Here is a 102,293-nt window from a genome sequence, read left to right as displayed (position 1 = left end):
CCATCCACCCTTTCGGCGCTCCGGTGTGACGGCCGGGGCTGGGGCGGGGCGGGCGGGACGGGCGGCCCGCGGGGGGGCCCCCCGGCGCCCCCCACGGCTCACGGCGTCATCTGGTCGGATCCGGCGTCGTAGCGGCGCAGCGATCCGGTCACCGTCGGACGGGGCTGGCCGTCGATGTCCGGGGTGGGCGCCGTCACGGTGTAGCTGAACCCGGTCGTGCCGGTCCCCCACCGGACGATCGTGTTCGCCGCGCCGAGCCCCCGGGCCGAGGACGCCGGCGTTGCGGTGGCGAGGTGGAAGTCGCCCATCAGATCGGGCGGCAACAGCTGCGCCACGACGACCGCCTCCCGGAAGGCCGGGTAGGACCGGACGGCCAGGATGTTCACCGACACCTCGTACGGCGAGACGAATCGCGGATCCGCCGACGAGTTGGTCGGGTCGGGCGCCGTACCCGTGGTGTCCTGCAGCACCGAGTGCGTCGGTGTCAGCAGGGCGTCGGGTACGTCGGCCGCGCCCAGGTCCCAGTTGTTCACGGAGTTCGCCGTACCGTCGGGCAACTGCCCGCCGATGCCGTAGACATATCCGCCCGAGAACGAGCCGGCCCGGTTGTCCCAGAACACGTCGTTCAGCAGCGTCGGCTTGCTGTAGGTCGTCGCTGCCAGCGTCGCCGATCCGGAGAACACCGACGTGTTGCGCAGTCGCGCCTGCAACGGGTCGCTGTTCGCCGCGGTGGACAGACCGGCCGGGGCGGGCTGGCCGTTGCTGGTCACCGCCGACGCGGTGGTCATGTTCTTCGTGACCGTGTTGTTCACGATGTTGACGAACGCCGCGTCGTCGAGAGCGAGACCGCCGCCCTCATGGGCCGAGATGTTGTCGGCGATCGTGTTGTTCGCGATCGCGATGGTCTGCGGGTCGGACCGGGAGATGTGCGATCCGCTGACCTGCAGCAGCCGGATGCCGCCGCCGTCGTCGTTGGCCAGGTTCGCCTGGATCACGTTCGCGTCGATCGTCGCGGGACCCGACCCGGGCGAGAGCGCCGTCGGCGTGGCCGGCAACTCGCCGGCGATCATGACGCCGCCGCCCTCGTCGTACGAGGCGTTGAACCAGATCCGGTTGCCGGTGATCCGGCCGCCGGTGCTGCCGCCCGGGTTCGCCATGTAGCCGAACGCGGTCAGCGCGCCCCCGTACTCCGCGGAGAAGTTCCCGCACAGCGCGTTGTCCTCGATCCGGTAGCCGTCGCTGCCGGTGAACAGCCCGATGCCGCCGGCCAGGTTGGTGCCGCCGTTGTCGCGGATCTGGTTGCGGGCGATGACCGGGTCGTAGTTGCGGTTGTCCCCGACGTACGGCGTACCGATCCGGATGCCACCGCCGTACGAGCCGCCGTTGCCGTGGATCAGGTTGTCGGTCACCTGCAGGCCGCGGACGTTGGAGTGGACGTAGATGCCGCCGCCCTGGGTGACCAGCGCGCCGGCCGCGCCGTACGGCGTGGTCACCGCGCCCGTCAGCACGTTGACGTTGCCGGCGATGTCTGCCTGCGCTCCGCCGGTGATGCTCAGCCCGTCGAGCGTGACCGGCCAGCTGCTCGGCACGAAACCTGCCCGCGCCGGGTCGTCCAGCACGGTCACGACCGCCGAGTCCGGCACCGCCGGGTCGCCGGAGTACTGCAGGCCGGCGAGCCGGTTGATCCAGGCGGTTCCGTTCGGGTTGTCGAGGTTGAAGCCGGACCCGTCGAGGATCGAGCCGGGGACCCACGTCCCGGCCGAGTCGAAGCCGCCGGGGCCGACGCCCTGGATCCGGACCTGGTGGTGCACGATGACGTTCTCGTTGTAGTCGCCGCGCGGGTTGGCGGAGGTTTGGGCGTTCGGCCACACGACCACGAGCCAGTACGGCCGCAGCCGGGTCGGCGTCGCCGCCTCGAGCGCTGCCTGCACGGTCTTGTAGGTCTTGGCCGGACCGACCTCCGCGATCAGCGGGTTGGCCGCGGACAGGCCGGCCAGCAGCGGAACGTTCACGCCCAGCACTTGCAGGGTCAGTCCGTTGACGCTCTGCTTGCCGCTGTGCCCGGTGATCTCGAGTACGGCGGCGCCGGTCGCGAAGCCCACCGGGACGGTGAACGTGATCTTCTTGTCACTCCAACTGGTGACCGTCATCGCAGTACCGTCGAGGGTCACCCGGTCGGGTGCACCGGCAGCCCCGAAACCGAAGCCGGTCACCGTGACCGACCGGTTCGCGTCGCTGCGGCGGATGTACGGGCGGTCCACGGCGAGCAGTTGCGGCACGTTGGAGCCGAGGTCGCAGACCGTCGGGTTCACCGTCGTGGTGTCCGGTGCGAGGACTGTCGCAGCCACCTGGGTGGGCGCCTCGTCGGTCACCGTGTAGAGCCCGGGCCAGGCCTGGAAGTTCGTCGCGATCGTCCGGAATCTCGGGTTGTAGTCGGGATTCAGTGCGCCCGGCTGACCGGGATCGTTGCCCACGAACCGGTACATGTTCGGGCACGGACCGGCGGGAAGCGGACAGTTGTAGGTGCCGGTGGACGGCTCCAGGGCCTCGTACAACCCGTTGAAGTCGGTGTGCACCGTGTCGACGAGCCGGCCGGACCAGTCGTACAGACCGACCGGGACGAACGGCAGACCCTGTGCCTCGCCGTAGTTGACGCTGCGCTTGTCGAGGGTCAGGCCGAGGTCGTTCAGCGTCAGACCCCAGAAGTGCGTCGGGATCGGCACGTCGGTGAACAGGTTGAAGTTCGGCGCGGTCGCCTGCTGCGTCCGCAGGCCGACCAGCTTGTCGCCGCACAGCGGGCGCTCGTAGCCCTGGAACGGGCTGCCGCCGCCGGCGTTGAACGCCTCGTTGGTCACGTCGACCGTGTGCAGCGGTCCGGCGCACGGCGAGATGATGCCGGCCTGCTGTGACGGGGGTTCGGCGGGCGGCGTGGGCGTCGGATCCGGCGGGCCGGCCGGGTCGTTCGCCTGGGCCGGGGTCGCCGGCGGGTAGTTCTCCTGCGGCAGGTAGCTGTCACCGTCGAAGACGTTCACGTCCTCTTCGCTGGTGACCTTGTACATCGGCTTGCCGTCGACCGGGTCGTTCGGGATGTCGACCGAGACGATGTAGTCGCGCGCGGGCAGGTCCTGCTCCTGACCGGCCGGCAACGCGGCATAGAGCGCCAGACCGTCCGGGTTGTGCACGGTGTCCGTCGGCGGGTACAGGTTGATGTTGGACGTGGTGAACCCGTAGTTGCCGTTGACCGTCTGGCCGCCGCCCGCGCTGTCGCTGGCGCCGACGGTGACCCCCATCATCGGTGCCTCGACGCACAACCGGTTCTCCGCCGGGCCGAACGCGGGCAGCGCCTGCTGGTCGGTCAGCGGCTGGCCGTTGTAGGTCCGCGCGGTGCATCCGCGCGGCGGCGCCCACTCCTCGGAGGTGTAGGCCTCCGAAACCTCGGGCCCCTTCACGAAAGCGCCGTACCGCGGGTTGTCGGCCATCCCGCCGTTGCCGTCGGAGACCTGCTTCGGCTCGGTCTCGTATCCCTGGCGGCACAGCTCCGTGGGAGTCGTGTCCGTGCAGGCCTTCGGCAGGTACAGGTGCACCGGGATGCCGGGGATGCCCGGCTGGTAGGGCTCGGTGGCCGCCATCGCCGGGTCGAGCTCGTTGCGGGTGGTGTCGTAGGTGACGGTTCCGACGATGCCGCCGTTGGTGCCCGGATCGTAGGGCTGCACGCCCCAGTCGATCCGGCCGCGCAGGCCGATGATCGGCAGGAAGTTGATGTCGACGAGACTGCCCAGCTGGGTGGTCGGCTTGGTCTCGTTCGCGGCCTGGTACGTGATGCCGGTGGTCTTGTAGCGGGTGTTGAACCCTTCCAGGACCAGCCACTTGCCGAGCGGGTAGGTCTCCCTGATGTCGTAGTTGCCGGCCGAGTCGGTCACCGCGGTGTTCGTGTACTGGTCCATCAGCGAGTTGTCCCGCTCCCGGACGGTCAGACCGAAGCTGGGCACCGCGCGCTCGCCGGTGTCCCGTTTACCGTTGCCATTGGCATCGATGAAGACGGTGCCGGTCACATGGGTGAACCAGCCGACGAGCATCTTGTTGCCGACGTCGGTGACGTCGCCGTTGTGGACCTCGACGTTGAAGCTCCAGAGGATGTAGTCCTGGTCGTCGTCCCACAGCGTGAGCTGGTAGGTGCCGTCCGGCACGTTGGTGATGTCGAAGCTGCCGTCCGCCGCACCGCGACCGACGTACACCGCGGCGTCACCCGCGTCGAGGTCGGACAGCGCGACCCACGGGTACGGGATCGGGCCGTCGGCCTTCGCGCCGGCGAAGCCGGTCTCCGGTACGACCTGCCCGTTCTGCCCGCCGATGTAGGGCAGGCCGGCGATCACGACGCCCTTGACCTCACCCGTCGTACCGGCCGGCGCCGTCAGGGCCTTGGTCCGGACGAAGCCGAACTGTACGGCCGACACGAGTTCGGCGCCGCGGACCTGCTCGGTGTCGTACCCGGTCTCACCTTCCTGCTGCCAGATGTCGTGGTCGTGACCGCCCTCGAGCGTGGTGGTCTGGACCCACTGCCCGGCCTGTGCGGACGGCGGTGTCACGGTGGCTGCGTAGCGGTTCGGGCCGAGGTTCGGGATGACGATCGCGCCGGTCGCGTCGCTCACGCACTGTCCGGTGGAGCGGGCGGTGTCGATGATCGGCCGGTTGTTCGCGTCGAACAGCATCGCACCGGTCCCGTTGGCGTTCGCGTGCTTGTAGACCGTGCACAGCGGATTGCCGTAGTAGTCGGTGCTGACCAGGCCGAGAACGTCGGTGAGACTGGCGGTGAAGCCGGCCAGACCCTGCTCGGCGTCGGCCTCGTAGGTGCCGTCGACCGGGACGTTGTCGTTGAACACCTGCAGCCGCAGCGTTGTCAGCGGCAACGGTGTCGGGTTCATCCGGACCGCGGCGTGGGTCGTCTGGCCGGAGGTGATCGTGAAGTGCTGACCGTCGATCTTGAATCCGTCGGCGGTCACCGAGGTCAGGTACTTCCCGGGCGCGAGGTTGTCGAGCGGCTTGGTGCCGCTCAGGTCCGCCTCGGTGCCCTGGGCAACGATCGGCGCGAACCCGGACGTCGGCCGGGTCGACGGCCACGGACACGTGTCCGCGTAGTTCGGGTCCGACGAGCCGCCGGCCGCGGTGGCCGGCAGACAGCGGTCGATCAGCTGGTTCGTCCGGGTCCCCGGGTCGCCGGTGTCGTCGACGTTGATCAGCCACTTGTAGTGGGCCACCGGATCGTTCTCGTGTACGAATCCGGGTCCAGAGTTGACCGACCGTGCGCTGACCACGTCCAGGGTCAGACTGCCTGGTCCGGCGGCCGCTGCCACGTTCCGGGCCACCTGCCCCGCGGTCATCATCGCCGCGATCAGTCCGAGTCCGACCGTCAACCGCAGCCATCTCCGCGGCACCGATCTCCACTGCTGTGTCACGATCCCTCCCCCACCTAGCGCGTCAGCGCAACAGTGGGGCCGGAGACCGCTCGGCAGGGCCGGATGACAGACCTCTCATCCGATTCTCACCCACGACACCGCCGGCCCGGCGGCTTTCGACACCCGCCCGTCATCCGGCTCTCAGCGAGCGCGCCGCCGGTGCCGGATCACCAGGGCTACAACCGCCGTGCCCACGAAGCCGGCCAGCAGGAGGCCGCTCACCAGGCCCAGCCGTTGCTCGAGGGCCTTGTACGACGCACCGGCCAGGTAGCCGCCGCCGGCCACGAGGACCGCCCAGACCACACCACCGACGACGTTCGCCACAGTGAACCGGATTCGCTGCATTCGGCTCATGCCCGCGATTCCCGGCACCAAGGCCCTGAATGCCGCGGTCCAGCGACCGAGAACCACGGCGACGGCTCCGCGGCGCCGGATGAGCGCCAGGGTCTGCTCGATCCGCTCCGGCCGCCGCAGCCGGCCCGGCAGCCGCTCGAGCAGGCCAGGACCGTACCGTCGCCCGACGACGAATCCCACCTGGTCACCCGCAATCGCGCCGATCGCGGCTGCCACGATCACTGCCCACAGCTGCAAGGCGCCGGCATGCGCGACCACGCCGCCAATGATGACCGCAGTCTCCCCCGGCACCACCAGCCCCAGGAAGGTCGAAGCCTCCAGCGCCGGGAGCAGACAGACAGCAGTCAGTACGAGCCAGGCGGGCAGGCTCGCGAGCCAGTCGAACACTGCGTTCATCCGTCGCCCCCTCCGTGCGTGCACCCGGGCGGGCAGTTGTCGTTGCCTGAAGCAAGGGGGTGGGCGAGCTGCCGCTCCAGCTCGCCCACCCCCGGTCGTTGCCGCGTCGCGTCGGTCGCTGCTCAGTAGAACGTTGCGCCGGTGGCGCGGGTGGTGTCGTCGAAGCGCCAGGTCAGTTCGTTCTGGACTCCGACGACGCCGTCGACGCCGGCGATCAGGTTCTCGGCGAACGAGACCGTACTCCGCTTGTCCACCTGGCCGGTCAGCGTCACGACGCCCTCGAGGACCGTGACCTGTACGGCGAACGGGTCGTCCCACAGGTGCCGGTCGACGACGTCCCGCCGTACCCGGGCGAGGATCTCCTTGTCGGGTACCAGGAACGCGCGGAGCAGATCGGACCGCGTCACGATGCCGGCGATCTCGTCGCCGTCCATCACGACCAGCCGGGTGATCTCCCGGGCCGCCATCAGCCGCGCGGCCTCGTCGAGCGTGCAACCGCCCTCGACGGTCACCGCCGGACTTGTCATCAGCAGGTGCGCGGTCAGCGCGTCCGCCTTGGCCCGCGTCTTGCGGTGCCGCCAGGGCCGGCGCGTGGTCCGCTGGTACTGCTCCTTGCGGAGCAGGTCCGTCTCGGAGACGACACCGGCGACCCCGCGAGAGACCCCGCGAACCGGCACAGCGCTGATGTGGTGCTCGGCCAGCACGGCCGCGACCGCCTTGAAGGGGGTGTCCTCGGCGACCGTGACGACGTCCTTGGTCATCACGTCCGCGACAGTCAGCAGGTGACTCATCATGACTCCTTGTGCCGGCGGACGATCGCAACGGGCGAGTCCGCGTGATGGAGAAGACTCTGGCTGACCGACCCCAGCAGCAGTCCGGCGACGCCGCCGCGCCCGCGGGATCCGACGACGACGAGCGACGCCGTCTCCGACAACGCGATCAGCCGTGTGCTCGCCCGGCCCTCGAGGATCGACGCCCGGACCTGCACTGACGGGTACTTGTCCCGGTACGGCTCGAGGCTCTCGGCCAGCCAGTCCGTCAGCAGCTGGTGAGTGCTCTCGATCGCCTCGTGGTGGTCGGACTGCGGCTGCCAGCAATGCACGACTTCGAGCTTCTCACCGGTCCCGGCTGCCTCCTCGAACGCGAACGCCACCGCCTCCTCGGAGTCCAGGGACCCGTCGGTGCCGACGACGACCGGTCCGGTACGGCGTTCGCCCCGGACGACGACCACGGGGCACGGCGCCTTCGACGCCACCGACGTCGCCACCGATCCGAGGACCGCCGCGGACATCTTGTTGCGCGACCGCGTTCCGACGACCACCAGCTCGGCGTTGCCCGCCTCGATCAGGAGCGCGGTGGCCGGGTCCGAGTTCGCCAGCCAGCCGGAGCCGCCGTCGTACCCGAGCCGGTCGCGCGCGTACCGCACCGCGTCGTCGAGCCCGGTCTGGAACTTGTCCAGCGGCATCGGCGGCGGAACGTAGCCCTCGACCCCGAGCGCCGGCCAGCGGCTGGCTTCGTCGAGGTAGGCGCGGATCACCCGGACCGGCGCACCGCGTCCGCCGGCCGCCTCCACAGCCCAGTGCAGCGCCAACAGGCTCTCCGGCGTGTCGTCCACGCCGACGAGCACGTACTTCTGCTTCATCGCTTGGTTTCCTTTCACGAACTCGGGTACTGGACGAGGATTTCCTTCAGCCCGTCGACGAAGCCCAGCGACTCGTCGTACCCGCGCTGCCAGACATTGCGGCCGAAGATCAGCCCGAGACCGCCGGCACCCATCGCCTGCTCGGCCTTGCGGAACATCGCGTCGTCACCGGCCCGCTCGCCGCCGGAGACCAGCACCAGCGTGCGGTTCGCGGACCGAACCACGCCGTCGATCGCCTGCTGCGGCGAGAAGATCTCCTCGTACGGCGGCTTCACGTGGTCGCGCTTGTCCGGGTGCGGGAAGTTCACCTTGACCACGTCCGCGCCCAGCTCGCAGGCCACCCGGGCCGCGTAGTCGACGGCGTAGAACGAGTCCTTGCCGCCCTTCGCCTCGATCGCCTCGCCGCGCGGGTACGCCCACACGACCAGCGGCATCCCGAACCGCGCCGCGTCGGCGCGGATCGTCCGGTACTGCGCGAAATCCGTCTCCTGCGCGGGCGATCCGACGTACAGCGTGTAGCCGACCGCGTCGGCGCCCAGCCGCACCGCGTCCTCGACACTCGCGTGCACCGGCGACAGCGCGGCCGCGTCCGGCGGGATGTCGGTCTTGCCGTTCAGTTTGAGGATCAGCGGGATCTGACCGGCGTAGTCCCAGAAGAACTTCTCCGCCAGTCCGATCTGGATCGCGATGCCGTTGAACTCCCCGGCGATCGCGAGCTTCATGATGTACGCCGGGTCCGACGCCTGCGGGTTCGCGAAGAAGTCCCGCGGCCCGTGCTCGAGGCCCTGGTCGTACGGCAGGAACAACGCCGTGCCGTTCCGCAGGCCGTGGTCGAACAGGATCCGGCGCAGCCGTGCCTTCTTGCCGGCGCTCAGGCCGAGCTCGTCCAAGGGCGGCCGGGTCTGCATGATGGTCACCTCCACTTGTTCGAAGGGCCCGGCGACCGTGGTCCCCGGGCCCATTTTCACTCTCGTCCTGCCGGCGTCCTCACGGCAGAGGCGACCGGCCCGGTTCCGCCAGGACCTTGGACCGCCGGTCCGCCGCGGCTGTGTCACCCGGGAACCTCGCCGTCGCGGGCACGAAACCGTTCGAGCGCTCGGCCTCGGCGACGTTGGTCTTCACGGCCAGGAAGCTGTCCGGCGTGACCGAGATCGAGTCGATCCCGCTGTGCACCAGGAAGGACGCGAAGCTGGGGTCGTCGCTCGGGCGCTGCCCGCACAACCCGACCTTCCGGCCGAACCGGTGGGCGATCCGGATCAGGTGCTCGATGCTCCGCGACACCGCCGGATCACGCTCGTTGAACAGCGACGCCAGCGTGTCCGAGTCGCGGTCGACCCCGAGCGTCAGCTGGGTCAGGTCGTTGCTGCCGATCGAGAACCCGTCGAACCGGTCGGCGAACTCGTCCGCCAGGATGATGTTCGCCGGGATCTCGGCCATCACGTAGACCTGCAGACCGTTCGCGCCGCGCGTGAGGCCCTCGCCCTCCATCACGGTCAGGACCCGCTGCGCCTCGCCGATCGTCCGGCAGAACGGGATCATCACGACCACGTTCGTCAGCCCGATCTCGTCGCGGACCTTGCGCAGCGCCCGGCACTCGAGCGCGAAGCCCTCCTGGTAACCGCGGCTGTAGTACCGGCTCGCTCCGCGCCAGCCGATCATCGGGTTCTCCTCGATCGGTTCGAACCGCCGCCCGCCGATCAGCCGCGCGTACTCGTTGGTCTTGAAGTCGCTCATCCGCACGATCACCGGGTCGGGCCAGCGGGCCGCCGCGATCCGCGCGATGCCCTGGGCGAGCCGGTCGATCAGGTACGCCTCCCGGTCGACGGCGCCGCCGGTGGCGGCATCCACCGCGCGTTGCTCGTCGGCGTCGAGCGCGTCGTAGTGGATCAGGGCCATCGGATGCACCTTGATGTGGTTGCTGACCACGAACTCGATCCGGACGAGCCCGACGCCGTCCGCGGGCAACCGCCACCACCGGAACGCCGCGGCGGGATCGGCGAGGTTGAGCATCACCTTGGTCCTGGTCTCCGGCAGGCTGCCGAGGTCCAGGTCGGTCACGTCGTACTCGAGCCGGCCGTCGTAGACGACGCCGCGCTCGCCCTGTGCGCAGGACACCGTGATGTGCCGGCCGTCGTGCAGGTCGCTGGTCGCCGTCGCGGTGCCGACGATGGCCGGCACGCCCAGCTCGCGGCTGACGATCGCCGCGTGCGAGGTCCGGCCGCCGTGGTCGGTAACGATCGCGGCCGCCCGGCGCATGATCGGCTCCCAGTCCGGGTCGGTGATCCGGGTGACCAGGATCGCACCGTCGACGAACCGGTCGATGTCCGCCGGCGAGTCGAGCAGGCAGACGTTGCCGTCGGCAATCGCCTCGCCGACCGCCAGGCCGGTGACGAGCTCGCGGCCGGTCTCCTTCAGCCGGTAGGACCGCAGCGACGCGGCCTCCCGCCGGGTCTGCACGGTCTCCGGACGCGCCTGCACCAGGAACAGCTCGCCGGTCAGGCCGTCCTTGGCCCACTCGATGTCCATCGGCCGTCCGTAGTGGCTCTCCACCGCGAGCCCCCACCGGGCCAGCTGCAGTACGTCGTCGTCGTCGAGCGCGAACCGGCTGCGTTCGTCGGCGCTGGTCGTGACCGTCTTCGTGCCACCGGACTCCCGGTACACGATCTTGATCTCCTTGGCGCCGAGACGGCGGGACAGGATCGGGCGCAGGTTGTCCCACAGGATCCGCGGTTTGAAGACCTGGTACTCGTCGGGGTCGACCTGGCCGCTGACCACGGCCTCCCCGAGACCCCACGCCGCGCTGATCTGCACGACGCCGGGGAATCCGCTGTCGCTGTCCAGCGTGAACATCACGCCGGAGCTGCCGAGGTCCGAGCGCACCATCCGCTGGACGCCGATCGACAGCGCGACCGCCGAGTGGTCGAAACCGCGCTCTTCGCGGTAGCTGATCGCCCGGTCGGTGAACAGCGAGGCGTAGCACCGCTTGCAGGCCTCGACGAGCTCCGCGAAGCTCCGCACGTTCAGGAAGGTCTCCTGCTGCCCCGCGAAACTCGCGTCCGGCAGGTCCTCGGCGGTCGCGCTGCTGCGCACCGCAACCTCCGTCCCGTCCCCGCCGAGTTGCTCGTACGCCGTACCGAGGTCGGCCACCAGCTCCGGCGGGAGCTTGGTATCGGCGAAGGCGCTGCGGATCACCGCTCCGACCGACGCCAGCGGCGCCTTGCCCCGGTAGCGGCGGATCTGCCGGTCGATGACCGGCCCCAGCCCGCCCGCCTCGACGTACTCCCGGTACGCCGCCGCGGTCGTCGCGAATCCCTCCGGCACCTTGATGCCTTGAGCACCCAGCTCCCGCACCATGACTCCGAGCGAAGCGTTCTTCCCGCCGACGGAGGCCAGATCGGTGCCGGCCTCGTCCGTCAGCCAGACTGTCCTGGGCTGATCCATGTCACTTCTCCTCATCTTGTCTTTCAGTCGGTGCTGCTGATCGCCGTCACCGCGAACGCCTCGACACCCTGGTAGTGGCCGCCCGTCGAAGCGACGACCACCACTGCGGGATCGGTCGCGCCGCGGAACGCGACCTGCGCGGTCCACGGCTGGTTCTGCCCGCCTGCGGCCACACAGCACGAGGTGCCGAGACGATCGGCCGCGGACGCCTGCCGTACGTCGACCCGGATCGCCTCGTCGACGCCGGTGATCCGTCCGCCGACGGTGAGCGGCGACCGCACCGCGGCGCCGTACCGCGGCTGGGTCAGGGTCAGGCTGGTGTCGCGGGTGCCGACGACCTCCCAGGGCGCATCGGTCCCCTGGCCGAACCTGGCGAGGTGGATGACCGCGGCAACCGACGGCGGGTTGTTGTCGGCGCGGTAGCCGACGGAGACGAGTGCCTCGTCACCCCGCACGGACCGCGACACCACAAGGTTGATCTCGTCGAACCGCAAGAAGCCGGTGGTGAACGAAAGGGCGGTCTGTCCCGCGTCGAGGTGCCACGGCTGCTTGCCGCCGGAGCGATAGGCCTGCTGCCAGGCCGCCACAGCGTCCTCGGAGGTGAACGGCCACAACGGCTGGTAGCGGAACGTCCGCCGTACCGGAGCGCTGGTGGACGGGCTCGGCGTGGCTGTGGCTGTCACCGTCGGACCCGGCTGCGTCACAGTCGCACCGGGCGCCGGAGAGCCCCCGGACGATCCGCCCGAATCGTTGACCATCACCACGGCCAGCGCGACGATCGCCAAACAGGCAATCGCAATCGCCCACCGCGCACGGATGTCCCGTACCGCTCGATCGCTCATGGCTTCCTCCTGGCTGTTGCTGTGTAGACCGCGGACGCGACCAGCAGTCCGCCCACCACGAGCAGCACCAGTGGGGCTGCCAGGTCTCCGGGGAACCAGTGGGTGACCACGGCCGGCAGGATGTTCAGTGCGCCGACGGCGCCGACCGCGAGCAGCAGCAGGTCGCGGACGAGCACTGCGACGACCACGATCGCGACGACGGTGCAGAGTGCGAGGACCAGGCCGGCATCGGCGGGCATGGTCATCACAGCACCGACCAGAGCCGCGCAGGCGGCGAGGGCCAGCACCGGCCGTCGCGGTGGCAAAGTCCCACGCAGTCCGAGCACGAACCAGGCGACGCCGATCCCCCAGACCGCCAGGCCCGGAAGACGCGGCTCATCGGTGAATTCCGCGACGGCCGCAGCGCCGGCGACCATCGACGCGACGAAGAACACCACCTGCTGCGGAAGCGCGCGCAGTCGCCACCAGAGTGCGGCCGCCAACGCAGTCACGGCGGAAGCAGCCACCAGCGTGGCTGCCTCGCCGTCCAGGTGCAGGACGCGGTCGGCGAACAGCGCGAAAAATGCGGCGGCGGCTGCGCTCGACAGCACCCAAAGAACCGAACGCAGCCGGTACGAAGCCGGACCACGCGAGACCGGAACCACGAGTCCGGCCACCAGCAGTGCAGCCGTGGCTCCGCCGAGGAGACCGAGCTGGCCGCCGTCCCCCAGCGCCTGCCAGTGCCGCGCAACGAGCAGGCCGACGGCGACCAGAATGATCACACCGCCGAGGTAGGCCAGCGCTTCGGTGACCAGCGACGCCACCTGGCGAGGGTTCCGCGAACGGCGGGCCTCAACGGGCAAAGGACCCGCCGGCAGGCGCGCGGCGTGGTCGAGCTCGGCGCGCATCCGGGCGGCCTGTTCAGCCGTGATCAGACCCTCGCCCAGCCAGTGGTCGATCAGCTCCGGCACTGGCGATCGGTCGTCGGTCGATGCCCTCATATATCCACCGTCTGCCGCGCACGAACGGTTGAGCAGGGCCGAACGTCCTGTGCTTGCTGGGCCGACGCCCACCTCAGCGGACCACGGCCACCGGGCAGCTCGCATGGTGGAGTACGGCCCGGCTGACCGAGCCGAGCAGGAGGCTGCGGATCCGTCCGCGGCCGCGGGATCCGACGACCAGCAGGTCGGCATCGCGGGACTCGGCCGCGAGGACCTTCGCCGCCGGACCGCGGACGAGCTTCTCGACGAGCTTGACGTCCGGGTGGTCGACGGCCTGACCAGCCACCGCTTCACTCAGGTCGGCGGCGCTCTCCTCCTCGAGCGCGTCGAGGTCGTGGACCGGGAACAGCATGTCGCCGGGCCCAGTGCTCTGCGGCTCGTTCCACGCCAGTACGGCGGTGACGGAGGCATCCGTCTGCTCGGCGAACCCGACGGCGAACGCGATCGCGTTCCGGCTCTCCGCCGACCCGTCGACACCGACCACCACCTGGCCCCGCCGGTCCGGGCGCGGCCGCCAGTCTGCCGGTACGACGACCACCGGCGCCGCTGCGTGGGTGGCGACGTGTGCCATCACCGATCCTTCGGCGAGATCGCGGACCTCGCCCAGCCCTCGCGACCCGAGCACGAGCAACGAGCCGCTGCCGGCTTCACGCAACAGCCCGGGCCCCGGATCGCCGATGAGCACCTCGGCCTCGATCTCCGCGCCGGGATACTCGGCGCCGAGGTCCCGGCACGACTTGTCCAGCAGCCGCCAGGCGCCTCGGCGGAGCGTGTCCACGCCATGGGAGACCGAGGTGCCGCCGCTGCTGCGGGCCACCGGCCACGGCAGCACATGCACCATCCGCAGCCGCCGCCCGAGCCGGTACGCCGTACTCACGGCCCACCGCGCGGCCGCCTCGCTCGCCGGTGACCCGTCGTACCCGACGACGATCGGCAGTCCGCCCGCCCGTACCTCGCCGGGGTTGTTCACGGGGAGCTCCTCTCGCCGGCGGTCAGCCGCTCCCGACGATCCTCGACGCCGCGAGCCGGCCGGCGGCAGGGACCAAAGGCCCTGATTCAGGGCCCAACGGACCTGCACCGGGGAGCGGGACGGCTGCCAGCCTGAAGCAGTGGAGCACAACCGGGGGGAATGATGAGCACGGAACAGCGTGAAGTGCCGGTGCTGCGCGCGGTCGGCGCGATCCGGGTCAGTACGACGGGGATCCTGCCGAGGATGCCGCGGCTGTGATCAGCGAGCGCTACCGGATCGTCCAGTCCCGGCCGAACCCGATCGGCCTCGAGGTCGCCTCGCCGCCGATCGTGCTCGCCGCCGCCGAACGACTCAGTGTCGCGGCGGCGATCGCGCACCTCGACCTCACCGGCGCACCGGTGGCGATCTTCACCAACAAGGTCACCGGCCGCCTCCATGCCCTCTACGCCCGCTACGACGGCCATTACGGCCTCATGGCGCCGCCGGAGCCGTCCGGTGAGCTGATAGGACCTGATGATCGCCGCCGGACCGGCTGTGCCACCTAGTGGCACATTGTGCTACTCGACCGCTATCCTCGGCGTTATGACCGGACAGCCCGAGATCACCCAGCGGGATCTTCGCACCAGGTCCAAAGAGATCATGGACGCCGTTCAGAGCGGACAGTCCTTCACGGTCACGCGCGACGGGCACCGGATCGGCGAGCTCGTTCCGCTGCGGCGTCGACGGCGCTTCGTTCCACGCGCCGAGTTTGCCGCCATGTCCCGGACGGCGCCCGACATCTCAGTCGAGGCCTTCCGCGCGGACCAGGACGCCACGTCCGAGCAGCACCAGGACGACCCTTATGCCCACTGAACACCAGCAGGGTCTGCTGGACACCAACATCATGATCCTGCGCAAGTGGGTCGACCCCGCTGAGCTCCCCGGCGAGATCGCGATCAGTGCCATCACGCTCGCCGAGCTCTCCGCGGGCCCCCACGAGGTCCGCGGGAACGACGAACAGGACGACTACGACGAGTACGCCGAGCGTGCCCGGCGGATGGACGTCCTCCAACGTGCCGAGAACGAGTTCGACCCCATCCCCTTCGACGCGGACGCGGCCCGCATCTACGGCCGGGTCTGCGCCGCGGTTGTCAGCGCCGGCCGCAAACCTCGGCGTCGAGTCGCCGACCTGATGATCGCCGCGATCGCAATCGCCGAGAACCTCCCCCTCTTCACCACGAATCCGGACGATTTCACGGGCCTCGACGGACTGCTCACCGTCGTCCCGGTCACCAGACCGAAAACACTCGACCGGTAATCCCGCAAACGTCAGGAGCGTTCGCGGAACATTGTGATCGCGCCGCTCGGGCATTCGGCTGCGCACAGGCCGCAGCCCTTGCAGAAGTCGAGGTCGATCTCGTAGCCGTTGCCGGGGCCGAGCTTGATGATCGCGTTGTCCGGGCAGACGCCGAAGCAGTTGTCGCACTCCAGGCAGTTCCCGCACGACATGCACCGGCGGGCCTCGAACAGGGCGGTCTCCGCGGTCAGCCCACCGGTCACTTCGTCGAAGGTCGTGATCCGGCGCGCGACGTCCAGCTGCGGACGGAGGGTGGCCGGCGCGTCCGAGTAGTACCAGGTGTTCAGACGGTCGTAGGTCGCCATCTCGGGGCGCTCCGGGTGCACATAGCCGCTTCCACGCAGCCATGCATCGATGTTCCGCGCTGCCTGCTTGCCATGGCCCACGGCGACAGTGACGGTCCGGTCTCCCGGCACCATGTCTCCGCCCGCGAACAGACCGGGCTTGCCGGTCATCATCGCGGCGTCCACCTCGACCACCCCGTCGGTCACACTGACGTCGGGAAGGTCCCGGACCAGCGCCAGGTCGGCCTGCTGCCCCAGCGCGAGCACGACCGAGTCCGCGTCGAGCTCCTCGAACTCACCGGTCGGCTGGGGGAACCCGGTCTCGTCCAGCCGCATCTTCTCGATCCGCACGCGGTCGGCCCCGGCGTACACGATCGTCGACAGCCACCGCATCCGGACGCCTTCCTCGAGTGCCTCGTCGACCTCGATGTCGTGCGCCGGCATCCGTTCCCGGGTACGCCGGTAGACCACGATCGCGTCCGAGGCACCGAGCCGGCGAGCCGTCCGGGCGACGTCCATCGCGGTGTTGCCGCCGCCGTACACAGCCACGCGGCGGCCGAGGAGCGGCTGCTCGCCCTTCTCCAGCCCGGCGAGCATCGAGACCGCGTCGACGATGCGCGCAGAGTCGCCGGCCGGGATGTCCGCCCGTCGCCCCACATGCGCGCCGACGGCCAGGAACACGGCGTCGAAGTCCTCCAGCGCACCGCTCAGATCGGTCACCTTGGAGCCGAGCTCCAATCGGACGCCCAGGTCGGCGATCCGCTGGATCTCCGCGTCCACGACGTCGCGCGGCAGCCGGTACGACGGGATGCCGTAGCGCATCATGCCCCCGGCCTGCGGGGAGTCGTCCCGGACCGTGACCTCGTGACCGAGCCGCGCGAGGTGGTACGCCGCGGACAGCCCGGACGGACCCGCGCCCACGATCAGCACCTGCTTCCCGCTGGGCGCGGCCTCGACCGATATCGACCAGCCCTGCTTGATCGCCTCGTCGCCGAGGAACCGTTCGACCGAGTTGATACCCACGGGTTCGTCCAGGGTCGCCCGGTTGCAGGCGGTCTCGCACGGCCGGTAGCAGACCCGGCCCATGATCGCCGGGAACGGATTGTCGACCATGATCTGCCGCCACGCGGCCTCGTAGTCGCCTTCCTCGGCGTGCGACAGCCACTCCTGCACGTTCTCGCCGGCCGGGCAGGCGTCGTTGCACGGCGGCATCCGGTCGAAGTACACCGGCCGCTCGGTGCGCCAGGATCCGGTCTTGTTCGCCAGACTGGACCCGACGTCGAGGGTGATCGCGTACGGATGGTGCTTGTTTGCCTCGGGCATCTAACTCACCTCGTCGGGTTCGGTCAGGCCGAAGGTGCGGATGGTACGGTCCGCCTCCGCCTGGATCCGGCTGATCACGTCGTCGCGCGGGGTGTCGCCGAACAGTTGCGCAAAGCGTCCTTGTGGTCGCAGGTAGTCCACGACCGGGCGCACCCGGCGGATCCGGGACACGTCGGTCACCTCGCCGTCGAGCGCCTCGAAGACCGGGAAGATGCCGGTCTCGGTGGCCAGCCTCGCGATCCGGATGGTCTCGTCGGAGGCGGTTCGCCAGCCCAGTGGGCACGGCACCAGCACATGCAGGTACCGCGCGCCGTGGTAGTCCATCGCCTTGGTCACCTTGTACTCGAGGTCGCGCAGATCCGCCACGGTCGCGGTCGCGACGTACGGGATCCGGTGCGCCATCGCGATCAGCGGCAGGCTCTTGCCCTGGCCGAAGGAGTTCACGGCCGGCGTCGTGGTCGTCACCGCGCCGTGCGGGGTCGCGCCGGACCGCTGGACGCCGGTGTTCATGTAGCCGCCGTTGTCGTAGCAGATGTACAGCACGTCGTCGTTGCGTTCGAACATCCCGGACAGACACGCCAGGCCGATGTCGACGGTGCCGCCGTCGCCGCCCTGCCCGATCACCCGGACGTCGGTCCGCCCCTTCGCCTTCATCGCCGCAGCCACACCGGTCGCGACGGCCGGCGCATTGCCGAACAGCGAGTGCAGCCAGGCGACCCGCCACGAGGACTCCGGGTACGGCGTCGAGAAGACCTCCAGACACCCGGTCGCGTTCACCGTCACCGCACGGCCTTCGGCGGCGCGCATCACCGCGTCGAGCACGTACCGCGCACCGAGCGCCTCGCCGCATCCCTGACAGGCCCGATGGCCGGTGGTCAGCGAGTTCGTCCGCGCCGGGTCGGCCTGTACCGACTGCTGGTCAGGGTCCAGCAGCCGGTTCCCCACCGCGAAGCTGCCGGTCTGGTAGAACTTGATCCGTTGCACAGGCATGGTGAAGTCCTCTCAGCTCAACTCGTGCTCGACCACGTCGTGCTTGAGATCCAGGAACGTCAACGGTTCGAGCCGATCGGCGACGGCGTCGGTCAGCATCGCGCGCAGCGACGCCTTCGTCACCGGCCGGCCGCCGAGTCCCGCGACCACCGTGGTGATCGTTGCCTCCGGCAAGCTCCCGCGGACGTCCGCGGAGACGATCCCGCCGACGCCGACCGCGAGCGCCCGTTCCAGGACGACGATCCGCCGCGCCTCGCGAAGCGCTGCCCGCACGGCCGCGGACGGGAACGGCCGGAACGTTGTCACACCCAGCACGCCGATGCTCTCGCCCTCGGCCCGCAGCTCGTCCACGGTGTCCTTCAGCGTGCCCAGCACCGACCCCAGCGCCACCACGACGGTCTCCGCGCCCAGGCAACCGTACGGCCGGACCAGCCCGCCGGAGCTGCGCCAGAACTCTCGCGCGAAGTCGTCCGCGACCCGCGGAATCACATTCAGCGCCTCGAGATGCCGTGCGTGCGCGAGGTACCGGACCTCGGTGAAGGCATCCGGTCCGACCATCGCCCCGATGGTCATCGGGTCGTCCGGGTCCAGCACCTGCCGCGGCCGGTACGGCGGGAGGAACGCGTCCACCTGCTCCGGTGACGGTACGTCGATGCCCTCGACCGCATGTGTCAGCACGAAGCCGTCCATACACACCATCACCGGCAACGAGAGCTCCTCCGCGATCCGGAACGCCTGCACCTGCAGGTCGGCCGCCTCCTGGTTGCTCTCGGCGTACAGCTGGATCCAGCCGGAGTCGCGCTGCGACATCGCGTCGCTGTGGTCGTTCCAGATGTTGATCGGCGCCCCGATCGCCCGGTTGGCCACTGTCATCACGATCGGCAGGCCGAGTCCGGACGCGTTGAACAGCGCCTCGGTCATGTACAGCAGGCCCTGGCTCGCGGTCGCCGTGTACGCCCGGGCGCCGGCCGCCGACGCACCGATCGCGACCGACATCGCCGCGAACTCGGACTCGACGTTCACGAACTCGCACGGTGCGAGCTCGCCGTTGGCGACCAGCACGCTGAGCGCCTCGACGATATGCGTCTGCGGCGAGATCGGATAGGCGCAGACCACCTCGGGACGGCAGCGCGCCACCGTCTGCGCGACGGCTCGCGATCCTTCAATCTGTGAGCGCATCAGCAGCCTCCTCGAGGGTCCGGCGGGCCAGGTCGTACGCGGCGCGGATCGCCGCGATGTTGCCAGCGGCAACTGTCCCGGAGAATCGGTCCTGCACGACCGCGACCACCGACTCGACCTGCACCTGACCGGTGAGCGCCGCGAAGGCGCCCAGTAGCACGGCGCCCGGCAGCGGCCGGCCCAGGTGGGTCAGCGCCAGCTCGGTCGCCGGCACGGTCAGCACCCGCTCGGGCCTGAACTGCCGCACGAACGAATCCAGACCCAGCTCGGCGAGCGAGCGTGACGTGTTCAGCAGCAGGTACCCGTCGCTGCGCAGACCGCCGAAGACGTCCGCGTGATGGATGAGCGTCGAGTCCTGGACGATCACGGCGTCCGGCTCGGCGATCGGCTCATGAGCCCGGATCGGACGGTTGTCGATCCGGCAGAACCCGACCACCGGCGCACCGGTCCGTTCGGAGCCGAAGGTCGGGAACGCCTGCGCCTCCCGCCCTTCGGTGAAGGCCGCGACCGACAGCAGCTCCGCCGTCGTCACCACACCCTGGCCGCCGCGACCGTGGATCCGCACCTCGAACATCGCAATCACCCTGGCTGTGGCACGGCGACCGGGCGGCCGCCGGCCGCGATGGTGACGGCGGGCATCGCCCAGGGCAGGGCCTCGACCACGGACAGCTTGCCCGTCTCGCCGTCCTTGGCCCACTGCAGGGTCATCGGGCGGCGGAAGTGCTTGTCGGCCAGGACCGACCAGCCGGCGAGCTGCTGCAGCTCGTCGTCGGTCAGCACCAGGGCCATCCGCTCGTCGTAGGTCGTGGGGACGGTCCGGATGCCGCGTGGATCGGCGTACACCGACTTGGTCAGCTTGGCGCCGCGGTGCCGTACGACCAGCGGGCTGCGGCCCGGGTGGACCGAGTACTGGTCGGCGTCGGCAACGGGCGGCTCCCCCAGGCCCCATGCGGCCCGGACGCGCACGAACGTACTCTCGCCGCGCGCCGTGCCCGAGCTGCCGAGGTCGGCCCGCACCATGGTCTGCACGGTCACCGGCATCACGGCGTTCAGGTGGTCGGCTCCGGTCACCTCGCGGTTGCCGACGGCAACCGTACTGAACAGCGAGGCGAAGCAGCGCCGGCAGGCCGCGACCACATCCGCACCGCTCCGCAGATGCAGGAAGACCTCGGCCTGCGCCTCGTCGGCCGCTTCGACGGGGCTGCACCGTACGGCGACCTCGGTACCTTCGCCGCCGAGCTTGTCGTAGCCGGTCAGGATGTCGTCGATCAGCGCCTGCGGCAGCTCCGCGTCCCGGAACGCCGAACGGATCTCAGCAGCTGCCACCACCACGTCGCGACCGGCCCGGAACCGTCGGATCGACTGCGCGATCGACGGACCGAGACGTGCCTCCCGGACGAACTCCCGGTACGCCGACGCGGTGACGGCGAACGCCTGCGGGACTCGGATCCCCAGCTCCGCGAGCTCGGCCAGGCGGGCGTTCTTCACGCCCACCTCCGCCGGATCCAGATCGCCCGACAGCCAGACGATGTTCATCGTTTCCTCCTGTTACAGCGAATTACAGCGAACTACAGCGAGGCGGCGACGAGCTCGGTCAGGTCGACCAGGCGGCTCGTGTAACCCCACTCGTTGTCGTACCAGCCGAAAACCTTGACCAGCTGGTCCTGGACCTGCGTCAACGGCGCGTCGAAGATGCACGACGACGGGTCGCCGACGATGTCGCGGGACACGATCGGATCGGTCGTGTAGCGCAGGATCCCCTTGAGCCGTCCGGCCGCGGCCTCGGCGAACGCCTCGTTGACGATCTCGGCCGTGACGGCCTCGGTCAGCTGCACCGACAGGTCGGTCAGCGAGCCGTCCTCGACCGGGACGCGGACGGCGACGCCGTCGATCTTGCCGGCCAGCTCCGGGATCACCAGTCCGACCGCCCGGGCCGCGCCGGTGCTGGTCGGGATCAGGTTCGTCGCGCCCGAACGGCCGCGCCGCAGATCCTTGTGCGGGGAGTCCAGCAGCACCTGGTCGTTGGTGTAGCTGTGGATGGTGGTCATCAGACCGCGTTCGATGCCGAAGGCGCGGTGCAGCACCGACACCATCGGTGCGACGCAGTTCGTCGTGCACGAGGCGTTCGAGATCACGTCGTGGACCGCCGGGTCGTAGTCGTCCTCGTTGACGCCGAGGACGACCGTCGTGTCGACGTCCTTGCCCGGCACCGACAGGATCACCTTGCGGGCTCCGGCGATCAGATGTGCGCCCGCGGCGTCGCGGGTGCGGAACTTGCCGGTCGACTCGATCACGACGTCGGCGCCGACCGCGCCCCAGTCGAGCCGGGCCGGATCACGCTCGGCAGTCGCACGCAGCGTGTGGCCGCCGACCGTGATCGTGTCGTCGGTGTGACCGACCTCTTCCTCGAGAGGCCCGTACGTCGAGTCGTAGCGCAGCAGGTGGGCAAGCGTCGCCGGGGCGGCGACGTCGTTGATCGCGACCACCTCGATGCCGCTGGATCGCCGTTCGAGCACGCAGCGCAGGTAGTCCCGCCCGATGCGCCCGAATCCGTTGATCCCTACTCGTACGCTCATGATCGACCCCTCAGTCGGTGGTGTCCGTCGCTCCTATTCCAGCGGTGGCACCGTGGGCGTCTGCAGGGCCGAAGGTCCCGGCTTCGGCCGCCGGACGACCGCCAGCAGGACCAGCGCCAGCCCGAGCATGAAGGTAATGCCCGCACTCACCAGCACCGCGATCCAGGCCCAGTCGAGTGCCGGCGCGGTGGCTCCGACGTCAGCATTGACGCTGATGTTGCGGCCGGCGTCCGGCGTCATCACCACGAGCGTCCAGTCGCCGTTCTCCAGCGGCCAGGTGATCGTCTGCTCGCCCACGCCGGACGACTGCACCCGCCAGATCCGCAGCGCGGTGGGCGGGGTCGACGGCGCCTGCCCGGCGTGCTCGTCGTACGTCGTCCGGTCCGGTCCGACCGCCTTGACGGTCGTGTAGCCGACACCGTTCAGGTAGCTGCGCACGTCGGCCGAACTCGCCAGGCCGACGAACACCGGCGTGCCGTCCGTCGTCGCAACCCGGACGCGCGCGTCCCCGAACCACCGCTGCGGAATCGCCGTCGCGCCCGCGTCGATCGTCAGGTTCTCGCTCGTCAGGGCGTAGCCGGTCGTGCTGAGCGTCACCTGGTCCGACGTGACGAAGCCCGCGGAGTCCCGCCGCCCCTGGTCGAGCCAGGCCAGCGCTCCGCCGACGGTCAGACCGACGACCGACGCCAGTGTGACGACGATGCCGAGGATCAGCGCGACGGTCCGCCCCGCCGACATTCGCAGCTCCGGCTCACGCGGCGGGCCACCCGGCGGTGGCGGCTCGTGCAGCTTCGTCGTACCAGGGTCGTCGCCGCCCATGTCCAGGCGGAACGGCGGGTACTGGTCGACCATCAACCCGGCGTACGCCGCGACCCGCAGCGCCCACCGGTTCATGCCGAGCACCAGGTCGAACACCGACCGCGGGTAGCGTCCGGTGAACAGCAGCGCGATGGCCGCGATCAGGACCAGGATCCCGACGAGTCCGCCGCTCCAGCCCCAGGTCCGGTCGTCCGCCTGACTCGCGAACCAGGTCCCGGTGCCGACGAAGAACCCGACCACGATGTACTGCGGGATCGCGAGCAGCCACCACTTCACCAGCACCAGTCCGCGGGACAGATGCTCGGGGTACTTCACCTCGAGATGCGCCGGGTACGACGGCACGTCGCGCAACGTGAACGGCGGATACTTGTCCGTGCCGAGCGCGCCGTAGGAGTAGAACTGCACCCGCCAGGTCCAGCGCAGTACGCCGACGTTGAAGTCGAAGATGCTCCGCGGGTACCGGCCCGTGAACAGGATCGCGAAGAACGCCACGAAGCTCAGCAGCGCGAACGCGATCCACAATGCCGCCAGCACGAACAGGTGCGGAATCACCAGCACCCATTTCACCAACCAGAGCCAGCGATTCAGCCGCTCGTCGAGTCTCCCGTCCACCAGGACGGGGTACGTCGTCACACTCATCACAGCCTCCCGTCACTCGTTCCTCAAGGCCAGCCTCGAACCCCGACCGACTCCCGAGCAGAGCCGAAGGTCCCGCCCGTAGCACGTCTTGCTGCCCTGACCGGTGCGTCGGCGGCAGCACACGCTGAGGGTGAGGAAAGGAGGCAGTCATGGACGACAGGACCCTCGTCGATCGCACGGTCCCGCGCACCGACGACGAACTGCGCGAGCAGGCGGTGACAGAGCTTCGCAAGCGGCGTGAGCTCGCCGGTCACGTGATCGCGTTCGTACTGGTGAACACCTTCGTCGTGATCATCTGGTACGTCACCGGAGCCGGCTTCTTCTGGCCGGTCTTCCCGATCTTCGCCTGGGGCATCGGCATCATCTTCCACGCGTGGGACGTGCTGTGGCCCCAGCCCACGGAGACCGCGATCCACAGCACGATGGAGCGGATCGCCCGCCGTCGTTGAGACAACGTTCGGGGAACGCGAAGGGCCGGCCCGAGCGGGCCGGCCCTTCGCTGTGCGGAGCGGGGTGTCAGCGCTGGCCTCGCAACCAGCGAGGAGCGACCGAGAGCCATTCGCTGGTCCACTCGCGGTAGCGGCGGCGGTCCAGCGGAACACGCACGAGGCGGAACAGGCCCCAGAGGAGGAGCCACGCTCCGAGGACGGTGAAGATGCCGAGGGTTGCGCCGAACGCGGCGCTGTCCGACTTCGAACGCGGTGCGGTGACGATGTTCCCCGACCCGTCCAGCCAGACCGGTACGGTGTCGCCGGCCTTGGTGCCGATCACCACGCTCCGCATCCCTACCCGTTCCGTGCCGTGCAGGTCGACATACGACACCCGGACCATCGACAGCACATCCGCGGGCACGCTCGGCACCGAGCGATCGGCGCTCTCCAGCGCCCGTCCCTGTACTTCGTGCAGGCTGGTCCGCTGCCGCGCCGCCGATGCGTCGAGCGAGCTCTGCAGGCCGGTTCCGACGGCCGCGCCGACTGGCAGCATCACCAGCGCGGCGATCAGCGCACACCACAGCAGCGCGGCCTCGAGCCGGTCCGACGGACGGCGCAGCGAGTTGCGTCCGAAGCCCAGGCGGCGAGCCTGCATGAGCACCCACAGCTCCCCGGAACGATGCATCACGGCGCTCATGACAACCTCCCCTTACCTCTCATGATTGGACGCAGGGGACCGGCTCACCGGACCGGGTCCGTCTTGACGACGGTGAGTCTCGTGGCCTGTGGCCACCTTTGTGGGTCCGCTTCCGGCGAGCCGGTCTTCCCCCTGCATCTCCAGACTCGCGGGTCCCGGGCGATGTGATCAGGGCCCAAGGTCCCGAGCTGGCGGACCACCCGGCCCGGTGTCAGTCGCCGAGCAACGCCTCCTTGAGCGAGCGTCGCGGCGTCGGCGGGACAGGCGTGCCGTAGCCGAAACGGATGACGGCCTGGGGGCGTTGCCACGGGCCGAGTGGATCGTTGATCTGCAGGCGGAGTTCCTCGTGCTCGATCGCCTGGTTCAGCAGCGAGGTCGACACACCACGCGCGGTCGCCTCCAGCAGCACGTGCTCCAGCGCCTGCCCGGCCCGCAACCACTCGATCGGGCCGTCGTACCGCGTCGCGAGTACCGCCAACTGCGGCTCCCGCTCGAAGTCGGCCACCGGACGGGCCGTGTCCGCCTCGGTGGCGGCCAGTTCGCGCACCACCGGGTTTCCACCCGCGACGCGCGAGCCCAGCGCACTCGACGGCACGCCGTCGGCGTCCCGGTCGCCACCGACCCACCGCCGGCGCTCAGCGGTCCTGGCCGCATCCTCGTCGTCGGCCGTCGCCGCCTCATTCGTTGCTATCCGCAACCACCAGCGCCGGGTCGGCTTGTCGATCCACTGCAGTACGGCGCCCTCGACCTGGGCGCACAGACCGAGCTGGACCCGCAGCTGTCCCGGCAGCCGCTGCTCGGTGAACGGCTCGCGGTTCGTCCGCCGCTCGGTCAGGTACGGTGCGAGCGCAGCGATCGACTCGTTCGGCGCCCCGCCGAGCTCCACGACCGCGACCAGGTCCGGCCGCTGCTGGTCGACCAGATGACGCACCTCGGCGCCACTTCCCAGGGCCGCTGCAGCTACGCGCAGGTTGAAGATCGCCGCCCCCAGCGAGACGAACAGCATGCGCCGCGACGGGTCCTCGGCGGGCAGTTCGCGCTCCCGGTCCCGGTACACCTCGACGGTCGAACCCACGAACCGGAACCGCCACGGCTGCGTGTTGTGCATCGACGGCGCCGCCACCGCGGCAGCCAGCAGGACTTCGCGGTCGTCCTGGGTCAGCTTGTCTTCCATCCCGATCACCTCAATGGACGTAGGCTTGCAGCTCGTTGATCAGCGCGGTGAGAACGACCTTCGCGTCGCCGAACAGCATCGCGGTCCGCGGCTCGGTGTAGAGCTCGTTGTCGATCCCGGCGTACCCGTGCCCGAGCGAACGCTTGACGACGATCACGCTGCGGGCCTTGTCGACGTCGAGGATCGGCATCCCGGACACCGCGTTCCCCGGCCGGCGGGCCGCTGGGTTGGTGACGTCGTTCGCGCCGACGACCAGGACGACATCGGTCGCCGCGAACTGCGGGTTGATCTCGTCCAGGTCCTTCAGCTGCGGGTACGGCGCGTTCGCCTCGGCCAGCAGCACGTTCATGTGACCCGGCATCCGTCCGGCCACGGGATGGATGCCGTAGCTGACGTCCACGCCGTGCTCGGTCAGCGCCTGCGCGAGTTCGACGACCTCGTGCTGCGCCTGAGCCGCCGCCAGTCCGTAGCCGGGAACGATGACGACCTTGCTCGCGTACGCCAGTTGCAGGGCGGCGTCGTCGGCCGTCACCGACCGAACCGTGCCCTGTGCCGCGATCGCGGTGGTGGTCTGCTCGTCCCCGGTACCGAAGCCGCCCGCGATGATGCTCAGCAGCGACCGGTTCATCGCGACCGCCATCAGCTTCGTGAGGATGCCACCGGCCGCCCCGACCAGCGCGCCCGCGATGATCAGCGGCGTACTCCCGATCACGAACCCGGCCATCGCGACCGCCGTGCCGGTGCAGGCGTTCAGTAGCGAGATCACTACCGGCATGTCGGCCCCGCCGATCGGCAACGTCATCAGCACACCGATAGCCAGCGCTGCGCCGGTCACCAGCCCGAGCGTCCCGAGGCCGCCGACATGGGCCGTGTACAGGACTCCGGCGGTCAGCGCGGTCAGCGCGAGCAGCAGGTTCAGGAGGCGGCCACCGGTGAACGTCAGCGGCCGGCCGGGCACGATCCCGGCCAGCTTGCCCGCGGCGATCAACGATCCTGAGAACGTCACCGCGCCGATGAGTACGTCCAGGAACGTCGTGAGGGTTGTGCTGGTCGGCTGATCCGTCGAGCCCGGCAGGGCATCGGTGAAGGCGATCAGAGCTGCCGCGCCACCACCGACCGCGTTGAACAGGCTGACCAGTTGCGGCATCGCGGTCATCTTCACGCGCCGCGCGGCGACCAGACCGGCCACCGCTCCGACCGCCACGCCGAGCGCGAGGACGACGGCCGCCGTCGCCGTGATGACGGCGTCGTCGACCAGTACGACCGCGGTGAGCCCGACGGCCACAGCCATCCCGAAGGCGGACAGCTGGTTGCCGCGGCGCGCGGTCGCGGGCGAGTTCATCAGGTGCAGTCCGAGCACGAAGCAGACTGCCGTACCCAGGTAGAGGAGGTGAGTCGTCGTGTTCATCGGTCCGCCCTCGGCCCGGCGCGGAACATCTCCAGCATCCGGTCGGTGACGACGTACCCGCCGACGACGTTGGCGGTCGCGAACACGGCGGCCACGAACAGCAGCAGGCAGCCGATCGTCGTATCGATGCTCGCGGCAATGATCATGACGCCGACCAGCACGACGCCGTGGATGGCGTTCGCACCCGACATCAGCGGGGTGTGCAGGGTGGCCGGGACCTTGGTGATGACCTCGAACCCGACCAGCACACTCAGGACGAACACGGTGATGTCCGCCAGCAGCACCTCGGTCATGACACTGTCTCCTTCGTCGGCACGAGCAGCCCCGCGGTGATCTCGTCCTCCGGGTCGAGGACCACGCGACCGTCGTGGATCAGATACTCGAGCAGGGCCGCGACATTGCGTGCCCACGCCGAGGAAGCGGCTCGTGGCAGCTGCGCCGCGAGGTCGCCCGCGCCGACAACGACGACGCCGTTGCCGGTCTCGATCCGGCCGTCGGGCACCGATCCCGCAACGTTGCCGCCCAGCGGGCCGGCAGCCAGATCGACCACCACCGATCCCGGTGCCATCGCGGCCAGCGCCGCGGCCGGCACCAGCTCCGGCGGGCGGTGTCCGGGAACCTGCGCCGTCGTGATGACGACATCGAACTCCCGGATCGCCGCCGCCAACGCACGGTGCTGCGCGGCTTGCTCCTCCGCGGTCAGCGTGCGCGCGTAGCCGCCGTCTCCTTCGGCGGTCACGCCGAGGTCGAGCACCGCGGCGCCGGTCGAGGCGATGTCGGCTCGTGCCGCGGCGCGGACGTCGTACCCGGTCACGAGCGCGCCCAGGCGTCGCGCCGTGCCCATCGCCTGCAGGCCGGCCACTCCCCCGCCGAGTACCAGAACCTTCGCCGGGCGCACGGTCCCGGCAGCGGTCATCATCATCGGGAAGAAGCCGCCGAAGGTGTCCGCCGCGAGTACTGCGGCCTTGTATCCGGCGACATTCGCCTGGGAGGTGAGCACGTCCATCGACTGCGCCCGGCTGAGCGTCCGCGGCAGTCCTTCGAAGCTCAGCGCGGTGACACCGGACAACTCCTCGGGATCGTCGTCCGGCCGCAGCAGGCCGATCACGATCTGACCGGCCCGCAACCGCCCGGCATCCGGCCGATGGATCACCGCGAGGATGTCCGCCCCGGCATAGACCTCCGACCGGTCGGCGATGCGTGCGCCGACAGCGACGTACGCCTCGTCCGGGAAGCAGGCGCCGCGCCCCGCGCCGGTCTCGACGATCACGTCGAGACCGGCCTTGCGCAGCCGCGCCACCACCTCGGGGGTGACCGCCACCCGGTTCTCGTGCCACGCGGTCTCTGCGGGGCAGCCGACGAGCATGTTCACCTCGACCTCTCAGAACTGGAAGACGATGCGGGCCGGGACGTCGCCGGCCAGCACGTCCGCGATCGACTGGTTCACGTCGTCGAGCTTGCGGTCGACGGCGATGACCTTGGTCCGGCCCGCCGCATGCAGCGCGAAGACGTCGGCCAGGTCGTTGCGGGTGCCGACGATCGAACCGATCACGGTCTTGCCGTTCAGCACCGTGTCGAAGATCGGCAGGCTCAGCGCTCCGTCGTCGCCGGGCAGCGCCACGCAGACCAGCCGGCCGCCCCGGCGCAGCGAACGGAACGCCTGGTCGAACGAGTGCGGGCTCGCCGCCAGCGCGACCGCGACGTCGGCGCCGCCGAGCGCCTGGATCGCCTCGACCGGGTCGGTCGTGGCCGCGTTCACCACGTGGTCCGCGCCGAGCTGCTTGGCCATCTCCAGCTTGCTGTCCTCGATGTCGACACCGATGGTGATGCCGCCGGCGATGCGTGCGTACTGCAGCGCGAGGTGCCCCAGACCTCCGACGCCGAAGATCGCCACGGTCTCCGCCGGCGCCACCCCGGCGACCTTGATGGCCTTGAACGTCGTGACGCCTGCGCACGTGAGCGGAGCGGCATCGCGCGAGGACACGCTGTCGGGCACGGGTGTGGCGAACGCCGCGGGTACGACGGCGTACTCGGCGAAGCTGCCGTTGACGGAGTAGCCGGAGTTCTGTTGCTCGAGGCACAGGGTTTCCCAGCCGCCGATGCAATGCCGGCACTTGCCGCAGGCGTAGCCGAGCCACGCGATCGCGACCCGGTCGCCGAGCGCCCGTTCGGTCACGTCATCGCCGAGCCGCTCGATGATCCCGATGCCCTCGTGGCCCGGGACGAAGGGCGGGGCCGGCTTGACCGGCCAGTCGCCATGCGCTGCGTGGATGTCGGTGTGGCAGAGCCCGCTGGTCTCCATCCGGACCAGGACCTCGCCCGGTCCGGGTTCGGGGATCGGTACCTCCTGGATCTCGAGCGGCTTGCGGAAGTCGGTAACGACGGCGGCTTTCATCGTGGTCCTTTCGACGGAACAGGTTGTGGATCGGGTGACGAAACGAGTGCCGTGGCCGGCGGCGAGCGAGAAGCCCTCGGGGTCGCCCGGCGCGACGTCGAGCTGGAACGTGGACTCGCCCCAGGCCTGGTCCAGTCCGTAGTCGATGTAGAACGGGCACCCCTCGACCGTGCCGAGCAGGACGTCGCCCGCACCGAGGATCAGCTCCCCGGCCGGGTAACACATCGGCGTACTGCCGGCGCAGCAACCGCCGGACTGGACGAACATGACCGGCCCGCGGTCCGCGCAGAGGCGACGGATCGCCTCGTGCGCGGCCGCGGTGGCAGTGATGCGGTTGACGGACATGGGATCAGAACAGACCGAGCGGCTCGTCGCTGTAGCTGACGAGGAGGTTCTTGGTCTGGCTGTAGTGGTCGAGCATCATCCGGTGGTTCTCCCGGCCGATGCCGGAGATCTTGTAACCGCCGAACGCCGCTCCCGCCGGGTACTGGTGGTAGCAGTTCGTCCACACCCGGCCGGCCTTGATGGCACGACCCATCCGGTACGCGCGACTCCCGTCCCGGGTCCAGACGCCCGCGCCGAGGCCGTAGAGGGTGTCGTTGGCGATCGCCAGCGCCTCCGCCTCGTCCTTGAACGTGGTGACCGCGAGGACCGGGCCGAAGATCTCCTCCTGGAAGACCCGCATCTTGTTGTCGCCGCGCAGCACGGTCGGCTGGAAGTAGTAGCCGTTCTCGAACTCACCGGCGATCTTGGCGCGCTCGCCGCCGATCAGTACCTCGGCGCCCTCGGCGCGGCCGATCTCGACGTACGACGAGATCTTGTCCAGCTGCGCCTGCGACACCTGGGCTCCGAGCTGGGTGTCGGTGTCGAGCGGGTTGCCCTGCTTGATCGCGGCGATGCGGTCCAGGCACCTGCTCATGAAGGCGTCGTAGATGTCTTCCTGCACCAGCGCCCGGGACGGGCAGGTGCAGACCTCGCCCTTGTTGAACGCGTACAGCACGAGGCCCTCGACCGCCTTGTCCAGGAACCGGTCGTCGTGCGCCATCACGTCACCGAAGAAGATGTTCGGGCTCTTGCCGCCGAGCTCGACGGTCGACGGGATCAGGTTCTGGGCGGCGTACTGCATGATCAGCCGGCCGGTGACGGTCTCACCGGTGAAGCCGATCTTCGCGATCCGCGGGCTGGTGGCCAGTGCCTTGCCGATCTCGGCGCCGGGGCCGGTGACGATGTTCAGCACACCGGGCGGTACCACGTCGCCGATGACCTCGGCCAGCTTGAGGATCGACCAGGGTGTCGGCGAGGCCGGCTTCATCACCGAGCAGTTGCCCGCGGCCCACGCCGGGGCGAGCTTCCACGCGGCCATCAGCAGCGGGAAGTTGAACGGGATGATCTGGCCGACGACCCCGAGCGGCTCACGGAAGTGGTAGGCGACCAGGTCCTTGGCGATCTCGGTGCTGCGGCCCTCCTCGGCGCGTGCGGCGGAGGCGAAGTACCGGAAGTGGTCGACGACCAGCGGGATGTCCGCGTTCAGCGTCTCGCGCACCGGCTTGCCGTTCTCCCAGCTCTCGGCGACGGCCAGCATCTCCTTGTTCGCCTCGACCGCGTCGGCGACGGCGTTCAGGACCTCCGCGCGCTCGGTCGCGGACTTCTCACCCCAGGCGTCCTTGGCGGCGTGCGCGGCGTCCAGCGCCAGCTCGACGTCCTCGGGCGTCGAGTGGGCGACCTCGGTGATCGGCTCGGCGGTCGCCGGGCTCAGGTCGATCCGGTGCTCGCCCTTGGACGGCTCCACCCACCTGCCGCCGATGAAGTTCTCGTACCGCGGCTTGACCTCGACCGGACTCCCGGGCTGCCCGGGTGCGACGTACTGCATGATCCTTCTCCTTCGACTCGACGAGTCCGTGCGCTTCGAGAAAACTGCGTCCGGGGCTGTGCTCGTAGGGCCGAAAGGCCTGGGTGCGATGGACCGGTCGGCCGGTGCGGGCGGGGCGGCGCGGCGCGGATGCTGGTGCCAAGTCGGCTCAGGAGGTGGACCGGTGCGGGACGGACAGGTACGACGGGTGCCGTGGGTTCGGCAGCTCGTGATCGACACCGGGCGCGCGGCTCAGCGCCGGCATGCCATCCATGGCCTGTTCGAGGTCGACGTGACGTCGGCCCGGGCGGCCCTGCGGCCGCATCTGTTCACCGCGTTCGTGATCCATTGCATCGCCACCGCGGTGGCCGAGGAACCCGGTGTGCAGGCCTACCGTGACTTCCGGGGCCGGCAGATCGTCTTCGACGAGGTCGACATCGGCCTTCCGGTCGAGGTCGAGGTCGACGGCGCTCCGTTCGCGTTCACCCATGTGCTCCGCGACGCAGCTCGGCGTACGGTCGAGGATCTGCAGCAGGAGATCCACGCGGTCAAAACGGACCCGTCGCTCAGTCCATCGGTGCACAAGGCGCCCTGGGCCCACGCCTACCTGCTGCTGCCCGGCTTCGTCCGGGTCGCGCTGCTCGGCGGGCTGCACCGGATGCCGCATCGCCAGCGGGCGTTGGCCGGAACCGTCGGGGTGACCGCCGTCGGCATGTTCGGTGCCGGGGCCGGCTGGGGCATCGGCTTCCAGCTGCACACGCTGAGCATCGTCATCGGAGGCATCGCCAAACGGCCGATCCTGTTCCAGGGCCGGCTCGTGGAGCGCGAGTTCCTGCAACTGACCGTGAGCGCCGATCACGACGTCGTCGACGGCGCCCCGGCTGCCCGCTTCGTCGGACGGCTCCGAGAACTGCTGGTCGCCGGGGACGGGATCACGTCGCCGGTCGTCACGAGGAGACCCGCGTGAAGCACAAACCCGTTGTCGTCGGCATCGACGGCTCACCCGCCGCGGACGTCGCGATCAGCTGGGGTGCCACGGAGGCCGCCGTACTGCGAAGCCCGCTGCACCTCGTGCACACCGTGACACCCGGCGGTTCGCCCGGTGCGGCCGGCGACATCGTCTACAAGGCCGTCGCGCACGCGCGCGGACTGGAGTCCGGGATCGTCATCGACACCCGGATCGAGAGCGGCTCCCCGTCGGCAGCGCTGGTCAAGGCCTCCGTCGGTGCCGCGGTCGTCGTGATCGGCAGCCGCGGGCTCGGCCTGATGGCCGGCGCCCTGATCGGCTCGACCGGACTCGACCTCGCGGCCAACGCCCGGTGCCCGGTCGTCGTGGTACGCCCCGACCTCAGCGCCACGCCCGGCGGTCGCGTCGTCATCGGGTACGACGGTTCGCCGATGAGCGATGCCGCACTGGACTTCGGGCTCGACCACGCCCGCCGCCACGACCTCGCCGTACGGGTCGTCGCCGCCCAGCCCGAAGGGAGCGAGCTGCACCGGATCACCGAGGACGAACTCCGCGAGGCCGTGCACGCACGCGGCGGCACCGACGCCGAACTGATCCAGATCACCGGCCACCCGGCCGAGCACATCCTACGGCTGTCCGAGGACGCGAACCTGATCGTGATCGGCGCCCGCGGTCGCGGCGGTTTCGCCGGCATGCTGATCGGCTCCGTCAGCCAGACCGTCCTGCACCACGCCGGCTGCCCCGTCGCCGTCATCCCCGCGGAAGCCGGCGGCTGAGATGACCACGCCGGCTACTCAGATGCCATCGGCAACCATCTGGCGGGCGATCCGCTGGGGCTTCGTCGCCCTGTTCGCCTCCGGGGCTTGCGTCCATGTCTTCCTGGCGCTCGCGACTCCGAGGTCGTACGACGGCTTCGCCGACACGGCATTCTTCGGCTGGGTCCACGACGGCTGGCAGAACATCTTCATGGCACACCCGACCGTTTGGGCCCTCCTCCTCGCCGCGGCCGAGCTCACGATCGCGATCCTGCTCGTCAAGGTCCCCCGCGTCGGCTACGTCGCCGTCATCGCCTTCCACCTGGCCCTCATGCTCTTCGGCTGGGGCTTCTGGCTCTGGTGCGTGCCTGCCCTCGCCTTCGCAGTACCGGCCGCCCGGAACAGCTTCCGGAGCGGCCGGTAGCACCCTTCGGCGCTCAGATGAAGATGATCTGGGCGCCGTCGGTCTTCTCGATGAAGTCGGCGGCGCTGATGATGCCTTCGACGTCGTCGTACAGGTCGGACTCGTCGAGGTGCATCATGTCGGCCGACATCCGGCACGCCCACAGGTGACCGCCGGACGCGACGATCTGCTCCAGGAACTCCGGTACGTCGGGGACGCCGATCTCCTCGATCTGCTTCTTCATCTGGTGCGTGGCCATCGCGGTCATCCCCGGCAGGCCGCCCAGACCCTGCGGCAGGTGCGTCGCGGTGTTGCCGAGCATGGTGAACTTCAGGTCGTGCATCCGCGACTTGGTGATCATGTCGAAGCCCCAGAAGGTGAAGAACAGATGGGTCTCCACACCTTCGCCCAGAGCGGCGTTCGCCAGGATCAGGCCCGGGTAGGCCATGTCCAGATTGCCCTTCGAGCAGATGATGGCCAGCTTGCGGCCTTGCGTTGCCTCGTCGCCGAAGTCGGGGACGACCAGCGGCACGGTGGTGGTCATGTCGGTGCCTTCTCTCTCTCACACGCAACCACGGGGCTTCGGCAGGCCGGCGACGTACGCCATCTTCTTGGCCGGCTTGCCGGGGAACAGAACGAACAACTGCTTGATCGGGATGCCGGCCAGGGTCGACACCCGGCGCAGCGTGGCGGTCTCGCCGTGCGTCGGGTAGTCCTCCCGCAGGAACCGGATCGCCTTCCAGTGCTCGTCGGTCAGCTCGATCCCGATCTGGGTTGCGAGCTGGACCGCGAGTTCTTCGGTCCACTCGTCGTACTCGGTGAGGAAGCCCTCGGAATCGACGTGAACGGTGGTCATGGTCGGACCTCCTCGTCCGGTCGGTGTTTGCCGCTCATCGACATCAGCGCCGGCACGGGCAGCCGGCGGCCCGGGAGCAGCAGGTGCCAGTAGATCCAGCGGAACGCGAGCTTGCCCCAGTGGTTCGCCCTGGTCTCGTGCAGCAACGACATCGGTCCGACGTGCGCCAGCGGGAACCGGCCCGGTAGCGGTTCGGTGTCGTAGTTGAAGTCGATCAGCAGTGCCTTGCCGTCGCCGGTCTCGACGAAGCAGTTCGCGTGCCCGTCGAACCGGCCGGTCATCGGCTGGCCCTCGACGTACGCGCAGAAGTTGTCGACGAAGATCTCGCTTGAGAAGTGCGCCACCGAGCCGGCCTTCGAGGTCGGCAGATCGTTGGCATCGCCAATGGCGAAGATCTCGGGGTTCGCGAGCGACTGCAGCGTGTGCTTGTCGACCGGCACGTAGTTCAGCTCGTCGCCGAGGCCGGACGCGGCGACGAAGCCGGCGCCCATGTTCAGCGGCACGGTGACCAGCAGGTCATAGCCGATCTCGCGCTCGTCGTAGCTGACCAGCGTCTTGCGGCCGGCGTCGACGCGCTCCACCAGGAAGTCGGTCTCGACCGCGATCTTGCGCTCGTCGAGCAGCCTGCCGAGGTACCTGGAGGCGATCGGCTTGGTGAAGGCGCCGTCCAGCGGCGTCACGTAGACGAGCTCGACCTGGTCCCGCATGCCCCGCCGACGGAAGAACTCCTCGGTCAGGAAAGTGAACTCCAGCGGCGCCACCGGACACTTGATCGGCTGGTCGACCACGTGCACGACGAGCCGCCCACCGGTGAAGTCCCGCAGCGCATCGCGCAGTGCGAAGGCGCCGTCGTAGGTGTAGAAGTCGTGAATGCTGCGGCGCCACTCCGGCCCGAGCATGCCGGGCGTCTCGTCCGGCCTCGAGCTGGTGCCGGTGGCGATCACCAGGTAGTCGTAGCCGACCACCTGGCCGTCCGTGAGCCGCACGTCCTTGGCGTCCGGATCGACCTTCGCGATCTCGCCCCGCAACAGCAGGATCCCGGCCCGCAGCGTCTTCCGGCGAGGCTGCAGCAGGTGCTTGTCGTCGCCGCCGAACGGCACGAACAGCAACCCGGGCTGGTACACGTGGTGGCTGTCGCGATCGATCACCGTGATCCGCCACTCGTCGAGCGGCAACCGGCGCCGCAGCTTGTTGGCCACGGTCGTCCCGGCGGTCCCGCCGCCGAGGATCACCAACCGTCTCATCGTCGTGTCCTTTCCGGCCCGGCCCGGCCAGGTGCACCGGGCCGGGCCGAGCGGGAGTCAGTCGGTGTGCTCGATCGTGATCGTGCGCGTCTCGGCCGGCTTCGCCGCGATCGGCACGGTCACCTCGAGGATCCCGGCCGCGTACTTCGCCACGACCGCCTGCTCGTCGGCGCCGTCCGGCAGCAGCACCCGGCGGGTGAGCGTGCCGTAGTGGAACTCCGAGCGAGCACCGTCGTGCTCCTCCTGCAGACGGGTCGCCGAGATGGTGAGCATCCCGTTCGCGACCTCGACCTTGATGTCCTTCTCCGGGTCCAGACCGGGCAGCTCCGCCCGTACGACGTACTTGCTGTCGTCGGTGAACTCCTCGATCCGCACGCCGCGCATCGTCGCCGGCACCGTGAACAGACTCGGCAGACCCTCTGCCCAGTCGAACAGGTCCGCGAACTGATGCCGGTCGTTCCGCCTCTGCAGCGTCGCCATGGCATCTCCTTCCTGTCGTCCTCCACCTCCACCTCACCGCGGGACACACCCGCACAGCAGGGCCGTCAGCACCCTCCGCCCCGGACCTTCGGCCCTGCCAGGCGGTAGGCGGCCAGCAGGCTCAGCAGGGCGATCACTCCGCCGGCGAGGCCGTCGAAGATGTAGTGGTTGGCGGTGAGCACGATCGCGGTGAGCATCAGGACCGGCATCAGCCAGCCGAACAAACGAATGCTCCAGTGGGTGCCCAGGCTCGCCACCGCGATCCCCATCAGCAGGTTCCAGCCGAAGTGCAGGCTCGGTACGGCGGCGTACTGGTTCACGAAGGCGGGCGGTTGCAGCACCCGGTACGCCGAGGTGTGCTCGGTGACCGTGTCCGCGAACCCGTACCCGGTGAGGAATCTCGGCGGCGCTACCGGGAACAGCGCGAAGATGACCAGCCCGATCGAGCCGGACAGCAGCATCGCGTTGCGGAACACGCGGTACGCGTCACGATGCCGGATCAGCAGCCACAGCAGCGTCGTCAGCAGCACGGGCCAGTGGCCGAAGATGTAGATGTAGCCCAGGACCTCGACCAGCCAGCCGTGATCGACGACCGCCTGTTGCAGCTGCGGCTCGACGAACAGGCCGGCTGATCGCTCCCAGGACACGACGGTCTCGGCGTTGCGGTAGGCGACGTCGACCCGGGTCGCGATCAGACCGCGAACCCCGAAGTACGACGCGATGGCCGCCGCGATCACGATCAGCTCGCGGACGATCTGCCGATTCCGGTGCAGCGCCCGCACCACCGACACGTCGCTTCCGGCGACCATGGCCCACCTCCCCCACCCACGCTCGCAACCGGACGACTGCACCGCCCAGGGCCGTCCCGCCCGTCCTCGCCGGGACCAAGGTCCGCACCGCGTCGAGATGCGGCCCTTGAACCGGCCGGTTATCGTCCAGTCATCGGATTGACCGGTAGGGCGCGCCGCACCGCGCCGGACCGGAGGCCCCCGGAAGGACCCCTCATGCACCTGGGCCGGCAACACCTTGTGCGGCTGATGAACCGCGTCCACCGCGTCGCGACGCACCGCGGCACGCGCGTAGCCGTACTGATCACCGCGGTCGCGCTGTCACTGTGGAACGTCGACCGCGTTCCACACACCGCACTGCTGCCGGCGGCACTCGGCCTCCTGCCGTTCGCGATCGGCAAGTACGTCCTGTGTCCGCTGCGCTGGCACGCGATCTCCACGAGCGGCCGGACCCGGCGCTGGCACCTGCGTGCGTACGCCGAGAGCGAGATCCTCGGACTCGTCACACCCTGGCACGCGGGCGCCGACCTCTGGCGGGTGCACCGGCTCGAGACCATCGACGTACGCCGTTCCAGCGCGGTGGCCGAGGTCGCGCTGGACCGGTTCATCGGCGCCGTCGGGCTCGTCGCCGCCGTCGTGGTCACCGGCGTCACGCTGCCGTGGACGGTACTGGCGATCGCGCTCGGCGCCGCTGCGGTCGTGCTCGTCGTGGCGCTCGTGGTCCGCCGTCGCCGGCCCTTCCTCGCGGGCCGCTGGCCGTGGCCGTCGCCGAAGGTCTTCGGATTCGGGATCCTGCTGTCGATCGGCTACCAGGCGACGATCCTCGGTCTTCTCGTCGGTGCCATCGACGCCGTCGGCGGTCCGGTGCCGGGTCTGCAGCTGGTCGCGGTGTTCGGCGCGAGCCAGATCGCGGGCGTGCTGCCCGGAGTACACGGCGCGAGCCCCCGCGAAGGCGCGCTGGTGGCCGGGCTCGCCGCTATCGGCGTCTCGTGGCGGGAGGCCTTCGGGGCAGTGGCGCTGACCGCGTTGCTGTACTGGATCCCCGCGCTCCTGATCGGCGGCACGTTCCTCTTCCTGCGCTGGCGGGGCTGGTTCACCGAGCGGCGGCCGGAGGCGGCATGAGCGGCCCGCTCGTCGTCGCGCATCGCGCCGGCAACGACCTGAGCACGTTACGGACCGCTCTCGACGGCTGCGCGGACCTCGTCGAGGCCGACATCCATGCCTACCGCGGCCGCCTGGAAGTGCGACACCGCAAGACGCTCGGCCCGTGGTGGCTGTGGGACCGGGGCGAGTTCGCCCGGCGGCGCGATGCCGAGGTGTTCGAGGTCGAGCAACTGCTGGCGGCAGCCGGCGGCGACCCGCGGTTGATGCTCGACCTCAAAGGCATCCATCCCCGCCTGGCGCCCCGGCTCGCACGCGCCCTGGCCGGCAGACCGGTGACCATCTGTACCCAGCATTGGTGGATGCTCGGCGCCTTTCACGACAGCGCGAACCTCCGGCTCGTGCTGTCGGCCGGGAGCCGGCGCGGGCTGCGGCGCCTCCGGTCACGTCTGCGCCGGCGGCCGGTGTACGGCGTGTGCATCCATCGGCGACTGCTCACTCCCGAGACGGTCAGCGAGCTCCGACAGTCCGCGGACGCCGTGTTCACCTGGCCGGTCGACACCGTGGCCGACCTGGCCGACGCGCGCCGCCTCGGCGTCGACGCGGTGATCGGCAAGGACCTCGGCGTACTGCGTCCCTGACCGGCTGGACGACCCGTCCGATCCGGGGCCAACGGCCCATGCGCCGACTCGGCCGCCGGCAGATGCTCGAACCGAGGACGGCGTCGTCCCGGACGGCCGCCGCCCCGCCGATCCACCGAAGGGAGTCGCCATGTCCAAGTCATCGACCCAGAGCCCCCCGGTCCGCCAGGCGTCGGCGGCGTCGGGCGGCTGGTTCGTCTGGATGGTCGGGTTGTGGGTGACGTTCTTCGTGCTGATGAACGCCGGCCGACTCGACGACGTCGCGGCCTGGATCCGCGACCTGCCGATCCTGCTCGAGATCCTCGCCTGGGTGGTGTTCTTCCCCTGGGTCCTGGGCATGGCGGTCTGGACCAGCGACTGGTCCGAGGACGTCCGGATGGCCTTGGTGATCCTGTTCGCCATCGTCTGGATCCTGGTCTCGATCCCCCGGCCCAAGCCGTCCGCCGAGAGGTGAGTGGGATGACGCTCCGTGCCCGTGACGTCGTGGCGATGCTGCTCGTCGTCGCCGTCCTGGTTCCGTACGTCGGCTACCTGATGAACGGCCAGATGCCGCTGATCGAGGACTCGAGCGCGATGGCCTCAACCGGTCTGGTGCTCGGCGGACTCGCATTCTGGGTCATCCGCGGCGGCGGACGCCCGACCCGTCCCGGCCGCGCCGAAGCTGGATCGGCGGCCCTGGCCATCGTGCTCTACATCCTGGCGATCGCACTGTCGGGGACAGCCGCCGCCGAGCTGCTGCTGGCTGCGTTCGTCTGCAGTCTGCTGCTGGTCTTCGCACTGGACCTGCTCGACCGCGGCGGCCCGCACCACGACACCACCCTCCACCGATGACCGTCCGGGTTTCGGCTCCGCGCGGTCTGTCCACCCGACAGGCCGCGCTCGCGCTGGTGGAGCACGGGCCGAACACGATTCCGGCTCCCCGGCCGCCGTCGCCCTGGCTGCGCGTGCTCGCGCAACTGCGGGACCCGATGATCCTGCTGCTGATCGCGGCCGCCGTCCTCACTGCCAGTCTGCACGACCTCACCGACCTGACCGTGATCCTGGTCGTCGTCGTCCTCAACACGACGGTCGGCGTCGTGCAGGAGATCCGCGCCGAGCACGCTCTGGCCGCACTGAACCGGTTGGCCGCACCGCATGCCACGGTACGGCGGGGAGACCGGACAACGGTCATCCGCTCGGCCGACGTCGTCCCGGGAGACGTCGTACTGCTCCAGGCCGGCGACGTGGTACCGGCCGATCTCCAGCTCTTCGACGCGGTCCGGCTGCAGGCCGACGAGTCCGCGCTGACCGGCGAATCCGTTCCTGTCGAAAAGGAGCCGACGGGCGAGCTGTACGCCGGCACGGTGGTGACCCGGGGCCGTGGCGCCGGCGTCGTCACCCGGACCGGAACGCTGAGCGCACTCGGCAAGATCGCCGTACTGCTGTCGAACCAGCGTCCGCGCGCCACCCCGCTGCAGCGCCGGCTCGCCGGTCTGAGCCGGGTCCTGAGCATCGTCGCTGTTGCACTGTCCGCGGTCGTCGCCGTCGCTGGCCTGATCCGCGGCCTGCCGTTGCCGTCGATGGTCGTCACCGCGGTCAGCCTGACCGTGGCCGCCGTACCCGAGTCGCTGCCCGCGGTCGTCACCCTCGCGCTCGCGATCGGCGCACACCGGATGGCCCAGCGCGCTGCCGTCGTACGCAAGCTTCCCGCGGTCGAGACCCTCGGCGCGGTGACCGTGGTCGCTACCGACAAGACGGGCACGCTCACCGAGGGCATCATGCAGGCCGAGCGGCTCTGGACCGAGTCGGGTACGGCGATCGCCTCGGGCTCGGGATACGACCCGGCCGGCGCGCTCGAACCCAGCTCCGCCGCGGTGTTCCGCCTGCTGCGTGACGTTGCCCTGTGCAACGACGCGGCGCTCCGACCGCCGACCGCCGACGACCCCGTCTGGCGGCCGATCGGCGATCCGACCGAGGCTGCGCTGCTCACGCTGGCCCACCGCGGCGGCGTCGATCCCGGCGAGTTGGGTCCGGCGTGCCCACGCGTGTACGAACTGCCTTTCGACAGCACCCGCAAGCGGATGACGACCTTCCACGAGCAGCCCGGCCGCGACGACGTGCTGGTCATCGGGAAGGGCGCGCCGGAGGTGCTGCTCACCCCCGAGGTCACGCCGTACGGCGACATCGTGCGCGCCAAGGCAGTTGCCGCGGAACTGTCGGCGGCCGGGTTCCGCGTCCTGGCCGTCGCGGACAAGGTCGTGTCGCCCCGCGCGCCCCGGACCGAGGACGAGCTGCACCTTGCCGGGCTGGTCGCGATCACCGATCCCGTGCGGCACAACGCAGCCGACGTGGTCACGTCCTTCGGCCGGGCCGGCGTCGACCTGCTGCTGATCACCGGCGACGCCCCCGGTACCGCGCTGGCTGTCGCCGAGCGTATCGGCCTGCGTGACGGCGGCGTGATCACCGGGGCCGACATCGACCACGGGACCGACCCGACCACCGGACACGTGTTCGCCCGCATCCGTCCCGAGCAGAAGCTCGACATCGTGGGCGCCTGGCAGGAGCACGGTCACGTCGTCGCGATGACCGGCGACGGTGTCAACGATGCACCGGCGCTGCGAAGGGCCGACATCGGCGTCGCGATGGGTCGCGGCGGAACCGAGGTGGCACGCCAGGCCGCCGACCTCGTCCTCACCGACGACGACCTCGGCACGGTCGAGGCCGCGATCGAGGAAGGCCGCCGGATCTACACCAACATCCGCACGTTCCTGCGCTACGCGCTCAGCGGCGGCCTGGCCGAGATCCTGGTCATGCTGATCGGCCCGTTGCTCGGTTTCGCCGTACCGCTGCTTCCCGGTCAGATCCTCTGGATCAACATGCTCACCCACGGCCTCCCCGGCGTCGCCATCGGCGCCGAACCCGCGGACCCGGAAGCGATGCGACGCCCGCCCCGCTCACCCCAGGAACAGATCCTCGGCGCGGGCCTGTGGCAACGAATCGCCGCGACCGGCACCCTGATCGGAGCCGTCACCCTCGTCGCCGCCTCCTGGGCCCATCACACCGGCGCCCCTTGGCAGACCATGACCTACCTCGTCCTCGGCCTGTCCCAACTAGGCGTCGCCCTCGCCCTCCGCCGCCCCACCACCCCCGGCACGCACCGCCTGCGCTTCCTCGACGCCGCCGTCGGAGGCGCCGTCGCCCTCCACATCCTGCCGATCTTCGTCGCGCCGGTACGGAGCCTGCTCGGCCTACAGCTTCTGACTGCCCCGCAAGTCCTCGTCGCACTTGCCCTCGCGGTCCTGCCCGCCGCCGCGATCGTGGTACGCCGTCACCGCGGCGCACGAGCCGCATCGACTCGTGCGCTGGTCTCCTCGAAGTGACGCCTCCGGATCAGCCGGCCCGGTACAGGGAGCCGCCGCCGGAGATGGCGATCGCGGTGGTCCTGCCGCCGACGTTGAGGGTGACGACGAACGTCGTACCGGAGTAGCGGGCGCTGTAGGTGACCGATCCGGACGCGCGGACCGGGACGACGAACGACAGGATCGACGCCGTCCTGCCGGAGCGCGCCATCATGACCGTCGGCGCCGACTTGCGGACGTAGCTGCTCGGATAGGTCCAGCCCTGGATCGGACTCGTCTGACCCTGCTTGACCAGGATCGCCCCGGGCGGAAGCGCCTGCTGGAAGGGCACCTGGAAGACGACGGTCCTGGTGCTGTCGCCCGGCGCCATCGCAACGGCAGTGGTTCGCGAGTAGACAGTCGCGCGTTGGTCCGCCGGCAGGTGCCACAGCGTCTGGAACGCCTGAGCCGTCCTCGCCGACGCGCGGTCCCAGGTGACGAGCAGGTCGGGGTCCTTCAACACCAGGACCGAACGGACCCGGCTGATGCCGGACCCGGGCGCGTCGCTGAACTGGTACGACTCCGACGTCGTCTTGACCGAGTACGCCGTCAGCTTCGTCGCCGGGTTCACGTCGGTCGACATCGGCGTGGTCAGCACGCTGTGCGCACTCGGACTGAGCGTCCACGTGCGCCACACACCCGGCGTTGTACGCGGCGTACCCGCCGTTGATGACGATGTCGCGGCCACGGGCCGTGTACGTGATGCCGGTGTGGTCGCTGTGCCCGTGGAAGGCCCGCGCCGGACCGAACCGGATGCTGTACGCCGACTCACCGGTGAACCCCCTGGCGGGATCGGTCCCCCAGCCGGTCCGGCCGAAGACGTAGCCGTTCGTGTAGACCCCGATCCGCCACGGTGGAACGGTGCCTTTGCTGCCGAGCGAACCGGCGTACTCCATCGGCGTGCCCGGCCACGGGTACGTCGCCTGCAGCTCGGTGTCCCCGATCTGCGGCAGTTTGCCGAGCGAGTTCGTCGCCAGCGCCAGCCACTTGCCCAGCAGCGCGCGCCGCGTCGACATCGTGGTACCGGGATCGACACCGCCGTTCTGCAGCACGGCGATGGCGCGGCCCCAGAGCGAGTAGTTGAACGAGGCGTAACCGGTGGACTGCTCGTTGGTCGATCCCTGCGAGTCGATCGACGTGGTGATCCCCGCAGCCAGCCGCTGGACCGCCAGGTTCTTGTAGTCACTGCGGTTCAGCGTGACCCCGACGCCGAAGAGCGCGATGCTCTCGTCGGTGCCGTGGTTCCAGGCGCCACTCCAGTAGTTGGTGAGGAACCGCGCGTGACTCAGCAGCGCGGTGTCGATCCACGCATAGTGGGCCGGCAGCGTCGTGACCTGCAGTCCGGACAGCACCGCCTGCCGCAGGCAGATCAGCACGTTGGTCCGGTGCATGGTCGACTCCCAGGCGCCGACGTTGCCCTTCCACGAGTACGGGTTGTCGCGGTACCAGTCGTACGCGATCGTGTCCACCCTGGTCAGCGCGGTCAGATCTCCGTTGCTCGCGGCAACGATTCCCTGACCCAGCCAGCGGAGCGAATGCAGCCACATGTACCAGCTGGCGTTCTTGTACGGGTTCGCCGCCCAGTTGATGTTCCCGCCGCCGTTGCCCACCTTCGTCGGCGCGTACGGCGCCCAGGTGAACTCGTCACGGTAGAGGTTGGCCAGCGGGTTCTGGGCATCCAGCCCACTGAAACCCGGGCACGCGTAGTACGGCACCGCCAGGCTCTGCACCGGCTGCTTGCCGATGTCCGTCGCCGGTGGCGCGGTCGGCGGTACGACGTTGCTCGTGCCCGGCACGAACTGGGCCTCGCCCGGCTCCACCGGCGCCGGCACGATCGTGATCCCCGGTCCCGCGGCCGTTGCCAGGCTCGATCCCGTTGCCGTTCCGGGCGCCATGACCGTTGCGCCAAGCAACGATATTGCGAGGCCGGCGATGACACCGGTCGTTCGATTGAATCGCATCAGTCTCCCCCTCTGTGCACCGCGGCCGAACGGCGGCGGTGCAATTGAGGGTCCGGCTGATCATCGGCGCTCCCCAGAGACCAATGTCCCGATCACGGCGGGTCGGTCGGCGTCAGCCGTGCAGCCGAACGGTCTGGTGGGTGATTGCTTCGATGTCGGTGGCGGCGGTGTGCAGCAGTTGGTGGGCGAGGTCCGACAGTGCGCGGGCCACGGCCAGCTCGTCGCCGATCTCGGCGATCTCGCTGTCGTCGGGGTTGCGGTGGGCGGTGCCGCGGCCGACCAGGTTGGTCCTGTCGTTGGTGTGCAGCCGCGCCTCGGCATGCGTGGTCCGGTCGTCCTCGTGCTCGTCGACGAAGACGTCGACGCGCCAGCGCCGACTGGTGATTCTCGTGGTCATGGTCCCGTCCTTCCGCCGTGGGATTCCTCTCTCGAGGCCATCGTCGGAAACCGCGCGGGCTGCGACCAGGGCCGTCGGTCCACGTGGCGGGGGAACTTCTGCCCTGTCGGTCCGCCGAGGACCGACGTGTGCTGGAAGTGTGAGAAAGGAGTCGGCCATGAGCGACCTCGAGAAGGACCGCGCCCAGCGAGACGCGCAACGTACTGCGTCCGGCCGCCGCTCGAGCGGTTCGGCCAACCCCGAGCAGGCGATGCTGCGGCATCTCGGCATCGAGCTCTACAAGGAGTGCCGTCGCAGCGAGACGCCGAAGAAGTCTTCAGCCGCGGAGGATCAGCAGCCGACAGATGGATCCACCGACCGGTGACCTTCGCCCCTGGGCGGAGCCGGTGGATCGAGATGCACTGAAAGCAGGCGAGGGGCGCCAGGCGAGACACGACGCGGCGGGTCCCCTCCCCGCGGACCGTGCTCGTCCATCCGTCGCCCGGGGACGGCCGGCGCCTCTCGCCGGTGACAGCGGAATGCCGGATGACTGAGGAGTGCCAGATGACTGTTCACAAGCCCGGACCGGACATCGAGAAGGCCCCGTGGTGGAGCCGTCCGGCGCGGATCGCGATCCGGGTGATCGCGATCGCCGTTGTCGCAGCTTTCGTGACGCTGACCGTCGTATGCCTGCTGAGCTTCTAGTCCGCCTGGAACAATGCTCGTCAACGGCACGATCCGGTCCGCGCAGTGCTCGGCGTCGGATTCGGACTGTGCGGTGATCAGTACGGCGGCGCCGCGGGCGGCTGCCTCGTGGAGAAGCGCCGGTACGACACTGCGAGCCTCGTCGTCCAGCTCGGTCATCGGGTCGTCCATCACGACGAGCTCCGGCCGGTGCATGAGCGCCTGGACGATGCCCAGCCGGCGCAGCTGGCCCCGGCACAGCGTGGCCATCGGGCGGTCCAGATCCAGGCCCAGGCGATCGGCCAGCTGGTGCGCGTACGTCGTATCGCAGCCACGGACCGCGGCGCAGATGTCCAGCACGTCGCGCGATGTCAGCGAACCCATCGTCTCGAGGTCCTTGACCAGGTACCCGATCCGCCCCTTCAGGTCAGCCGCGACCGGATCCGCGCCCAGCACCTGCACCGATCCCGCGGAGGTCAGCTCACCGACGACCACCCGGCTGATCGTGCTCTTGCCGGATCCGTTCGGACCGGCCAGGACGACAACCTCGCCGTACCGCACGACCAGATCCGTGAACCGCACGCCGTACGCCGACACGCCGGTCAACCGCACTGCCTCGTCCAACCGCTCCACCGTGCTCATCACAGCCTCCATTCGATTGGTTCGAGTCTCTGTCGCGGACTGTGAGCCGGACCACAGCCGTCCGCCCCGATTCCGGTAGACAGAGGTCCTCGGCAGGGTGGGTCCCGCACCGGCCTGCCGAGGGGTCCTTCGGCGCGTGTCGACGGGACCGTTGGCCCTCGACCAGGGGATCTGCCGGGACGACTCTGGAAGTCCGGGCGTCTGGTGACGAAGGGGCTGACGATGACAGAGACCAACGCCGGCGGGACGGCGCACCGATCGCCGTGGCTGATGCTTGCCGTGGCGACCGCGGGGTTCGCGGTGAACTTCTGGGCCTGGGCGTTGCTCAGCCCGTTGGGACCGCTGTTCCGCACCCAGGGCACGCTCGGCCGGCTGACGGAGTCCGATGTCGCGCTGCTAGTCGCCGTACCGGTCCTGGTCGGCTCGCTCGGCCGGATCCCGATCGGCGCGCTGACCGACCGGTACGGCGGCCGGCTGATGTTCCCGCTGGTCTCCGCGGCGACGATCGTGCCGATCCTGTTCATCGACCTGTTCGCGCTCGACTCGTACGGCGCGCTGCTGGTCGGCGGCTTCTTCCTCGGCATCGGCGGCACCGCGTTCGCGGTCGGCGTACCGTTCGTGAACGCCTGGTTCCCGCCCGAGCGTCGCGGCCTGGCGATCGGCATCTTCGGTGCCGGCATGGGCGGTACGGCGATCAGCGCGCTGACGACCGTGAAGCTGTACAGCAACGCCGGCCACCAGGCCCCGTTCCTGATCACCGCGATCGCCCTCGCGGTGTACGCCGTACTCGCCTGGTTCGTACTGCGCGACGCGCCCGGCCGCCGCCCGGCGCAAGGAGGGTTCCTCGAGCGACTGGTCGCGAACGCCAAGCTGCCGATCAGCTGGCAGGCCTGCATCCTCTACGCGGTCGCCTTCGGCGGGTACGTCGCGTTCTCGGTCTACCTGCCGTCGTACCTCAAGACCGCCTACGACCTCAGCGCCGCCGACGCCGCCAACCGGATGGCGGGCTTCGTCGTGGTCGCGGTGGTGATGCGGCCGGTCGGCGGCTGGCTGTCGGACAGGTTCGGCCCGATCCCGGTGCTGGCCGGCTGCTACGCGGTCGTCACCGCCGGCGCCGCGGTCGCGGCGACCACTCCGCTGCTCGAACACGTCGGCACGATCGCGTTCCTGGCGATGGCCGCGGCGCTCGGCGGCGGCAGCGGCGCCACGTTCGCGCTGGTCGCGAAGGTGACCGACCCGGCCCGCGTCGGCGGCGTGACCGGCCTGGTCGGTGCGGCCGGCGGTCTCGGCGGTTTCGTGCCGCCGCTGATCATGGGCTACGTCTACGGCCGCACGCAGTCGTACGGCATCGGTCTGACGTTGCTGTCGGTCACCGCGGCCTTGACGCTGCTTCTGACGCTGACGATCGTGAGAAGGACCGCCCAACCGAACACCCAGGGACAGAGCACAACGACCAGCGAGGGACTCGCATGAGTCTGGACAACGAGCTGACCGAAAGTCTGGTTCGAACCCGGCGCTACTTCACCAAAGGCAAGATCTCCGACGACCTGCGGACGATCACCAAGCAGGGCGGCCGTGGCGCCGACGACTTCTACCGGGATCGCTGGAGTCACGACAAGGTGGTCCGCTCGACGCACGGGGTGAACTGCACCGGGTCGTGCTCGTGGAAGGTGTACGTCAAGGACGGCATCATCACCTGGGAGACGCAGCAGACCGATTACCCGTCGGTCGGGCCGGACAAGCCGGAGTACGAGCCCCGCGGCTGCCCGCGCGGTGCTGCGTTCTCCTGGTACACCTACTCCCCCACCCGGATCCGCTACCCCTACATCCGCGGCGTCCTGCTCGATCTGTATCGCAAGGCCAAGGCGGAGTACGGCGATCCGGTCGACGCGTGGGCGCACATCGTCGACGACCCTGACCTGGCGAAGCGGTACAAGTCCGCCCGCGGCAAAGGCGGACTCGTCCGGGCGACCTGGGACGAGGCCACCGAGCTCGTCGCCGCCGCCTACGTGCACACGCTGAAGAAGTGGGGACCCGACCGGATCGCCGGGTTCTCGCCGATCCCGGCGATGTCTATGGTCTCGCACGCGTCCGGTGCCCGGTTCACGTCGCTGATCGGCGGCACGATGCTGTCGTTCTACGACTGGTACGCCGATCTGCCGGTCGCGTCGCCGCAGGTCTTCGGCGACCAGACCGACGTACCCGAGTCCGGCGACTGGTGGGACGCCGGCTACCTGATCATGTGGGGCTCGAACCTGCCCGTCACCCGGACGCCGGACGCGCACTGGATGGCCGAGGCCCGGTACCGCGGCCAGAAGGTGGTCGCGGTCGCGCCGGATTATGCGGACAACGTGAAGTTCGCGGACGAATGGTTGCCTGCGGCACCTGGTACCGACGGCGCGCTCGCGATGGCGATGGGGCACGTCATTCTCAAGGAGTTCTTCGTCGATCGCGAGACGCCGTACTTCACCCGCTACGCAAAGACCTACACCGACCTCCCCTACCTGATTCGACTCGACGCCATTGACGCAACCGACGGCGCCTATCGGCCCGGCAAGTTCCTCACCGCGGCGGACCTCGGCCGGGCCGAGGAGAACGCAGCGTTCAAGACGGTCGTCCTCGACGCGACCACCGGCGAGCCCGTCGTCCCGAACGGCTCCCTCGGCCATCGCTTCGGTGAGTCCGGCAAGGGCACCTGGAACCTGGATCTCGGCGGCACTGATCCACTCCTCACCCTGCTCGGCGAGGACAGTGTGCCCGTCAAGCTTCCGCGCTTCGACACTGACTCCAGCGACGACCTGCTGCGCGGCGTTCCGACCCGGCGCGTCGGCGGCCACCTCGTCACCACCGTGTACGACCTCATGCTCGCGCAGTACGGCGTCTCCCGCCCCGGCCTGCCCGGCGAGTGGCCGACGTCGTACGACGACCTGTCGCCGTACACGCCTGCTTGGCAGGAGCGCATCACCGGCGTGCAGGCAGCAGCGGCGGCGCGGATCGCGCGGGAGTTCGCGCAGAACGCCGAGGACTCGAACGGCCGGTCGATGATCGTCATGGGTGCCGGGACCAACCACTGGTTCCACTCGGACACGATCTACCGCGCTTTCCTCGCCCTCACGACACTCACCGGCTGCCAGGGCGTCAACGGCGGCGGCTGGGCGCACTATGTCGGACAGGAGAAGTGCCGCCCGATCACCGGCTGGGCACAGCTCGCCTTCGGGCTGGACTGGTCACGGCCGCCGCGACAGATGATCCAGACCGCGTACTGGTACCTGCACACGGACCAGTTCCGCTACGACCAGTTCGGCGCGGACACCTTCACCACGGGGCCCGGAAGCATGACCGGCAGGACCACCGCCGACCTGATCGCGATGAGCGCCCGGCTCGGCTGGATGCCGTCGTACCCGACCTTCAACCGCAACCCGCACGAGCTGGCCGATGAGGCCGCCGCGGCGAGCGTGCCGGTCGCCGAGCATATTGTCAACAATCTGAAAGCAGGCAATCTCCGGTTCGCCTGCGAGGATCCGGACGCACCGGAGAACTTCCCGCGCATCCTGTCGATCTGGCGGGCGAACCTGCTCGGTTCCTCGGCCAAGGGCAACGAGTACTTCCTCGAGCATCTGCTCGGCGCCGGCTCCTCGCTCCGGGCGAGCGAAGGCGTCCGTCCGCAGGACGTGGAATGGCACGACGAGGCCCCGCGCGGAAAGCTGGACCTGCTGCTCACACTGGACTTCCGGCAGACGAGTACGACGCTGTTCTCCGACGTCGTGTTGCCCGCGGCAACGTGGTACGAGAAGCACGACCTCAACACCACCGACATGCATCCGTTCGTGCACTCGTTCAACCCGGCGATCGCCCCGCCCTGGCAGACCCGGACCGACTGGGACGCCTGGCAGACCATCGCGGAGAAGTTCAGCGCGCTCGCCGCGACCCATCTCGGCACGCGCCGCGACGTGGTCGCCGTACCGCTGCTGCACGACACCCCGGACGAGCTCGCCACCCCGCACGGCGCCGTCCGGGACTGGAAGACCGGCGAGTGCGAGCCGGTCCCGGGCCTCACGATGCCCAAGCTCGTCGAGGTCGAACGCGACTATCCGGCCGTCGCCGCGAAGATGTCCGCGCTCGGCCCGCTGATGGAGAAACTCGGCGCGACCACCAAGGGCGTCACGTACGACGAGACCGCGTCGGTCGACTACCTCCGCGCCAAGAACGGCACCGTCGACGGCCGTCCCTCCCTGAAACGCGACATCCACGCCTGCGAGGCGATCCTCGCCCTCTCCGGTACGACGAACGGCCGGCTCGCGACCGAAGGCTTCAAGACGCTCGAGGCCCGCGTCGGCAAACCACTGCACGACCTGGCCGCCGAGCACGAAGGCAAACAGATCACGTTCGCCGACACCCAGGCCGCGCCGGTCCCGGTCATCACCTCGCCGGAATGGTCCGGCTCGGAGTCCGGCGGCCGCCGGTACTCGCCGTTCACGATCAACGTCGAGCGGCTGAAACCCTGGCACACCCTCACCGGCCGGCAGCACTTCTTCCTCGACCACGACTGGATGGCTGAACTCGGCGAGAACCTGCCCGTCTACCGGCCACCGCTCGACATGGGCGCCTTGTTCGCGGAGCCGGAGATCGGATCGATGACCGAGCACGGACTGACGGTTCGCTACCTGACACCGCACAACAAGTGGTCGATCCACTCGGAGTACCAGGACAACCTGTTCATGCTGTCGCTCAGCCGGGGCGGGCAGACGATCTGGATGAGCGACAAGGACGCCGCCAGGGCAGGGATCGCGGACAACGACTGGATCGAGGCCGTCAACCGCAACGGGGTCGTCGTCGCCCGGGCGATCGTGTCCCACCGGATGCCCGAGGGCACGGTGTACATGCATCACGCGCAGGACCGGCTCATCGACGTACCGCTGTCGGAGACTTCGAAGAAGCGTGGGGGGATCCACAACTCGCTGACCCGGCTGCTGATCAAGCCGTCACATCTGATCGGCGGCTATGCCCAACTGTCCTTCGCGTTCAACTATCTCGGGCCGACCGGGAACCAGCGCGACGAAGTCACGGTCATCCGGCGCCGCTCGCAGGAGGTGACCTACTGATGCAGGTCATGGCGCAGATGGCGATGGTGATGAACCTCGACAAGTGCATCGGGTGCCACACCTGTTCGGTCACCTGCAAGCAGGCGTGGACGAATCGCACCGGCACGGAGTACGTCTGGTTCAACAACGTCGAGACGCGGCCCGGCCAGGGCTACCCGCGCACGTACGAGGACCAGGAGACCTGGAAGGGCGGTTGGACGCTGAACAAGCGCGGCCGGCTCACGCTCAAGGCGGGCGGCCGCCTGAAGAAGTTGCTGACGATCTTCTCGAACCCGAAGCTGCCGTCGATCCACGACTACTACGAGCCCTGGACCTACGACTACGCCAACCTCACCGACGCCCCCGCGCAGGAGCACACTCCGGTCGCGCGGCCGAAGTCGCTGATCTCCGGCAAGGACATGAAGATCTCGTGGTCGGCGAACTGGGACGACGATCTCGGCGGTTCGAAGGCGACCGCGGAGCGCGACCCGATCCTGAAGAAGGTCGGCGACAAGGTCCGGTTCGAGTTCGAGCAGACGTTCATGTTCTACCTGCCGCGGATCTGCGAACACTGCCTCAACCCGTCCTGCGCCGCGTCCTGTCCCAGCGGCGCGATCTACAAGCGCACCGAGGACGGCATCGTGCTGGTCGACCAGGACCGCTGCCGGGGCTGGCGGATGTGCATCTCCGGCTGCCCGTACAAGAAGGTCTACTTCAACCACCGCACCGGCAAGGCCGAGAAGTGCACCTTCTGCTTCCCGCGCGTCGAGGTCGGCATGCCGACCGTGTGCGCCGAGACCTGCGTCGGGCGGCTGCGCTACATCGGCCTGATGCTGTACGACGCCGACAAGGTCCTCGCGGCCGCGTCGACCCCGGACGACCGCGGGCTGTACGAGGCACAGCGCGACGTCTTCCTCGACCCGTCCGATCCGGCGGTACGGCGTGCGGCCGAGCGCGCCGGGATCCCGCACGACTGGATCGAGGCTGCCCGGCGCTCCCCCGTCTACGCGCTGATCAACCGCTACCGGGTCGCGCTGCCGCTGCATCCGGAGTACCGCACGCTGCCGATGGTCTGGTACATCCCGCCGCTGTCCCCCGTTGTCGACGTCGTCCGCGAGACCGGGGAGGACGCGGAGAAGCGGGAGAACCTGTTCGCGGCGATCGACGCGCTGCGGATCCCGGTCGAGTACCTCGCCGAGCTGTTCACCGCCGGCGACGTCGCCCCGGTCGACCGGGTACTGCGCAAGCTCGCCGCCATGCGGTCGTACATGCGCGACATCAACCTCGGGCGCGACCCGGACGGCACCATCCCCGCCGCCGTCGGGATGGGCGAGGAGGAGATGTACGAGATGTACCGGCTGCTCGCCATCGCCAAGTACGACGAGCGGTACGTGATCCCGGCTGCGCATCCGGAAGCCCAACAGCAGGCGCACGACCTCGAGGAGCTCGCCTGCTCGCTCGACTACGAGGGCGGACCGGGAATGAGCCCGTTCGGCGAGGGATCCGGCGTACAGACCCCGCTCGCGGTCGAGAACTTCCGCGAACTGAAGGACCGCCAGACCGCCGACCGCGTCAACCTCCTCAACTGGGACGGCAACGGCCGGCCGAACGGCCTGTTCCCACCGAAGGGTGATGGGTCATGAAGACTGTGGCGGCCGACCAGCTCACCATCACGTGGCAGGCCGCATCGCTCCTGCTCGACTACCCCGACCAAGAGTTGGCCAGGCATCTTGACGTCATCCGGGCGGCCCTGCCCGCACTCCCCCGGGTCCTCGCCGAGCCACTCGCCGACACCGTCGCACAGCTTGCTTCAGGCAACCTTTCCGACCTGCAGACGCAGTACGTCGACACCTTCGACAACCGCCGCCGACACACCCTGTACCTCACCTACTTCGCCCACGGCGACACCCGCCGCCGCGGCGTCGCCCTGCTCCGCTTCAAGCAGACCTACCTGCGGTCCGGCTTCGTCCTCGACGAGTCCGAGCTGCCCGACCACCTCTGCGTCGTCCTCGAGTACGCCGCGACCGTCGACCAGCACCTCGGCCGGCGCCTGCTCATCGACCATCGAGCCGGCCTCGAGCTGCTGCGCCTGGCGCTCGCGGATGCCGAGTCCCCTTGGCACGGCGCCGTACAGGCGGTCACCGCGACCCTGCCGCCGTTGGCGGGCGACGAACGCCAGGCGATCGCGCGACTCGCCGCCGAAGGCCCACCGCAGGAGGAGGTCGGCCTGACTCCGTATGCGACACCAACCTCGTTGCCTATGCCAACGTTTCCCGGAGGGCCGCGATGAAGCAGTTCCTGTGGGTGGTGTTCCCGTACATCTGCCTGACGATCTTCGTCGCCGGGCACATCTGGCGGTACCGGTACGACAAGTTCGGCTGGACCACGCGCTCGTCGCAGCTCTACGAGAACCGGCTGCTGCGGATCGGCAGTCCGCTGTTCCACTTCGGCATCCTCGCGGTGTTCCTCGGCCACGTCATGGGCCTCGGCATACCGAAGAGCTGGACCGAAGCCGTCGGGATCCACGAAGGCCTCTACCACTTCCTGGCCGTGTCGATCGGCGCGATCGCCGGCTTCTGTACGCTCGCCGGCCTGACCATCCTCATCTACCGCCGGCGCACGGTCGGCCCGGTCTTCTCCGCCACCACGCGGATGGACAAACTGATGTACGTCTTCCTCGCCGCCGTCATCCTGCTCGGCCTCGCGAACACCGTGATCGCGAACCTCGTCGGCCACTACGACTACCGCGAAGGCGTCTCGATCTGGTTCCGCGGCATCTTCCGCTTCGACCTCCACCCCGACCTGATGGCCGAAGCGCCCCTCACCTTCCAGCTCCACGGCCTGTTAGCCATCACCCTGTTCGCCCTGTGGCCCTTCACCCGCCTGGTCCACGTCTTCAGCGCCCCGCTCGGCTACCTCACCCGCCCCTACATCGTCTACCGCTCCCGCGACCCGCACCCCGGCACGCACACCCCGCGCCGGGGCTGGGACAGCCCCCGCTGACCGGGGCCGCACGACCCTGACCAACCGGGTCCGACGACTCTGCGACCGGCCACGGGCCGTGGCGACGATGAGAACAAGAGCATGTCATCAAGCTGCTCTCCTCGACCGAAGGAGGCATGATGACCGTCAAGGTTCTCGTCGCCTACGCCACCAAGATGGGCTCGACCGCCAGTATCGCGGCCGCCATCGGCTCGGAACTCCGCGACGCCGGCTGCGACGTCGACGTCCATGAACTCGGCGCGGTCCAAGCGGTCACGCCGTACGACGCCGTCGTGCTGGGCAGCGCGATCTATCAGCGCCGCTGGATGCCGGAGGCGGTCCGTTTCCTCCGCCGGCACGAGCGCCAGCTGACAGCCCGGCCGGTCTGGCTCTTCCACTCCGGTCCGCTCGGCGCCGCCCGGGACCAGGATCAACCGGTCCCGCCCGACGTCGCCCGGCTGGCCCGGCTCGTCCACGCGCCCGCGGTCAAGACTCTCGCCGGCGAGCTCCAGGCCGACGCGGTCACACACCACCGGGACCTCGAACGCCTGGTCGGCGACTCCCGCGACTGGCAGAAGATCCGTGCCTGGTCCCGTGATATCGCCGCCGCGCTGCTGACCAGCGCTCCGGCGCTCGAGAGGTAGGTGGCGGAGATGTCCCGGAAGGTACTGGTGGCTTACGCCAGCAAGATGGGTGCGACGGCCGAGATCGCCGAGGGCATCGGTGGCGAGATCCGGCAGCACGGGCACGTCGTGGAGGTCTGCGAGGTGAAGCAGGTCCGATCGGTCGACGAGTACGACGCCGTCGTGGTGGGCAGCGCGATCTACGCCGGCCGCTGGCGCTCCGAGGCCGTTCGCTTCCTCAGCAAGCACGCCGACGCCCTGCACGACCGGCAGGTGTGGCTGTTCCACAGCGGTCCCGTCGGACCCCACGCCGATCAGCCGCAGGCGATGCCGCGCAAAGTTCGGCAACTGGCCGATCGCATCGGCGCCGGCCCCGCGACGACATTCGCCGGCCGGCTCGACCCCGAGACCGCCAAGGGCTTCCTCGCCCGCCGGATGGCCGCGACCGAACTCGGCGGGGACTCCCGCGACTGGGACCGCATCGGCGCCTGGGCCCAGGACGTCGCAGCCGCCATCACTTCGGCCGACGTCAGCACCTGGCGCCGTCCGGAGCAGGCACAGGAGAGGCTTCCATGAGTTTCAATCTCGCCACCATCTTGCATGAATCAGCACGCACCCATGCCGGCAAGACCGCCGTGATCAGCGGCGAGTACCGGCTGACGTACGCCGAGCTCGACGCGGCCTCCGACCGGTTCGCCGCCGGACTCCGCGCCCGGGGCATCCGCGCCGGGGACGCTGTCGGCCTCCAGTTGCCCAACCTGCCGCAGTTCGTCATCGCGTACTTCGGCCTGCTGAAGGCCGGCGCGATCACGGTGCCGATGAACGTTCTCTACAAAGCCGACGAGGTCGCATACATCCTCCGCGACGCGCAAGCGCGGATGCTGATCACCTGGGCCGGCGTGGCCGAGGAAGCCGCGAAGGGCGCAAGCCAAGCCGGAGTCGCCGACCTGGTGACGGTGACAGCTCCCGGGCTTCCCCGACCGGCAGCAGGCACTCCCTTCGAGCAGCTGCTCACCGAGACGGTGAGCGCGGCAGAGATGTATCAGTCCGACCCCGGCGACACCGCCGTGATCGTCTACACCTCGGGGACCACGGGTCGCCCGAAGGGCGCGGAGCTGACGCACTTCCAGCTGTTCATGAACGCGGACACTCCCGGCCGGCTGTTCGGGGTCGAGGACGACGACGTCATCCTCGTCGTACTGCCGTTGTTCCACGTCTTCGCGCTCTCGAGCATCCTCGACGTCTGCGTCCGGTTCGCGGCGACGATGACGCTCGTACCCCGCTTCGATCCAGGGACCGTGCTGGCGACCATCCAGCGCGACCGGGTCACGGTCTTCGAAGGCGTGCCGACGATGTACGTCGCGCTGCTCGCCCACCCTGACCTCGACCGGTACGACCTGTCGTCGCTGCGGGTCGGCGTCTCCGGCGGGGCGCCGATCCCGGCGACGGTGATCGACAACTTCGAACGGCGCTTCGGGATCGTCATCCTGGAGGGCTACGGGCTGTCCGAGACCGCCTCCACCACCACGTTCAACATCAGCGCCGACGATCGCCGGGTCTACAGCGTCGGACGGCCCATCTGGGGTGTCCAGGTGCAGATCTGGGACGACGACGGCGGCGTGCTCCCGCCGGGCGCGGGCAACATCGGCGAGCTGATGGTCCGCGGCGTGAACGTGATGCGCGGATACCGCAACGATCCCGAGGCGTCGGCCAAGGCGTTCACCCGCGGCTGGTTCCACACCGGGGACCTGGGTTATGTGGACGAGGACGGCTACTTCTTCATCGTCGACCGGAAGAAGGAGCTGATCATCCGGGGCGGGTACAACGTCTACCCGCGTGAGGTCGAGGACGTGATGTACACCCATCCCGCGGTCGCGCAGGCAGCCGTGGTCGGCGTACCGGACGAGCGTCTCGGTCAGGAGGTCAAGGCGTTCGTGGCGCTGCACCCCGGGTACGAGACCAGCGCCCAGGAGTTGATCGACCACGTGAAGGCGCGGATGGCGCCGTACAAGTATCCGCGCTCGATCGAGATCCGCGCGGAGCTGCCGATCACGGCCGCCGGCAAGATCCTGAAGCGGGAGCTGTAGCCGTGGACCGGATGACCCCACTCGACGCGCTGTTCCTCGAGGCCGAGGACGAGGAGCCCGGTGTCTCGATGGCGATCTCGTCGATCGCGGTCTTCGAAGGCCCGGCGCCGACGTACGCCGAGTTCGCCGAGCTGCTCAGGGGCCGGCTGCCGCTGATCCCGCGGTACCGGCAGAAGGCGCGGCAGCTCCCGTTCGATCTCGGGCCGCCGGTCTGGTACGACGACGAGAACTTCGAGCTCGACTACCACCTCCGCCACACGGCGCTGCCGGCGCCCGGCGGCGACGAGGAGCTGAGCGCACTGATGGCTCGGCTGATGTCCGCACGTCTCGACCGCGACCGCCCGCTGTGGGAGTACTGGCTGGTCGAAGGGCTCCGCGACGGCCGGTGGGCACTCGTCTCCAAGGTGCATCACTGCATGGTGGACGGCGTCTCCGGCACCGACTTGTACGGCGTCGTCCTCGACCCCACGCCGAAGCCGCAGCCCGCGGTCCCCGACGAGTGGGCGCCACAGCACCGGCCGACGACGATCAGCCTGACCGCCACGGCACTCGGACAGCTCGTCCTCACGCCGCTCCGGCAGCTCCGGCTGGCTGCCGACGGCTTGCGCCGGCCCGCGATGCTCGCGTACCGGTCGTGGAGCATCGGAAGCGGGCTCTGGGCCTTGTCCGAGGCACTCTGGCCGGCCAGCAGGTCGTCCCTGACCGGTTCGTTGTCCGCGAGCCGGCGGTTCGCGTTCGGCCGCGCGAAGGTGTCGCAGGTGAAGCAGATCCGGCACGCGTTGGGCGGTACGTTCAACGACGTCGTACTGACCGCCGTCGCCGGCGGATTCCGCGAACTGCTGCTGTCCCGGGGCGAGATCCCGCGGGAGAACTCGGTCCGGACCCTCGTTCCCGTCAACATCCGGGCGCCGGGCGAAGAAGGCATCCGGGACAACCGGGTCTCACTGATGCTCGCGCGGCTGCCGGTTCATCTCGACGATCCGGCCGACCGGCTGGCGGCCGTCCGGGAGCGGCTGGACGAGCTGAAGTCCGATCACGAGATCGACTCGGTCGCCCTGCTGACCGAGCTCGCCCGCCGCGAACCGTTCCCGCTGATCGCGTCGGGCTACCGGCTGGCGGCCCGGTCGCCGCAGCGGTCCGTCGTCACGGTCGTCACGAACGTTCCCGGTCCTCGGCAGCCGCTCTACGCGCTCGGACGCCGGCTGGTGGAGATCATCCCCTACGTGCCGATCGGCTCGACCGTGCGTACGGGCGTCTCGATCATGAGTTACTGCGACTCGGTTGCTTTCGGTGTGACCGGTGATTACAGCGAGCGCGACCTGGCCGTACTCGTCGACGGGATCGAGCGCAGCCTGGACGAACTCGCCGCGATCAGCTGACCCGCCTGGTCGCGTTCCCCGGATAGTGGCGGGCGAGAGCCGTCGGCGGAACGAACGGCTGCCAGTGACCCGGCGCGAGCGCCAGCCGGTCGGCGGCCAGCCAGAGGACGGCAGGATTGTGCCCGTACCCGAGATGACTCCCGGTGACCGCGACGTTCTGCCGACGCGGACCGGCAGGTTCGACGCAGGCCTGCCACGGCACGATGCCGTCGTGCTCGGAGTAGACGGAGGTGGCGGGCATCAGCAGCGGTGGCCTAGTGTGCTCGGGTGGCGGCATCTCGGAGTCCGGGATGTGCAGATGTGACAACAATCGAAACACCCTGTGCGCCGGGGTCTCCGCCCGACCGTGCAGCCGGTACGGGCTGCCCAGGGTGATCACGTCGCGCACCAGGAACGGCATCTCCCTGGCCAGCTCCCGGGCGTAGATACCGCCCAGGCTCCAGCCGATCAGGCTCACCGCCTGACCGTGCCGCGCCGACACCTGCCGCAGCCGCCGCCGGATTCCGTCGACGGTGGCCCGGGTCGGACCGACGTTCCGGCCGAGCCTCCAGCCGTGGGCGGGATAGCCCAGCCGGCCGAGGAACCAGCGCAGCGACGTGGTGGACGCGTCCGAGGCGAGCAAACCCGGCAGGACCAGAACCGGATGGCCGTCACCGCGCGGAGCCGACCGCAGTACGGAGCGCGCCGTTGCCAACTGGCCGAAGTCCACGACGCTGCGGCCCGGCTCGGTCAGATACCAGTGCAACGCGGGCGCAGCCGCATTCTTCTCAGCGGGTGAGGTGGGCATGGCGCCCTCCTTGGGTCAGACGGCCGATGCCGCTACCGTCGGGTATCCCCTTCAGGGTAAGCCGTTCCGTCAACTGTTCCACCTGACGGCGCGCCGTCCTGGTCCGGACCGACAGAACCGCCGGCCCGGGGACGGGCCGGCGGTTCTGGCTGCCGGAATCAAGCGGTGTGGGGTACCGCGCCGGTCAGTTTCGGCATCACCTCGGCGTCGGCGGGGACCCGGCGCAAGTGGGCGTAGCCGAGCAGCGACAGGATCAGCAGGATCCCGGCCGCCGCGAACGCGGTGATGGCGGCGTACAGGGCGATCTGTCCCATCTTGCCGAAGGCGTAGGCGTTGAGCAGCAGCCCGCGCAGCGTCTCACCCCGGAACACGGTCTGGACCTGTCCGGCCAGCTTGGCGTCGTTGGGGTTGGCCAGCGACTCCTGGGACAGCTGGGCGTACGTCTTCCCACCGGCCATCTCGTTGATGTGAACGGCGATGAAGTGGTTCGCGTACGCCTCGGCCTGGGCGCCGGTCACCAACTGCTGGCCGGCGTACTGCGACAGGTACGGCTTGACGGCCGGGTCCTCGAGTGACTCGCTGCCGGCCTTCGGGAAGAAGATCTGCTGTGCGGCGAGCTGAGTGTGGACCTGGTTGTCGACGAAGTTATGGGCCCACAGCAACAAACCGCCGGCCGCGACCAGAACGATCGCGAGAACGAACCCGGCGGAGGTGAGCAGCGCATCGAACGTCTTGCGGCGCATGATCGGTTCCTTTCAGCCGCTCGACGCGGCCAGGGAGTGGTGAACGTGTTGCTCAAAGTCTTCGCGAACACCACTCCCCGCGACCACGCACCGAAAGGCCTTCGTTCACGGGCCGATAGACCCGATTCGTCCCGACCACGCAGATGTGCCCGCGGTCCGGTGGGACCGCGGGCACATCGTGGTCAGGTCACAGCCGTGCGCGAAGGATCACTTCTGCGCGGTGCGGCCGGCGTACCGCTGCTGGAAGTCCGTGGACTCCTTTGCGGTGATGACTACGTCGTAGTACCCGTCCTCGGTCGGCCAGGTGACGACGCTGTGCTTGCCCGCGGGGACCTGGATGGTCGTCTTCCGGCCGGTGAAGTCGTTCGGGGTCAGCGTGTAGGTCACCGACCGGCTGCCAGCGGCAGTCAGGGTGAATTCGACGGCCGCCTTGTGCCCCTTGACCAGCCGGACGTCGACCCGCGGCTGGGCCGAGGTCTTGTCGCCGGCCGGTACGACGGTGCCGGCGAAGGACCGGATGAAGTGGTCAGGCCCGTAGAAGGTGAACGCATAGCTGCCGTTCGTCGCCTTGGTGTCCCAGGTGTACGACTTCGGCCGGTGGTTGCCGGCCGTGAGCGGCAGCGCGTCCTGACCGATGCCGAGCGGCTCGGCGCCGACCAGGGCGGGCACGTACTTGTCGGCCAGCCCGACCAGGTTGACCGCCTTGCCGCTCGGACCGCCTTCGACGGTGAAGGTGGCCGTCACTGCCCCGGTCACGGGGTTCTCGACGAGTACGCCGTTGGGCTGGAACGACAGCGGGCTCCGCTTGGCCTTACCGGTGATCGTCTGGGTCGGCATGACCTGCGCGCCGACCGCCGGCTGCGGCACGGGCGGCAGACCGGCGTCGGTGACAACGGACTTGAGCAGGTCGGCGGGGTTCGGGAGCTTCGGGAACGACGTGTCGAAGTTGCCGAAGTCGATCGCCGAGACCAGGTTGCCGGAGACGCTGCGCCGCCAGTCGTTGATGTTCTCGCAGATCGCCGGCCGGCCGAGGCTCTTGGTCCACTCCTCGATCAGCTGGATCGTCGAGGTGTGGTCGAAGACCTCGGAGTTGACGAAGCCGCCCCGGGTCCACGGCGAGACCAGCACGAACGGCACGCGGCCGCCCATGCCGGGCTTGATCCCGGGCGCCCGCTCGCCGACGGTTCCGGCCTCCGGGATCGGCGGCACGACGTGGTCGAAGAAGCCGCCCTCACCGATGCGGTTCGCGTGGTCGGGCTCGTCGTAGTTCAGGATGATCAGCGTCGACTCCCACAGCTCCGGGTTCTCGTGCACCGCCTGGATCACCCGGTTGGTGTAGACCGCGCCGTTGTTCGGGGCGTACGTCGGGTGCTCGGTCCACGCGGCCGGCGCGACGACCCACGACACCTCGGGGATGTCCCCCGACGCGCAGTCGGCGATGAAGTCCCGCAGTACGTAGTCGACGTTCGAGGTGTCGTTCTTGATACCGGCCGGCTGCGTGGTGTGGGCGTACACCACGTTGCCGCGGGCAAGCAGACCCTGGCGGGGCACGGTGTTCTCCGGGTTCGCGTTCTTCGGGTCGAACGCGGCGAACGACCGCACGGTGTTGTCGGTGTAGTCGCCGAGGAAGTCGTCGTCGGTGTCGTTGTTGACGTAGATCTGCCAGCTGACACCGGCGTCCTGCAACGTCTCCGGGTACGTCTTGAACTTGTACGCGTAGCCGTAGTCGCCGTTGTTGTTGATGACCGGACCGCCCTGCGTGCCGGCCGCGTCATTCGTACCGGCCCACATCATGATGCGGTTCGGGCTCGTGCTGGTGTCGAGCGAGCAGAAGTAGTGGTCGCCGATCGTGTAGGCCTTGGCGATCGCGTGGTGCCACGGCACGTCGGCTTCCATGAAGTACCGGTTGCGCGCGCTGGTGTTCTGCGCGTTGTACTTGAGGCTGTCAGCGTGGTACGGCAGCAGGTAGCCCTCGGCGCGGCTGTTCGGGTCGTAGTAGATCGTCTGGCCGTTCTGCCAGGTCAGCACCTGCTTGTCGGCGAAGCCGCGCGCGCCGGCCAGGTCGAGGGTGCCGAAGTAGTGGTCGAACGACCGGTTCTCCTGCATCACGATCACAACGTGCTTCAGGTCCTTGATCGTGCCGGTACGACGTGAGCGCTGCGCCGGGCCGGTCTGGGTGTCGGCCGCGGCGGCCTCCTGGGTCGCGGCGGTGTTCGTTGCGGCGTTCGGTGCGGCGTCGGCCGGGGCGGTCGTCAGCGCCCCGGCGGCGGCAACGGCACCCGCGGCGCCGGCGGCCTGCATCAGCCGGCGCCGGCTGATCCGGTTGCGCTCCGTGGCCGCCATGGTGCCGTCCGCGGATGCCGAATCGTTGTCAGACATGGGTTTACTACCTTGCCTCTCGTGGTGGAAAGTCCCCCACAGTCAACTGCGAAAGGTCCGGACCTCGCGAGCATCGCCTCGTGAACAGTCGCTGAAGACTCAGGGAGTTCGCGAGCTCCACCAGTCCGCCGGTCACCCGCTGTTCACCGGCCCGTCGGAGGCAGCATCGGATCCGTTCACAACCGCCGCCCAGCGTGTGCCCGGTGAGCAGTACGACGGCCTCGGCGGCCGCACCACCACAGCCGTCGAGCCGGCCGCAGCCGATCGAACTCGTCGTCGGCTCGCCGTACGGGATCGACGACTGGCTCGGCGGACCGGCCGGGCGGTACGACTTCGTCTTCGTGAACAACGAGGGGGCGGGCGCGGAGGTCTATCTCGAGGACCCAGCGACCGAGCGGATCTACCTCGAGGTCGAGCACTTCGGCCGTGGCGTCAGCCGTGCGGTGACAGCCTCGGTGCCGCCGGGGACGTACCGGTGGGTCTGCATCACCGACTACACGATCAAGTACAGCCGACCGGTCGTCGTCACCGGTGCGCCCCTGCCGCACGACGTACACGGGATCATCCCGGTGACCGGGCTGGACCTGCGGGTCCCGATCAACAACTACGTCGCTTGGATCACCGGACAGCTGCCCACCCTGACTCGGCAGGTCGAAGAGCTGCGGGACGCGCTGCTCGCCGGCGACGCGGCGGCGGCCCGACGCGCCTGGCTGACCGCCCACCTCACCTACGAGACGCTGGGCGGGGCCTACCGCGCGTACGGCGAAACCGGCGACGACATCAACGCCGACCCGCCGCGCGGCGTCCCTCTCGCGGACGCGGACTTCGCAGGCTTCCGGAAGATCGAGGCCATGCTGTGGCACGACCGGCCGACGGCGACGATCACGCCGTACGCCGAGGCGCTGCTCGAGTCGGTCGGGCAGCTCACCGACGAGCTGGCACTGCCGAACGCGATCACGCCGATCGACATGGGCCGACGGGCGCACGAGATCCTCGAGGACGCGCTGCAGTGGGACCTGAACGGGATCGGTGACGCCGGCAGCCAGACCGAACTGGCGACCGTGGACGCCAACATCACCGGGGTCTGGCAGGCGCTGGAGCCGCTACGGCCGATCCTGCGCAAGCAGAACCCTTACCTGGACCAGACCGACGAGCAGCTCCGACTGACCCAGCAACTCGTCCGCAGCCACCACCACGACGACGGCTGGGTCGGGCTCGCAGCACTGTCCGTCCGGCAGCGGGCCGGGATCAACGCCGCCGTACAGCACAGCGTCGAACTCCTCGCCCACACCGCGGCCATCCTCGACCCCCGCAACGCCACCCGCGACCGAGGCCCGATCACCCATGACTGATCACGACACCACCGTGCCCGCCAGCACCGCCGAACCTGCCACCGCTGCACCCGGCAGCGCCGGCCCGGCCGGCTGGCCCATCGAGGGCGCCCACCAGGCCGGCATTCTCGAGCCTGCGCAGCAGGCGGCGATCGTTGTCGCCTTTCTTGTGACCGCGCCCGACCGGGCGGCGCTTCAGCGGATGTTCCAGACGCTGACGGCGACGATCGGCTACCTGGTCTCCGGCGGCGACGTACCGACCGGACGTGGGAGCGACGACGGGCTCGTGTCGACGCCGTACGAGAACGGCGTGCTCGGCCCGGGCACGGTGCCCGACGGTCTCACCGTCACGGTCAGCGTCGGTGCAAGCTTGTTCGACGACCGGTTCGGCCTCGCCGAGGTCAAGCCGGCCCGCCTCCGCCCGATGGACGAGTTCCCGAACGACGCACTCGACCCCAACCGCTGCGACGGCGACCTCCTGCTACAGATCTGCGCCGACCACCGCGACACAGTCCTGCACGCCCTCCGCATCCTCATGCGCGCAACCCGAGCCGACCTGCAGGTCCTGTGGCAGATGGAGGGCTTCACCAGTCCCCCACGCCCGACCGGAACCCCGCGCAACCTGTTCGGTTTCAAGGACGGTACGGCGAACCACGAGTTCCTCGACCGCCCCGACCTCGTCGACCGGCTGGTGTGGACGAAAGCCGGCGGCGACGAACCAGACTGGGTGACCGGCGGTTCGTACCACGTGGTTCGCCTGATCCGGATGTTCGTGGAGTTCTGGGACCGCATCTCGATCAACGAACAGCAACGAATCTTCGGCCGCGACCGCGACACCGGCGCACCGCTCTCCGGCCGCCCCGGCGAACGAGTCCCCGGCCAGGAAGAGCACCAACTCCCCAGCTACTACCGAGACGCCCACGGCAACACCGTCCCCCTCACCGCCCACACCCGCCTCGCCAACCCCCACGACGGCACCGCCGACGACCGCCGCATGCTCCGCCGCGGCTTCAACTACAGCGCCGGCATCGAACCCAACGGCCAACTGGACCAGGGCATGATCTTCATCTGCTTCAACGCCGACCTCGACCGCCAGTTCACCGCCGTCCAAACCCTCCTCATCGACGAACCCCTCGTCGACTACATCTCCCCCTTCGGCGGCGGCTACTTCTTCGCCCTCCCCGCCCCAAACAACCCCACCGACTGGCTAGGCCGCACCATGCTGGCCTGACCGGCGCCGCGGCAGACCTGCAACGAGGATTCCCAGTACTGCGGCAGCCAGTGGTACGGCGAGGCCTGTTCGGAAGGTGTTGGTGGTTAGTTCGTTGGCGGTGAGAACTGCGGCGGTTGCTGCTAGGCCGAGGGCCGAGCCGAATTGGAAGGAGGTTGTGAGTACGCCGCTTGCGAGGCCTTGCTCGTGCTCGGGGACACGGTCGGTGGCTGCGATCGTGAGTGGGCCGTAGGCGAGGGCGAACGCCAGCCCGAGGAGCAGGAACGCCGGGAGTATCGCCGCGAAGGTTTGGCCCAGTGGCAGGAACGCGGTGTAGGCGAGGGCCGCGAGGACGAAGCCGCCGAGCACGACCCGGCCGTTGCCGAACCGATTCACCAGCCATGGCGTGAGCGTCGGGGCGAGTACTGCGTCGATGCCGATCACCATCAGCGCGAGGCCGGTCTCCAGCTCGGACCAGCCGCGGAGTTCTTGCAGGTAGAGCACCGCGATGAACTGGAATCCGACGAACGATCCGACCAGCAGAATCGCACCGAGGTTCGCCCGGACGAGCGCGCCGTTCCGCAGCAGCCCGAGCCTGATCAGCGGGGTAGATACACGCCGCTCGATCAGCACAAAGGCCGCCAGCAGGACAAGTCCAACGCTCGCGGTCGCCGCGGTCACCGTCGGCGGTACGTCGGGCGCACGCACGACGGTTGCTACGAGCAACAACATCGACGCGGTCAGCGTCAGCGCGCCGGCCAGGTCGAAGCCGCCGCGCTCCGGTGCCCGGGTGTCGCGTGGGATCAGTGCGATCGCTCCGGGCAGGATGGCTGCCGAGACGATCACCGGGGCGAAGAACACCCACCGCCAGTCGATCGCGCTGAGCAGTCCGCCCGTGACCATGCCCAAGGAGAACCCGCCGGCCGCGGTCCCGGCGTACACGAGGAGGGCTTTGTTGCGTTGCGGTCCCTCGGGGTACGTCGTGGTGATGATCGACAGGCGGGCCGGGGTCATGAAGGCGGCCGCGATACCGGTGACGAAGCGGGCCAGGATCAGCACCCAGCCCTCGGTGGCGAACCCGCCGAGCCCGCTGAACAGCAGGAACACGACCAGCCACGTCACGAACATCCGGCGGCGGCCGAGCAGATCCGCGGCGCGGCCGCCGAGCAGCACGAACCCGCCGTAGCTGAGCGCGTAGGCGCTGACGATCCACTGCAGTTCGCCGGTTGCCAGGCCGAGCTCGGCCCGGATCGACGGCAGCGCGACACCCATCATCGAGACGTCGATGCCTTCGAGGAAGATCGCGCCGCAGAGTACGAACAGAACGGCCCAGGAACGGCCGGTCAGCCGTTCCGGGGTGACGGTTGATGACACAGGGAGCTCCCTTTCATGGTTACCTCTTGTAACTGACCCCATCATCGGGAACCATCAGGAGTTGTGGAAGAAGGCACTTCAAAGGAACCGAGTCACTCCGGCTGCACCGAGGACGCGTTCCAGTGGGACACGCGCGAGGACTGCGACGTACGGCAGATCCTCGACCGGATCGGTGACAAGTGGTCGTTGCTGGTGATCGCGCTACTGGACAACCGGTGCATGCGGTTCACCGAGCTGAAGAAGACCATTGACGGCATCAGCCAGCGCATGCTGACCGTGACCCTGCGCCAACTGGAGCGCGACGGGCTGGTCAGCCGGACCGTGCATCCGGTCGTGCCACCGCGCGTCGACTACGAGCTCACTCCGCTCGGCGTCACGCTGCACGCGACGATCCAGTCATTGGTCAGCTGGACGGAGACCCATCAGACGGAGATCGCCGCAGCCCGGGCCCGGTACGACACGGTGCACGCTTCCTCCTAACAGCTGCAACGACCGGAGTTCGTGGTTACCCACGCGAAACATGGGGCGTGGATCCGGAAATGTGAGTTTGTTCCGGTGGCAACGGTTCGGCAATCCGGGGGGCCTTCACTGGAAGGCGTTCAGGAGGATCGAGGCCGGGAGCCGGGATGCAGCTGAGGGATGGTGCGCAGTACTCGGTGGTCGTCGTCGGTGGAGGGCAGGCCGGGCTTGCGACCAGTTGGTACCTGACTCGTCGAGGCATCGACCATGTCGTTCTCGAAGCGGATCGGGCCGGCGGCGAGTGGCGGAACCGGCGGTGGGACTCGTTCTGCCTGGTGACGCCGAACTGGCAGTGCAGACTCCCCGGGTTTGCGTACGGCGGTCTCGACCCGGACGGCTTCATGGGCCGCGACCAGATCGTGGAGTACCTCGAGGACTACAGCCGCTCGTACGACGTCCCGCTCGTCGAGGGCGTGCGTGCGACCCAGCTCGACCACGGCTACCGAATCACCACGACGGCCGGGACCATCAGCGCCGACCAGGTCGTGATCGCGACCGGGCCGTACCAGCGCCCACGGATCCCCCGGCTCGCCGAGCGCCTGCCGGTTACCCAGCTCCACTCGTCGGAGTACAAGAACCCGGACCAGCTCCCACCCGGCGACATCGTCGTCGTGGGTACAGGGCAGTCCGGCTGCCAGATCGCCGAGGACCTGCATCTGGCCGGACGGCAGGTCCACCTGCTGACCGGTACTGCGCCCAGGGTCGCACGGTCCTACCGCGGAGCCGATGTCGTCACCTGGCTCGACCGGATGGGGTACTACGCCAAGGGGATCGACGAGTTCGACGACACCGACGCCGTACGATTCCGGGCGAACCACTACGTCACCGGCCGGGACGGCGGTCGCGACATCGACCTGCGCAGGTTCGCACTGGAAGGCATGCGGCTGTACGGCCGGCTGGTCGACGCGGACCCGCACACCCTGTACTTCGCCGACGACCTCAAGCAGAACCTGGATCGCGCCGACGAGGTCTCCGAAGGAATCAAGGACTCCATCGACGCCTTCATCGCGAGCGAAGGTCTCCACGCCCCGTCCGAGCCTCGCTACCGGCCCGTCTGGGAGCCCGGGACCGTACCGCGATCGCTGTCCCTGCAGGGTATCGGCGCAGTCGTCTGGAGCACCGGCTTCCGCCGTGACGACCGCTGGATCCGGGTCCCGGTGTTCGACGGCCGCGGCTACCCGACCCACACCCGCGGCGTGACCAGCGCGGAAGGCCTGTACTTCATCGGGCTCCCGTGGCAGCACACCTGGGGCTCGGGACGCTTCGGCGGTGTCGCCGACGACGCCGCGTACGTCGTCGACCACATCGTCAACCGAGTCGTCAACCGCAGTCGGGCCGGCGTCCCGTGGATCGCCGGGTCGCCGCGACGGACGGTGGCGTGAGATGCGGGTGTACGACGCGCATCGCCATCTCGGGACACTCCCGCCGTACCCGTTCTACGGCGGCCCCGCGGTCAACCCGGATCTCAAGGCCCGCGCGACCGTCGACGAACTGCTGGCCGATCTCGATGCCGAAGGCACCGAACGTGCGCTGGTGATCCCGAACTACGGCGTCCCGGACGTGGCGGTGTCCTTCGGCTTCAACGACCTCGTCGTCGAGGCAGCAGCACGCGACGACCGGATCCGCGCAGGCCTGTGGGTATCACCGCGACCGCAGGATGCCGAGCTCACGACGAAGGCGCTGACGCTGGCCGGTGAGCCGGGAGTCCGGGCCCTGAAGCTGAGCTTCCTGCTGGGCGGCCACCCCACCGCCGACGACGTCCGGCCGCAGCTCGACCAGATCTTCGAAGTTGCCCGCCGCAACGACCTGGTCGTGCACGTGCACACGTCGCCCGGTGCCGCCTCCGACATCGACCACATCGGTCACCTGGTCGACACCTACGCCGCCGACGTACCGCTGCACCTGGTCCACTTCGGCGGCGGGATGAGCGGGCACATCAAGCTGATCGGATCCCGGTTCTTCGACTGGATCGCGACCGGCAAGCGCGTCTATACCGACCTGTCCTGGGCCATCGGGTTCGCTCCCGGCTGGCTGGCCGCCGAGATCGAGCGTCGCGGCCTGGGACACGACCGGGTGCTGTTCGCCAGCGACCAGCCCTGGGGCGACCACGCCGGCGAACTCGCCCGGATGCAAGCGGCGATGGGTGACGGCGAGCTCGCCGAGTTCGTCTTCCATCGCACCTTCGAGCACCTTTACGACTGACCCGATCAAGGAGCAAGCAGATGTCCGAAACTGCCGAACTGACCGAACTCGAGATCAAGAGCCTCGGCGAGATCCCGCACCCGTCCCTGCCGCAAGGCTCGAGCATCTACGGGGGCACGAAGGTCTTCCCCGACTACCAGGCGGAGGACGGCGAGACCTACTTCACGCTGGTGCACGGCATCGCGCACGAGTCGTCGGTGAGCTTCGTCGCGATCCTGCAGGCGACGCGCGCGCAGCGGAAGGGCTTCGAGTCGGCGATCTACTTCTACGGTCCGGGATCGCTGAACTGCCTGGCCACCCGCGGCTTCCCGACCACCGGCAACTCCGCGTTCCCGGGCGAGCACAACATCAACGAGTCGCTGAAGACGTTCATCGCCGAAGGCGGGAAGGTCTACTGCTGCCGGTTCGGGCTGTCGCTGCACGGTGCGCGCGAGGAGGACCTGATCGAGGGTGTGATCCCCACGCATCCCCTGGACGTGCAGGACGCGCTGATCCACTACGCCCGCAAGGGCGCGATCATCAACTCGACCTACATGTTCTGAGGAGTATCCGATGAGCGTCGACGGCCTGGCTGTGCGTGCGGAAATGGCGGTGTACGGCGTGCGGGTGGACGCACCGGTACGCCGTAGCAAGGGCGCCGGCCCGAGCGACGACGGACACCTGGTCGTCGACGGCGCCAACGCCACCCTCCCGATCGTTGCCGACAGCCCCTATGAGGTGAAGGACGGAACCGTCTTCCGCCGCGGGCGGAGCCTGGGACTGTCGATCGAGCCCGTCCGCCGTCCGCGCTTCTACGACCTCGAGACGAGCGAGGGCATCCCCTACCAGCAGATCGCGCTGCTGCACGGCAGGGACGTGCTGGCCACCACGGTCGTGCAGACGTGCATCCGTTACGACGAGTCGACCCGGTGCCGCTTCTGCTCGATCGAGGAGTCGTTGCGAACCGGCGCCACGATCGCGGCGAAGACGCCGGCCCAGCTCGCCGAGGTCGCCGAGGCAGCGGTGCGGCTGGACGGCGTCACGCAGATGGTGATGACGACGGGTACGACGACCGGCAAGGATCGCGGCGCGCGCAACCTGGTCCGCTGCGTGCGGGCTGTGCTGCAGGCCGTTCCCGGGCTGCCGATCCAGGTCCAGATCGAGCCGCCCGGCGACCTGGCCGTCCTTGCCGACCTCCGCGAGGCGGGCGCTACCTCGATCGGCATCCACGTGGAGTCCCTCGACGACGCCGTACGGCGCAGGTGGATGCCCGGCAAGTCGACCGTCGGCCTGGCCGAGTACCACGCCGCGTGGCGCGAGGCTGTTCGTGTCTTCGGCCGGAACCGGGTGTCGACGTACCTGCTGGTCGGGATGGGCGAGGACCCGGACGAGTTGGTTGCCGGTGCCAAAGGACTCATCGAGCAGGGCGTCTATCCGTTCGTCGTACCGCTGCGGCCGATGGCCGGGACGCTGGCCCGCGCGGACGGCGTACAGCCACCCGACCCTGCCGTGGTTCTGGACGTGACGGCCCGGGTAGCGGATCTGCTCACCGCCGCGGGAATGCGCGGCGCGGACCAGGGCGCAGGGTGCGCCGCGTGCGGTGCCTGCAGCCTGCTGTCGGCGGCCGGAGCATGAGCGCGACGGTCGTGCAGACCACCGGCGTACGGCGCGCTGCCGATGTGAGTGCGCTGCTCGGTGACCCGCCCCCGGCATTCCTGATCGAGGAGGCGGACGCAGCAGGCGTCGCTGCGTATCACGAGCTGCGCCGGCACGTCTTCGTCGACCAGCAAGGGTTGTTCGAGAACAGCGACCGGGACGATCGTGACGAGGATCCACGGACCGTCGTACTGATTGCCCGTGATGCGCGCGGCGACGTTCTCGGGGGCGTACGTCTCGGACCTCCGTCGGACGAGCCGGACATCGGCTGGTGGCGGGGCGGACGACTCGTCACCCGGACGGGTGGTGCGACGCGAGGTGTAGGCGCGGCGCTGGTTCACTCGGCCTGCGCTCGCGCGGAGGCCGCCGGCGTACTGCGGTTCGACGCGACCGTGCAACTGGGGACGCAGCGATTCTTCGAGCGGCTGGGCTGGCAGAAGGTCGGCCCGGCGGCCGTGGCCAACACACCACATGTGCTGATGCGCTGGCCGATCGACCGGATCTCGCGCTTGGCCAAGACCACCAAGTCGGATCTGGGCGCCCTGCTCGGACGAACAGGGCCGGCTGGTTTCATCGGCGACGACGGCGCTCCGGTGCCGGGCAGTGATCTGGTCGCCGCGTGCGACGCGATCATGCCGGCCATGGTGGAACGCGATCCGGAGTGGGCCAGCTGGTGCTCGGTCCTCGTGAACGCCAACGATCTGGCCGCGATGGGCGCCGTACCGGTCGGATTGCTGGACGCGCTCGGTGCTCGGGACGCCGCATCCGCCGGCCGGGTCCTGCGCGGACTTCGACGAGCGGCCGATGCGTACGGCATACCGATCCTCGGCGGGCACACACAGTTGGGCGTCCCCGCGGCATTGAGCGTGACGGCTCTCGGGCGGACTGCCAATCCGGTACCGGGCGGTGGAGGCCGGGCAGGGCAACCGATCCGTCTGACGGCCGACCTGGGCGGATCTTGGCGAGCCGGATACGCGGGGAGGCAGTGGGATTCCACGAGCCATCGGAAGCCGGCAGAACTCCGTTCGATGGTTGCAGCGGTCGGGCAAGCCCGCCCGGATGCGGCCAAGGACGTGTCGATGGCGGGCGTCGTCGGCACCCTCGGGATGCTCGCCGAAGCCAGCGGATGCGGCGCGGTCCTCGATGTGGCCGCAGTACCAAGACCAGCCGCAGCATCGATGGGCGATTGGCTCACCTGCTTCCCGGGCTACGCCATGCTGACCGCGGGGCCGCAGCAACTGGAGGCCGGACCAGCTGTCGGAGCCATCTGCGGCGAGCTGACGACCGGGCAGGGCGTCGAGCTTCGTTGGCCGGACGGCGAGGTCACCCAGGCACTGAGCGGCCGCGTGACCGGATTGGGAGCAGCATGATTCTCCGTATGGCGGCTGTGGCCGCGAATTTCGACCGCGACCTGGAGGCTGATTTCGCCAAGGTCGCGGCGTTGATCGAGAGCGCCCGCGAGGCCGGCGTGAAGTTGCTCGCGCTGCCCGAGGGCACCCTCGGCGGCTACTTGCTGAGCCTCGACGGGACGGCCGACGCGCCACCGGCGTTCGCCGGCGACAGCCCGGAGATCAGGCGGCTCGCCCAGTTGGCCGGCGACATGGTCGTCACCGCCGGGTACGCCGAAGCCGAGGACGGCCTGATCTACAACGCCGCCGTGTGCGTCAACGGCGACGGCGTACTCGGTCGTCATCGCAAGGTGCATCAGCCGCTGCGTGAGGACGAGCACTACGCCGCCGGCGACAGGTTCGAAGCGTTCGACACACCGGTCGGCAGGCTGGGAATGATGATCTGCTACGACAAGGCGTTCCCCGAGGCGGCCCGGACGCTGGCGCTGGACGACGCCCGGATCATCGTCTGCATGTCCGCCTGGCCGGGCGCCCGGACGAACCCGGATCCCGACCTGGCCAAGGATCGCTGGAAGCGCCGGTTCGACCTGTTCGATCGTGCCCGGGCGTTGGAGAACCAGGTGATCTGGCTCTCGGCCAACCAAGCCGGCACGTTTGGTTCGCTCCGGTTCGTGGCCGGCGCGAAGGTCGTAGACCCGGGCGGCGAGATCCTCGCAGACACCGGCATCGCCGAGGGAATGGCTGTCGCCGAGTTGGACGTCGAGCAAGCGCTCGACCTGGCCCGGCGGTCGATGGGACATCTACGCGATCGGCGGCCGGAGACCTACGGGACGCCTGAGCTCGCAGCGGTGTGAGCGTGCTGAAGATCGGGGCGGTGGCGGCCGGTTTCACCCGGGATCTCGAGTTCGACCTGTCGCGCATCGAGGCCCTGATCCGGCACGGCCGGCGGGACGAGATCCAGTTGCTCGTCCTGCCCGACGCGGCTCTCGGCGGCTACCTCACCGACCTCAGTGATCCCGACCTGGACGACCTGCCACCGGCCCTCGATCCCGACGATCCCCTGATCGCCAAGGTGATCTCGATGGCCGGCGAGATGGTGGTGTGCTTCGGCTTCTGCGAGGCTGCCGGTCCGGACCGCTACAACACCGCGCTGTGTGTGAACGGCGACGGCGTACTCGGTAAGCATCGCAAGGTGCACCAGCCACGCGGCGAGCGGACGATCTATGCCGCCGGCAACGAATTCGCGGCGTTCGACACCCCCCTCGGCCGGCTCGGCATGATGATCGACTACGACAAGACCTTCCCGGAGGCCGCCCGGGCACTGGCTGTCGACGGCGCCGACCTGATCGCGTGCCTGTCCGCCTGGCCGACCAGCATCACCAACCGCGCGCCGCGGATGAACGAGGACCGCCAGTCGCGGCTCTTCGATCTCTACGACCGGTCCCGCGCGGCCGAGAACCAGGTGGTACTCGTCTCGTCGAACCTCACGGGTTCGATCGGCAGCATGCGCTTCCTCGGCCAGTCGAAGGTGGTCGGCCCGGGCGGCGACATCATCGCGCGGACGTGGTCCAAGGCCGGTATCGCCATCGCGGAGGTCGACGTCCGCGGGGAGACCGAGACGGCCCGCCGCGTACTGCACCACCTCGACGAACGCCGCCCGGAGGCCTACTGATGCGGATCGCATTGCTGAGCTACTCGACCAAGCCGCGCGGCGGCGTCGTCCACACCCTCGCACTGGCCGAAGCACTGGCCGCGAAAGGCGAAGACGTCACCGTTTGGTCGCTGGGCCGCGGTGGCGACACGACGTTCTTCCGGCCGGTCGATCCGCGGGTGCGGTTGTCCGTCGTCCCCTTCCCGGAGGTGCCGGGTGAGGACGTCGGCGCACGGATCCTTCGCTCGATCGCCGTACTGCGCGATGCCTTCGACGGGTCGCAGTACGACGTCGTGCACGCGCAGGACTGCATCAGCGCGAACGCCGCGGGACCCTGCATCCGGACGGTGCACCACATCGACAACTTCACCACGCCGCAACTCGCCGCCTGCCACGAGCGAGCGATCGTCGATCCGTACGCGCACATCTGTGTCTCGTCAGCGGTCGCCGCTGAACTCGCGACAGGGTGGGATATCACGGCGACGGTCATCCCCAACGGCGTCGATTCGGCCCGCTTCGCCGCCGCCGATCCTGCGCCTTGGCGTGCCGAGCTCGGCCGGTATATCCTGACCGTCGGCGGCATCGAACCCCGCAAGGGATCGCTCGAACTGCTCGAAGCCGCAGCACTTCTCGACGGCGCGACCAAGTTGGTGATCGCCGGCGGCGAGACATTGTTCGACTATCGCGAGTACCGGCAGCGCTGGGAGACCCGAGCGGTACAGCTCGGCATCAGTCCCGTCGTACTAGGTCCGGTCGACCACGCCGAGTTGCCGGGCCTCGTCGCAGGCGCCGAGGTGTTCGCGTTCCCGTCCGTCAAGGAAGGTTTCGGCCTCGCTCCGCTGGAGGCACTCGCCGCCGGCGTCCCGGTGGTGCTGTCCGACCTGCCGGTCTTCCGCGAGATCTTCGGCGCAGCCGCGACCTACGCGACCGGCCCCCAGGCGCTGGCAACCGCCTTGCACGCAGCCATCGGCGACACCACCCGCACCCAACTCGGCCGCGACACCGCCGCCGCCCACACCTGGCCCGCAGCCGCCGACGCCCACCTCAACCTGTACTCACACCAGCTGGCGCATGCTGTCTGAGCGACAGTAGCAATCATCGGCCGGGTGGGGCCGTCGACTTTCGGACGATCAGGTCGATGGGCTGCTGGAGGACTTCGCGGATCTCTTCGTTGCGTGGTCGGGTCAGCAGTAGCTCGACGGCGCGGGCGCCGAGGCCGGTCAGCGACATCCGGACCGTCGTCAGCGGAGGGTCGATGAATGCTGCGATCGACAGGTCGTGGATCGAGATCACCGACAAGTCACGCGGTACCTCCACGCCGGCTTCACGTGCCGCATACAAGGCGCCGACGGCCGACGCGACGTTCGCGACCAGTACGGCGGTATGCCGTCTCTTCGCAGAAAGAATCTGCTGCATACCGGCTGCTCCACCGGCGGCCGTGTAGTCGCCGTGGGCAACAAACCCGGAATCCAGCCCGGCGTTGTTCATCGCCGCGATGTACCCGAGCCGACGCCGTTCGGCTGTGTCGCTGTCGGACGGGCCGCTCAAGAAGGCCACGTCGGTGTGACCGAGCTCGAGCAGATGGGCGACCGCGACCTCGGTGGCGCGCTCGTCGTCCAGTACGACGTACCGGCGCTTGCCGGGCCCGGTCCGGTTGACGCACAGCCACGGCGGGCCGAGACGGTCGAGGTGTTCCTCGCGCGTCCCGCTGATGCCACCGCCCGCCAGCAGGAGACCATCGACCCGGCCGTTGCCGAGCTGCTTGGCGTAGTGCTCGAAGCTCTCCTCGCCGAGCTCCATCGACGCGGTCAACAGCGCGGATTCGGCCTTCGTCGCCGCAGTCTCGGCTCCCTTGATGATCTGCCCGTACGCCGGGTTCTCGAAGTCCGGCACGAGGAGCGCGATGGTCCGCGTACGGGCCGTCCGCAGGCTCCGAGCTGCCGCGTTGGGTTGGTACCCCAGCTCGGCAACCACCGCCAGCACCCGTTCCCTCGTGCTCGGCTTGATCCTCAGTCGCGGATCGTCGTTCAGGATCCGCGAGACGACCGCGCGGTCGACCCCGGCGCGTGAGGCCACCTCGGAGATCGTCGGCCCGCGGCGCAATGCCCCGGCCCGGCCCTCGTCAGCCATCAGTCCGTCCCCCTTTCGGCGAGTGCGCAGTATCGCAGCTCAGGGCCCGGCACCGTCGGGAACCCGATCAGCGGTCCCTCTTGACTGCGCCGCTCCCACCGCTTACGGTCGCCATTAAATCGATTGACCACACACTTTGCAACAAAATGTGCTCTGGTCAATCGATTGATCACAGTTCCCAGACCAAGAGTCCAGTTGAAGGAGACTCGCGATGCCCATCGCCTTTGGGACGCGGACGCGTGCGCTGGTCGCCGCGACGACCGCCGCAGCACTGATCTCGCTCGCCGCCTGTTCGAATGCCGATTCCGGCGCACAGGCCGGGAACGCGTCCGGCCCCCAGAAGGTCGTGCTGATGAACTGGGAGGCACTGGAGGGTTCGCCCCTCGAGCCCGTGCTGAAGCAGTTCACCGCCGACACCGGGATCCAGGTCGAGTACCAGTTCGCCGCCTCCGGCAGCGACTACTGGCCCAAGACGCGCGCAGTACTGGGGTCCAACAACCCGCCCGACATCATGCGTATCGACGACGACTTCCTGCCGTACTACGCCTCCACCGGCAAGCTGCAGGACCTCCGCGACGACATCTCGTCCGCCGGCATGAAAGCCGGCGACTACTACGACGCGGTCTACAACAGCACCGTCCAGCAGGACGGATCCATCCCGGCCTGGAGCCTGGGAATCCAGCCCCGGGTGATCTTCTACAACAAGAAGATGTTCAAGGAGGCCGGCGTACCGACTCCCCCGACGACCTGGTCCGGCAAGGGCTGGACGTGGGACGACTTCGTCAAAGCGGCCCAGAAGCTGACGATCAAGGACAAGCGCTGGGGCGCCGACGTCGTCGACGACTCCGCCTTCGAGACGCTGTACTCGGTCAACAACGGCGGCGAAGGCCGCTGGACCAAGGACGGCAAGGGCTTCGCGCTCGCGGATCCGCCCGGCCAGGAAGCCGTGCAGTGGGTCGCGGACCTGACCTGCAAGTACGGCGTGCAACCGGCCTGGTCGGAGCTGTCGCAGAGCGGGAAGGGCGCGGAGATGTTCGCCGCGGGCCAGATCGGCATGATCGAGCGCGCTTCGAGCTTCGTCGACTACTTCCGGAGCAACGTGAAGGGCTTCGACTGGGACGTCGCGCCGGTGCCGGCGGGTTCGGCCGACCAGATCACCCAGGGCAACCAGCTCGTGTTCGCGATCCCGAAGGCCGCGGCGAACAAGGATGCCGCGTGGAAGCTGCTGCAGTACCTGACCACCGCGAAGGGAGCCGACCAGTTCGCCAAGGCCGGCGCGTTCATTCCCGGTCTGAAGTCGTCGGCCGAGCTGGCCGGGAAGCCGGTCGCCGGCAAGCCGCCCGCGAATGCCGCTCTCATCCTCGGCGCTGCTGATCACTCGTTCCGGTCCGGACGGGTCGAGAACATCGAGGAAGCCATCGGTATCTACCGGCCCGCGCTCGATCCGGTCAAGAACTGTCAGGCCAGGGCGTCCGACGTACTGCCGAAGGTGAAGCCCGACGTGCTCTCGACGATCAATCCGTAAGGAAACCGATGACAACTGTCGAGACGGCACGACCGCCTGTGGAGCGGCGCCCCGAGGTCGGCGGGAGGAAGACGGCGCGCCCCCGCCGGTCCCTCGTCGGGTACCTGTTCGTCGCACCGCTGATGATCGGGCTGGGCGTCTTCCACCTCTATCCGATGCTGCTGACGATCTATGCCTCCTTCACCAAATGGGACGGGTTGACACCGAAACACTGGGTCGGCCTGGACAACTACACCAAGCTCATCACCCGGGATGCGTTGTTCCACCAGGTCGTGCGCAACACGTTCCTGTTCATGCTCGGCGCCATTCCGCTGACGGTCCTGATCTCGCTCGTCCTGGCCGCGCTGATCAGCTCTCCGCGGCGGTCGATGGTCGTGTACCGGCTCGCGTTCTTCGTGCCGTACGTTGCCAACTCGGCAGCCGTCGCTGTGGTGTGGTTCCGGTTGTACTCGGGACGCGACGGCGTACTCAACTCGATCCTCGGCGCCGTCGGCATCCATGGCCCGGACTGGCTGGTCACCTCCCCGTGGGCGCTGGTCGCGGTGATTATCGCCAGTGTGTGGCAGAGCCTGGGTTATCCGATGATTGTCCTGATCGCCGGCATCCAGTCGATCTCGGAGTCCGTGAACGAGGCCGCGGCCATCGACGGCGCCGGTCGCTTCCGGCGGTTCCGCTACATCACGCTGCCGCTGCTGACCCCGTCGTTGTTCTTCGTCACCATCAGCCAGTTCGTCCTCAGCTTCCAGGTCTTCGGGATCGTGTACGTGATGACTCACGGCGGACCCGAGCACGACACCGACATGTACCTGACCCGCTTGTTCAACGTCGCTTTCGGGTCGGGTCAGCTCGGCTACGCGTCGGCGATGTCCTGGTTGCTGTTCCTCATCATCGGAGCCCTCACGATTCTCCAGTGGCGGCTGCAGAGAGCCTGGGTGTTCTACGAATGAACCAGACCAACGATCTCGGGGCCGCCACCCGCCTGCTCGCGAACCCTCGCTTCACGCGGACCCTGTACTACGCGATGCTGACCGTCCTCGCGCTGGGATTCCTGTTCCCGCTGCTCTGGATGATCGGTACGTCGTTCAAGTCCGGGCCTGACGCAGTCACCCATCCGTCGTCGATCATCCCGGCCCATCCGACACTGGCGAACTACGCCGACGCGTTCCACATCCTGCCGCGGTACCTGTGGAACAGCGTCGAGCTCGCGTTCCTCAACGTGGTGTTCCTCCTGGCGGTGGCATCACTCGCAGGCTTCGCCTTCGCCCGCCTGGACTTCCCCGGACGAGACCTGCTCTTCCTCGTCGTGCTCGGCTCGGCCCTGGTGCCGGGCATCGTGTACCTGATCCCGCAGTACGCCGTGTTCCGCGACTGGGGCTGGGTGGACACGCACTATCCGCTGTGGGTTCCGCGCGCCTTCACGCCCGTGTTCGGCACCTTCCTGATGAGACAGTTCTTCCTGGGAATCCCGAAGGAACTGGAAGAGGCGGCCCGCATCGACGGCGCGGGGGTCTTCACGATCTTCTCGCGGATCATGCTCCCGCTCGGGACACCTGCATTGGCCACGGTCGCGCTGTTCACCTTCGTCGACTCCTGGAACGACCTTCTGGGTCCGTTGATCTTCGTGAACTCGCAGCGGCTGCAGACGGTCCCCGTCGCCCTCGCCCTGTTCCGCGGTCTGGAGTTCAGCAACACGTCCGCTCTGATGGCGGCCGCGACGATCACGATCGTCCCGGTGTTCGCCGTCTTCATCCTTGCCCAGCGCTACTTCGTCGCCGGGATCACACTGTCCGGAATGAAGGGATAGTCGATGTCGATCATCACCAAGATCGAGACATTCGTCGGAGGCACCCTGTGCGTGGTGCGGGTGACCACCGACGACGGACTGGTCGGCTACGGCCAGACCGCTCCGTCGGTGCCGGAGATCACCGAACAAGTGCTGCACCGGTTGGTGGCCCGGCACTTCCTCGGCCGCGACCCTTGGGAGTTGGCCGCCCTCGTCGACGAGACGGTGCGCGCCGAGTACAAGTACCTCGGCGGTTTCCTGTTCCGAGCGCTCAGCGGTGTCGATACCGCGATCTGGGACTGGCAGGGACGCGCCACCGGACAACCGGTGTACAAGCTGCTCGGAGGCGCAGTACGCAACCGGGTGCCGGTCTACGCCTCCAGCATGAGCCGCGAACTCCCGGTCGACGAAGAGGTCGGCCGGATCGCGGACGCCGTCGAGAAGTACGGGCTTCGGTGCGCGAAGGTCAAGGTCGGGATCAGGAACGGCCGCGACGCCGAACTCTGGGAAGGGCGGACCGCGGCCCTGGTGCCGGCCATGCGGAAACGCTTCGGCGACGACTTCTGGCTCAGCGCCGACGCCAACGGCGCCTACTCCCCCGGCGGCGCCGTCCAGGTCGGCCGGAAGCTCGAGGAGTACGGCGTCTTCCATCTCGAGGAGCCGAATCCCTGCTGGGAGCTCGACAACATGAAGTACGTCGCCGATCACCTCGATCTCCCGATCGGCGCCGGCGAACAGGAGTGGTCGCTGGAGATCATCCGGCGGATGATCGCCGAGCGGTTGGTGGACGTGATCCAGCCGGACGTCTGCTACGTCGGCGGCATGACCCGTGCCCGGCAGGTCGCGCAGCTGGCCGACCTCAACGGCATCCCCTGCACGCCACACAGCTCGGGGCACTCGCTGATCAAGATCTTCACCGCGCACCTCGTGATGGCGTCGCCGGCCTGCACGCAGTTCCAGGAATGGAGTGTCGAACCACCTGGCAACCCGCCGGCGTCATCGACCAAGGAGCCACGGCTGAGCGGGTTCACCTCAGAGGTGTACAGCCCGATTCCGCAAGTGGACGACGGCTACATCACGCTCGACGACACACCGGGATGGGGAATGGAGATCCTGCCCTCGTTCCTGGAGCAGGCCGCGCGCCAAGTGACGGGGCTCGAGTGACCGAGTTCGACGGGCCGCTGTGGGGAGAGGCGACGAACCACGCTCTCCGCGCATTCCCCATCACCGGCCGCCGGATGCCCGAACTCTTCATCCACAGCATCGTCGAGATCAAACGCGCGGCGGCCCTCACCAACACCGAACTCGGGCTGGTGGACGCCGACCGGACGAAGGCCATCGTGGCGGCCTGCGACGAGGTACTCGCCGGCAAGCACGCAGACCAGTTCCCCGTCGACGTGTACCAGACCGGCTCGGCGACCTCGAGCAACATGAACGTCAACGAGGTCATCGCCTCGATCGCGACCACCGCATCCGGGCTCGAAATCCTCCCGCACGAGCACGTCAACCGCGGCCAGTCGTCGAACGACGTGGTGCCCTCGGCCATGCGGATCGCGTTCCTGCGCGCGCAACGGAACCAACTGCTTCCGGTACTGCGGGAGCTGTCGGCAGCGTTGATGGTCAAGGCCGACGAGTTCTGGCCGGTCCTGAAGATCGCCCGAACCCATCTCCAGGACGCCACACCGATGCGACTCGGTCAGGAGTTCTGGGGCTGGTCCGGACAGCTCGACGCCGCTGTTACACGCATCGAACGCGCCTCGGAAGAGCTGCACGTCCTGCCTCTGGGCGGCACTGCGGTCGGTACCGGAGTCGGAGCAGCGGCAGGCTTCGCCGCCCGCACCTGCGAACACCTCTCCGAGCGCTTGGACCTCCGGCTCACCGAGGCGACCAACCACTTCTGGGCGCAGAGCACCCTCGACAGCACACTCTCCGCCCACGCGGCAGTCCGGACCGCGGCGCTGTCCTTGAACAAGGTTGCCTGCGATATCCGTCTGCTCGCCACCGGGCCGCGCGCCGGGCTGGGAGAGCTGCGGGTTCCCGACGTACGGGTGTCGAGCAGCATCATGCCCGGCAAGGTGCCACCTTCGGTGATCGAAGCGGTGACCATGGCCGCGGCCCGGGTCGTCGGCAACGACGCGGTGATCACGTTCGCCCAGTCGGGCAGCATCCTGCAGCTCAACGTGATGATGCCTGCCGCGATCGAGGCGTTCCTCGAATCGGTCGACCTGCTCTCGTCGGCCACCGGCAACTTCACCCAGCAATGTGTGCGTGGAATCGCGGCGACCGAGGTCGGGCCCGAGAATGTCCGGTCGAGCGTGATGTTGACGACGGCTCTGACGCCGCACATCGGCCACCACGCGGCCGCTGCGATCACCGAGGAGGCGCTGTCCACTGGAGACCCGGTCGATGTTGTGGCCGCCCGGCACGGGATCCCTCCGGAGCAGTTCTGGACCTGGTGCGATCCCAAGGCCATGACCGGTGCCGACGACGACCGTCCTTGGAGAAAGGCCGAGGAATGATCTGGCGTCAGCGGAGTTGGAAGCCTTGGGTGTGGAGGGCTTCGCGGAGGTGTTCGCGGCCGTTGAGGCCGGCGATGGTTCCGAAGCGGTTGGCGACCCGGTCGATCCAACCGGTGGGCATGCCGGCGGTGGTGTAGAACGCGTTGAGTACCGCCTCGTAGGTCTGGACGTGGGCAGCCTGCTGGTCCAGGTCGTACTGCTCGTGATGAAGTACGGCGTCCTGGGGAAGGCGGGGCTTCACCGCGGTCTCGGCGAGGCGGTCCGGGTGGCCGACCGTCAGGCCGAAGACCGGGAACACGTGCGGAGGCAGGCCGAGCTCGGCCGCGATCTCGAGCGGGCGGTTCCGGATCGCGCCGACGAACACGGTCCCGAGACCGAGCGACTCGGCGGCCAGGGATGCGTTCTGAGCTGCCAGGGCGACGTCGACGAACGCCAGTACGGCGGCCTCGACGAAGTCGGCTCCTTCCGCGGCGCCGGACGCAAGCTCGGTCGTCACCTGGCGCGCCCGCGCCAGATCCGCCAGCCAGACCAGGAACAGCGGCGCCTGCTCAATGAAGTGCTGATCACCGGCGAGCGCGGCCAACCTGGTACGCCGTTCGTCGTCGCGGACGGCGACGACACTCCACAACTGCAGGTTGCCGGAGGTCGGAGCCGACTGCGCGGCGGCGATCAGCGCCGTCAGGGTGTTGTCGGAGACCGGATCGGGGCGGTAGCTGCGTACCGAGCGGTGATCCAGCTGTTGCGCGATCACCTCCGACCACGCTGCCGGCGGTTCGAACGGCAGGTCAACGCCGTACCTCAGTCCGAAGGGCGAGGTGGTCATCGTTCTCCTCGGGTCAGGACCGCTGCGCGGTGCCGTGGATGCCGTGCTGGTCGATGCGCGCGAGGTCCTCGTCCGTCAGCGGCGGGAAGTCGAGAGCAGCAACGTTGTGGTCCAGTTGGCCGGTGGAACTCGCACCGATCAGCGCGGTGGTGATCTCCGGTCGCCGCAGAACCCATTGCAGGGCCAGTTGGGCGAGCGACTGGCCGCGGTCGTGAGCGATCTTGTTCAGCGCGGCGGCCCGCTCGCGGTAGACGTCGTCGAGCTGCTCCGGCTTGAGGAAGGCGCTGGCGGCCGCGCGTGCGTCGGGCGGGACTGTTCCGTCGAGGTACTTGTCGGTCAGCAGCCCTTGTGCCAAGGGGCTGTAGGCAACAAGTCCGAACCCCTCGGCCGATGCGAGCTCGAGCAGCCCGCTGGTCTCCGGCGTACGGTCGAAGATCGAGTACCGCGGTTGGTGGACGAGCAGCGGTACGTCGGCGCTCCGCAACAGCGCTGCCACTTCGCGGGCCCGATCGGTCGGGTAGTTCGACACCCCGACGTACAGCGCCTTGCCCTGGTGCACGGCGCTGACCAACGCGCCGACGGTCTCGTCCAGCGGCGTCGAGGGATCGAAGCGGTGGTGGTAGAAGATGTCGACGTACTCGGTGCCGAGGTCTCGCAGGCTGTGGTCGAGCGACGCGAGCAGGGACTTGCGTGATCCGCCGCTGAGATACGGGCTCGGTCCGATCGGGTTGCCGGCCTTTGTGGTCAGGACCAGTTCATCCCGGTACGGCGCGAGGTCGGCGCGCAGTACCCGCCCGAAGAACTGCTCGGCCGCCCGGTGCGGCGGACCATACCGGTTCGCGTTGTCGAAGTGGGTGATGCCGAGTTCGAACGCGTGCAGCACGATCTCCCGCTGCCGCTCGAACGGGTAGTCGGCACCGAACTTCTGCCACAACCCCAGCGACAGCGCCGGCAGCGCCAGCCCCGACCCACCGGCCTTCCGGTACTCGAGCCGCTGGTATCGCTCGTCGTTCGCGCGGTACGTCGTCACAACACCCGATTCTTCCCGACCTCGGCCCCGGCGCGATTGCGTCTCAGCCGGTGACACGGAGGGCCGTGAGGAACCAGGTGAAGACCGGGGCGAGAGAGGGCGGTGGCTCGTTGCCGTTCACAACAGCCAGCAGGTGCCAATACCGCTCGAGCAGTGCGTCGCTGCCGACCTCCAACCGGCGTGCGACCCGCGCCCGGTACTCCGCTCTGTCGGCTTCGCCGAAGGTCTCGCAGTACTGCGTGATCAACGCGTCCAGGATCGGCTTTGCTGCATCGGACGTGGGATCGACGCAGTCGGCGATCGCCTGCTCGACGGTACGACGTACGAACACCGTGAGGTCGTGGTGCAAGCCGGTCCGGTCCCCCGCTGCCCTCTCCTGGGCCTGATGCTCCGCCGCCCGGCGTACGGCCGCCTTGAAGTCGGGCTCGCCGACCAGCTCGGCCAGCTCGAGCCACCCCTCGAGCTGTTCGGGCGTCGGCTCCGCGGGGAGCTCGGGCATCGCCGAGCGGAGCAAGTCGACGAGCTCCGGATTCGCATCGAGGTCGCCGAATGCCTCGTCGATGAAGTCCATGATCAGACGACGCCGTTCCAGGTCGGACAGCTCAGCCAGTCGGTGCACGAGTTGCAGCTCCTCAGGTCGCGAGCCGCGCCGGGCCACCATCCGCAGGACCGCTCGCCGGATCCGCAGGCCCTGGATCTGCACATCCAGGGCCTCGGCATGGGCCGCGGCCACCTCGGGAACGGTCCGCTCCCGCTCCAGCACCTGCTGGATGGTCGGGAGATCGATACCTAGTTCCCTCAGCGTGCGCACAAGCTCCAGCCGCGCCAGCGAGTCGAGGTCGTAGCGGCGGTAACCGGACGGACTCCGGTCGGTCGGAGGCAACACGCCGCGGTCGGAGTAGAACCTGATCGTCCGCACCGCAAGCCCGGTGCGCTCGGCCAGGTCACCGATCGAGAAGAGTGTGTTGTCTCCAGTGGTCATGGCCCCACTGTGCAGTCTCCATCTGGTGGAGACGCAAGTCGGTTCCGCACATGATCAGAGGCTGTGGACCAGGCCTCCGTCGCAGCGGACGGCCGTTCCGGTTCTGTAGGACGCCCGGTCGCTGCAGAGGAACGCTCCGACGGCGGCGAACTCGGGGACAGCACCGAGGCGGCCGGTCGGGACCTGGGCGGCTTCCTCGGCCTGGATGTCTGCCGCGGATCGGCCGGCTCGTTCGGCCTTGGCCGCTTCGACGGCGTCGTGGCGCGGGGTCCTGAACCCGCCCCCGAGGAGGAGGTTCGCCTCACCCCGTCCGCTGCGACTGGGTTGCGAGGACGAAGCAGGGCACCGCGGAGGAGAACCGCCGCAAGGTGCGCCGGAGTGCACCCCGTCAACCGTGGTCGGCATGTACCCCTGATCGACATCGGTATCTCACCTGGTCTGCGGCCGACGACCTCGGCCGCAGACCGGACCGACCGGTCCCTCGACATCGGTAGGGCCGGCACGCTGAGCAGGCCACGTGGTAACGAGACAACCGAGACAGAAGGGCGGTCGAGTCGTGCGAACCAACCAGCTGGAGGCATTCAGTGACGGGGTGCTGGCGATCATCGTCACGGTGATGGTGCTGGAGATGAAGGTTCCGGACGGTCCGAGCCTGTCGCAGCTCATGCACACGACGGGTGTCGGGCTGCTGACCTATCTGCTCAGCTTCGTCTTCGTGGGCATCTACTGGAACAACCACCATCACATGTTTCACCTGGTGGAGCGGGTAAGCGGCGGGGTGCTGTGGGGAACCAGGCGTTGTTGTTCCTCCTGTCGCTGTTCCCGTCCACGACAGCCTGGATGGACGAGACGAGGTTCGCGCAGACCCCGGTCGTCACGTACGGCCTGACCCCTCGCCGCAGGCGTTGCGTACTTCGCCCTCCAGACGATGATCATCCGCCAACAGGGGCCGGCGTCGGCATCGCCCTGGCCTGCTTCGTCGCCGCGGCAATTATCTGGATCGCCCCGGACCGCCGCATCGACCGCCTCCTCCGCAACTACCAGCCCACCGGCTGACGGCGGGTCAGGGCCGGGGCGGCGGACCGGTCGTCCGAGGGATGGTGACGGTGAAGGCGGCGCCGCCATTGGAGGATGAGCCGACTTCGATCGTGCCGCCGTGCCTCTCGACGATCTTGGCGGTGATCGCGAGACCGAGACCGGCGCCACCGGCCTCGCGGGTTCGGGCCGGGTCGAGGCGCACGAACCGGTCGAAGACCCGCGACCTGTCCGCAGGTGCGATGCCGGGTCCGTCGTCGGCGACCGTCAGGAGCACGCGGCCGGCGGACTCCGACAGCGCGAACGTGACGAGGCTCCGAGCATGTCGCGCGGCATTGTCGGCGAGATTGCCCACCATCCGCGCAAGCTCGACTCCGTCGCCGCAGACCTGGCCCGCCGAAACCGCCGCCGTATCGATCGTCAGGCTCGTTGCCTCGCGCAACTGCCTCGCCGTCGCGAACACCACGTCATCGAGGTCGACCGGTGCGTGCCGCGCGGCCGGCTCCTCATCGGCCCGGGCGAGCAGAAGGAGATCGTCGACCAGACCCTGCATCCGCAGATCCTCGGCGAGCACCGTGGCGGCCAGTTCAGCGACACTGGTGCGGTCAGGATGCGCCCGGGCCACCTCCGCGTGCTGGCGGATGGTCGCGATCGGCGACCGCAGTTCGTGCGAAGCATCCGAGACGAACTGCAGCCTGCTCTCGTGGGATCGCTGCAGACGGTCGAGCATCCGGTTCATCGTCGTTGCCAGACGCCCGACCTCATCCCTGCGCGCGGCGGGAACGCGCCGATGGAGCTCGGCCGCGGTGATCTCGTCGACTTCTCGCCGGATCGCGGTAACCGGGGCCAGCATCCGGCCGGTCACGAGCCACGTCACGCCCCCGACCACGCCCATCATCAACGGCACGCCGACCACGAGCACCCGCCGTACGAAACGCGTCGAGTCCAGAACGTCGACCAGCGGCCGCCCCACGATCACCTCCCCCGCACCGGAGGTCGCCGAGGCGAAGACGAAGTCCTCGGTGTAGCCGGGAGGCTCGACCTCGACGCAACCGCTGCCTGGAGAGGCAATACGCCGAGCTCCGTCAGCCGGATCGACCCATTGGATCAGCTCGCCGGCCGTCGACGCCTGACGATCGTTGCCCGCAGCAAGTTGTGCGGCCCGTTCGCGCGAGTCCTGGCAGACCTGATCAGTGAGCACGTTCCCCAGCAGCGCGACGAGCACCAGAGCCCCGCCCACCAGAGCGATGCCGACGACCAGGACCGCAGCCAGCGTCACCCGTATCCGCATCACGTCACCTCACTCCATCATGCGATAGCCGGCTCCGCGCAACGTCGTGATGCAGTCGCTCCCGAGCTTGCTGCGCAACCGGCGGATGTACACCTCGACGATGTTCGGGTCACCCTCGAAGTCGTAGTCCCAGACGTGATCCAGGATCGTTCGCTTCGAGACGACCTGCCCTCGTCGACGGATCAGGAACTCCAGAAGTGCCAGCTCGCGCGCCGTCAGCACCAGCTCGGTGTCTCCCCGCCAGGCTCGTCGAGCGGCCGGGTCCATGCGCAGGTCACCGGCTTCGAGGACACACGGGCGCTCCGGCGTACCTCGGCGTACGAGGGCACGCAGGCGAGCGACCAGAACGTCGTACGAGAACGGCTTCGTCAGGTAGTCGTCGGCGCCGGTGTCGAGCGCCCGCACCAGGTCGGCGTCCGCATCTCTTGCCGTGAGCATCAAGATCGGCGTCCAGACACCCTCGCCGCGCAACGTCGCGCAGATCTCGAAGCCGTCGATCTGCGGCAGCATGATGTCGAGCAACATGACGTCGTACGCCTGCTCCCGGGCCAGCCACAGCCCGTCCGTGCCGGTCAGAGCGATGTCGACCGCATAGCCCTCGGCCTCCAGACCGTTCCGGACACCCACGGCCAGGCGGAGCTCGTCCTCAACCACCAGTGCGCGCATCTGCCACCTCCCGGCGACTGTGCACCATTCTCGCTGAATCCCCGCTGAACGCGCGTCCGACGAAGGTTCAGCAGAGGTTCAGCCGCGCACACCTACCGTCGTTCCATGACCACCATCGAGGCAAGCGGTCTGTGCAAGCGGTACGGCGCCCGCACCGCACTCGACGGCCTGACGTTCACGGCGGACGCGGGCCAAGTGATCGGTCTCCTCGGGCCAAACGGCGCCGGCAAGACCACCGCGATCCGGCTGCTCACCACAATCCTCGAGCCGACCGGTGGAACGTTCACTATCGCCGGCATCCCCAGCGAACAACCGCAACAGATCAGGCAGCGCATCGGCGTACTGCCCGAGAGCGGCGGCTATCCGGGCCGCCAGTCGGGGGCTGAGTACCTTCGGTACGCCGCGCGGCTGTTCGGTCTGAGCAGGCTCGATGCACGAGCCGCAGCTGAGCGGCTACTGGCCGATGTCGGTCTGGGCGAACGCGCCGGTGCGCGGATCTCGACGTACAGCCGAGGTATGAAGCAGCGTCTGGGCATCGCCAGAGCGCTCGTCAACGAGCCTGTGGTGGTGTTCCTCGACGAGCCGACCCTGGGACTCGATCCGGCCGGTCAGGGCGAAATCCTCGCCACCATCTCGGATGTCGCCCGGCGGCGGGGTGCAACCGTCGTGCTGTCGACCCACACGCTGACCGAGGTCGAGCAGGTGTGCGACAACCTGCTCATCCTCGACCGCGGCAAGCTCCGGGCCGCCGGCCCGATCGCCGAGATCGTCGCCGGAGCCGGCAGCCTGAGTTCCGCGTTCCTCCAACTCACCGGGCAGGACAGCCATGACTAGCTGGAACGTCGTCGCAACCCAGGAGAGCCGCGACCTCTGGATCGGCGGGCGCGGCCCGGTGCTGATCTTCGGGTACAGCATCCTGTTGAGTGCGATCACCTACCTGGCCGCCACCAACCGGGCGATGAACTTTCTCGAGCAGCGCGAGGCCGTGAACCTCATGGTTCAGATCGCTCTGGCCGTCGGCGTCCTCATCACGGTCGCGGTCAGCGCCGACACGATCAGCGGCGAACGCGAACGCGGCACTTTGGAGGCTCTCCTGCTCACACCGGCGCCGCGGCGTGCGGTCGTCCTCGGCAAACTCGCGGCCGCCACGACGATCTGGTTGGCCTGCCTGATCGTCGCGCTCCCGTACCTGTGGGTCCTTGGGCGCGGTGTCTCCGGAGCGGGCCAGGCGGCCGTGCTGACACTGGTGGTCGGCACGCTTGTGGCTGTCGGGCTCGGAGGTCTCGGGATGATCTTCAGCGCCTGGTCGAACTCCAACAGGACCAGCCTCGCGAGCGGCCTGCTGCTGCTTCTCGTACTGTTCGCGCCGACGCAACTCCCGGCGCTGCCGAAGACAGGCTTCGGCCAGGTACTGACCCGGATCAATCCCATCGGATCCGCTCTGCACTACATCTCACAGGTCCTGGTCGCCCGCCGTGGCTGGACCCAGGACCTCGGCTACCTCATCTCACCGCTGGTCATCGCCGTGGCCGCGGTCGGGGTCATCCTCGTTGCGGCTCCGCGACTCGTCCGGCTGACTGCGGGGACACGATGAACCTCCTGGGCTTGATCGCACCTCTGCTGCTCGATGATCCGACGATCACCATGGACCACGACCAATTGACCGCTCAGATCGGCCAGACCCTCACGGTCGAGTCGGTCGTCAGCAACTCCGGCGCCGGCGTCGCGCATCTCAACGTCGTCAGCCTCGACGGCGTCTACGTCGACCTCGAGGACTGGAGCCAGGACGTCACGCAGCCAGTCCCTGCCGGCGAGCAGAGCTCGTTGGAGTGGGACTTCCAGGCCGTCAACCCAGGGCATTTCGCGGTGTACGTCGTACTCATCCCGAAGAACGGCGCCCTCGTCGCCGGGCCTCCCGTCCACGTCACCGTCATCCCGCACCAGACCCTCGATACCGGCGGCGCGCTACCGGTCGCGATCGCCGTACCAACCCTGCTCGGCGCAGCCGCACTCATCACCCGTCTGAGGACCCGCTGACGCGGCCGGGTGGGCCAACGAGCTGGATGAGGTGGGCGGCGGCTTCCAGAAGTGGGACGTCGGAGCGGGGCAGTTCGTCGTGGATGTCCGCTACCCATGCCGGGCCATCGCCCTCGTTGCGGAGTACCTCCAGCAGGTCGTCGGGAGTCCCCACCTGCACGCCGTACCACGACCACACCCCCACCTACACGCCATACGACGACCACGGCACGACCGCACGTCGTACGAAGACGCGTGGTCGCCTGCGCGCAGTACGACGGCCCCGCCCGCACGCCGTACGACAGACGCGCCTCGCCTGCACGCCGTACGACGATCCCGCCGTACGCCGGCCACCTTGCCACCCGCAGTCCGTAGCACGGCCACGTCGTCGCCCGCACGCCGTACGGCGACCACGGCACGACCGGCACGCCGTACGCCGGCCCTCGTCACCACACCCACGCCGTACGACGAGCACATGGTCGCCGCCCACACGCCGTACGACGACCACAGCCCTCACCTGCACGTCGTACGGCGAGCGTGGCACGACCCGCACGCCGTACGCCAGCCCCGTCACCACCCCCACGCTGTACGACGAGCACACGGCCCCCGCTCCCATGCCGTACGGCCGCCTCTTTACCGCAGCACGCCGTACGACGGGCGCATGGTCGCCCGCATGCTGTGCGGCGGACGCGTGGTTGCCTGGTGTGGGCTGCCGCGCGGGTTGGCGGGGTGAAGGGATTCGGGTGGCTGGGGTGGGCATGGCGTCACGCTGGCGGTTTGGTTGGTGTGTTGGGGCCTGGCGACGCGGTGGGCGCGTTGTTGGCGAACGAATGCACGGTGTTCCCCGGTCCGATGGATCGCTCCCGCGATCAGTTCTACGTGTTGGTGTCGACGGGTGTTCGGGGGGGCGCGGGATTGCGGGATGCGTCGTACGCTCTGAAGGAGGACTTGCGGTGGGGACGGTGACGTCGGGGGGCGGGTTATGGGAGTTACCCCAGCGGAGGTGGCTGCGTCGGTAAAGCGCTCGGGCGCGGGGGGCGGGAAAGCGGCGGCGCGGCAGGGACGGCAGGGTGGCCGTGCGGACGTGGGTGATCTGCGCCAGCGGGCCGGGAATCGTGCGGCTGCTCGGCAGTTGGCGCCTTCGTCTGCGGGGAGTGGCGAACTGTCCGCTGAAGACCTGGGCTATGTCACGGACGACAGCGGTCAGGTCTGGGACGTCAATGATGACGGCATGGTGAATGTGTGGTCGGAGGAACGCCAGCAGTGGCTGCCGATGGGCTCCCCCGAGACGGCGATCCGCCTCACTCCGCGTACTGTCAGCCGCGCCGACCTGCGGGCGAAGGAGCGCGCCGCGGCGCAACAGACGGTCCAGCCGGATCAGGAGCGAGCTGCGATGGCGGCCCTGGCCGGGACCGGGACGCTGTACCGCGACATCGTCCGGCTCGAGCACACGCCGCGTGGCTCGGGGAAGATGGCTGGTGAGTTCTCCGAATATCGGGCCGACCGGCAAGCGGCTGTGGACAAAGGGCTTGCGGCGGCTCACCTGCAATCGATCGACGAGTTCGACGACGCCGTACGGGCGCTGCGGGTGGTGGTGGCCCGGCGGGCGCGGGTGATCGCGCTGGACACCTTGAACCTCAGCGAGCAGATTCTGCGGGAGGCTCTCGGGCGTTATTCGAGCGTGGCGGAGTGCAATCGGCTGGCCACCTTGTTGCGCCCGTTCCGCCAAGGCAGGCCGCCGGATCCCCAGCAGTTCATGCGGATTCTTGACGCGCACCGGATCCTGATGAGCCCGGTAGCTCTTCGCGCGGCCGTCGCGGTGGAGATTCCGGATCTGCTGCGGGATGTCCTGCTGCAGAACGCCGAGGCTCAGCTGAACAACGTGACGAAGACTCGCGAGCGGCTCGCTGAGGATCCGGACCTCGTCCTCGAGTTCGACGAGGTTGTCGGGCAGGCTTTGGAGCAGATGGGTGCGGGGGCTGATTCCGTTCAGGCCCAGGTAATCCGCGATGGGCGTACCAAGCCTGGGAAGTCCTGGAAGCGCGAACTTCTCGACGGGATCCTGCTGGTTCTCAGCTTCGCGCTCGGGCCGCTCGGCTGGGCCGCTCGCGCCGCTCAGCTGGCCGTTGCGGTGCACGACTCGGCGGCCAATGCTTCCCATTTGAGCGATCTGCGGGCCGCGTCGCATGCCGGCGTGCCGCTCGCGACGGCTCCGCCCCAGGGCAGCGGGAGTTTCCTGGAAGCGCTCGGGATCATTGGTGGTGTCGCCGGTGTTCTGCACGTACCTGGTGGCGCGGTGCCGCAGCTCGAAGGGGAAGTCGCAGCCACCCTCGACCGGGCCCCGCCGGTGCCGCTCGGTCCGCGCCGCGCCGTACTCAAGGATGGCACCGAGGTGTTCGATGCACCCCGGCCAGCTGCCGCGCCCGCCGCTCCCCGAGCCGCCCGGCCGCCGATCGACCTCGCCCCGGATCCCACAACCGGCCACTGGTCCGCCCCCACACCAACCCCAAAGCCACTCCCCACTGCCCCGACGCCCAAGCGCCTGCCCGCGCCCACCCCAACACCAAGCTCGCTGCCAGCAACCACACGCTTGCCCACGGCAACCACCAGACCAACCTCGCTGCCAGCCACCACCCCGAAGGCGCTACCAAGCGCGCCAACACCAAAGCTCCCGGCGGCCTCAGCCTCCACAGCAGAATCCGTACCGGCCGCCGCCGCTCCCCAGCCGCTACCTGCTACTCCGACGCCAAAACTCCCAGCAGCCTCCGCCGCCACACCAGAACCCCTCCCGAGCTCCACCCCAACGGCGCTACGTACCGCGCCAACACCAAAGCTCCCATCGGGCCGCACCGCCACACCAGAACCCGTACCAGCCGCCAGCTCCGCCACACCAGCACCTGTGCCTGCCGCCGGTGCAGGCGCTCCGAAGGCGTTGCCTGCTGGGCCTACGCCGAAGCTCCTGGCAGCGCCCACGCCAGAGCCCGGCGCCGCCTCGACACCCACGTCGGCAACTGGTGCGGCCCGGCCTGCTCCCGCGGCGGCTGCGTCTGGGGCGTTGCCGGAGTCGCGGTTGTTGTCGCCGCCGCGGCCTTTGCCTACGGGGACTGCTGCGATGCTGAGTGCCGGCGACCGCACCGCCGAAGTACAGAAGGCACTGGTGCGAGCGCAGACCGAGGCGGACTCCGCGACGGACGCCCTCCGGCAGGCGGAAGAGAATCTCGCCACGGCCAAGGGCTGGCATGTAGAGACGCCCGGTGCGGATGCCAAGGCTCTGCTCGACTCGGCCAAGGAAGCACTGGCAACTGCTCGCAGCGAGGCCGCCCGGCTCGAGCGTGGCCTTGCGCTGGCACGTGCCGAGGCCTCCGAGGTGGCCCGGGCGACGGAGTCGATCGCCGAACTGGAGCGGGTCCTCGTCGACATCCGCGCCCGTCTCCGGGCCCAGGCCGAGACGACAACGTTGCCCTTACCAAGCAAGGCGTTCGGGCAACGACCCCGCTTCTCCGACCCAGGCCCCGGTGAGGTTGGCTTCGAGAACTTCCGGGACATCAGCCTGGCCCTCGAACGCGCGACCACCGAGCTCGCCGCCGAAGTACAGAACCTCAACCGCACCATCCAGCAGCAGCTGCGGCGAGCCGCGCCCGGCGAGTACGGCAAGGATCTCGCGATGACCAACGTCCGGGAGCTGGCGAAGGACCACCCGGTGCTCACGCCGGTGAACAACCTGGCGGTCGACGTGACCACCGGCAAGACGATGGCCCGTGATACCTGGCAGGCCGACCACATCATGTCGCGATCGGAGATCGGCCGGGATCCGCGCTTCAGCAAGCTCACGCCGTTGCAGCGCGAGGAGATCCTCAACGACGTACCCGAGAACTACCTGCCGCTGCGCGATGTCATCAACGAACACGTGAAACGCGGCCTCACCGTCGAGCAGTTCATCCAGCAACACCAACCACCCTTCCCACCCGAGGTCGCGGCAGCACTCCGCGCCGCGGACGCGCGCGCCCGCAAGGCGATCGAGGCGAAGTTCCGGCAATTCCTGGGCGAGTAGCCGCGGAGCCCAGGAGGCCGGGGCGCAGAGGCGCGGAGGCGCGGCGGCCCGTCGGCCGGGGGTGCGGAGGCAAGTAGGTCAGTCCTCGCCGGGGAAGCGCCCGGCAAGCAACGCCTCGTGCTCGGGCTCCACGACCACAGGTGCCGCGCCGTCTCCGAACAGGTCCGGGTGCACATACCGCCCACGAGCAGCGTCGGGCTTGGCTTCCTCCACCTGGATCCGGTGTGCCTGCGCCCAAGCGTCCTGCCGTACGCCGAGAACGACCCAGCAGACCTGCGCGCCAGGCAGGTCCGTGTGCAGGCTGAAGCTGTTGCCCTGCAACGGCCGCGTGACACCGACAGTACTCGCGCCACCCACAACTGTCAGGTGATAGCTCACGTCGGCGTTCAGCGCCTCGACGTACGCCGGCAGCTCGACGGTCGCATCACCGTCGAGGTCCGTCGTCACCGTCCCGCGGTAGACGTTGAGCATCTCCGGCGACTCCACGAACGAGTGCGACAGGTACGCGTTCGCAGGGTCGAGCGGATGATCGATCCGGAAGCCACCTCCGCCCTTGTGCAGCGTCCCCGTGATGGACACGTCGCCGAAGAACTGCCCCGCGGTCGGCCCGGAAGCGACCAGACCGATCGAACCTCCAGCTGCCCAGACGCCGGTATTGCGTCCCTGCGCAAGCACCCCCGTCATTCCGCTGGCCTGCACCGCGGACCTGAACAGGCCGTCCTGCGAGTTCGTGGCCGAGATAGCCGTGCCCGCCGACTCGACGCCCAGCTGTCCACCGGGACTCTGGGTGCCAATGCCGACGGCATCCCCGCCGTTGAACGACACGACCGTCCCGCCGGACTGGATTGCCAGAACTCCCCCGCCGACGTCGAAGATCCGCGAGCCGAACAGGGACAGCGTCGCGGGAGCATCGGGACGCCCGAACTCCACGCCGCCGTTCGTCGAAGGGGTCACGGTGAGCAGGTCCCTCCCGGACCACAGCCTGGCGCTCCCACCATCGGCGTACCAAACCCAACGCTGCCCCGCAGACGGAAACTCGACGAAGGTCCCGACAGCCCTGTCCGCGAACGAGAACCCACCAGCCGGCCCGCCGCTGTGCACCTCGCTCCCCTCCACGTGTACGACACGCTGCGGCTCCCCCGCCACACTCACCGACAACTGTCCACCGGGCGGAAGAGTGAGCCGCCGATTCACCGTGTCGATACTCAGTACGTCGGCCCCCGACCACAACCGCGCCGCACCTCCCGACGCGTACCAAACCCAGCGCTCACCAGCCCCCGGTACGTCGACATACGACCCGACAGCCCGATCGGCGAACGAGAAGCCGCCGCCCGCACCGCCGCTGTGCACTGGATCCCCCTCGACGTGCAGCGTCGTTTGCGCGGGCCCGGGAACGGCAACCGACACACGTCCCCCTCCGGACAGCAGAGACAGCGAGGCAAGGGCCGCATCCACAGACAGCAGGGAGACATCCGCGTCGCCGGACCGAGCAGTGAGCAGCAGACCGCCATCGGCGGGGACGCTGAGCGCAGCGCCTTCTTGCTGAGTCACACCGGACGCTGCGACGACTGGAGTGCGCAGCTCGAGCCTGCCCGCCGGCAACCCAGCCAAGTGACGTCGCCCCGCATCCAAAGCGGTCACCACTCCGCCCGCACCCAGAGTCACGGTAGCCAGGACGATGACGCGTCCGTCGTCCGGTACGTCGCTAGATACCAGCAACCGCAACCACGGCGTGTGCACCAGCACCGGCGCATTGAACAGCAGCCCTTGATCCTGCACCTCGCGGAACACAACCGTCAGAACGAAGGTGCCCGGCCCGCTCGAGTCGGTAGGCACGACCAGGCCGGTATCGCCGACCGACACAGTCGGCACGTTGACCATCTGACTCGGATCGACCGCCGGATCCACGATGGCCTCACCGCCCGCCGCCAGCGCAACAATCCGCCCCAGCGAGTCCAGAGCAGCACCGGGTGCCACGGTGAGACCGGCAGTATCAACAACCGCCGACACAGCCAGACCATCAGCGACGCCCCAGGAGTGCAGGCTCGACTCGGTCGCCCTGGACAGCGGCAGCAGTCCGCTCTCCACGTCCGTGAAGCTCTCGCCGTGATTGGTGGAGCCGCTGCGAATCGTGTTGGTGGACAGGTTCCAGTACTGCGTACGCACCATCGGGGTGACACTCACGGTAGGGCCTTTCCTCTCAAGCCTCGGGTCAGAGCGCGGTGAGCCGGGTCTGGCCGGCGTTGGAGACGGACCACGTGCTGTTGATCGGCGGGACGGCGTTCGGTACCGGCGTGGTGGTCGTGCCCTGCGCGGAACTCAGCAGCACGGGCACGTGCCCGACCGTCAACTTGGTGGCCGTCCCCGACGAGGCCGCCTGGGTGATGCAGGGAGCAGGCAACGGGACCTGACTGGTCGTCACGTGTGCACACTGCGGCGGTACGGGCGCTGTCGGCGGCGCGGCCGGCAGGAATGCCAGACCAGCCTCCTGGCCGAGCAGGAGGACGCCCTTGCTGCCGACGGTCAGCCCGGTCGACACCGTGGCCACGCTGATCGTTCCAGCGTGGCCGCAGCCAACCGTTCCGCCCGCGACGACGACCGGCTCGGCCATCAACCGACCTTCAGTACGGAGCCGGCGTCACCTGTCGAAGGTGCTGGTTCGTCGCCCGGACGCTCAGTGAGTTCTTCGAGCACCTGAATCGCCCCGCTGATCCGCAGCAGGGTCTCTCGCAGCGTCACCTCCTGGGCCATGACCTCTTGGAGGCGTCGTTGTCCCACCTCGTACTCGCGCTGCAGTTCCGACAACCGTGCCTGCGCCTGCTCCCGCGTCCCGGCGTCCTGAGGCGTATCCGCCATGATCGTTCTCTCCTCTCCGCTTCTCAGCCGACCAGCACCCGGCCGGCCTTCTCGGTCTCGACGGCCAGCGGTTCGACGTCCGCCCGCACAGCCTTGACCTCCCAGCAGAAGCGCTGAGAGGGATTGCGCCCGTCCGCGGCCCGCACTGTGAACCGCCCGCGACGCACCGGCGAGGCAGCCAGCACGGCCACCTGCTCGTCCTCGTCACAGACAGCGGTGAGCATCACCGTGCGCTCCTCAGGGCGGACCAACGCCTCGAAGTACTCCGGAAGCTCCACCTCGGCCCGTCCGTCGACGAGGCGACCGGATCCGCGATAGAAGACCGCAGCCTCCGGGCCTTCGATGCACACGTGGTGCAGCGAGCGGTTCTCCGGGTCCAGCGGATGGTCGATGACGAACTGCTTCGTCCCGTCGCTGTAGAAGGCGCACCGCGGGTTGGCGACGTCCTGGCCAACGTAGATGCCACCCGTCGAGAACAGGTCGAAGGTCACGACTCCACCGCCGGACCAGGCTGGTACTGCGGGCGCGCCCCGGACACGCAGGTTCCCGTCCACCACACCGTCGCCGTGCACAGAGAAGGTGGCCGCCGCAGCTCCGCCGATGTGGACGCCACGACCGGTCGACCAGTTGAGGAACAGGTCGTCCGCCCCGTCGCTACCTACTGCCTTTCCGTTGACATGCCGCGCCGTGAGTACGCCGTTGCCGCCCGCACCGACGTAGACGTCGCCTGTCACTCGCAGGTCGGCCCGCCCACCCGCACCGACGTCGAGCGGCCCCATGGCCGAGACCCGACCGTCGCCCACATCCATGACCAAGGCAAAACCCGCACCCCGGCCCCAGATCCCGGCATGCCTGTCGTCGGACATCCCAAGGAACGCAGCGTCCCCGGATCCGTTCTGGTGAAGCCAGATCCCCGCTGACGCGTCACCTCCTTGGCGTACCCGCATCCGCCGCGGGACATCGAGCCCGCCACCTTCACCGGGTACGCCGACGGTGAGCTGGTCGCTCCCCGACCACAACCTGGCGCTGCCGTCCGCGGCGTACCAGACCCAGCGCTGCCCCGCATCCGGTCCCTCGACAAAGGCACCGACGTCACGGTCGGCGAACGAGAACCCTCCACCCGTGCCACCGCTGTGCACCTCGGACCCCTCGACGTGCAACCTCCGGGACGGTACGGCGGAACCGAGGCCGATAGCCACATCCCCGGTCGGACCGAGCGTCAGTCCGGCGGTGACCGTGCCGTCGGGGGCCGTCCGCTCCAACTCGAGCCCGCCGTCAGGCCGGGACCTCGGCCGGCTGCCGGTGGCCTGGCCCACGGCGAGCGCGGCTGGTCCACCAGTGGCAGTCGGGTAGCGGGTCACAGTGCCGGTCACCGCAAGCGCGAGGCGACGGCGATCAGCGGCCAGCGCGGTGACCGCTCCCAGGGCGTCCAGCGTGACCGTTGCGAGCACGACACTGTGCTCGTTCTCGACCCACGCTGCCACTGGCTCCAGGTGGAGCCACGGTGCGTGATCCAGCTCCGGCACCTGCCCCAGGTTCGAGGTCACCAACACCTCGCGCGCAACTATCGAGAGCACGAACTTGCCGGTGCTGCCGTCGGTCGGAAGGGCGACCCCGTCCACGGTGACATTCACCATCGGCACGTTCGTCTGCTGGTCGGCCGGCAGTGTCTGGTCAACGACGGCGGTGCCGTCGACAACGAGCGCTGCGACTCGGCCCAGACCGTCGACAGCCGCTCCGGGTGCGATCGTCAGTCCTGGCTGACCTGCCACAGCACTGACCTGCAGGCCGTCCGCGACGCCCGGCTCGAGCAGCGCACCGAGCGTGGTTCGCTCCATCGGCAGCAGGTAGCCGTCGACGTCGGTCAGACTCTCACCGCGCTGGGTGCTGCCACTGCGGATCGGGCCCTGGTCCAGGACCCCGTAGTACGTACGACGCAGTCGCATGCTGGCTCTCCTTCCGTCCGAAATGCCTCAGTTCGCGGTGATCCGGCCCCACTCGGTGTGCGCCGGGCGGTTGTCCTCCACAACACTGCTGACGATCGCCAGCACCTGGCTCTCGGCCGCGGACCGCGCGTCCTGGTCGACCGGCAGCCCACTCTCGAGAAAGTGGACGACGACGTCGAACCGGAACGGGCGCAGCCGCGGCCAGATCGGGGTGACCCCAGGTGCCTCCGGCTGGCCGGGGTCGCAGATGACAAGCCGGTCGCCGGCGGCAACCATCCCGGTCGGAAAGACCATGTGCCCCGCCTCGCTGACCCGCACCGCTTGCGGCGCCGCGGCATCGGGATCGACCTGGTAGACAGCCGCGCTCTCGCACACCGCCCGGACGAACGCGTCCTGGTCGAGCTGCCGGAACGGCTTGATCCCGATATCCAGAACATGTAGCGTGCCGTCGCGGGTCTGGGTCACCGCGGTCGGTGCCACCAGCGGATTGGACGTCGGCAGCAGCAGCGACTCCTCCCACGCCGCAGCGTTCGACCGGTCCACGACGACGAGATTGCCGGTCAGCAGTCCCGGGCCGAGGTTCTCCTGCTCACGCCCGTCGCCGATCACCAGCGTCGAGTCCGGACGTACCAGCAGAGACAGCGGTTCCAGCACCGTCGTCAACGGGTGTCGCGTGACCGACAGCGGGTTGAGCGTGACCGTGACGATCTTCGGCGGGTTGGGCGTGCCCGGGCCGTCGCCACGGTCGAGCACCAGCAGGTCACCGTTCACGTCGACCGCCATCGCGACCGGTACGAACAGGTTGTTGCCGACAGCAAGCGTGGTGACCGGTGTCGCAGTAGCAGCGTCGTACGGGGCGGCGACGGCGGTGAGTGCCCCGCGTACGTCGAGGATGTAGAGGGTCTCCGGCTGCCCGCCCTGTGGCGGACGCACCGCGACGCCGATCACCTGCCGGAACTGGGTGTCCGGGGCAACGGGTCGTGGCTTCGGCGGGGACCCGGCGTACGTGTAGTCACCGGACGGAGTCAGCCGCCACACCCGCGGCCGCAGTGGCAGCGGAACAGCTGTCGGCAGGCCGACGTCGCCCACGAACAGGTCTCCTGAGCTGCCACGGGCGATGCACCACGGACGGACCAGCCCCTCGGTGACGACGGTCGACCCACGCAGTACCGGCCCCTGGCTGACCATCACGCTGACCGGCGCGAGCAGGTCCGGTCGTGGCTGGGTGACGAGCACCCGGCTCCCATCATCGATGGCCACTCGGGGTCTGGCCGGTCCCAGCGTGTGCAGGGCGAGGTGGTCCAGGAGTCCGCCTTTGAGTCCCCGGCGGCGGTAGACGGCGGCGATCGAGGCGGTGACCCGTCTGCGCTGGTACTCGTCCCACAGCGGCTCGCCGCGCAGCGTCGGTAGGTCCAGACCCACCCACGAGGCGAGGTACGGCAAGAACTCCTCCGGCGTCTTCCACGCATCGAACAAGCGGTCGGTGCCGGCGATCACTTCGGACACGGCGTCGTGCACATGGTCGCCATGCTCAAGCCGTACGTCGTCGTCGATCCCGGTCAGCACCTTCTCGACGATGCGCAGCCACTCGCCCAGGCGGAGACCGTCGGGCGGGTCCGCATCCCGCCAGAGCACCGGCGGCAGATAGCGAAGGTACGAGCTCTGGTCCACGTCGTCCCCTCAGCTGTCCGAGACCTGGAGCTGGACGTCGTGCTTGCCGGTTGCAGCGCAAACCAGCTCGTAGTCGGCGAGCCGCACCGACGCCCCGAACCCGGACAGCGCGAACGGCCGCTCCAGCGTCGGGTTGTAGTTGGCGTCCGTCCCGGTCGGGTTCAGCGGCGGATAGTGGTACGCCGGAGTGTCCGGCTTCACCTGCAGCGTCGAGATGTAGCCGAGGTCCCGGGCCGGCATGATCGCCTGGAACAGGTCGGAGGTGTAGACGTTCTGACCGACCTGCCATCCGGTGCCGTCCGGGCCACCACGGGTCGGATGCAGGAAGGCCGCGATCCGGTCGAGGGTGTCGGCCTTGACGTCGTCAGTCTTCGCCCCCGCAGCCGCAGCCTCCTTCCAGATCACCACCTGCGCCTGCACGATGATCGGCAGGTACCGCGGTCCGGTGACCTGCAGCTGTACGCCGATGTCGCGGCGCTGGTCGAGGTAGCCGCGCACCTCGTCGACGAGCTCCGGCGTCGGAGTCGGCCTCGCGACCGAGTCGCCCTGGTCCGGAACGACGACGACAGTGACGTTGCCCGGTGCCCGCACCACCCCGGCGAACGTCCACGGATCACCGGCTTTCCAGGCCGGCAACTGGTCGAGCAGCTGCATCCGCGGCAGCAGGCAGGCCGTGACGACGACGCTCTTGTTGGGCTCCCCGGCGAGTACCTCGTAGTCCTCCGCCGTCACTGCTCGATCGCGAGTCTTCAGCTCGCGTGGTGCCCGGCGCAGCGTGTCGGCGACGGCCTCCTCGTCCGAACCGTCTGCGGCCGGAGCCAGATTGGTCACGGACTTCACCGCGGACAACTTCTCGCCGGCCAGCGTCGTCCCGGGCTCCACCACTTGGCCGGCCGCGACGTTCCCGGCTCCACCGGAAGCGACGTACCGGTAGGTGGCCCGGATCCGGCTGCCTGCCGCGGGGATCGAACCACTCCCCTGCCGCGCCTGCGGGTCGTAGTTGCCGAACGAGATCTCACCGACGACGGGATCGACCCGATACACGTCACCCGGCCCCGCGGCGAGATCCTCGACGGCACTCCAGGCCTGCCAGACCGGCGGCGTACCAGTGCCGACCTCCACGACCAGGTGCCCGTACGGCGCGCGTGGGTCGGGTGCGCGGTACAGCGGCCGGTAGCGCAGGGGGAAGGTCTGGAACGGCGTACCGTCACTCACCCCAAGGTCCTCCGGCACACGGAGGGTCAAGGCGGTGGAGGCATGCGCGGCGTTGAACAGGACTCGGTCGATGCCGAAGGCGGACTGGGTCGTGCCGCTGTTGACGAGACGAAGTCCCAGCCAGAAACGTGGCCGGGTGTTGGCGTCCGCAGGAGTCGCGGCGCTGACCGCACTCCAGGTCGGCGTCGCGGGTCCGTCAGATGTCGGCGCGGCCCGCTGCGCAGACCAGCCCGCGGGCGGTGTCAGGACCACGGTCCCGTCCTGACCGAGCGCCTGTGCCGGACCGCCGCCGGGCGGGAGGAACAGGGTTCCGTCCGTGAGCTCGCCGGCCGCAGGCTGCGTCCACGCGATCGGCTCCAGTGCCGCCGTCGAGTACACCCACGTAGCAGTCACCCCGGACGGCAGCGACCGGTACAGCCGAATTCCCAGCCGGGCGGCCTCCGCGGGCTTCGCGTCCAAGCCGAAACAGAGCTGCACCGTCTTACCCGCCGGGAGTGTGACGAGCGTCTTCGCCGCCGGCCAACCGACCAGGGCCGTCGTCACATCGCCGTACGTCGCTGTTGCGGCTCCGTTGTCGAACGGACCGATCTGCAGCGCGGTGTCGAGTTGCACGGGCAGGACCCGCACCGGCTCGTCGGTCTCGAAGACGATCCCGGGCCGGCCCTCGGTCGCCGCGGTCTGGGCCTGCGCTCCGGCGGCGATGTCGACCGGTCCGGCGTCGGTGCTGAACGTGAGATGCGTATGGGCCGGGGTCGGCGGGTCGCGGGTGATGCCGAGAAGGTTGAGGAAGGCAACATAGTTCTTCTCCGGGACCTGGTTCAGCCGGTACAGGACGCTCTCGGTCAGCCAGGCGAAGAGCTCGATGAGCGTGATGCCGAGGTCGCTCGGGTTGTGGTCGGTCCAGGTCGGCGCGTACTTCGGGATCAGGGCCCGCATCTGGTCGACCAGGTCCTGCCAGGTCCGGTCGTCGAGGTCCGGCGGCTCGATACGTCCACGCTGCGCGTCGAACGTCATGATGTCGGCTCCAGGTAGAAGGGGTAGACGAGGTTGTGCACGTCCTGGGTGGCACGCAGCCGGTAGGTGACCGTGATGACGAGTTGGGCGGCGCGGTTGTCGTCCTCGACGACGACGTCGAGCACCTCGATCCGCGGCTCCCACCGGGCCAGCCCCTCCGCGACGTAGTACCGCGCAAGACCCGCCGTGGCGGCGTTGTTCGGTGCGAAGGCGAGCGTGCTCAGGTTGCAGCCGAACGTGGGCCGCATGACCCGTTCGCCGTACTGCGTGCCGAGGATGATCCGGATCGACTCCTCGACCTTGGGTGATCCGGCGGACTCGCTGAGCCCGGCCACGCCCAGCCGGAAGGGATGGCTGAGCCCGCGCCCGTACACCGCCTCGTTCATCGCCGCCCCCTCGTCCGCGCGGTCATGTGACGTCCACCGAGGACGCCGTCATCGCGATCTTGGTCGCGCCCGCGGCCGCCTCGAGATGGAGCTCCTGCTCGGCCGACAGCGTCAGGTTGCCGTCGCCGGAGATCGAGATGTTGCCCTTGGCACTGATGGTGAGGTCGCCCGCCGACGCGATCGTGACCGCGCCGGTCAACGAGTTCAGCACCACCTTGCTGCCCTTGGTGTCCTGGATCGTCACCGACCGCGTCGCGTCGGAGTCGTCGAGCGTGACGGTGTGTCCGGCAGGAGTCTTGATGACACGCTTACTGGTGTTCCTCTCCGGCGGCAGCTGCTTCGCGTTCCACAGGCCGCCGAGAACGTAGGGCTGCGAGAGGTCACCGCCCTTGAACGCGACAAGCACCTGATCGCCGGAGGTGGGCAGCCAGTAGTGCCCGCTGCCAGAGCCGGCAGCAGGCTGGACGCAGGGCGCCCACCCTGTCTCCGTCTCGTCCGACAGCTCGGTCAACCGCAGCTTCACCCGGCCGAGTGGCGTCACCGGCGGAGTGGCCGTCAGCTCCTGGTTG

The 102,293-nt window shown here is 69.0% G+C and carries 95 protein-coding genes (1 of these 95 running past the window's edge); 45 read left to right on the top strand and 50 right to left on the bottom strand.

Features of this window, described 5'->3' with window-relative positions:
• Positions 1 to 98 precede the first annotated feature (98 nt).
• The 9 genes from ABT313_RS42270 to ABT313_RS42230 all read right to left on the bottom strand — a co-directional run bounded on the left by ABT313_RS42270 (position 99) and on the right by ABT313_RS42230 (position 14,078).
• Entirely contained in the window at positions 99 to 5,453 is a 5,355-nt protein-coding gene (locus ABT313_RS42270) for an IPT/TIG domain-containing protein (RefSeq protein ID WP_350866327.1), read from the bottom strand.
• Between the two features lie 141 nt (positions 5,454 to 5,594).
• Positions 5,595 to 6,203, bottom strand: coding sequence for a DedA family protein (locus ABT313_RS42265; RefSeq protein WP_350866326.1), 609 nt, complete (start codon positions 6,201 to 6,203; stop codon positions 5,595 to 5,597).
• Positions 6,204 to 6,325: 122 nt separating this feature from the next.
• A complete protein-coding gene (locus ABT313_RS42260) occupies positions 6,326 to 6,994 on the bottom strand; it encodes a CBS domain-containing protein (protein WP_350866325.1) in 669 nt (222 codons plus the stop codon).
• On the bottom strand, positions 6,994 to 7,845 hold the full coding sequence (locus ABT313_RS42255) for a universal stress protein (protein WP_350866323.1): 852 nt from the start codon (positions 7,843 to 7,845) through the stop codon (positions 6,994 to 6,996). Before ABT313_RS42255 ends, ABT313_RS42260 begins: the two co-directional genes overlap by 1 nt.
• A gap of 14 nt (positions 7,846 to 7,859) precedes the next feature.
• Positions 7,860 to 8,753 (bottom strand): class I fructose-bisphosphate aldolase, encoded by an 894-nt coding sequence (locus ABT313_RS42250; RefSeq protein ID WP_350866321.1) that lies wholly within the window; start codon positions 8,751 to 8,753, stop codon positions 7,860 to 7,862.
• Between the two features lie 79 nt (positions 8,754 to 8,832).
• Positions 8,833 to 11,286 carry a phosphoenolpyruvate synthase gene (gene ppsA / locus ABT313_RS42245; protein WP_350866319.1) on the bottom strand — a complete coding sequence of 818 codons (2,454 nt, stop codon included), beginning with the start codon at positions 11,284 to 11,286 and terminating at the stop codon, positions 8,833 to 8,835.
• A 23-nt stretch (positions 11,287 to 11,309) separates the two neighbouring features.
• Positions 11,310 to 12,128 carry a hypothetical protein gene (locus ABT313_RS42240; protein WP_350866317.1) on the bottom strand — a complete coding sequence of 273 codons (819 nt, stop codon included), beginning with the start codon at positions 12,126 to 12,128 and terminating at the stop codon, positions 11,310 to 11,312.
• Positions 12,125 to 13,108 (bottom strand): DUF2157 domain-containing protein, encoded by a 984-nt coding sequence (locus ABT313_RS42235; protein WP_350866315.1) that lies wholly within the window; start codon positions 13,106 to 13,108, stop codon positions 12,125 to 12,127. The genes ABT313_RS42240 and ABT313_RS42235 overlap by 4 nt, the downstream gene beginning before the upstream one ends.
• Before the next feature lie 73 nt (positions 13,109 to 13,181).
• Positions 13,182 to 14,078: a universal stress protein gene (locus ABT313_RS42230; RefSeq protein ID WP_350866313.1), complete on the bottom strand. Its 897-nt coding sequence runs from the start codon at positions 14,076 to 14,078 to the stop codon at positions 13,182 to 13,184.
• A 254-nt stretch (positions 14,079 to 14,332) separates the two neighbouring features.
• Here ABT313_RS42230 and ABT313_RS42225 point away from each other — a divergent pair, with 254 nt between their 5' ends.
• Genes ABT313_RS42225 through ABT313_RS42215 form a run of 3 tightly spaced genes read left to right on the top strand, consistent with a single transcriptional unit; the run spans position 14,333 to position 15,375 of the window.
• Positions 14,333 to 14,623 carry a sigma 54 modulation/S30EA ribosomal C-terminal domain-containing protein gene (locus ABT313_RS42225; RefSeq protein WP_350866311.1) on the top strand — a complete coding sequence of 97 codons (291 nt, stop codon included), beginning with the start codon at positions 14,333 to 14,335 and terminating at the stop codon, positions 14,621 to 14,623.
• Positions 14,624 to 14,660: 37 nt separating this feature from the next.
• Positions 14,661 to 14,930 (top strand): type II toxin-antitoxin system prevent-host-death family antitoxin, encoded by a 270-nt coding sequence (locus tag ABT313_RS42220; RefSeq protein WP_350866310.1) that lies wholly within the window; start codon positions 14,661 to 14,663, stop codon positions 14,928 to 14,930.
• The gene (locus ABT313_RS42215; protein ID WP_350866309.1) at positions 14,920 to 15,375 is read left to right on the top strand and encodes a type II toxin-antitoxin system VapC family toxin; all 456 of its coding nucleotides are present in this window, start codon (positions 14,920 to 14,922) and stop codon (positions 15,373 to 15,375) included. The genes ABT313_RS42220 and ABT313_RS42215 overlap by 11 nt, the downstream gene beginning before the upstream one ends.
• An 11-nt stretch (positions 15,376 to 15,386) precedes the next feature.
• Here ABT313_RS42215 and ABT313_RS42210 read toward each other — a convergent pair whose 3' ends face one another.
• Genes ABT313_RS42210 through ABT313_RS42180 form a run of 7 tightly spaced genes read right to left on the bottom strand, consistent with a single transcriptional unit; the run spans position 15,387 to position 23,224 of the window.
• Positions 15,387 to 17,021: an NAD(P)-binding protein gene (locus tag ABT313_RS42210; RefSeq protein ID WP_350866307.1), complete on the bottom strand. Its 1,635-nt coding sequence runs from the start codon at positions 17,019 to 17,021 to the stop codon at positions 15,387 to 15,389.
• Positions 17,022 to 18,011 (bottom strand): thiamine pyrophosphate-dependent enzyme, encoded by a 990-nt coding sequence (locus ABT313_RS42205; RefSeq protein ID WP_350866305.1) that lies wholly within the window; start codon positions 18,009 to 18,011, stop codon positions 17,022 to 17,024.
• Positions 18,012 to 18,023: 12 nt separating this feature from the next.
• On the bottom strand, positions 18,024 to 19,190 hold the full coding sequence (locus ABT313_RS42200; RefSeq protein WP_350866304.1) for a transketolase C-terminal domain-containing protein: 1,167 nt from the start codon (positions 19,188 to 19,190) through the stop codon (positions 18,024 to 18,026).
• Positions 19,174 to 19,764: a 2-oxoacid:acceptor oxidoreductase family protein gene (locus ABT313_RS42195; protein WP_350866302.1), complete on the bottom strand. Its 591-nt coding sequence runs from the start codon at positions 19,762 to 19,764 to the stop codon at positions 19,174 to 19,176. The genes ABT313_RS42200 and ABT313_RS42195 overlap by 17 nt, the downstream gene beginning before the upstream one ends.
• A gap of 5 nt (positions 19,765 to 19,769) precedes the next feature.
• Positions 19,770 to 20,726: a PEP/pyruvate-binding domain-containing protein gene (locus ABT313_RS42190; protein ID WP_350866300.1), complete on the bottom strand. Its 957-nt coding sequence runs from the start codon at positions 20,724 to 20,726 to the stop codon at positions 19,770 to 19,772.
• 32 nt (positions 20,727 to 20,758) lie between these two features.
• Positions 20,759 to 21,766 carry a type I glyceraldehyde-3-phosphate dehydrogenase gene (gene gap / locus ABT313_RS42185; RefSeq protein WP_350866298.1) on the bottom strand — a complete coding sequence of 336 codons (1,008 nt, stop codon included), beginning with the start codon at positions 21,764 to 21,766 and terminating at the stop codon, positions 20,759 to 20,761.
• A 33-nt stretch (positions 21,767 to 21,799) separates the two neighbouring features.
• A complete protein-coding gene (locus ABT313_RS42180; RefSeq protein ID WP_350866296.1) occupies positions 21,800 to 23,224 on the bottom strand; it encodes a DUF4389 domain-containing protein in 1,425 nt (474 codons plus the stop codon).
• Between the two features lie 149 nt (positions 23,225 to 23,373).
• Here ABT313_RS42180 and ABT313_RS42175 point away from each other — a divergent pair, with 149 nt between their 5' ends.
• Positions 23,374 to 23,673 (top strand): 2TM domain-containing protein, encoded by a 300-nt coding sequence (locus ABT313_RS42175; RefSeq protein ID WP_350866294.1) that lies wholly within the window; start codon positions 23,374 to 23,376, stop codon positions 23,671 to 23,673.
• Positions 23,674 to 23,740: 67 nt separating this feature from the next.
• Here the strand turns inward: ABT313_RS42175 and ABT313_RS42170 are convergent, their stop codons facing one another.
• The 7 genes from ABT313_RS42170 to ABT313_RS42140 form a co-directional block, all read right to left on the bottom strand.
• On the bottom strand, positions 23,741 to 24,352 hold the full coding sequence (locus tag ABT313_RS42170) for an Rv1733c family protein (protein WP_350866292.1): 612 nt from the start codon (positions 24,350 to 24,352) through the stop codon (positions 23,741 to 23,743).
• 211 nt (positions 24,353 to 24,563) lie between these two features.
• Entirely contained in the window at positions 24,564 to 25,526 is a 963-nt protein-coding gene (locus tag ABT313_RS42165) for an Acg family FMN-binding oxidoreductase (RefSeq protein ID WP_350866291.1), read from the bottom strand.
• Positions 25,527 to 25,536: 10 nt separating this feature from the next.
• A complete protein-coding gene (locus ABT313_RS42160; RefSeq protein ID WP_350866290.1) occupies positions 25,537 to 26,934 on the bottom strand; it encodes an NAD(P)(+) transhydrogenase (Re/Si-specific) subunit beta in 1,398 nt (465 codons plus the stop codon).
• Positions 26,931 to 27,227, bottom strand: coding sequence for an NAD(P) transhydrogenase subunit alpha part 2 (locus ABT313_RS42155; protein ID WP_350866289.1), 297 nt, complete (start codon positions 27,225 to 27,227; stop codon positions 26,931 to 26,933). Before ABT313_RS42155 ends, ABT313_RS42160 begins: the two co-directional genes overlap by 4 nt.
• Positions 27,224 to 28,300 carry a Rossmann-fold NAD(P)-binding domain-containing protein gene (locus ABT313_RS42150; protein WP_350866335.1) on the bottom strand — a complete coding sequence of 359 codons (1,077 nt, stop codon included), beginning with the start codon at positions 28,298 to 28,300 and terminating at the stop codon, positions 27,224 to 27,226. Before ABT313_RS42150 ends, ABT313_RS42155 begins: the two co-directional genes overlap by 4 nt.
• A 15-nt stretch (positions 28,301 to 28,315) precedes the next feature.
• A complete protein-coding gene (locus tag ABT313_RS42145; RefSeq protein ID WP_350866287.1) occupies positions 28,316 to 29,674 on the bottom strand; it encodes a DUF779 domain-containing protein in 1,359 nt (452 codons plus the stop codon).
• Positions 29,675 to 29,678: 4 nt separating this feature from the next.
• Positions 29,679 to 31,202 (bottom strand): aldehyde dehydrogenase family protein, encoded by a 1,524-nt coding sequence (locus ABT313_RS42140; protein ID WP_502884063.1) that lies wholly within the window; start codon positions 31,200 to 31,202, stop codon positions 29,679 to 29,681.
• Between the two features lie 160 nt (positions 31,203 to 31,362).
• Here ABT313_RS42140 and ABT313_RS42135 point away from each other — a divergent pair, with 160 nt between their 5' ends.
• Genes ABT313_RS42135 through ABT313_RS42125 form a run of 3 tightly spaced genes read left to right on the top strand, consistent with a single transcriptional unit; the run spans position 31,363 to position 33,324 of the window.
• Entirely contained in the window at positions 31,363 to 32,145 is a 783-nt protein-coding gene (locus ABT313_RS42135) for a 2-oxo acid dehydrogenase subunit E2 (protein ID WP_350866284.1), read from the top strand.
• The gene (locus tag ABT313_RS42130) at positions 32,142 to 32,921 is read left to right on the top strand and encodes a universal stress protein (protein WP_350866282.1); all 780 of its coding nucleotides are present in this window, start codon (positions 32,142 to 32,144) and stop codon (positions 32,919 to 32,921) included. Before ABT313_RS42135 ends, ABT313_RS42130 begins: the two co-directional genes overlap by 4 nt.
• A gap of 22 nt (positions 32,922 to 32,943) precedes the next feature.
• Positions 32,944 to 33,324 carry a hypothetical protein gene (locus tag ABT313_RS42125; RefSeq protein WP_350866280.1) on the top strand — a complete coding sequence of 127 codons (381 nt, stop codon included), beginning with the start codon at positions 32,944 to 32,946 and terminating at the stop codon, positions 33,322 to 33,324.
• A gap of 13 nt (positions 33,325 to 33,337) precedes the next feature.
• On the opposite strand, the gene ABT313_RS42120 is transcribed toward ABT313_RS42125, so the two are convergent.
• The 5 genes from ABT313_RS42120 to ABT313_RS42100 form a co-directional block, all read right to left on the bottom strand.
• Entirely contained in the window at positions 33,338 to 33,847 is a 510-nt protein-coding gene (locus ABT313_RS42120; protein ID WP_350866278.1) for a DsrE/DsrF/DrsH-like family protein, read from the bottom strand.
• A gap of 18 nt (positions 33,848 to 33,865) precedes the next feature.
• Positions 33,866 to 34,159 (bottom strand): TusE/DsrC/DsvC family sulfur relay protein, encoded by a 294-nt coding sequence (locus ABT313_RS42115; RefSeq protein WP_350866276.1) that lies wholly within the window; start codon positions 34,157 to 34,159, stop codon positions 33,866 to 33,868.
• A complete protein-coding gene (gene sqr, locus ABT313_RS42110) occupies positions 34,156 to 35,403 on the bottom strand; it encodes a type III sulfide quinone reductase, selenoprotein subtype (protein ID WP_350866274.1) in 1,248 nt (415 codons plus the stop codon). The genes ABT313_RS42115 and sqr overlap by 4 nt, the downstream gene beginning before the upstream one ends.
• A gap of 57 nt (positions 35,404 to 35,460) precedes the next feature.
• Positions 35,461 to 35,883, bottom strand: coding sequence for an Hsp20/alpha crystallin family protein (locus ABT313_RS42105; protein ID WP_350866272.1), 423 nt, complete (start codon positions 35,881 to 35,883; stop codon positions 35,461 to 35,463).
• Between the two features lie 65 nt (positions 35,884 to 35,948).
• On the bottom strand, positions 35,949 to 36,692 hold the full coding sequence (locus tag ABT313_RS42100) for a phosphatase PAP2 family protein (protein ID WP_350866270.1): 744 nt from the start codon (positions 36,690 to 36,692) through the stop codon (positions 35,949 to 35,951).
• A gap of 195 nt (positions 36,693 to 36,887) precedes the next feature.
• Between ABT313_RS42100 and ABT313_RS42095 the strand changes: the two genes are divergently transcribed.
• The 5 genes from ABT313_RS42095 to ABT313_RS42075 all read left to right on the top strand — a co-directional run bounded on the left by ABT313_RS42095 (position 36,888) and on the right by ABT313_RS42075 (position 41,772).
• On the top strand, positions 36,888 to 37,793 hold the full coding sequence (locus tag ABT313_RS42095; protein WP_350866269.1) for a lysylphosphatidylglycerol synthase domain-containing protein: 906 nt from the start codon (positions 36,888 to 36,890) through the stop codon (positions 37,791 to 37,793).
• Positions 37,790 to 38,413 carry a glycerophosphodiester phosphodiesterase gene (locus ABT313_RS42090; protein ID WP_350866268.1) on the top strand — a complete coding sequence of 208 codons (624 nt, stop codon included), beginning with the start codon at positions 37,790 to 37,792 and terminating at the stop codon, positions 38,411 to 38,413. Before ABT313_RS42095 ends, ABT313_RS42090 begins: the two co-directional genes overlap by 4 nt.
• Positions 38,414 to 38,543: 130 nt before the next feature.
• Complete coding sequence (locus ABT313_RS42085; RefSeq protein WP_350866266.1) at positions 38,544 to 38,867, top strand: hypothetical protein; 324 nt, start codon at positions 38,544 to 38,546, stop codon at positions 38,865 to 38,867.
• A 5-nt stretch (positions 38,868 to 38,872) separates the two neighbouring features.
• Positions 38,873 to 39,244, top strand: a complete 372-nt coding sequence (locus tag ABT313_RS42080) for a hypothetical protein (protein ID WP_350866264.1) — start codon at positions 38,873 to 38,875, stop codon at positions 39,242 to 39,244.
• Positions 39,241 to 41,772 (top strand): cation-translocating P-type ATPase, encoded by a 2,532-nt coding sequence (locus ABT313_RS42075; RefSeq protein WP_350866263.1) that lies wholly within the window; start codon positions 39,241 to 39,243, stop codon positions 41,770 to 41,772. Before ABT313_RS42080 ends, ABT313_RS42075 begins: the two co-directional genes overlap by 4 nt.
• Here ABT313_RS42075 and ABT313_RS42070 read toward each other — a convergent pair.
• Together ABT313_RS42070 and ABT313_RS42065 are read right to left on the bottom strand one after the other, a co-directional pair.
• Positions 41,721 to 43,751 carry a hypothetical protein gene (locus tag ABT313_RS42070; protein ID WP_350866261.1) on the bottom strand — a complete coding sequence of 677 codons (2,031 nt, stop codon included), beginning with the start codon at positions 43,749 to 43,751 and terminating at the stop codon, positions 41,721 to 41,723. The genes ABT313_RS42075 and ABT313_RS42070 overlap by 52 nt on opposite strands.
• A gap of 112 nt (positions 43,752 to 43,863) precedes the next feature.
• On the bottom strand, positions 43,864 to 44,148 hold the full coding sequence (locus ABT313_RS42065) for a DUF1876 domain-containing protein (protein WP_350866259.1): 285 nt from the start codon (positions 44,146 to 44,148) through the stop codon (positions 43,864 to 43,866).
• 157 nt (positions 44,149 to 44,305) lie between these two features.
• Here ABT313_RS42065 and ABT313_RS42060 point away from each other — a divergent pair, with 157 nt between their 5' ends.
• On the top strand, positions 44,306 to 44,512 hold the full coding sequence (locus ABT313_RS42060) for a hypothetical protein (protein WP_350866257.1): 207 nt from the start codon (positions 44,306 to 44,308) through the stop codon (positions 44,510 to 44,512).
• Here ABT313_RS42060 and ABT313_RS42055 read toward each other — a convergent pair.
• Positions 44,479 to 45,453: an ATP-binding cassette domain-containing protein gene (locus ABT313_RS42055; RefSeq protein ID WP_350866255.1), complete on the bottom strand. Its 975-nt coding sequence runs from the start codon at positions 45,451 to 45,453 to the stop codon at positions 44,479 to 44,481. The genes ABT313_RS42060 and ABT313_RS42055 overlap by 34 nt on opposite strands.
• Before the next feature lie 222 nt (positions 45,454 to 45,675).
• On the opposite strand from ABT313_RS42055, the gene ABT313_RS42050 reads away from it, so the two are divergent.
• From ABT313_RS42050 to ABT313_RS42010, 9 genes are all read left to right on the top strand, one after another.
• The gene (locus ABT313_RS42050) at positions 45,676 to 46,926 is read left to right on the top strand and encodes an MFS transporter (RefSeq protein ID WP_350866254.1); all 1,251 of its coding nucleotides are present in this window, start codon (positions 45,676 to 45,678) and stop codon (positions 46,924 to 46,926) included.
• Entirely contained in the window at positions 46,923 to 50,555 is a 3,633-nt protein-coding gene (locus ABT313_RS42045; RefSeq protein WP_350866252.1) for a nitrate reductase subunit alpha, read from the top strand. Before ABT313_RS42050 ends, ABT313_RS42045 begins: the two co-directional genes overlap by 4 nt.
• Positions 50,555 to 52,177: a nitrate reductase subunit beta gene (gene narH, locus ABT313_RS42040; protein WP_350866250.1), complete on the top strand. Its 1,623-nt coding sequence runs from the start codon at positions 50,555 to 50,557 to the stop codon at positions 52,175 to 52,177. The genes ABT313_RS42045 and narH overlap by 1 nt, the downstream gene beginning before the upstream one ends.
• Positions 52,174 to 52,824, top strand: coding sequence for a nitrate reductase molybdenum cofactor assembly chaperone (gene narJ, locus ABT313_RS42035; RefSeq protein WP_350866249.1), 651 nt, complete (start codon positions 52,174 to 52,176; stop codon positions 52,822 to 52,824). The genes narH and narJ overlap by 4 nt, the downstream gene beginning before the upstream one ends.
• Positions 52,821 to 53,537, top strand: coding sequence for a respiratory nitrate reductase subunit gamma (gene narI / locus ABT313_RS42030; protein WP_350866247.1), 717 nt, complete (start codon positions 52,821 to 52,823; stop codon positions 53,535 to 53,537). The genes narJ and narI overlap by 4 nt, the downstream gene beginning before the upstream one ends.
• A 119-nt stretch (positions 53,538 to 53,656) precedes the next feature.
• Positions 53,657 to 54,160 (top strand): flavodoxin domain-containing protein, encoded by a 504-nt coding sequence (locus ABT313_RS42025; RefSeq protein WP_350866245.1) that lies wholly within the window; start codon positions 53,657 to 53,659, stop codon positions 54,158 to 54,160.
• 9 nt (positions 54,161 to 54,169) lie between these two features.
• Complete coding sequence (locus ABT313_RS42020; RefSeq protein ID WP_350866243.1) at positions 54,170 to 54,715, top strand: flavodoxin domain-containing protein; 546 nt, start codon at positions 54,170 to 54,172, stop codon at positions 54,713 to 54,715.
• Positions 54,712 to 56,226 carry a long-chain-fatty-acid--CoA ligase gene (locus ABT313_RS42015; RefSeq protein WP_350866241.1) on the top strand — a complete coding sequence of 505 codons (1,515 nt, stop codon included), beginning with the start codon at positions 54,712 to 54,714 and terminating at the stop codon, positions 56,224 to 56,226. The genes ABT313_RS42020 and ABT313_RS42015 overlap by 4 nt, the downstream gene beginning before the upstream one ends.
• Before the next feature lie 11 nt (positions 56,227 to 56,237).
• Complete coding sequence (locus tag ABT313_RS42010) at positions 56,238 to 57,605, top strand: WS/DGAT/MGAT family O-acyltransferase (RefSeq protein ID WP_350866333.1); 1,368 nt, start codon at positions 56,238 to 56,240, stop codon at positions 57,603 to 57,605.
• On the opposite strand, the gene ABT313_RS42005 is transcribed toward ABT313_RS42010, so the two are convergent.
• From ABT313_RS42005 to ABT313_RS41995, 3 genes are all read right to left on the bottom strand, one after another.
• Positions 57,598 to 58,392, bottom strand: coding sequence for an esterase/lipase family protein (locus tag ABT313_RS42005; RefSeq protein WP_350866239.1), 795 nt, complete (start codon positions 58,390 to 58,392; stop codon positions 57,598 to 57,600). The genes ABT313_RS42010 and ABT313_RS42005 overlap by 8 nt on opposite strands.
• A 158-nt stretch (positions 58,393 to 58,550) precedes the next feature.
• A complete protein-coding gene (locus ABT313_RS42000; RefSeq protein WP_350866237.1) occupies positions 58,551 to 59,135 on the bottom strand; it encodes a hypothetical protein in 585 nt (194 codons plus the stop codon).
• A 207-nt stretch (positions 59,136 to 59,342) separates the two neighbouring features.
• Positions 59,343 to 61,514: an alkaline phosphatase family protein gene (locus ABT313_RS41995; RefSeq protein ID WP_350866235.1), complete on the bottom strand. Its 2,172-nt coding sequence runs from the start codon at positions 61,512 to 61,514 to the stop codon at positions 59,343 to 59,345.
• A 203-nt stretch (positions 61,515 to 61,717) separates the two neighbouring features.
• Here ABT313_RS41995 and ABT313_RS41990 point away from each other — a divergent pair, with 203 nt between their 5' ends.
• Together ABT313_RS41990 and ABT313_RS41985 are read left to right on the top strand one after the other, a co-directional pair.
• Positions 61,718 to 62,866, top strand: a complete 1,149-nt coding sequence (locus ABT313_RS41990) for an EfeM/EfeO family lipoprotein (protein WP_350866233.1) — start codon at positions 61,718 to 61,720, stop codon at positions 62,864 to 62,866.
• The gene (locus tag ABT313_RS41985) at positions 62,859 to 64,076 is read left to right on the top strand and encodes a Dyp-type peroxidase (protein WP_350866231.1); all 1,218 of its coding nucleotides are present in this window, start codon (positions 62,859 to 62,861) and stop codon (positions 64,074 to 64,076) included. Before ABT313_RS41990 ends, ABT313_RS41985 begins: the two co-directional genes overlap by 8 nt.
• On the opposite strand, the gene ABT313_RS41980 is transcribed toward ABT313_RS41985, so the two are convergent.
• Entirely contained in the window at positions 64,053 to 65,429 is a 1,377-nt protein-coding gene (locus tag ABT313_RS41980; protein WP_350866229.1) for an MFS transporter, read from the bottom strand. The two genes, ABT313_RS41985 and ABT313_RS41980, sit on opposite strands and share 24 nt — an antisense overlap.
• A 63-nt stretch (positions 65,430 to 65,492) precedes the next feature.
• Here ABT313_RS41980 and ABT313_RS41975 point away from each other — a divergent pair, with 63 nt between their 5' ends.
• From ABT313_RS41975 to ABT313_RS41935, 9 genes are all read left to right on the top strand, one after another.
• Positions 65,493 to 65,909 (top strand): winged helix-turn-helix transcriptional regulator, encoded by a 417-nt coding sequence (locus ABT313_RS41975; RefSeq protein WP_350866228.1) that lies wholly within the window; start codon positions 65,493 to 65,495, stop codon positions 65,907 to 65,909.
• A gap of 146 nt (positions 65,910 to 66,055) precedes the next feature.
• Positions 66,056 to 67,330 carry an MSMEG_0569 family flavin-dependent oxidoreductase gene (locus tag ABT313_RS41970; protein ID WP_350866227.1) on the top strand — a complete coding sequence of 425 codons (1,275 nt, stop codon included), beginning with the start codon at positions 66,056 to 66,058 and terminating at the stop codon, positions 67,328 to 67,330.
• Position 67,331: 1 nt separating this feature from the next.
• Positions 67,332 to 68,150: an amidohydrolase family protein gene (locus tag ABT313_RS41965; RefSeq protein WP_350866225.1), complete on the top strand. Its 819-nt coding sequence runs from the start codon at positions 67,332 to 67,334 to the stop codon at positions 68,148 to 68,150.
• Positions 68,151 to 68,170: 20 nt separating this feature from the next.
• Complete coding sequence (locus tag ABT313_RS41960; RefSeq protein WP_350866223.1) at positions 68,171 to 68,692, top strand: MSMEG_0572/Sll0783 family nitrogen starvation response protein; 522 nt, start codon at positions 68,171 to 68,173, stop codon at positions 68,690 to 68,692.
• 10 nt (positions 68,693 to 68,702) lie between these two features.
• Entirely contained in the window at positions 68,703 to 69,764 is a 1,062-nt protein-coding gene (locus ABT313_RS41955) for an MSMEG_0568 family radical SAM protein (protein ID WP_350866221.1), read from the top strand.
• Complete coding sequence (locus ABT313_RS41950) at positions 69,725 to 71,155, top strand: MSMEG_0567/sll0787 family protein (protein ID WP_350866219.1); 1,431 nt, start codon at positions 69,725 to 69,727, stop codon at positions 71,153 to 71,155. The genes ABT313_RS41955 and ABT313_RS41950 overlap by 40 nt, the downstream gene beginning before the upstream one ends.
• A gap of 8 nt (positions 71,156 to 71,163) precedes the next feature.
• Complete coding sequence (locus tag ABT313_RS41945) at positions 71,164 to 71,988, top strand: carbon-nitrogen hydrolase family protein (protein WP_350866218.1); 825 nt, start codon at positions 71,164 to 71,166, stop codon at positions 71,986 to 71,988.
• Between the two features lie 2 nt (positions 71,989 to 71,990).
• Positions 71,991 to 72,806: a carbon-nitrogen hydrolase family protein gene (locus ABT313_RS41940; protein WP_350866216.1), complete on the top strand. Its 816-nt coding sequence runs from the start codon at positions 71,991 to 71,993 to the stop codon at positions 72,804 to 72,806.
• Positions 72,806 to 73,867 (top strand): MSMEG_0565 family glycosyltransferase, encoded by a 1,062-nt coding sequence (locus tag ABT313_RS41935; RefSeq protein WP_350866214.1) that lies wholly within the window; start codon positions 72,806 to 72,808, stop codon positions 73,865 to 73,867. The genes ABT313_RS41940 and ABT313_RS41935 overlap by 1 nt, the downstream gene beginning before the upstream one ends.
• A gap of 13 nt (positions 73,868 to 73,880) precedes the next feature.
• Here ABT313_RS41935 and ABT313_RS41930 read toward each other — a convergent pair whose 3' ends face one another.
• Positions 73,881 to 74,915 (bottom strand): LacI family DNA-binding transcriptional regulator, encoded by a 1,035-nt coding sequence (locus ABT313_RS41930; protein ID WP_350866212.1) that lies wholly within the window; start codon positions 74,913 to 74,915, stop codon positions 73,881 to 73,883.
• Between the two features lie 211 nt (positions 74,916 to 75,126).
• On the opposite strand from ABT313_RS41930, the gene ABT313_RS41925 reads away from it, so the two are divergent.
• The 5 genes from ABT313_RS41925 to ABT313_RS41905 are packed head-to-tail and all read left to right on the top strand — an operon-like array spanning position 75,127 to position 80,742.
• The gene (locus ABT313_RS41925) at positions 75,127 to 76,440 is read left to right on the top strand and encodes an extracellular solute-binding protein (RefSeq protein WP_350866210.1); all 1,314 of its coding nucleotides are present in this window, start codon (positions 75,127 to 75,129) and stop codon (positions 76,438 to 76,440) included.
• An 8-nt stretch (positions 76,441 to 76,448) separates the two neighbouring features.
• Entirely contained in the window at positions 76,449 to 77,387 is a 939-nt protein-coding gene (locus ABT313_RS41920) for a carbohydrate ABC transporter permease (RefSeq protein ID WP_350866208.1), read from the top strand.
• Entirely contained in the window at positions 77,384 to 78,244 is an 861-nt protein-coding gene (locus ABT313_RS41915; RefSeq protein WP_350866207.1) for a carbohydrate ABC transporter permease, read from the top strand. Before ABT313_RS41920 ends, ABT313_RS41915 begins: the two co-directional genes overlap by 4 nt.
• A 3-nt stretch (positions 78,245 to 78,247) precedes the next feature.
• Positions 78,248 to 79,387, top strand: coding sequence for a mandelate racemase/muconate lactonizing enzyme family protein (locus ABT313_RS41910; RefSeq protein ID WP_350866205.1), 1,140 nt, complete (start codon positions 78,248 to 78,250; stop codon positions 79,385 to 79,387).
• Entirely contained in the window at positions 79,384 to 80,742 is a 1,359-nt protein-coding gene (locus tag ABT313_RS41905; RefSeq protein ID WP_350866203.1) for a lyase family protein, read from the top strand. Before ABT313_RS41910 ends, ABT313_RS41905 begins: the two co-directional genes overlap by 4 nt.
• Before the next feature lie 7 nt (positions 80,743 to 80,749).
• On the opposite strand, the gene ABT313_RS41900 is transcribed toward ABT313_RS41905, so the two are convergent.
• The 4 genes from ABT313_RS41900 to ABT313_RS41885 are packed head-to-tail and all read right to left on the bottom strand — an operon-like array spanning position 80,750 to position 83,982.
• A complete protein-coding gene (locus ABT313_RS41900) occupies positions 80,750 to 81,565 on the bottom strand; it encodes an NADPH-dependent oxidoreductase (RefSeq protein ID WP_350866201.1) in 816 nt (271 codons plus the stop codon).
• Between the two features lie 13 nt (positions 81,566 to 81,578).
• Positions 81,579 to 82,595, bottom strand: coding sequence for an aldo/keto reductase (locus tag ABT313_RS41895; protein WP_350866199.1), 1,017 nt, complete (start codon positions 82,593 to 82,595; stop codon positions 81,579 to 81,581).
• A 43-nt stretch (positions 82,596 to 82,638) separates the two neighbouring features.
• Positions 82,639 to 83,577, bottom strand: a complete 939-nt coding sequence (locus ABT313_RS41890; RefSeq protein ID WP_350866197.1) for a MerR family transcriptional regulator — start codon at positions 83,575 to 83,577, stop codon at positions 82,639 to 82,641.
• A 54-nt stretch (positions 83,578 to 83,631) separates the two neighbouring features.
• Entirely contained in the window at positions 83,632 to 83,982 is a 351-nt protein-coding gene (locus tag ABT313_RS41885; protein WP_350866195.1) for an SDR family oxidoreductase, read from the bottom strand.
• A gap of 211 nt (positions 83,983 to 84,193) precedes the next feature.
• Between ABT313_RS41885 and ABT313_RS41880 the strand changes: the two genes are divergently transcribed.
• On the top strand, positions 84,194 to 84,466 hold the full coding sequence (locus ABT313_RS41880; RefSeq protein WP_350866331.1) for a TMEM175 family protein: 273 nt from the start codon (positions 84,194 to 84,196) through the stop codon (positions 84,464 to 84,466).
• Complete coding sequence (locus ABT313_RS41875) at positions 84,361 to 84,633, top strand: hypothetical protein (protein ID WP_350866337.1); 273 nt, start codon at positions 84,361 to 84,363, stop codon at positions 84,631 to 84,633. Before ABT313_RS41880 ends, ABT313_RS41875 begins: the two co-directional genes overlap by 106 nt.
• A 7-nt stretch (positions 84,634 to 84,640) precedes the next feature.
• Here the strand turns inward: ABT313_RS41875 and ABT313_RS41870 are convergent, their stop codons facing one another.
• Complete coding sequence (locus tag ABT313_RS41870) at positions 84,641 to 85,903, bottom strand: sensor histidine kinase (RefSeq protein ID WP_350866193.1); 1,263 nt, start codon at positions 85,901 to 85,903, stop codon at positions 84,641 to 84,643.
• Positions 85,904 to 85,912: 9 nt separating this feature from the next.
• Positions 85,913 to 86,569 (bottom strand): response regulator transcription factor, encoded by a 657-nt coding sequence (locus ABT313_RS41865; RefSeq protein ID WP_350866191.1) that lies wholly within the window; start codon positions 86,567 to 86,569, stop codon positions 85,913 to 85,915.
• 105 nt (positions 86,570 to 86,674) lie between these two features.
• Between ABT313_RS41865 and ABT313_RS41860 the strand changes: the two genes are divergently transcribed.
• The 5 genes from ABT313_RS41860 (at position 86,675) to ABT313_RS41840 (ending at position 92,636) form a co-directional block, all read left to right on the top strand.
• A complete protein-coding gene (locus ABT313_RS41860; protein ID WP_350866190.1) occupies positions 86,675 to 87,403 on the top strand; it encodes an ABC transporter ATP-binding protein in 729 nt (242 codons plus the stop codon).
• Entirely contained in the window at positions 87,396 to 88,163 is a 768-nt protein-coding gene (locus tag ABT313_RS41855; RefSeq protein ID WP_350866188.1) for an ABC transporter permease, read from the top strand. Before ABT313_RS41860 ends, ABT313_RS41855 begins: the two co-directional genes overlap by 8 nt.
• Before the next feature lie 11 nt (positions 88,164 to 88,174).
• Positions 88,175 to 88,606, top strand: coding sequence for a hypothetical protein (locus ABT313_RS41850; RefSeq protein ID WP_350866186.1), 432 nt, complete (start codon positions 88,175 to 88,177; stop codon positions 88,604 to 88,606).
• A gap of 31 nt (positions 88,607 to 88,637) precedes the next feature.
• Entirely contained in the window at positions 88,638 to 89,318 is a 681-nt protein-coding gene (locus ABT313_RS41845; RefSeq protein ID WP_350866184.1) for a hypothetical protein, read from the top strand.
• 351 nt (positions 89,319 to 89,669) lie between these two features.
• Positions 89,670 to 92,636, top strand: a complete 2,967-nt coding sequence (locus tag ABT313_RS41840; RefSeq protein ID WP_350866182.1) for a hypothetical protein — start codon at positions 89,670 to 89,672, stop codon at positions 92,634 to 92,636.
• A gap of 78 nt (positions 92,637 to 92,714) precedes the next feature.
• Here the strand turns inward: ABT313_RS41840 and ABT313_RS41835 are convergent, their stop codons facing one another.
• The 8 genes in view from ABT313_RS41835 to ABT313_RS41800 are tightly spaced (at most 28 nt apart) and all read right to left on the bottom strand, a layout consistent with a single transcriptional unit that may run on beyond the window.
• Positions 92,715 to 94,820 carry a hypothetical protein gene (locus ABT313_RS41835; protein WP_350866180.1) on the bottom strand — a complete coding sequence of 702 codons (2,106 nt, stop codon included), beginning with the start codon at positions 94,818 to 94,820 and terminating at the stop codon, positions 92,715 to 92,717.
• Positions 94,821 to 94,848: 28 nt separating this feature from the next.
• Positions 94,849 to 95,247, bottom strand: coding sequence for a hypothetical protein (locus ABT313_RS41830; RefSeq protein ID WP_350866178.1), 399 nt, complete (start codon positions 95,245 to 95,247; stop codon positions 94,849 to 94,851).
• The gene (locus ABT313_RS41825) at positions 95,247 to 95,492 is read right to left on the bottom strand and encodes a hypothetical protein (protein ID WP_350866177.1); all 246 of its coding nucleotides are present in this window, start codon (positions 95,490 to 95,492) and stop codon (positions 95,247 to 95,249) included. The genes ABT313_RS41830 and ABT313_RS41825 overlap by 1 nt, the downstream gene beginning before the upstream one ends.
• A gap of 23 nt (positions 95,493 to 95,515) precedes the next feature.
• Positions 95,516 to 97,438 carry a hypothetical protein gene (locus ABT313_RS41820; RefSeq protein WP_350866175.1) on the bottom strand — a complete coding sequence of 641 codons (1,923 nt, stop codon included), beginning with the start codon at positions 97,436 to 97,438 and terminating at the stop codon, positions 95,516 to 95,518.
• A 27-nt stretch (positions 97,439 to 97,465) separates the two neighbouring features.
• The gene (locus tag ABT313_RS41815; protein ID WP_350866174.1) at positions 97,466 to 99,109 is read right to left on the bottom strand and encodes a phage tail protein; all 1,644 of its coding nucleotides are present in this window, start codon (positions 99,107 to 99,109) and stop codon (positions 97,466 to 97,468) included.
• A 9-nt stretch (positions 99,110 to 99,118) separates the two neighbouring features.
• Positions 99,119 to 101,338 (bottom strand): putative baseplate assembly protein, encoded by a 2,220-nt coding sequence (locus ABT313_RS41810; protein WP_350866172.1) that lies wholly within the window; start codon positions 101,336 to 101,338, stop codon positions 99,119 to 99,121.
• Positions 101,335 to 101,724, bottom strand: a complete 390-nt coding sequence (locus ABT313_RS41805; protein WP_350866170.1) for a GPW/gp25 family protein — start codon at positions 101,722 to 101,724, stop codon at positions 101,335 to 101,337. Before ABT313_RS41805 ends, ABT313_RS41810 begins: the two co-directional genes overlap by 4 nt.
• A gap of 22 nt (positions 101,725 to 101,746) precedes the next feature.
• On the bottom strand, positions 101,747 to 102,293 hold the end of the coding sequence (locus ABT313_RS41800) for a phage baseplate assembly protein V (protein ID WP_350866169.1). 1,133 nt of this gene lie beyond the right edge of the window; 547 of the gene's 1,680 nt are visible here — the last part of the coding sequence; its start codon lies beyond the right edge, outside the window; the stop codon is at positions 101,747 to 101,749.

Origin of the sequence: Kribbella sp. NPDC000426, assembly GCF_040300265.1 — a bacterium.
Classification (GTDB): Bacteria; Actinomycetota; Actinomycetes; order Propionibacteriales; family Kribbellaceae; genus Kribbella.
The sequence above is the reverse complement of the archived record's forward strand: the minus strand, read 5'-3'. Positions and strand labels throughout refer to the sequence as shown.

Bases quoted from the DNA above. Each gene is read 5' to 3' on its own strand.
- ABT313_RS42120 (WP_350866278.1), bottom strand. From the start codon at position 33,847: ATGACCACCACCGTGCCGCTGGTCGTCCCCGACTTCGGCGACGAGGCA.
- ABT313_RS42015 (WP_350866241.1), top strand. From the start codon at position 54,712: ATGAGTTTCAATCTCGCCACCATCTTGCATGAATCAGCACGCACCCAT.
- ABT313_RS41860 (WP_350866190.1), top strand. From the start codon at position 86,675: ATGACCACCATCGAGGCAAGCGGTCTGTGCAAGCGGTACGGCGCCCGC.
- ABT313_RS42250 (WP_350866321.1), bottom strand. From the start codon at position 8,753: ATGCAGACCCGGCCGCCCTTGGACGAGCTCGGCCTGAGCGCCGGCAAG.
- ABT313_RS42090 (WP_350866268.1), top strand. From the start codon at position 37,790: ATGAGCGGCCCGCTCGTCGTCGCGCATCGCGCCGGCAACGACCTGAGC.
- ABT313_RS41825 (WP_350866177.1), bottom strand. From the start codon at position 95,492: ATGGCGGATACGCCTCAGGACGCCGGGACGCGGGAGCAGGCGCAGGCA.
- ABT313_RS42060 (WP_350866257.1), top strand. From the start codon at position 44,306: ATGAGCGACCTCGAGAAGGACCGCGCCCAGCGAGACGCGCAACGTACT.
- ABT313_RS41900 (WP_350866201.1), bottom strand. From the start codon at position 81,565: ATGACCACCTCGCCCTTCGGACTGAGGTACGGCGTTGACCTGCCGTTC.
- ABT313_RS41945 (WP_350866218.1), top strand. From the start codon at position 71,164: ATGGCGGCTGTGGCCGCGAATTTCGACCGCGACCTGGAGGCTGATTTC.
- ABT313_RS42200 (WP_350866304.1), bottom strand. From the start codon at position 19,190: ATGCGCTCACAGATTGAAGGATCGCGAGCCGTCGCGCAGACGGTGGCG.
- narJ (WP_350866249.1), top strand. From the start codon at position 52,174: ATGAAGACTGTGGCGGCCGACCAGCTCACCATCACGTGGCAGGCCGCA.
- ABT313_RS42160 (WP_350866290.1), bottom strand. From the start codon at position 26,934: ATGAACACGACGACTCACCTCCTCTACCTGGGTACGGCAGTCTGCTTC.
- ABT313_RS41830 (WP_350866178.1), bottom strand. From the start codon at position 95,247: ATGGCCGAGCCGGTCGTCGTCGCGGGCGGAACGGTTGGCTGCGGCCAC.
- ABT313_RS41880 (WP_350866331.1), top strand. From the start codon at position 84,194: ATGGTGCTGGAGATGAAGGTTCCGGACGGTCCGAGCCTGTCGCAGCTC.
- ABT313_RS41985 (WP_350866231.1), top strand. From the start codon at position 62,859: ATGACTGATCACGACACCACCGTGCCCGCCAGCACCGCCGAACCTGCC.
- ABT313_RS41820 (WP_350866175.1), bottom strand. From the start codon at position 97,438: ATGCGACTGCGTCGTACGTACTACGGGGTCCTGGACCAGGGCCCGATC.
- ABT313_RS42010 (WP_350866333.1), top strand. From the start codon at position 56,238: ATGACCCCACTCGACGCGCTGTTCCTCGAGGCCGAGGACGAGGAGCCC.
- ABT313_RS42175 (WP_350866294.1), top strand. From the start codon at position 23,374: ATGGACGACAGGACCCTCGTCGATCGCACGGTCCCGCGCACCGACGAC.
- ABT313_RS41870 (WP_350866193.1), bottom strand. From the start codon at position 85,903: ATGCGGATACGGGTGACGCTGGCTGCGGTCCTGGTCGTCGGCATCGCT.
- ABT313_RS41855 (WP_350866188.1), top strand. From the start codon at position 87,396: ATGACTAGCTGGAACGTCGTCGCAACCCAGGAGAGCCGCGACCTCTGG.
- narI (WP_350866247.1), top strand. From the start codon at position 52,821: ATGAAGCAGTTCCTGTGGGTGGTGTTCCCGTACATCTGCCTGACGATC.
- narH (WP_350866250.1), top strand. From the start codon at position 50,555: ATGCAGGTCATGGCGCAGATGGCGATGGTGATGAACCTCGACAAGTGC.
- ABT313_RS42190 (WP_350866300.1), bottom strand. From the start codon at position 20,726: ATGAACATCGTCTGGCTGTCGGGCGATCTGGATCCGGCGGAGGTGGGC.
- ABT313_RS42065 (WP_350866259.1), bottom strand. From the start codon at position 44,148: ATGACCACGAGAATCACCAGTCGGCGCTGGCGCGTCGACGTCTTCGTC.
- ABT313_RS42260 (WP_350866325.1), bottom strand. From the start codon at position 6,994: ATGAGTCACCTGCTGACTGTCGCGGACGTGATGACCAAGGACGTCGTC.
- ppsA (WP_350866319.1), bottom strand. From the start codon at position 11,286: ATGGATCAGCCCAGGACAGTCTGGCTGACGGACGAGGCCGGCACCGAT.
- ABT313_RS42205 (WP_350866305.1), bottom strand. From the start codon at position 18,011: ATGCCTGTGCAACGGATCAAGTTCTACCAGACCGGCAGCTTCGCGGTG.
- ABT313_RS42020 (WP_350866243.1), top strand. From the start codon at position 54,170: ATGTCCCGGAAGGTACTGGTGGCTTACGCCAGCAAGATGGGTGCGACG.
- ABT313_RS41965 (WP_350866225.1), top strand. From the start codon at position 67,332: ATGCGGGTGTACGACGCGCATCGCCATCTCGGGACACTCCCGCCGTAC.
- ABT313_RS42105 (WP_350866272.1), bottom strand. From the start codon at position 35,883: ATGGCGACGCTGCAGAGGCGGAACGACCGGCATCAGTTCGCGGACCTG.
- ABT313_RS42235 (WP_350866315.1), bottom strand. From the start codon at position 13,108: ATGAGGGCATCGACCGACGACCGATCGCCAGTGCCGGAGCTGATCGAC.
- ABT313_RS42255 (WP_350866323.1), bottom strand. From the start codon at position 7,845: ATGAAGCAGAAGTACGTGCTCGTCGGCGTGGACGACACGCCGGAGAGC.
- ABT313_RS42095 (WP_350866269.1), top strand. From the start codon at position 36,888: ATGCACCTGGGCCGGCAACACCTTGTGCGGCTGATGAACCGCGTCCAC.
- ABT313_RS41960 (WP_350866223.1), top strand. From the start codon at position 68,171: ATGTCCGAAACTGCCGAACTGACCGAACTCGAGATCAAGAGCCTCGGC.
- ABT313_RS42025 (WP_350866245.1), top strand. From the start codon at position 53,657: ATGACCGTCAAGGTTCTCGTCGCCTACGCCACCAAGATGGGCTCGACC.
- ABT313_RS42170 (WP_350866292.1), bottom strand. From the start codon at position 24,352: ATGAGCGCCGTGATGCATCGTTCCGGGGAGCTGTGGGTGCTCATGCAG.
- ABT313_RS41930 (WP_350866212.1), bottom strand. From the start codon at position 74,915: ATGGCTGACGAGGGCCGGGCCGGGGCATTGCGCCGCGGGCCGACGATC.
- ABT313_RS41925 (WP_350866210.1), top strand. From the start codon at position 75,127: ATGCCCATCGCCTTTGGGACGCGGACGCGTGCGCTGGTCGCCGCGACG.
- ABT313_RS42155 (WP_350866289.1), bottom strand. From the start codon at position 27,227: ATGACCGAGGTGCTGCTGGCGGACATCACCGTGTTCGTCCTGAGTGTG.
- ABT313_RS42195 (WP_350866302.1), bottom strand. From the start codon at position 19,764: ATGTTCGAGGTGCGGATCCACGGTCGCGGCGGCCAGGGTGTGGTGACG.
- ABT313_RS42150 (WP_350866335.1), bottom strand. From the start codon at position 28,300: ATGCTCGTCGGCTGCCCCGCAGAGACCGCGTGGCACGAGAACCGGGTG.
- ABT313_RS42265 (WP_350866326.1), bottom strand. From the start codon at position 6,203: ATGAACGCAGTGTTCGACTGGCTCGCGAGCCTGCCCGCCTGGCTCGTA.
- ABT313_RS41935 (WP_350866214.1), top strand. From the start codon at position 72,806: ATGCGGATCGCATTGCTGAGCTACTCGACCAAGCCGCGCGGCGGCGTC.
- ABT313_RS42070 (WP_350866261.1), bottom strand. From the start codon at position 43,751: ATGCGATTCAATCGAACGACCGGTGTCATCGCCGGCCTCGCAATATCG.
- ABT313_RS42050 (WP_350866254.1), top strand. From the start codon at position 45,676: ATGACAGAGACCAACGCCGGCGGGACGGCGCACCGATCGCCGTGGCTG.
- ABT313_RS41885 (WP_350866195.1), bottom strand. From the start codon at position 83,982: ATGCCGACCACGGTTGACGGGGTGCACTCCGGCGCACCTTGCGGCGGT.
- ABT313_RS42005 (WP_350866239.1), bottom strand. From the start codon at position 58,392: ATGCCCACCTCACCCGCTGAGAAGAATGCGGCTGCGCCCGCGTTGCAC.
- ABT313_RS41955 (WP_350866221.1), top strand. From the start codon at position 68,703: ATGAGCGTCGACGGCCTGGCTGTGCGTGCGGAAATGGCGGTGTACGGC.
- ABT313_RS41995 (WP_350866235.1), bottom strand. From the start codon at position 61,514: ATGTCTGACAACGATTCGGCATCCGCGGACGGCACCATGGCGGCCACG.
- ABT313_RS42080 (WP_350866264.1), top strand. From the start codon at position 38,873: ATGACGCTCCGTGCCCGTGACGTCGTGGCGATGCTGCTCGTCGTCGCC.
- ABT313_RS42075 (WP_350866263.1), top strand. From the start codon at position 39,241: ATGACCGTCCGGGTTTCGGCTCCGCGCGGTCTGTCCACCCGACAGGCC.
- ABT313_RS42240 (WP_350866317.1), bottom strand. From the start codon at position 12,128: ATGAGCGATCGAGCGGTACGGGACATCCGTGCGCGGTGGGCGATTGCG.
- ABT313_RS42085 (WP_350866266.1), top strand. From the start codon at position 38,544: ATGTCCAAGTCATCGACCCAGAGCCCCCCGGTCCGCCAGGCGTCGGCG.
- ABT313_RS41910 (WP_350866205.1), top strand. From the start codon at position 78,248: ATGTCGATCATCACCAAGATCGAGACATTCGTCGGAGGCACCCTGTGC.
- ABT313_RS42165 (WP_350866291.1), bottom strand. From the start codon at position 25,526: ATGGAAGACAAGCTGACCCAGGACGACCGCGAAGTCCTGCTGGCTGCC.
- ABT313_RS42000 (WP_350866237.1), bottom strand. From the start codon at position 59,135: ATGCGCCGCAAGACGTTCGATGCGCTGCTCACCTCCGCCGGGTTCGTT.
- sqr (WP_350866274.1), bottom strand. From the start codon at position 35,403: ATGAGACGGTTGGTGATCCTCGGCGGCGGGACCGCCGGGACGACCGTG.
- ABT313_RS42210 (WP_350866307.1), bottom strand. From the start codon at position 17,021: ATGCCCGAGGCAAACAAGCACCATCCGTACGCGATCACCCTCGACGTC.
- ABT313_RS42100 (WP_350866270.1), bottom strand. From the start codon at position 36,692: ATGGTCGCCGGAAGCGACGTGTCGGTGGTGCGGGCGCTGCACCGGAAT.
- ABT313_RS41920 (WP_350866208.1), top strand. From the start codon at position 76,449: ATGACAACTGTCGAGACGGCACGACCGCCTGTGGAGCGGCGCCCCGAG.
- ABT313_RS42045 (WP_350866252.1), top strand. From the start codon at position 46,923: ATGAGTCTGGACAACGAGCTGACCGAAAGTCTGGTTCGAACCCGGCGC.
- ABT313_RS42125 (WP_350866280.1), top strand. From the start codon at position 32,944: ATGCCATCGGCAACCATCTGGCGGGCGATCCGCTGGGGCTTCGTCGCC.
- ABT313_RS41915 (WP_350866207.1), top strand. From the start codon at position 77,384: ATGAACCAGACCAACGATCTCGGGGCCGCCACCCGCCTGCTCGCGAAC.
- gap (WP_350866298.1), bottom strand. From the start codon at position 21,766: ATGAGCGTACGAGTAGGGATCAACGGATTCGGGCGCATCGGGCGGGAC.
- ABT313_RS42145 (WP_350866287.1), bottom strand. From the start codon at position 29,674: ATGTCCGTCAACCGCATCACTGCCACCGCGGCCGCGCACGAGGCGATC.
- ABT313_RS41805 (WP_350866170.1), bottom strand. From the start codon at position 101,724: ATGAACGAGGCGGTGTACGGGCGCGGGCTCAGCCATCCCTTCCGGCTG.
- ABT313_RS42180 (WP_350866296.1), bottom strand. From the start codon at position 23,224: ATGAGTGTGACGACGTACCCCGTCCTGGTGGACGGGAGACTCGACGAG.
- ABT313_RS42115 (WP_350866276.1), bottom strand. From the start codon at position 34,159: ATGACCACCGTTCACGTCGATTCCGAGGGCTTCCTCACCGAGTACGAC.
- ABT313_RS42215 (WP_350866309.1), top strand. From the start codon at position 14,920: ATGCCCACTGAACACCAGCAGGGTCTGCTGGACACCAACATCATGATC.
- ABT313_RS41810 (WP_350866172.1), bottom strand. From the start codon at position 101,338: ATGACGTTCGACGCGCAGCGTGGACGTATCGAGCCGCCGGACCTCGAC.
- ABT313_RS41865 (WP_350866191.1), bottom strand. From the start codon at position 86,569: ATGCGCGCACTGGTGGTTGAGGACGAGCTCCGCCTGGCCGTGGGTGTC.
- ABT313_RS42055 (WP_350866255.1), bottom strand. From the start codon at position 45,453: ATGAGCACGGTGGAGCGGTTGGACGAGGCAGTGCGGTTGACCGGCGTG.
- ABT313_RS42220 (WP_350866310.1), top strand. From the start codon at position 14,661: ATGACCGGACAGCCCGAGATCACCCAGCGGGATCTTCGCACCAGGTCC.
- ABT313_RS41970 (WP_350866227.1), top strand. From the start codon at position 66,056: ATGCAGCTGAGGGATGGTGCGCAGTACTCGGTGGTCGTCGTCGGTGGA.
- ABT313_RS41890 (WP_350866197.1), bottom strand. From the start codon at position 83,577: ATGACCACTGGAGACAACACACTCTTCTCGATCGGTGACCTGGCCGAG.